The 110,889-nt window shown below is 71.0% G+C and carries 113 protein-coding genes, 1 tRNA gene and 1 pseudogene (2 of these 115 cut by a window edge); 64 read left to right on the top strand and 51 right to left on the bottom strand.

All coding sequences use genetic code 11. The features are described from left to right. The 7 genes from NFR93_RS06820 to rplA all read left to right on the top strand — a co-directional run. On the top strand, positions 1-612 hold the 3' portion of the coding sequence (locus NFR93_RS06820) for an NAD-dependent succinate-semialdehyde dehydrogenase (protein ID WP_251451143.1). 750 nt of this gene lie to the left of the window's left edge; only the last 612 of its 1,362 coding nucleotides appear in the window; the start codon falls outside the window, past its left edge; it ends in the stop codon at positions 610-612. 57 nt (positions 613-669) lie between these two features. After that, positions 670-1,107: a pyridoxamine 5'-phosphate oxidase family protein gene (locus NFR93_RS06815; protein WP_251451142.1), complete on the top strand. Its 438-nt coding sequence runs from the start codon at positions 670-672 to the stop codon at positions 1,105-1,107. A gap of 171 nt (positions 1,108-1,278) precedes the next feature. After that, positions 1,279-1,351: transfer RNA gene (locus NFR93_RS06810), tRNA-Trp, on the top strand. A 45-nt stretch (positions 1,352-1,396) separates the two neighbouring features. After that, entirely contained in the window at positions 1,397-1,666 is a 270-nt protein-coding gene (secE, locus tag NFR93_RS06805; RefSeq protein WP_251451536.1) for a preprotein translocase subunit SecE, read from the top strand. Positions 1,667-1,733: 67 nt separating this feature from the next. After that, positions 1,734-2,759, top strand: coding sequence for a transcription termination/antitermination protein NusG (gene nusG / locus NFR93_RS06800; RefSeq protein WP_251451141.1), 1,026 nt, complete (start codon positions 1,734-1,736; stop codon positions 2,757-2,759). Positions 2,760-2,858: 99 nt separating this feature from the next. Further along, the gene (gene rplK / locus NFR93_RS06795) at positions 2,859-3,290 is read left to right on the top strand and encodes a 50S ribosomal protein L11 (protein ID WP_251451140.1); all 432 of its coding nucleotides are present in this window, start codon (positions 2,859-2,861) and stop codon (positions 3,288-3,290) included. Between the two features lie 14 nt (positions 3,291-3,304). Then, the gene (gene rplA / locus NFR93_RS06790; protein WP_251451138.1) at positions 3,305-3,997 is read left to right on the top strand and encodes a 50S ribosomal protein L1; all 693 of its coding nucleotides are present in this window, start codon (positions 3,305-3,307) and stop codon (positions 3,995-3,997) included. A gap of 51 nt (positions 3,998-4,048) precedes the next feature. Here the strand turns inward: rplA and NFR93_RS06785 are convergent, their stop codons facing one another. Together NFR93_RS06785 and NFR93_RS06780 are read right to left on the bottom strand one after the other, a co-directional pair. Continuing rightward, positions 4,049-4,324, bottom strand: a complete 276-nt coding sequence (locus NFR93_RS06785) for an acylphosphatase (protein WP_251451136.1) — start codon at positions 4,322-4,324, stop codon at positions 4,049-4,051. A gap of 57 nt (positions 4,325-4,381) precedes the next feature. Then, positions 4,382-5,038 (bottom strand): LysE/ArgO family amino acid transporter, encoded by a 657-nt coding sequence (locus tag NFR93_RS06780; RefSeq protein ID WP_502846274.1) that lies wholly within the window; start codon positions 5,036-5,038, stop codon positions 4,382-4,384. Positions 5,039-5,109: 71 nt separating this feature from the next. On the opposite strand from NFR93_RS06780, the gene NFR93_RS06775 reads away from it, so the two are divergent. Then, the gene (locus NFR93_RS06775) at positions 5,110-6,015 is read left to right on the top strand and encodes a LysR family transcriptional regulator ArgP (RefSeq protein WP_502846273.1); all 906 of its coding nucleotides are present in this window, start codon (positions 5,110-5,112) and stop codon (positions 6,013-6,015) included. 5 nt (positions 6,016-6,020) lie between these two features. Here NFR93_RS06775 and NFR93_RS06770 read toward each other — a convergent pair whose 3' ends face one another. From NFR93_RS06770 to NFR93_RS06755, 4 genes are all read right to left on the bottom strand, one after another. Further along, positions 6,021-6,596: a dihydrofolate reductase family protein gene (locus NFR93_RS06770; protein ID WP_251451132.1), complete on the bottom strand. Its 576-nt coding sequence runs from the start codon at positions 6,594-6,596 to the stop codon at positions 6,021-6,023. A 65-nt stretch (positions 6,597-6,661) separates the two neighbouring features. Beyond that, positions 6,662-7,690, bottom strand: coding sequence for an NADP-dependent oxidoreductase (locus tag NFR93_RS06765; RefSeq protein WP_251451130.1), 1,029 nt, complete (start codon positions 7,688-7,690; stop codon positions 6,662-6,664). Between the two features lie 178 nt (positions 7,691-7,868). Next, positions 7,869-8,537 carry a YqaJ viral recombinase family protein gene (locus NFR93_RS06760; RefSeq protein WP_251451128.1) on the bottom strand — a complete coding sequence of 223 codons (669 nt, stop codon included), beginning with the start codon at positions 8,535-8,537 and terminating at the stop codon, positions 7,869-7,871. A gap of 83 nt (positions 8,538-8,620) precedes the next feature. Continuing rightward, on the bottom strand, positions 8,621-9,217 hold the full coding sequence (locus NFR93_RS06755) for a TetR family transcriptional regulator (RefSeq protein WP_251451126.1): 597 nt from the start codon (positions 9,215-9,217) through the stop codon (positions 8,621-8,623). A gap of 99 nt (positions 9,218-9,316) precedes the next feature. Between NFR93_RS06755 and NFR93_RS06750 the strand changes: the two genes are divergently transcribed. The 6 genes from NFR93_RS06750 (at position 9,317) to rplL (ending at position 15,207) form a co-directional block, all read left to right on the top strand. After that, a complete protein-coding gene (locus tag NFR93_RS06750) occupies positions 9,317-10,129 on the top strand; it encodes a sugar phosphate isomerase/epimerase family protein (RefSeq protein ID WP_251451124.1) in 813 nt (270 codons plus the stop codon). Next, positions 10,129-11,256, top strand: coding sequence for a Gfo/Idh/MocA family protein (locus NFR93_RS06745; RefSeq protein ID WP_251451122.1), 1,128 nt, complete (start codon positions 10,129-10,131; stop codon positions 11,254-11,256). Before NFR93_RS06750 ends, NFR93_RS06745 begins: the two co-directional genes overlap by 1 nt. Continuing rightward, entirely contained in the window at positions 11,253-12,332 is a 1,080-nt protein-coding gene (locus NFR93_RS06740) for a Gfo/Idh/MocA family protein (protein WP_285814546.1), read from the top strand. Before NFR93_RS06745 ends, NFR93_RS06740 begins: the two co-directional genes overlap by 4 nt. A 412-nt stretch (positions 12,333-12,744) precedes the next feature. Then, positions 12,745-13,734: a type IV toxin-antitoxin system AbiEi family antitoxin domain-containing protein gene (locus tag NFR93_RS06735; RefSeq protein WP_251451120.1), complete on the top strand. Its 990-nt coding sequence runs from the start codon at positions 12,745-12,747 to the stop codon at positions 13,732-13,734. A gap of 523 nt (positions 13,735-14,257) precedes the next feature. Continuing rightward, positions 14,258-14,773: a 50S ribosomal protein L10 gene (rplJ, locus tag NFR93_RS06730; RefSeq protein ID WP_251451118.1), complete on the top strand. Its 516-nt coding sequence runs from the start codon at positions 14,258-14,260 to the stop codon at positions 14,771-14,773. Between the two features lie 44 nt (positions 14,774-14,817). After that, entirely contained in the window at positions 14,818-15,207 is a 390-nt protein-coding gene (gene rplL / locus NFR93_RS06725) for a 50S ribosomal protein L7/L12 (RefSeq protein ID WP_251451116.1), read from the top strand. 72 nt (positions 15,208-15,279) lie between these two features. Here the strand turns inward: rplL and NFR93_RS06720 are convergent, their stop codons facing one another. After that, the gene (locus NFR93_RS06720) at positions 15,280-16,341 is read right to left on the bottom strand and encodes a LacI family DNA-binding transcriptional regulator (protein ID WP_251451114.1); all 1,062 of its coding nucleotides are present in this window, start codon (positions 16,339-16,341) and stop codon (positions 15,280-15,282) included. A gap of 252 nt (positions 16,342-16,593) precedes the next feature. Between NFR93_RS06720 and NFR93_RS06715 the strand changes: the two genes are divergently transcribed. The 3 genes from NFR93_RS06715 (at position 16,594) to NFR93_RS06705 (ending at position 20,144) form a co-directional block, all read left to right on the top strand. Beyond that, positions 16,594-17,940: an ABC transporter substrate-binding protein gene (locus tag NFR93_RS06715; RefSeq protein ID WP_251451112.1), complete on the top strand. Its 1,347-nt coding sequence runs from the start codon at positions 16,594-16,596 to the stop codon at positions 17,938-17,940. Between the two features lie 100 nt (positions 17,941-18,040). Then, positions 18,041-19,180, top strand: a complete 1,140-nt coding sequence (locus NFR93_RS06710; RefSeq protein ID WP_251451110.1) for a carbohydrate ABC transporter permease — start codon at positions 18,041-18,043, stop codon at positions 19,178-19,180. A 1-nt stretch (position 19,181) separates the two neighbouring features. Further along, positions 19,182-20,144 carry a carbohydrate ABC transporter permease gene (locus NFR93_RS06705; protein WP_251451108.1) on the top strand — a complete coding sequence of 321 codons (963 nt, stop codon included), beginning with the start codon at positions 19,182-19,184 and terminating at the stop codon, positions 20,142-20,144. 32 nt (positions 20,145-20,176) lie between these two features. Here NFR93_RS06705 and NFR93_RS06700 read toward each other — a convergent pair whose 3' ends face one another. Then, positions 20,177-20,869: a DUF305 domain-containing protein gene (locus tag NFR93_RS06700; RefSeq protein ID WP_353049902.1), complete on the bottom strand. Its 693-nt coding sequence runs from the start codon at positions 20,867-20,869 to the stop codon at positions 20,177-20,179. A 6-nt stretch (positions 20,870-20,875) separates the two neighbouring features. Beyond that, positions 20,876-21,607 (bottom strand): thioredoxin-like domain-containing protein, encoded by a 732-nt coding sequence (locus NFR93_RS06695; RefSeq protein WP_502846261.1) that lies wholly within the window; start codon positions 21,605-21,607, stop codon positions 20,876-20,878. A gap of 170 nt (positions 21,608-21,777) precedes the next feature. Here NFR93_RS06695 and NFR93_RS06690 point away from each other — a divergent pair, with 170 nt between their 5' ends. From NFR93_RS06690 to NFR93_RS06675, 4 genes are all read left to right on the top strand, one after another. Further along, on the top strand, positions 21,778-23,139 hold the full coding sequence (locus tag NFR93_RS06690) for a multidrug effflux MFS transporter (protein ID WP_251451104.1): 1,362 nt from the start codon (positions 21,778-21,780) through the stop codon (positions 23,137-23,139). A gap of 114 nt (positions 23,140-23,253) precedes the next feature. Further along, complete coding sequence (locus tag NFR93_RS06685; protein ID WP_251451102.1) at positions 23,254-23,952, top strand: phosphatase PAP2 family protein; 699 nt, start codon at positions 23,254-23,256, stop codon at positions 23,950-23,952. A 9-nt stretch (positions 23,953-23,961) separates the two neighbouring features. Then, a complete protein-coding gene (locus NFR93_RS06680; protein WP_251451099.1) occupies positions 23,962-25,953 on the top strand; it encodes a helicase HerA-like domain-containing protein in 1,992 nt (663 codons plus the stop codon). A 3-nt stretch (positions 25,954-25,956) separates the two neighbouring features. Further along, on the top strand, positions 25,957-28,416 hold the full coding sequence (locus NFR93_RS06675) for an FdhF/YdeP family oxidoreductase (RefSeq protein WP_251451097.1): 2,460 nt from the start codon (positions 25,957-25,959) through the stop codon (positions 28,414-28,416). On the opposite strand, the gene NFR93_RS06670 is transcribed toward NFR93_RS06675, so the two are convergent. Then, entirely contained in the window at positions 28,413-28,625 is a 213-nt protein-coding gene (locus NFR93_RS06670) for a three-helix bundle dimerization domain-containing protein (RefSeq protein ID WP_251451095.1), read from the bottom strand. The genes NFR93_RS06675 and NFR93_RS06670 overlap by 4 nt on opposite strands. Positions 28,626-28,737: 112 nt before the next feature. Here NFR93_RS06670 and NFR93_RS06665 point away from each other — a divergent pair, with 112 nt between their 5' ends. From NFR93_RS06665 to NFR93_RS06655, 3 genes are read left to right on the top strand one after another with little or no spacing between them, the layout of a single operon-like run. Further along, positions 28,738-30,318, top strand: a complete 1,581-nt coding sequence (locus tag NFR93_RS06665; protein ID WP_251451093.1) for an SDR family oxidoreductase — start codon at positions 28,738-28,740, stop codon at positions 30,316-30,318. 35 nt (positions 30,319-30,353) lie between these two features. Next, complete coding sequence (locus tag NFR93_RS06660) at positions 30,354-30,830, top strand: MogA/MoaB family molybdenum cofactor biosynthesis protein (protein WP_251451091.1); 477 nt, start codon at positions 30,354-30,356, stop codon at positions 30,828-30,830. Beyond that, positions 30,830-31,255 (top strand): molybdenum cofactor biosynthesis protein MoaE, encoded by a 426-nt coding sequence (locus tag NFR93_RS06655; protein ID WP_502846260.1) that lies wholly within the window; start codon positions 30,830-30,832, stop codon positions 31,253-31,255. The genes NFR93_RS06660 and NFR93_RS06655 overlap by 1 nt, the downstream gene beginning before the upstream one ends. Before the next feature lie 33 nt (positions 31,256-31,288). Here the strand turns inward: NFR93_RS06655 and NFR93_RS06650 are convergent, their stop codons facing one another. The 6 genes from NFR93_RS06650 to NFR93_RS06625 form a co-directional block, all read right to left on the bottom strand. Further along, positions 31,289-31,522, bottom strand: a complete 234-nt coding sequence (locus NFR93_RS06650; protein ID WP_251451089.1) for a MoaD/ThiS family protein — start codon at positions 31,520-31,522, stop codon at positions 31,289-31,291. Beyond that, on the bottom strand, positions 31,522-31,854 hold the full coding sequence (locus NFR93_RS06645; RefSeq protein ID WP_251451087.1) for a DUF6457 domain-containing protein: 333 nt from the start codon (positions 31,852-31,854) through the stop codon (positions 31,522-31,524). The genes NFR93_RS06650 and NFR93_RS06645 overlap by 1 nt, the downstream gene beginning before the upstream one ends. A 164-nt stretch (positions 31,855-32,018) precedes the next feature. Further along, entirely contained in the window at positions 32,019-32,648 is a 630-nt protein-coding gene (gene mobA, locus NFR93_RS06640) for a molybdenum cofactor guanylyltransferase (protein ID WP_251451085.1), read from the bottom strand. Then, a complete protein-coding gene (gene moaC, locus NFR93_RS06635; RefSeq protein ID WP_251451083.1) occupies positions 32,645-33,127 on the bottom strand; it encodes a cyclic pyranopterin monophosphate synthase MoaC in 483 nt (160 codons plus the stop codon). Before moaC ends, mobA begins: the two co-directional genes overlap by 4 nt. Then, a complete protein-coding gene (locus tag NFR93_RS06630; protein ID WP_251451081.1) occupies positions 33,124-34,359 on the bottom strand; it encodes a molybdopterin molybdotransferase MoeA in 1,236 nt (411 codons plus the stop codon). Before NFR93_RS06630 ends, moaC begins: the two co-directional genes overlap by 4 nt. Beyond that, complete coding sequence (locus tag NFR93_RS06625; protein WP_251451079.1) at positions 34,356-35,453, bottom strand: ThiF family adenylyltransferase; 1,098 nt, start codon at positions 35,451-35,453, stop codon at positions 34,356-34,358. The genes NFR93_RS06630 and NFR93_RS06625 overlap by 4 nt, the downstream gene beginning before the upstream one ends. 117 nt (positions 35,454-35,570) lie before the next feature. Between NFR93_RS06625 and NFR93_RS06620 the strand changes: the two genes are divergently transcribed. Genes NFR93_RS06620 through NFR93_RS06605 form a run of 4 tightly spaced genes read left to right on the top strand, consistent with a single transcriptional unit; the run spans position 35,571 to position 38,767 of the window. Continuing rightward, complete coding sequence (locus NFR93_RS06620; RefSeq protein WP_251451077.1) at positions 35,571-35,963, top strand: TOBE domain-containing protein; 393 nt, start codon at positions 35,571-35,573, stop codon at positions 35,961-35,963. Positions 35,964-35,994: 31 nt separating this feature from the next. Then, complete coding sequence (gene modA, locus NFR93_RS06615; protein ID WP_251451075.1) at positions 35,995-36,795, top strand: molybdate ABC transporter substrate-binding protein; 801 nt, start codon at positions 35,995-35,997, stop codon at positions 36,793-36,795. Beyond that, positions 36,792-37,622: an ABC transporter permease gene (locus NFR93_RS06610; protein WP_251451073.1), complete on the top strand. Its 831-nt coding sequence runs from the start codon at positions 36,792-36,794 to the stop codon at positions 37,620-37,622. Before modA ends, NFR93_RS06610 begins: the two co-directional genes overlap by 4 nt. Further along, positions 37,598-38,767 carry a sulfate/molybdate ABC transporter ATP-binding protein gene (locus tag NFR93_RS06605; RefSeq protein WP_251451071.1) on the top strand — a complete coding sequence of 390 codons (1,170 nt, stop codon included), beginning with the start codon at positions 37,598-37,600 and terminating at the stop codon, positions 38,765-38,767. Before NFR93_RS06610 ends, NFR93_RS06605 begins: the two co-directional genes overlap by 25 nt. Here the strand turns inward: NFR93_RS06605 and NFR93_RS06600 are convergent. The 5 genes from NFR93_RS06600 to NFR93_RS06580 form a co-directional block, all read right to left on the bottom strand. Beyond that, on the bottom strand, positions 38,751-39,296 hold the full coding sequence (locus tag NFR93_RS06600; protein ID WP_251451070.1) for a GNAT family N-acetyltransferase: 546 nt from the start codon (positions 39,294-39,296) through the stop codon (positions 38,751-38,753). The genes NFR93_RS06605 and NFR93_RS06600 overlap by 17 nt on opposite strands. 9 nt (positions 39,297-39,305) lie before the next feature. Further along, complete coding sequence (gene cydC, locus NFR93_RS06595) at positions 39,306-41,054, bottom strand: thiol reductant ABC exporter subunit CydC (protein ID WP_251451068.1); 1,749 nt, start codon at positions 41,052-41,054, stop codon at positions 39,306-39,308. Next, positions 41,051-42,742 (bottom strand): thiol reductant ABC exporter subunit CydD, encoded by a 1,692-nt coding sequence (gene cydD / locus NFR93_RS06590; protein ID WP_251451066.1) that lies wholly within the window; start codon positions 42,740-42,742, stop codon positions 41,051-41,053. Before cydD ends, cydC begins: the two co-directional genes overlap by 4 nt. A 61-nt stretch (positions 42,743-42,803) precedes the next feature. Continuing rightward, positions 42,804-43,835 carry a cytochrome d ubiquinol oxidase subunit II gene (cydB, locus tag NFR93_RS06585; protein WP_251451064.1) on the bottom strand — a complete coding sequence of 344 codons (1,032 nt, stop codon included), beginning with the start codon at positions 43,833-43,835 and terminating at the stop codon, positions 42,804-42,806. Between the two features lie 9 nt (positions 43,836-43,844). Continuing rightward, positions 43,845-45,272 carry a cytochrome ubiquinol oxidase subunit I gene (locus tag NFR93_RS06580; protein ID WP_251451062.1) on the bottom strand — a complete coding sequence of 476 codons (1,428 nt, stop codon included), beginning with the start codon at positions 45,270-45,272 and terminating at the stop codon, positions 43,845-43,847. Between the two features lie 235 nt (positions 45,273-45,507). Between NFR93_RS06580 and moaA the strand changes: the two genes are divergently transcribed. From moaA to fdhD, 3 genes are read left to right on the top strand one after another with little or no spacing between them, the layout of a single operon-like run. Next, positions 45,508-46,572, top strand: a complete 1,065-nt coding sequence (gene moaA, locus NFR93_RS06575; RefSeq protein ID WP_251451060.1) for a GTP 3',8-cyclase MoaA — start codon at positions 45,508-45,510, stop codon at positions 46,570-46,572. Positions 46,573-46,627: 55 nt separating this feature from the next. Continuing rightward, entirely contained in the window at positions 46,628-48,088 is a 1,461-nt protein-coding gene (locus tag NFR93_RS06570; RefSeq protein ID WP_251451058.1) for an MFS transporter, read from the top strand. 23 nt (positions 48,089-48,111) lie between these two features. Next, entirely contained in the window at positions 48,112-48,954 is an 843-nt protein-coding gene (fdhD, locus tag NFR93_RS06565; RefSeq protein WP_251451056.1) for a formate dehydrogenase accessory sulfurtransferase FdhD, read from the top strand. Between the two features lie 70 nt (positions 48,955-49,024). Here fdhD and NFR93_RS06560 read toward each other — a convergent pair whose 3' ends face one another. After that, positions 49,025-49,606 (bottom strand): Dps family protein, encoded by a 582-nt coding sequence (locus tag NFR93_RS06560; RefSeq protein ID WP_251451054.1) that lies wholly within the window; start codon positions 49,604-49,606, stop codon positions 49,025-49,027. A 136-nt stretch (positions 49,607-49,742) separates the two neighbouring features. Beyond that, positions 49,743-50,681 carry a phosphotransferase family protein gene (locus NFR93_RS06555; RefSeq protein WP_251451052.1) on the bottom strand — a complete coding sequence of 313 codons (939 nt, stop codon included), beginning with the start codon at positions 50,679-50,681 and terminating at the stop codon, positions 49,743-49,745. 159 nt (positions 50,682-50,840) lie between these two features. On the opposite strand from NFR93_RS06555, the gene NFR93_RS06550 reads away from it, so the two are divergent. The 6 genes from NFR93_RS06550 (at position 50,841) to NFR93_RS06525 (ending at position 56,628) form a co-directional block, all read left to right on the top strand. Then, entirely contained in the window at positions 50,841-51,215 is a 375-nt protein-coding gene (locus tag NFR93_RS06550; RefSeq protein ID WP_251451050.1) for a nuclear transport factor 2 family protein, read from the top strand. Between the two features lie 70 nt (positions 51,216-51,285). Further along, positions 51,286-51,849: an NYN domain-containing protein gene (locus NFR93_RS06545; RefSeq protein ID WP_251451048.1), complete on the top strand. Its 564-nt coding sequence runs from the start codon at positions 51,286-51,288 to the stop codon at positions 51,847-51,849. Positions 51,850-51,851: 2 nt separating this feature from the next. After that, entirely contained in the window at positions 51,852-52,646 is a 795-nt protein-coding gene (locus tag NFR93_RS06540; RefSeq protein ID WP_251451046.1) for a hypothetical protein, read from the top strand. 111 nt (positions 52,647-52,757) lie between these two features. Next, positions 52,758-53,423, top strand: coding sequence for a deoxyribose-phosphate aldolase (deoC, locus tag NFR93_RS06535; protein WP_251451044.1), 666 nt, complete (start codon positions 52,758-52,760; stop codon positions 53,421-53,423). Between the two features lie 60 nt (positions 53,424-53,483). Next, positions 53,484-55,871: a phosphoketolase family protein gene (locus tag NFR93_RS06530; RefSeq protein ID WP_251451042.1), complete on the top strand. Its 2,388-nt coding sequence runs from the start codon at positions 53,484-53,486 to the stop codon at positions 55,869-55,871. A 10-nt stretch (positions 55,872-55,881) separates the two neighbouring features. Next, positions 55,882-56,628, top strand: a complete 747-nt coding sequence (locus NFR93_RS06525) for a sulfurtransferase (RefSeq protein ID WP_251451040.1) — start codon at positions 55,882-55,884, stop codon at positions 56,626-56,628. A 56-nt stretch (positions 56,629-56,684) separates the two neighbouring features. Here the strand turns inward: NFR93_RS06525 and NFR93_RS06520 are convergent, their stop codons facing one another. Beyond that, a complete protein-coding gene (locus tag NFR93_RS06520; protein WP_251451038.1) occupies positions 56,685-58,664 on the bottom strand; it encodes a bifunctional metallophosphatase/5'-nucleotidase in 1,980 nt (659 codons plus the stop codon). 261 nt (positions 58,665-58,925) lie between these two features. Between NFR93_RS06520 and NFR93_RS06515 the strand changes: the two genes are divergently transcribed. Both NFR93_RS06515 and NFR93_RS06510 read left to right on the top strand, forming a co-directional pair. Then, complete coding sequence (locus tag NFR93_RS06515) at positions 58,926-59,858, top strand: diacylglycerol/lipid kinase family protein (protein WP_251451036.1); 933 nt, start codon at positions 58,926-58,928, stop codon at positions 59,856-59,858. Between the two features lie 61 nt (positions 59,859-59,919). Beyond that, positions 59,920-60,420, top strand: a complete 501-nt coding sequence (locus NFR93_RS06510) for a GNAT family N-acetyltransferase (protein ID WP_251451034.1) — start codon at positions 59,920-59,922, stop codon at positions 60,418-60,420. A 7-nt stretch (positions 60,421-60,427) separates the two neighbouring features. Here NFR93_RS06510 and NFR93_RS06505 read toward each other — a convergent pair whose 3' ends face one another. The 3 genes from NFR93_RS06505 to NFR93_RS06495 form a co-directional block, all read right to left on the bottom strand. Next, positions 60,428-61,162 carry a YqjF family protein gene (locus NFR93_RS06505; RefSeq protein ID WP_251451032.1) on the bottom strand — a complete coding sequence of 245 codons (735 nt, stop codon included), beginning with the start codon at positions 61,160-61,162 and terminating at the stop codon, positions 60,428-60,430. 16 nt (positions 61,163-61,178) lie between these two features. Continuing rightward, complete coding sequence (locus tag NFR93_RS06500; protein ID WP_251451030.1) at positions 61,179-61,397, bottom strand: hypervirulence associated TUDOR domain-containing protein; 219 nt, start codon at positions 61,395-61,397, stop codon at positions 61,179-61,181. A 139-nt stretch (positions 61,398-61,536) separates the two neighbouring features. Beyond that, positions 61,537-61,740: a cold-shock protein gene (locus NFR93_RS06495; RefSeq protein ID WP_251451530.1), complete on the bottom strand. Its 204-nt coding sequence runs from the start codon at positions 61,738-61,740 to the stop codon at positions 61,537-61,539. 619 nt (positions 61,741-62,359) lie between these two features. Between NFR93_RS06495 and NFR93_RS06490 the strand changes: the two genes are divergently transcribed. The 4 genes from NFR93_RS06490 to NFR93_RS06475 all read left to right on the top strand — a co-directional run bounded on the left by NFR93_RS06490 (position 62,360) and on the right by NFR93_RS06475 (position 66,825). After that, positions 62,360-64,153: a glycoside hydrolase family 15 protein gene (locus NFR93_RS06490; RefSeq protein WP_251451027.1), complete on the top strand. Its 1,794-nt coding sequence runs from the start codon at positions 62,360-62,362 to the stop codon at positions 64,151-64,153. Further along, complete coding sequence (locus tag NFR93_RS06485) at positions 64,143-65,051, top strand: SMP-30/gluconolactonase/LRE family protein (protein WP_251451025.1); 909 nt, start codon at positions 64,143-64,145, stop codon at positions 65,049-65,051. The genes NFR93_RS06490 and NFR93_RS06485 overlap by 11 nt, the downstream gene beginning before the upstream one ends. Before the next feature lies 1 nt (position 65,052). Beyond that, positions 65,053-65,853 (top strand): SDR family NAD(P)-dependent oxidoreductase, encoded by an 801-nt coding sequence (locus NFR93_RS06480; RefSeq protein ID WP_251451022.1) that lies wholly within the window; start codon positions 65,053-65,055, stop codon positions 65,851-65,853. A gap of 75 nt (positions 65,854-65,928) precedes the next feature. After that, on the top strand, positions 65,929-66,825 hold the full coding sequence (locus NFR93_RS06475) for an SDR family oxidoreductase (protein ID WP_251451020.1): 897 nt from the start codon (positions 65,929-65,931) through the stop codon (positions 66,823-66,825). Positions 66,826-66,877: 52 nt separating this feature from the next. Here NFR93_RS06475 and msrA read toward each other — a convergent pair whose 3' ends face one another. Beyond that, positions 66,878-67,426, bottom strand: a complete 549-nt coding sequence (gene msrA, locus NFR93_RS06470; protein WP_251451018.1) for a peptide-methionine (S)-S-oxide reductase MsrA — start codon at positions 67,424-67,426, stop codon at positions 66,878-66,880. A 201-nt stretch (positions 67,427-67,627) separates the two neighbouring features. Here msrA and NFR93_RS06465 point away from each other — a divergent pair. Continuing rightward, positions 67,628-68,092: pseudogene (locus NFR93_RS06465) on the top strand (Pr6Pr family membrane protein); the annotation flags it as partial. A gap of 41 nt (positions 68,093-68,133) precedes the next feature. Here the strand turns inward: NFR93_RS06465 and NFR93_RS06460 are convergent. From NFR93_RS06460 to NFR93_RS06445, 4 genes are all read right to left on the bottom strand, one after another. Beyond that, the gene (locus NFR93_RS06460; protein ID WP_251451016.1) at positions 68,134-68,751 is read right to left on the bottom strand and encodes a DUF2238 domain-containing protein; all 618 of its coding nucleotides are present in this window, start codon (positions 68,749-68,751) and stop codon (positions 68,134-68,136) included. Beyond that, on the bottom strand, positions 68,748-69,575 hold the full coding sequence (locus NFR93_RS06455; protein WP_251451014.1) for an endonuclease/exonuclease/phosphatase family protein: 828 nt from the start codon (positions 69,573-69,575) through the stop codon (positions 68,748-68,750). Before NFR93_RS06455 ends, NFR93_RS06460 begins: the two co-directional genes overlap by 4 nt. Next, positions 69,572-70,366 carry a glycosyltransferase family A protein gene (locus NFR93_RS06450; RefSeq protein ID WP_251451012.1) on the bottom strand — a complete coding sequence of 265 codons (795 nt, stop codon included), beginning with the start codon at positions 70,364-70,366 and terminating at the stop codon, positions 69,572-69,574. The genes NFR93_RS06455 and NFR93_RS06450 overlap by 4 nt, the downstream gene beginning before the upstream one ends. A 72-nt stretch (positions 70,367-70,438) precedes the next feature. Beyond that, complete coding sequence (locus NFR93_RS06445; RefSeq protein ID WP_251451011.1) at positions 70,439-71,347, bottom strand: hypothetical protein; 909 nt, start codon at positions 71,345-71,347, stop codon at positions 70,439-70,441. 88 nt (positions 71,348-71,435) lie between these two features. Here NFR93_RS06445 and NFR93_RS06440 point away from each other — a divergent pair, with 88 nt between their 5' ends. Beyond that, positions 71,436-72,887 (top strand): cryptochrome/photolyase family protein, encoded by a 1,452-nt coding sequence (locus tag NFR93_RS06440; RefSeq protein ID WP_251451009.1) that lies wholly within the window; start codon positions 71,436-71,438, stop codon positions 72,885-72,887. Positions 72,888-72,925: 38 nt separating this feature from the next. Here NFR93_RS06440 and NFR93_RS06435 read toward each other — a convergent pair whose 3' ends face one another. After that, the gene (locus NFR93_RS06435; protein ID WP_251451007.1) at positions 72,926-73,111 is read right to left on the bottom strand and encodes a hypothetical protein; all 186 of its coding nucleotides are present in this window, start codon (positions 73,109-73,111) and stop codon (positions 72,926-72,928) included. A gap of 216 nt (positions 73,112-73,327) precedes the next feature. Here NFR93_RS06435 and NFR93_RS06430 point away from each other — a divergent pair, with 216 nt between their 5' ends. Together NFR93_RS06430 and NFR93_RS06425 are read left to right on the top strand one after the other, a co-directional pair. After that, complete coding sequence (locus NFR93_RS06430; RefSeq protein ID WP_251451005.1) at positions 73,328-73,912, top strand: PadR family transcriptional regulator; 585 nt, start codon at positions 73,328-73,330, stop codon at positions 73,910-73,912. A gap of 36 nt (positions 73,913-73,948) precedes the next feature. After that, positions 73,949-75,640, top strand: a complete 1,692-nt coding sequence (locus tag NFR93_RS06425; RefSeq protein WP_251451003.1) for an ABC1 kinase family protein — start codon at positions 73,949-73,951, stop codon at positions 75,638-75,640. Between the two features lie 35 nt (positions 75,641-75,675). Here the strand turns inward: NFR93_RS06425 and NFR93_RS06420 are convergent, their stop codons facing one another. Together NFR93_RS06420 and NFR93_RS06415 are read right to left on the bottom strand one after the other, a co-directional pair. Beyond that, complete coding sequence (locus NFR93_RS06420; RefSeq protein WP_251451001.1) at positions 75,676-75,924, bottom strand: helix-turn-helix domain-containing protein; 249 nt, start codon at positions 75,922-75,924, stop codon at positions 75,676-75,678. A gap of 1 nt (position 75,925) precedes the next feature. Next, positions 75,926-76,411 (bottom strand): DUF2975 domain-containing protein, encoded by a 486-nt coding sequence (locus tag NFR93_RS06415; protein ID WP_251450999.1) that lies wholly within the window; start codon positions 76,409-76,411, stop codon positions 75,926-75,928. Between the two features lie 84 nt (positions 76,412-76,495). Here NFR93_RS06415 and NFR93_RS06410 point away from each other — a divergent pair, with 84 nt between their 5' ends. From NFR93_RS06410 to NFR93_RS06400, 3 genes are read left to right on the top strand one after another with little or no spacing between them, the layout of a single operon-like run. Continuing rightward, positions 76,496-77,230: an aminoglycoside 3'-phosphotransferase gene (locus tag NFR93_RS06410; RefSeq protein ID WP_251450997.1), complete on the top strand. Its 735-nt coding sequence runs from the start codon at positions 76,496-76,498 to the stop codon at positions 77,228-77,230. 56 nt (positions 77,231-77,286) lie between these two features. Continuing rightward, complete coding sequence (locus NFR93_RS06405) at positions 77,287-77,676, top strand: DUF3054 domain-containing protein (protein WP_251450995.1); 390 nt, start codon at positions 77,287-77,289, stop codon at positions 77,674-77,676. Continuing rightward, positions 77,673-78,527 (top strand): phosphotransferase family protein, encoded by an 855-nt coding sequence (locus NFR93_RS06400; RefSeq protein ID WP_251450992.1) that lies wholly within the window; start codon positions 77,673-77,675, stop codon positions 78,525-78,527. The genes NFR93_RS06405 and NFR93_RS06400 overlap by 4 nt, the downstream gene beginning before the upstream one ends. An 82-nt stretch (positions 78,528-78,609) precedes the next feature. On the opposite strand, the gene NFR93_RS06395 is transcribed toward NFR93_RS06400, so the two are convergent. Beyond that, the gene (locus NFR93_RS06395; protein WP_251450990.1) at positions 78,610-80,250 is read right to left on the bottom strand and encodes an IS1096 element passenger TnpR family protein; all 1,641 of its coding nucleotides are present in this window, start codon (positions 80,248-80,250) and stop codon (positions 78,610-78,612) included. A 182-nt stretch (positions 80,251-80,432) separates the two neighbouring features. Here NFR93_RS06395 and NFR93_RS06390 point away from each other — a divergent pair, with 182 nt between their 5' ends. Both NFR93_RS06390 and NFR93_RS06385 read left to right on the top strand, forming a co-directional pair. Next, positions 80,433-81,719, top strand: a complete 1,287-nt coding sequence (locus NFR93_RS06390) for a M18 family aminopeptidase (protein ID WP_251450988.1) — start codon at positions 80,433-80,435, stop codon at positions 81,717-81,719. A 235-nt stretch (positions 81,720-81,954) separates the two neighbouring features. Further along, positions 81,955-83,298 (top strand): HNH endonuclease signature motif containing protein, encoded by a 1,344-nt coding sequence (locus NFR93_RS06385; RefSeq protein WP_251450986.1) that lies wholly within the window; start codon positions 81,955-81,957, stop codon positions 83,296-83,298. Between the two features lie 9 nt (positions 83,299-83,307). Here the strand turns inward: NFR93_RS06385 and NFR93_RS06380 are convergent, their stop codons facing one another. From NFR93_RS06380 to NFR93_RS06370, 3 genes are read right to left on the bottom strand one after another with little or no spacing between them, the layout of a single operon-like run. After that, entirely contained in the window at positions 83,308-83,889 is a 582-nt protein-coding gene (locus tag NFR93_RS06380) for a DUF2510 domain-containing protein (protein ID WP_251450984.1), read from the bottom strand. Then, the gene (locus tag NFR93_RS06375) at positions 83,886-84,623 is read right to left on the bottom strand and encodes a response regulator (protein WP_251450982.1); all 738 of its coding nucleotides are present in this window, start codon (positions 84,621-84,623) and stop codon (positions 83,886-83,888) included. Before NFR93_RS06375 ends, NFR93_RS06380 begins: the two co-directional genes overlap by 4 nt. Further along, positions 84,620-85,879: a sensor histidine kinase gene (locus tag NFR93_RS06370; protein ID WP_251450980.1), complete on the bottom strand. Its 1,260-nt coding sequence runs from the start codon at positions 85,877-85,879 to the stop codon at positions 84,620-84,622. Before NFR93_RS06370 ends, NFR93_RS06375 begins: the two co-directional genes overlap by 4 nt. A gap of 121 nt (positions 85,880-86,000) precedes the next feature. Here NFR93_RS06370 and NFR93_RS06365 point away from each other — a divergent pair, with 121 nt between their 5' ends. The 6 genes from NFR93_RS06365 (at position 86,001) to NFR93_RS06340 (ending at position 91,634) form a co-directional block, all read left to right on the top strand. Next, positions 86,001-86,981: a Bug family tripartite tricarboxylate transporter substrate binding protein gene (locus NFR93_RS06365; protein ID WP_251450978.1), complete on the top strand. Its 981-nt coding sequence runs from the start codon at positions 86,001-86,003 to the stop codon at positions 86,979-86,981. Further along, the gene (locus NFR93_RS06360) at positions 86,978-87,664 is read left to right on the top strand and encodes a tripartite tricarboxylate transporter TctB family protein (RefSeq protein WP_251450976.1); all 687 of its coding nucleotides are present in this window, start codon (positions 86,978-86,980) and stop codon (positions 87,662-87,664) included. Before NFR93_RS06365 ends, NFR93_RS06360 begins: the two co-directional genes overlap by 4 nt. After that, positions 87,664-89,226, top strand: coding sequence for a tripartite tricarboxylate transporter permease (locus tag NFR93_RS06355; protein WP_251450974.1), 1,563 nt, complete (start codon positions 87,664-87,666; stop codon positions 89,224-89,226). The genes NFR93_RS06360 and NFR93_RS06355 overlap by 1 nt, the downstream gene beginning before the upstream one ends. Positions 89,227-89,235: 9 nt before the next feature. Beyond that, positions 89,236-90,003, top strand: coding sequence for an NUDIX hydrolase (locus NFR93_RS06350; RefSeq protein WP_251450972.1), 768 nt, complete (start codon positions 89,236-89,238; stop codon positions 90,001-90,003). Positions 90,004-90,024: 21 nt separating this feature from the next. Next, on the top strand, positions 90,025-90,369 hold the full coding sequence (locus NFR93_RS06345) for a DUF2200 domain-containing protein (RefSeq protein ID WP_251450970.1): 345 nt from the start codon (positions 90,025-90,027) through the stop codon (positions 90,367-90,369). Between the two features lie 62 nt (positions 90,370-90,431). Further along, a complete protein-coding gene (locus tag NFR93_RS06340) occupies positions 90,432-91,634 on the top strand; it encodes an NAD(P)/FAD-dependent oxidoreductase (RefSeq protein WP_251450968.1) in 1,203 nt (400 codons plus the stop codon). Between the two features lie 30 nt (positions 91,635-91,664). Here the strand turns inward: NFR93_RS06340 and NFR93_RS06335 are convergent, their stop codons facing one another. After that, complete coding sequence (locus tag NFR93_RS06335; protein WP_251451529.1) at positions 91,665-92,630, bottom strand: LLM class F420-dependent oxidoreductase; 966 nt, start codon at positions 92,628-92,630, stop codon at positions 91,665-91,667. 217 nt (positions 92,631-92,847) lie between these two features. On the opposite strand from NFR93_RS06335, the gene NFR93_RS06330 reads away from it, so the two are divergent. Then, positions 92,848-93,339 carry a metallophosphoesterase family protein gene (locus NFR93_RS06330; RefSeq protein WP_251450967.1) on the top strand — a complete coding sequence of 164 codons (492 nt, stop codon included), beginning with the start codon at positions 92,848-92,850 and terminating at the stop codon, positions 93,337-93,339. 33 nt (positions 93,340-93,372) lie between these two features. Here NFR93_RS06330 and NFR93_RS06325 read toward each other — a convergent pair whose 3' ends face one another. The 4 genes from NFR93_RS06325 to NFR93_RS06310 all read right to left on the bottom strand — a co-directional run bounded on the left by NFR93_RS06325 (position 93,373) and on the right by NFR93_RS06310 (position 97,384). After that, positions 93,373-94,329, bottom strand: a complete 957-nt coding sequence (locus NFR93_RS06325; protein WP_353049901.1) for an aggregation-promoting factor C-terminal-like domain-containing protein — start codon at positions 94,327-94,329, stop codon at positions 93,373-93,375. 233 nt (positions 94,330-94,562) lie between these two features. Beyond that, on the bottom strand, positions 94,563-95,837 hold the full coding sequence (locus NFR93_RS06320; protein WP_251450963.1) for an RNA polymerase sigma factor: 1,275 nt from the start codon (positions 95,835-95,837) through the stop codon (positions 94,563-94,565). 42 nt (positions 95,838-95,879) lie between these two features. Then, the gene (locus NFR93_RS06315; protein WP_251450961.1) at positions 95,880-96,299 is read right to left on the bottom strand and encodes a YciI family protein; all 420 of its coding nucleotides are present in this window, start codon (positions 96,297-96,299) and stop codon (positions 95,880-95,882) included. Between the two features lie 80 nt (positions 96,300-96,379). After that, the gene (locus NFR93_RS06310; protein WP_251450959.1) at positions 96,380-97,384 is read right to left on the bottom strand and encodes a serine hydrolase domain-containing protein; all 1,005 of its coding nucleotides are present in this window, start codon (positions 97,382-97,384) and stop codon (positions 96,380-96,382) included. Positions 97,385-97,518: 134 nt separating this feature from the next. Here NFR93_RS06310 and NFR93_RS06305 point away from each other — a divergent pair, with 134 nt between their 5' ends. Genes NFR93_RS06305 through NFR93_RS06295 form a run of 3 tightly spaced genes read left to right on the top strand, consistent with a single transcriptional unit; the run spans position 97,519 to position 99,350 of the window. After that, the gene (locus NFR93_RS06305) at positions 97,519-97,884 is read left to right on the top strand and encodes a bleomycin resistance protein (protein WP_251450956.1); all 366 of its coding nucleotides are present in this window, start codon (positions 97,519-97,521) and stop codon (positions 97,882-97,884) included. After that, positions 97,881-98,594, top strand: a complete 714-nt coding sequence (locus NFR93_RS06300) for an NAD-dependent deacylase (protein ID WP_251450955.1) — start codon at positions 97,881-97,883, stop codon at positions 98,592-98,594. The genes NFR93_RS06305 and NFR93_RS06300 overlap by 4 nt, the downstream gene beginning before the upstream one ends. Positions 98,595-98,651: 57 nt before the next feature. Continuing rightward, positions 98,652-99,350, top strand: a complete 699-nt coding sequence (locus NFR93_RS06295; RefSeq protein ID WP_251450954.1) for a hypothetical protein — start codon at positions 98,652-98,654, stop codon at positions 99,348-99,350. Here the strand turns inward: NFR93_RS06295 and NFR93_RS06290 are convergent. Both NFR93_RS06290 and NFR93_RS06285 read right to left on the bottom strand, forming a co-directional pair. Beyond that, on the bottom strand, positions 99,311-100,621 hold the full coding sequence (locus NFR93_RS06290; RefSeq protein ID WP_251450936.1) for a glycosyltransferase: 1,311 nt from the start codon (positions 100,619-100,621) through the stop codon (positions 99,311-99,313). The genes NFR93_RS06295 and NFR93_RS06290 overlap by 40 nt on opposite strands. Next, positions 100,618-102,798, bottom strand: coding sequence for a glycosyltransferase (locus NFR93_RS06285; RefSeq protein WP_251450934.1), 2,181 nt, complete (start codon positions 102,796-102,798; stop codon positions 100,618-100,620). The genes NFR93_RS06290 and NFR93_RS06285 overlap by 4 nt, the downstream gene beginning before the upstream one ends. 157 nt (positions 102,799-102,955) lie before the next feature. Between NFR93_RS06285 and NFR93_RS06280 the strand changes: the two genes are divergently transcribed. Then, positions 102,956-104,140, top strand: a complete 1,185-nt coding sequence (locus NFR93_RS06280; RefSeq protein ID WP_251450931.1) for a polysaccharide pyruvyl transferase family protein — start codon at positions 102,956-102,958, stop codon at positions 104,138-104,140. A gap of 9 nt (positions 104,141-104,149) precedes the next feature. Here NFR93_RS06280 and NFR93_RS06275 read toward each other — a convergent pair whose 3' ends face one another. The 3 genes from NFR93_RS06275 to NFR93_RS06265 all read right to left on the bottom strand — a co-directional run bounded on the left by NFR93_RS06275 (position 104,150) and on the right by NFR93_RS06265 (position 107,876). Further along, on the bottom strand, positions 104,150-105,166 hold the full coding sequence (locus NFR93_RS06275) for a CNNM domain-containing protein (protein ID WP_251450929.1): 1,017 nt from the start codon (positions 105,164-105,166) through the stop codon (positions 104,150-104,152). Continuing rightward, a complete protein-coding gene (locus NFR93_RS06270) occupies positions 105,163-106,590 on the bottom strand; it encodes a hemolysin family protein (RefSeq protein WP_251450927.1) in 1,428 nt (475 codons plus the stop codon). The genes NFR93_RS06275 and NFR93_RS06270 overlap by 4 nt, the downstream gene beginning before the upstream one ends. A gap of 149 nt (positions 106,591-106,739) precedes the next feature. Next, positions 106,740-107,876 carry a helix-turn-helix transcriptional regulator gene (locus NFR93_RS06265; RefSeq protein ID WP_251450926.1) on the bottom strand — a complete coding sequence of 379 codons (1,137 nt, stop codon included), beginning with the start codon at positions 107,874-107,876 and terminating at the stop codon, positions 106,740-106,742. Between the two features lie 147 nt (positions 107,877-108,023). Here NFR93_RS06265 and NFR93_RS06260 point away from each other — a divergent pair, with 147 nt between their 5' ends. Further along, on the top strand, positions 108,024-109,394 hold the full coding sequence (locus tag NFR93_RS06260) for an FAD-binding oxidoreductase (protein WP_251450924.1): 1,371 nt from the start codon (positions 108,024-108,026) through the stop codon (positions 109,392-109,394). A 26-nt stretch (positions 109,395-109,420) separates the two neighbouring features. On the opposite strand, the gene NFR93_RS06255 is transcribed toward NFR93_RS06260, so the two are convergent. Continuing rightward, complete coding sequence (locus NFR93_RS06255; RefSeq protein WP_251450922.1) at positions 109,421-110,449, bottom strand: LLM class flavin-dependent oxidoreductase; 1,029 nt, start codon at positions 110,447-110,449, stop codon at positions 109,421-109,423. A 71-nt stretch (positions 110,450-110,520) separates the two neighbouring features. Further along, positions 110,521-110,889: the 3' portion of a hypothetical protein gene (locus tag NFR93_RS06250; protein ID WP_251450920.1), read on the bottom strand. 294 nt of this gene lie beyond the right edge of the window; the window shows 369 of its 663 coding nt (coding positions 295-663); its start codon lies beyond the right edge, outside the window; it ends in the stop codon at positions 110,521-110,523.

Raw genomic sequence — 110,889 nt, 5'->3', positions numbered from 1 at the left:
GCCGTAGAGGCGCGCATGGACAACAACGGGCAGTCGTGCAATGCGCCCAAGCGCTTCATCGTCGCCGACGATCTCTACGACGCCTTCGTCGAGAAGTTCGTCGAGGGCATGAAAGCGCAGAAGATGGGCGACCCGTTCGCCGAGGACACGCTCCTGGGCCCGCTGTCGTCGACCGCGGCCGCCGAGCGGCTGGAGGCTCAGATCCGCACGGCCGTCGAGCAGGGGGCCACGCTGGTGACCGGCGGCACGCGCGACGGCGCCTTCTACGAGCCGACCGTCCTCACCGGCGTCACGCCCGACATGGATGTGTACCGCGAGGAGCTCTTCGGCCCGGCCGGCGTCGTGTACCGCGTCCGCGACGAGGACGAGGCGGTCCGCATCGCCAATGACACCAGCTACGGTCTCGGCTCGTACGTCTACACGACCGACCCCGCGCAGGCCGAGCGGGTCGCGGATCGGATCGAGGCCGGCATGGTCTACGTCAACTGCGTCCTGGCGGACTCTCCCGAGCTCCCCTTCGGCGGCGTGAAGCGTTCCGGCACCTCTCGTGAGATGGGGCTGCTCGCGGCGGACGAGTTCGTCAACAAGAAGCTCATCCGCGTCGCGGGCTGACAGCGGGCGGGCCGAAGGTCCCTGGCGTGCGCCGATGCGCCGGGGCAGGATGAGGTCATGAGCGACATCAGCGAAACGGTGGCCCGCCTCACCGACGAGGAGTGCTGGCAGCGGCTCGGAACCCAGCAGCTCGGCAGGCTCGTCACGCGCGTGGGTGAGGTCCTCGACATCTTCCCCGTCAACTACGTCGTCGACGACGGCGGCGTGGTGTTCCGCACCGCCGAGGGCTCGAAGCTGTTCGAGCTGACCGTCAACGACGAGGTGCTCTTCGAGGTCGACGATCACACCGATGCGGATGCCTGGAGCGTGGTCCTCCGCGGGCACGCGCATCGACTCGATACCTCCGCCGAAGTCGAGCACGCCGACTCGCTGCCCCTGAAACCGTGGATCCCGACGCTGAAGTACCACTACGTCCGCGTGGTGCCCACGAGTCTCAGCGGCCGCGCCTTCCAGCGCGGCGAAGAGCCCGACCGTTACGGCATCCAGCAGTACTGACCGGGTGCGGCGCCCCCGGCGACCTCGGTTCGTCCCCCGCCGGGGGCATGCCGTACACTGGGATGAGCAGGACAAATCTGCATTCTTTCGCTGTGCCCGCCGGTCGGGTGACACCCTTCTCACAGGTCATGGCAGAAGACTGCGGAGGTACGGGACCCGCCAACGGGTCTTAGGGCGGTAGCTCAATTGGCAGAGCAGCGGTCTCCAAAACCGCAGGTTGCAGGTTCGATTCCTGTCCGCCCTGCGCGTCAGCGGAAGCTGACACACGGAAGGTAATCAGGTGGCATCGATGGTCCAGGACGAGCCGAAGGGCGAAGTCGTCGCGAACGGCGGCGGCGCCCCCCGCGAGAAGAAGCTCAACGTCTTCGCGCGGATCGCTCTGTTCATCCGTCAGGTGTTCGCAGAGCTCCGCAAGGTGGTCACCCCCACCCGTCAGGAGCTGGTGAAGTTCACCGCGGTGGTCCTGGGCTTCGTGGTCGTCATGATGGCGATCGTGTACGGACTCGATCTGCTGTTCGTCTGGCTCGCGGCCAACGTCTTCGGAGTGTCCGGGGCCTGACGCCTCTGATCTCGCCGTGCCGGCCGTGTCCGGCTGTGCCGGCGTGAGAAACGGAAGAGAACGCAAAGTGTCTGAAAGATACATCGACGACGCCGACTGGGCGACCGCCGCGGAGCAGTCCTCGGAGGAGGACGAGGCCCAGGAGGGCAACGTCCTCGAGGCCGAGCAGCGGTCGGTCGAGTCCGCCGAGCACGCCGCCCTGCACATCGAGGGCGACGGTGACGACGACGGCGACGCCGGCGAGGACGAAGAACTGGACGACATCGACGACCCGGAGGCAGACGCGATCGTGAACGACGCGCTCAACATCGACGAGACCGCCGAGGCGGAGGCCGCGGCCGAGGTCCTCAACGACTCCATCGCCGAGGAGGAGGCCGACCGCGCTGCCGAGGCAGCCGACGACGTCACGCCCTACGACGGCCCCGAGCTCGGTGACGACGAGGACGATGCCGCCGACGACGAGGCAGCCGACGAGGACCCGTACGAGGCGTTCCGCACCGAGCTGCGGATGCAGCCCGGCAAGTGGTACGTCATCCACTCGTACGCCGGCTTCGAGCGCAAGGTGAAGGCGAACATCGAGCAGCGCAAGTCCACGCTCGAGGTCGAGGACGACATCTACCAGGTCGAGGTCCCCATGGAGGACGTCGTCGAGATCAAGAACGGTCAGCGCAAGATGGTCACGCGCGTCCGGATCCCCGGCTACGTGCTCGTCCGCATGGAACTCAACGAGGACACCTGGTCGGTCGTCCGTCACACGCCCGGAGTCACGGGGTTCGTGGGCAACGCCCACAACCCGACGCCTCTCCGCTTCGAAGAGGCCTTCACCATGCTGAAGTCCCTCGTCGAGGTCAAGGACGTCGCGCCCGCCAAGGCCGGCGCAGCCAAGGGCGGCGCCGCGGTGGCACGCTCGATCCCCGCCGAGATCGACTTCGAGGTCGGCGAGACGATCACCATCAAGGAGGGCTCGTTCGCGGGTCTTCCCGGCTCGATCAGCGAGATCAAGCCCGAGAGCGGCAAGCTCACCGTCCTGGTCTCGCTCTTCGAGCGAGAGACCCCCGTCGAGCTCTCGTTCGACCAGGTCACCAAGCTCTAAGACTTCCCGGGCTCGCCCCGGGGGAACCGCGGCTCGGAGACGCCGAGTGTGCGGGAGAAGCGGATGCCACGGCATCCGGTTCGAGGAAAGGAAGAGGAAATGGCACCCAAGAAGAAGGTGACCGGCCTGATCAAGCTCCAGATCAACGCCGGCGCCGCCAACCCGGCGCCGCCGATCGGGCCCGCGCTCGGTCAGCACGGCGTCAACATCATGGAGTTCTGCAAGGCGTACAACGCCGCGACCGAGTCGCAGCGCGGCAACGTCATCCCCGTGGAGATCACGGTCTACGAAGACCGCAGCTTCACGTTCGTCCTGAAGACCCCGCCCGCCGCGGAGCTCATCAAGAAGGCCGCCGGCGTCGGCAAGGGATCGTCGACTCCGCACACGGTCAAGGTGGCGAAGATCACCAAGGAGCAGGTGCGCCAGATCGCAGAGACGAAGCAGCCCGACCTGAACGCGAACGACATCGAGGCCGCCTCGAAGATCATCGCCGGCACCGCCCGTTCTATGGGCATCACGGTCGAGGACTGAGGGGGATAAGGAAAATGGCTACGAAGTCCAAGGCCTACCAGGCCGCCGCCGCGAAGATCGCGGCTGACAAGTTCTACACGCCCACCGAGGCTGTCGCCCTGGCGAAGGAGACCGGTTCGGCGAAGTTCGACTCGACCGTCGAGGTCGCGCTGAAGCTCGCTGTCGACCCCCGCAAGGCGGACCAGATGGTGCGCGGCACCGTCATCCTGCCCCACGGCACCGGCAAGACCGCTCGCGTCATCGTGTTCGCGACCGGCCCGGCCGCCGAGGCCGCGATCGCCGCGGGTGCGGATGAGGTCGGCGGCGCCGAGCTCATCCAGAAGGTCGCCGACGGCTACACGTCGTTCGACGCCGCCGTTGCCACGCCCGAGCTGATGGGCCAGGTCGGTCGACTCGGCAAGGTGCTCGGCCCCCGCGGCCTGATGCCGAACCCGAAGACCGGCACCGTCACCCCGAACCCGGCCAAGGCCGTCGAGGAGATCAAGGGCGGAAAGATCGAGTTCCGCGTCGACAAGCACGCCAACGTGCACTTCGTCGTCGGCAAGGCCTCGTTCTCTGCCGAGCAGCTGGACGAGAACCTGAAGACCGCGCTCGAAGAGATCGTGCGTCTGAAGCCGTCGAGCTCGAAGGGTCGTTACATCCAGAAGGGTGCCGTGTCGACCACGTTCGGCCCCGGCATCCCGCTGGACGTCAACTCGCTGGTCTGACCAGACACCGAAAGAAGAGGCTCCGCCGTGATGGCGGGGCCTCTTCTTCGTCTACGCCGTCGGGGCGACGTCGAAACCCGCGGCTCCGGTCGGATCGGCCTCGGTGACAGCCGCGGCTGCGACGACGGCGCCCGGGGGCCCCTCCGCCATCCAGGCCAGCACGTCGTCGACGGAGTCCGCATCTCCTTCGAGATGCGCTTCCACGGAGCCGTCGCGCCGGTTGCGCACCCAGCCGTGGACGCCCGCGTCTCGGGCCACGATCCTCAGCGTGTAGCGGTAGCCCACACCTTGCACGTCACCGCGGACGACCACTCGCACGCTCCTCATGCCTCCATGGTGCCCGGCCGTCGAGGTCGAGTCGAGGGCGCGGGCTTCCGAGCGAGGTCAGGCCGGGATGACCAGGCTCACGCCGAGCACGATCATCACCACCGCGATCACCGCGTCGAGCACGCGCCAGGCGCGCGGCGTGGCGAGCCATCGGCTGAGGTAGCGCGCACCGAAGCCCAGTGAGGTGAACCACGCCAGGCTCGCCATGATCGCACCCGCGGCGAACACCCATCGCAGGTCGCCGTAGGTGCTGGCGACGCCGCCGAGGAGGAAGACCGTGTCGAGATACACGTGAGGGTTGAGCCAGGTCAGCGCCAGGCAGGTCAGCACCGTGTTCGTCAGGCGGCTCCGTGCCGCGACGGCGGTTCCGGCAGCGGTGCCGCTGCCGGAACCGCGGGACGGGCCGGGCTCGTCCACGCGCAGGCTCTCCTGACGCGGCCGCCACGCGCGGCGCGCGGCGAGAAGCCCGTAGGCGACCAGGAACACCGCACCCGCCCACCGGATCGCCACGATCAGCCACGGCACGCTCTCGACGACGAGTCCGAGACCCGAGACGCCCAGCGCGATGAGTGCGGCATCCGAGAGGGCGCACACGGCGACCACCGGCCAGACGTGCTCCCGACGGAGACCCTGCCGGAGGACGAAGAGATTCTGCGCGCCGATCGCGATGATGAGCGAGAGGCCGAGGCCGAAGCCGGCGAGGAGGACGGGAATCACATGGCCACGGTATGGGGCCGCTCGAGGATGGTCCAGCTCATGATTCTTCAGTAGCATTAGCGGTGCTGATGATGAGGATCCCGTTCGACCTGGCCGAGACGGTCGCCGTCGTCGTGGACGAGGGCACACTCGACGCGGCCGCGCGCCGCCTGCACGTGACTCCCAGCGCGGTGAGCCAGCGCGTGAAGGCGCTGGAGGAGACCCTCGGTCGCGTTCTCCTCGTGCGCTCCAAGCCCGTTCGTCCCACCGAGGCCGGACAGGCGGTGGTGCGGCTGGCCCGGCAGGCTCGCCTGCTGGAGCACGACGCGAGCGTCGAGCTCGGCGACGCCGGCGGGGAGGGTGTCCGCGTCGCCGTGCCGCTGGCGGTCAACGCCGACTCTCTGGCCACCTGGTTCCTGCCGCCGCTGGCGAGACTGGGGGAGCAGCATCCCATCGTCTTCGACCTGCATCGCGACGACCAGGACTTCACCGCGGGGCTGCTCGAGAGCGGCACCGTCATGGGGGCGGTCACCTCGCGGGCCGAGCCTGTCGCCGGCTGCCGGACCACGCCGCTCGGGGCGATGCGCTACGAAGCCGTCGCCTCGCCCGCCTTCATCCAGAGGTGGATGCCGCACGGCGCGGAGTCTTCTGCGCTGGCCGTCGCCCCGGTCGTCGACTTCGATCGTCGGGACGATCTGCAGACCGCGTGGCTGCGAGACCGGGCGGTGGATGCCGGGGCGCCGCCGCGTCACCGCGTGCCCGCCTCCAACGACTTCGCGACGGCCGTGCGGCTCGGCCTGGGGTGGGCGATGCTGCCACGGCTCCAGTCCGCGGAGGATCTCGACGCCGGCAGCCTCGTCCCGCTCGGCGGTGCTCCAGTGGACGTGCCGCTGTACTGGCAGCAGTGGAACCTGCGCTCGCCGCTGCTCGCGGCGATCGCCGACGAGGTCGTCGCCGAGGGACGCCGCGCGCTCGCCCCGGGACCCCGAAGCTAGCCGCGTCACTCCGGTCGGGTCCGGGCATACTCCTCGACGATGACGCCGGATGCGAACTCGCGGCGGGAATCCGGCGCGAAGCGGCGTGCGTCGAACGCGGCCCCGTCGAACAGCGGGATCCCGGCGCCGAAGACGAGCGGGTGTCGTTTCAGGACGAGCCGATCGATCTCAGGCAGCAGTGAACCGGCGAGGGCGCCCCCGCCGCAGAGCCAGATGTCGAGACCGTCCTCCTGCTTCAGCTCCCGCACGAGATCGAGCGGCTCGGATGTGACGGCGAGGTCGGGCGAGACCGTGCGCGCACGTCTGCTGGCGACGATCTGCCGAAGGTGCGGATAGGGGCTCCCGATACCGGCGTCGAGCGCGGGCGTCAACGTGTTCCATCCCATCAGGACGGTGTCGAATCGGCTTCGCGGCGGGGTGATGCCGAGCGCATCGAGGACGTGTCCGGGCAGTGCGTCCGCGTACTCGTCGAAGACGACCCGGCTGTGGTCTCCGCCGATCAGGAAGGGGTCGTAGCCTCCGCGCGGGTCGGCGATGTAGCCGTCGAGGCTGACGGCGACGTAGTAGACGAGTTCTCGCATGGGCGTCTCCGATCACAACAGGTGTCATGATCCAACCTACGTTCGCCGACGAGGGCGCCGTACGTTCAGTCGTCGCTGACGCGGAGGACGATCTTGCCCCGCGTGTGACCGGCCTCGAGTTCGGCGTGCGCGGCGGCGGCATCGCCGAGGTCGAACACCTTGTCGATGTACACCTGCACCGAGCCCGAGTCGAGAAGCCGGCCGATCGTGGCCAGCGCTGAGCCGTCGGGGACGACCTTGTACGAGGTCGCCCGTACGCCGGCGGCGTCGGCCGCGGCGGCGTATCCCGGCCAGGATCCCGTCGGCACCAGGATGTAGAGGCCTCCCGGCCGGAGCACCTTCACCGAGCGCGAGCCGGTGTCGGCTGCGACGTTTCCCACGAGGTCGATGACGACGTCCATGTCGGTGACGACCTCGTCGAAGCGGGTTGTCGTGTAGTCGATGACGACCGACGCGCCGAGTTCGCGCAGCCACGGGGCGTTCCGGCCCGAAGCCGTCACCGTGACGTGCGCTCCGAAATAGGCCGCGAACTGCACCGCGAAGTGCCCGACGCCGCCGCTTCCGGCGTGGATGAGCACCCGCTGCCCCTCATGCGCGCGGGCGGTCTCGACGACGAGCCCCCACGCGGTGAGCGCGGCCAAGGGGACGCCCGCGGCTTCGACGTGCGAAAGGGACGCGGGCTTGCGCGCCACCGAGAGGGTGGGGACGACGGCGTACTCCGCATAGGACCCACCGGAGCGAGGGTAGGGGAGCATCCCGTACACCTCGGTGCCGGCGGGGAAGGCGTGCGCCTCGTACGGCGACGAGACGACGATGCCGCTGAAGTCGAAGCCCGGGACCGTCGGGTATTGCGAGATGGCCTGCGCAACACCTCTGCCCGCTCGCGTCTTGGCGTCGATCGGGTTGACGCCGGCGGCCACCACGCGCACGAGGAGCTCGCTGATGACGGGAGACGGCACCGGAACCGACGAGGAATGGAGGACATCGGGAGCGCCGGTCTCGTCGAAGACGACGGCCCGCATCCGGGCGGGGGGATCGGCGACCGGGACGGTCGGGGTCTCTCTTGTGGATGATCGCAGCGGCCGGAATCTCATGGGTCGCTCCTTCCGCGTGCGTGTCGGCGTCGGCAGCACTGGTTGCTTGCTCTGCGGACAGTCAACCCTGCGATTGTCTCGGTCGTGTTACACCGGTGCTACCGCGTGGAGAAGGTCGCTCGCCGTCGTCGGCGTGCGCGGCGCGGTGGTAGAGGTATGGGGGTTTCAGTCGGCGCTGTCAGTCGGCGAGGGCGAGGGCGCGGAAGGGCTGTCGGGATGCCGGTGTGCGCGGCATCCGCTCACCGGTGGCCGCGGGAACCGGCCGACCCGTCGTGCGCCGGTACAGTTCGTCGATGAGCGACGTCGCCAGGCGTACGAGCCCGGCGATCTCGGCGTCGTCGCGATCGACCCAGGCGCAGCGGGGCTCGTCGTCGACGGGGACGAAGGCGTCGTGCTGCTCCCATGCGACCAGGGTGCGCTCCGCCCCCAGGACGTGCTGCTGCCACCAGACCTGCCGCAGGTAGGAGCGGGGGATGGAGCGCCAGGACTTGTTGGTCGTCTTGATCTCGGCGAGCACGACGCGTCCGCCGCTGTCGATGCCGATCCCGTCGGGGGTCGCCAGGTGGCGCTTCTCGACCACCGCGTGGAACAGTGCCGAGGAGGGCTGAATGCCGTGCGTCGCGGCCACCCAGGCGGCGATCTCGGGTTCGCGCGCGCGACCGTGCGCGGTGTAGGCGTTACCCGAGAAGCCCGACCCCATCAGCTTGGCGTCGGCCGCGCGGGTGATCGCGCGCTCGCTGGTGAGGGCGGCGACGTCGGTCGCCGTGATGCCGCGGGAGCGCGCCCGCACCCACGCCACCCGATCGCGGGAGTCCGCGACGATGCGGGCGGCGAGCTCGGGGGTCACCTGACGAGCCTACGTCGGGCGTCGGACGACACGGGACGCGACACCCTGCGCCCCGGCATCCGCGTTCGCGGGGCGCGCCGGATTCAGGGGGAGAGGAGGTCGACGAGCGCGCGCAGGTGCTCTGCCATGTCGACGCGCTCGTCGAGGAGCCACTGCACCTGCAAGCCGTCCATCGTCGCGATGAGGAGCGACGCGGCCACGTGCGGATCGACGTCGGCGCGGATGGTGCCCGCCTGCTGCTCCTGGGACAACCGCCGCGCGAAGGCCTCGCGATTGCGCTCGTAGCGGGCGATGAAGTACTCGCGCCGGTCGGTGTCGGAGGTATCGGATGCCGCCAGTGCGGACACCACCGCGAACAGGGCGACCAGTCCCGGCACCGTGGCGTTGTGGGCGACGAGGTCCTCGGACGCGCCGAAGCCGCCGTCGGGATCGGCGGGGAAGCGCGCGCGGTTGACATCGTCCCGGTGGCGCACGATCTCGAGCATGAGGTTCTCGCGTGAGCCGAAGTGATGGAGCAGGCCCGCCTTCGATCGGCCCACCTCGTCGGCGATGAGCTGCAGCGTTGTCGCGTCGAATCCTCGCTCGGCGAGGATGCGCAGGGCGGTGTCGAGCACTGCCCGACGGAACCCCGCGCTCTTGGCGTAGGAGCCGCGGGCACCGGATGTCTGCGGATCACTCACCCTCAAACCCTACCTTCGGTCCGGTTTTGCGTGTATCGTGGCGTAAAACCTACCCGCGGTCGGTCTTTGCGGACCGCGACAACGCAGACGAGGTCGTCGATGTCATCCCCCCAGTCTTCTGTTCAGCTCTATTCGGTGCGTGAGCCGCTCGAGACCGATCTCGGCGGCACGCTCGAGCGTCTGGCCGAGATGGGCCTTCGCAACGTCGAAGCGTTCGGCTTCGTCGGCCGGGCCGCCGAGCTGCGTGCGGCTTTCGACGCGGCGGGCCTGCGGGCACCGAGCGGCCACGCCGCGTTCCTGTCGGACCAGTTGCGGTTCGGCGACAAGACGATCGAGGTCCCTCCGCTGGAGTCCGTCCTCGACGATGCCGAGGCCCTCGGGGTGGAGCTCCTCATCGACCCGATGGTCGGTCCTGACCGCTGGGCGAGTCGCGACGAGGTCCTGCGCACGGCCGAGCGCCTGAACGCCGCCGCCGAAGCCGCTGCGGGACGCGGCATCCGGGTCGGCTACCACAATCACTCCCAGGAGTTCCATCACTCGTTCGACGGTGTCGCCGCGTACGAGGTCTTCGTCTCGCAGCTGCGGGACGACGTCGCCCTCGAGCTGGACGCCTACTGGGCGCAGGTCGGCGGGCAGGACGTGCCCGCACTCGTCGGTCGGCTCGGAAGCCGGCTGAAGGCTCTTCACGTGAAGGACGGCCCCGTGGGCGCCGACCCCTTCCGCACGGGTGCGTTCGACGCCGCCGACCTCGGCCAGGTCCCCGCCGGGGCCGGTCAGGTCGCGCTCGACGAGGCGCTGGCGGCAGCGACGTCGCTCGAGCTGGCCGTCGTGGAGTTCGACCACTACGCCGGAGACATCTTCGAAGGCATCGAGGCGGGCGTCCGCTACCTCGCCGATCGGGGCATCCGCTGATGGCCGGCACGGGACCCGTCGGCGTCGGCTTCATCGGCGCGGGGATGATCAGCAACACGTACCTCGAGAACCTCACGTCCTTCCCCGACGTCCGCGTCGTGATCGTCGGCGATCTCGACACCCAGCGCGCCGCGGACCAGGCGCACAAGCACGGGATCGCCGAGAGCGGCTCGCCCGACGACGTGCTCGCCCACCCCGAGGTCGAGCTCGTCGTCAATCTGACCATCCCGGCCGCCCACGTCCCGGTCAGCTCGGCCGCGATCGCCGCCGGCAAGCACGTCTGGAGTGAGAAGCCGATCGGCATCGACCGTGCCGAGGCGCTCCGGCTGCTCGAGCAGGCGGATGCCGCCGGTCTGCGTGTGGGAATCGCGCCCGACACCGTGCTCGGACCCGGGCTGCAGACCGCCCGGCGGGCGATCGCCCGCGGCGACATCGGAACCCCCCTGTCGGCGCAGACCTCGATGCAGTACATCGGTCCGGATGTGTTCCACCCGAGCCCCGAGTTCCTCTTCGCGCGCGGCGGGGGACCGCTGCTGGACATGGGGCCGTACTACGTCACGGCGCTGGTGCACCTGTTCGGCCCGGTCGCCGACGTCGCTGCGGTCGGTGTGCAGGGTCGTGCGACGCGCACCATCCAGGTCGGCGATCGCGTCGGCACGTCCTTCCCGGTCGAGGTCCCCACGCTCGTGCAGGCGATCGCCCGGTTCGAGAAGGGCGCCACCAGCCAGAGCGTCTTCAGCTTCGACTCGCCGCTGACGCGCATGGGTCTGGTCGAGATCACCGGCACCGAGGGCACCCTCGTCGTGCCCGACCCGAACACCTTCGGCGGCCAGGTGCGGATCACCCGCGGGGCCGCGCCGGACTCTCCCACGCGCGAGCCGCTGTGGCACGACGTTCCGGCGGTCGGCGTGGAGGCCGGCCGCGGGCTGGGCGCTCTCGACATGGCCCGTGCGATCCGCAGTGGCGATCGGCACATCGCGACCGGCGAGCTGGGGTACCACGTGCTCGACACCCTCACCGCGATCGAGGAGTCCGTCGTGGCGGGGGCCTTCGTCGCCGTCGAGAGCACCGTGGACGAGGTTCCGATGGTGCCCGAGGATCGCGACCCGTTCGCGGCGACGCTGTGAGCACCGCGGCCGGGATCCGCGCCGGCTTCGTGGGCGGTGGCTTCATGGCCACCGTCCACAGCCGCGCGGCGCGGGCCGCGGGCGCCCGGCTGACGGCAGTCGCGGGCTCGTCGCCGGAGCGCGCCGGAGTCGCCGCCGAAGAGCTCGGGATCGAGCGGGCCGTGGTCGATGTCGCGGCCGTCGCCGCGGCATCCGACGTCGTCCACATCTGCACGCCCAACAGCCGGCACGCCGAGCAGGCGCTCGAGGCCATCGCGGCCGGAGCGCACGTGGTGTGCGAGAAGCCGCTCGCCACGACGGTGGAGGACGCCCGGACGGTCGTCGACGCGGCGGCCGCGGCAGGCGTCGTGGGTGCCGTGCCGTTCGTCTACCGCTACCACCCGGCCGTGCGCCACGCGCGCGAGCTGGTCGCGACCGGCGAGCTCGGGGATGTGCTGACGATCGACGGCGCCTACCTGCAGGACTGGCTCCTCGCCCAGTCCGACACGAACTGGCGCGCCGATGCCGCCGCAGGGGGCGCCTCGCGCGCGTTCGCCGACATCGGCTCGCACCTGTGCGACCTGCTCGAGTTCGTCGTCGGCGACCGCATCCGTTCGCTCGCCGCCCGCACCCGGACCGTCTATGCGGAGCGGGACGGCGCCCGCGTTGCGAACGAGGACATCGCCGCACTCGTGGTGGAGCTCGACGGCGGTGCTCTGGCGACGCTGCTCATCTCGCAGCTCGCGCCGGGCCGCAAGAACGCGCTCACGCTCGAGGTGCACGGCACACGTCAGAGCGTGCGGGTCGCCCAGGAGCGACCCGAGGAGCTGTGGATCGGTGCGCAGGAGGGCTCGCGGCTGGTCCTGCGCGACCCCGAGACGCCGGGCGACCGCGGGCTCTCGCTCGTGCCCGCCGGGCACCCCATGGGCTATCAGGACGCGTTCAACGCCTTCGTCACCGACGCCTACGCCGCGGCGAAGGGCGAGCACCCGGACGGACTGCCGACCTTCGCGGACGGCCTGCGCGCCGCCCAGCTCACCGAAGCCGTCCTGGAATCGGCCCGCACCTCTCGCTGGGTCGACGTCCCCGGCGCTTGAGCCCGGCGTCGAGCAGACCCGCACCGTTACGACCACGAGAACCGCGCCGCCCAGCATCCCGTCACCTTGCTCACCGGCCCGCGGGCGCGGACGGCCAGATCACGTGATGTCGCCGAGAACACGTGTCGCGCGCGCTCGCTGCGGGTCATCTCGACGAGGTCACGTTATCGGTGCGCGGGGGTCGTATCTCCGGCATCCGGATCACGTGATCTCAGCAGCGACGCCGGGGCTGGGAGCACCGGATCACGTGATCGGCGCGAGTGGCTTGCGTGTCCGGCATCCGGATCACGTGATCGCACCGAGCGCGTGTCCGCTTCCGGCGAATCCTCCCCAGGCGCCTGACCGGTCGCGTTGTCCACGACGGGGCCGACGGCACGAGTGAGGCGGAGCGGATGCCGCAATCGTGGCGTCCATGACACGTCACATCACCTTTGCGCAGGCGCTAGAGTCCGTGCGTTCGCGCTCACAGCTGCTCGCGGCGGGATATCGGCCGCGCGACGTCCGACGCGGTCTCGAGAGCGGCAGCATCCGAAGACTGCAGCGCAACCGCTATGTCGAAGGGGAGGTCTGGAGCGGCCTGTGGCCGGAGTCCCAGCATCGGCTCGAGGCGGCGGCGGCCGTCGCCGAGATGGGGGGCGGCGCCGGGGTGCTCTCCCACGTGTCCGCCGCGGTTGCGTGGGGTCTGCCCCTCTACCGGTTGAGGCCGGCAGCCGTGCATATGACGATGCCGACCGGATCCCGCGCATCGGGTCGCACCCGCCTCGTCCGGCACGCCGATGCCCTCACCGACCATGACGTCACGGACATCGCAGGTGTGCGTTGCACCACTCTGGAGCGGACCGTGTTCGACGTCTGCCGAACCGTCGGTCTGGAGGCTGCGATCTCCGTTGCGGACGCTGCGCTTCGCCACGTCGCCGTCGCGGGTCGTTCCTACGACGCGGACGTGGTGGCGAACTGGCGAGAGCGGATGCTGGACCGCGTCGCCGCCGCACCCGGACGACGCGGGGTGAGACAGGCCGGTGAGGCGGCCCGGCTGGCGGACGGGCGAGCAGAGCTCCCGGGCGAGAGCGTCACGCGGCTGCGGCTCGTGCAGCTCGGCTTCGTCGACATCCATCCGCAGGTGCGGGTCGCAGGCCCGGGGACGTCGCAGTACTTCGTCGACCTCGGAGTGGACGACGTGCGGAGCTTCGTCGAGTTCGACGGAGCGTCCAAGTATCAGGACGAAGCCCTGCGAGCCGGAAAGACACTCGAGGAAGTGCTCCTCGCAGAGAAGAGGCGCGAGGATTGGATCCGCGGCACGACCCAGCGCCGGTTCGTCCGTGTCGAGGACGCTCACATCGGCGACCTGCGCACCTTCGCCGCCCGCCTCGCCGCCTTCGGGATCCAGCCGCCACATGGGTGATCAACGGCGCGACGGTCGATGCTGCGCACCGCGGTTCACGCATCCTCATCACGTGTTCTGGCGCGCAGCGCTCCGGGCAGGTGGTCAGATCACGTGGTCTCGCCGAGACGACGGCTTCCGAGCGCGCGGGACGCGTCGTCTCGGCGACGTCACGTGTTCTGGGCGCAATGGGGGTGGGCGCGATGGGGTGGGGCGCGATGGGGTGGGGGCGCGAAGCGAGGGCGGCCTTCGCGACGTCACGTGTTCTGGCCGGGCACGCAGGGACCGGACCCGCAGGATTTGGTGCGGGGGGATGCTGTCGCTTAGACTTCCGGGAGCCGAAGACCGCCGGTCATCGACGTGCGTGAGAGCGTACCGAGATCGAAGCTCTGCAGTGCAGGGGCCCGCGCAGGTGTCACGAACGATTCTCCCTCACCGGAATTCCGCTCCGTGCGCTTGCGCCGGAGCTTTTTTCATTGCAGCGCCGGTGTTCCAGGTCGACGCCCCGCCTCCGCGGAGCGTCTCGTACACACAAGGAGTGGCCATGGCGCAGAAGGAAGCATCGGTCGCCGAGCTCACGAAGCACTTCGAGGACTCGACCGCCGTACTGCTGACCGAGTACCGCGGCCTGACGGTTGCCGAGCTCAAAGAGCTCCGCAACACGATCCGTCAGGACGCGGAGTACGCCGTGGTGAAGAACACGCTGACCAAGATCGCCGCGAACAACGCGGGGATCTCGTCGCTGGACGACGACCTCAAGGGTCCGTCGGCCGTGGCGTTCGTGCACGGTGACCCGGTCGCCGTCGCGAAGGGCCTGCGCGCCTTCGCCAAGGCACATCCTCATCTCGTGATCAAGGGCGGTTTCTTCGACGGAAACCCCCTGAGCGCGGACGAGGTCAACAAGCTCGCCGACCTCGAGAGCCGTGAAGTCCTGCTGGCGAAGCTCGCCGGCGCGATGAAGGCATCGATGACGAAGGCGGCATACGTCTTCAACGCACTGCCGTCGAAGGCCGTTCGCACGGTCGACGCGCTGCGTGAGAAGCAGGAGTCCGCGGCCTGACATCGGGCCCCGGCGTAGTACAACCCCAATCAAGGAGAATCATCATGGCAAAGCTCAGCACTGAGGAGCTGCTCGACGCGTTCAAGGAGCTCACGCTCATCGAGCTCAGCGAGTTCGTCAAGGCGTTCGAGGAGACCTTCGACGTCACCGCCGCCGCTCCCGTGGCCGTGGCCGCTGCCGGCGCCCCCGCCGGTGGTGCCCCCGCCGAGGAGGCCGAGGAGAAGGACGCGTTCGACGTCATCCTCGAGGCCGCCGGCGACAAGAAGATCCAGGTCATCAAGGTCGTCCGCGAGCTCACCTCGCTCGGCCTCGGCGAGGCCAAGGCCGTCGTCGACGGTGCGCCCAAGCCCGTGCTCGAGGGCGCGAACAAGGACGACGCCGAGAAGGCCAAGGCCAAGCTCGAAGAGGCCGGCGCGACGGTTACCCTCAAGTAATCACGCTCAGCCGTACGAAGGCTCCGGATGCTTCGGCATCCGGAGCCTTCGTCGTTCCACGCCGCCGCGCTCTCACTCGTCCCAGAACCGCCGTCGCGCGTGGTCGCGCATGTCGACGGCCACCGTCGACTCGTGGGTGTCGGGAGGAGCGGTGGATGCGCGCATGACGAGCCGCGCCTTGAGCCGGATGTCGACGGGGGGACGCCCCGGGTGGTCGAGCTGCTCCACCAGCAGATCGACCGCGGCGGCGCCCTGCTCGCGCGGCACCTGTTCGAGGGTGGTGAGGGCGAACATCTCGGCGTATTCGTGGTCGTCGATGCCCACGACGCTGAGGTCGGTCGGCACGCGGATGCCGAGGCGGCGCGACGCGATGATCGCACCGATCGCGACTTCGTCGCAGACCCCGACGATGGCCGTCGGCCGACGCGTGTCGCCGAGGAGGTCCACCGCGGCCGCGTAGCCGCCGGGAAGGCTCACGTCGGAGCGGACGTGCACCGCATGATCGTCCAGGCCCGCCTGCGACATGGCGAGCCGGTAGCCGCTGAGCCGACGCCGGTCCACCTCGGCCCAGTTCGTCCCGCCGCCACCGCCGAGGAACGCGATCTCGCGATGGCCGAGACTGATGAGGTGCTCGGTGGCGCGACGCACCGCATGATCGTCGTCGATCGCGACGGTGCTGGTCGGGCCGCGCTCTCCGACCACGATCACGACCGGCCTGTCGATCTCCAGCATCCGCTGCACCTCGTCGTGCGCAGGCTCCAGCCCCACGGCGATCAGGCCGTCGAACCTCTTGCGTGCCAGGAAGTCCTGGAAGATCCGCCGACGTCCCTCCGTTCCCGGCTTCGCGTCGTACAGCGTCAGATCCAGTCCGCGGGCCAGGAGCGAGGCCTGGATCCCTTCGAGGACCTCGGCGAAGAACCAGCGGTTGACGTAGGGCATGATCACGCCGATGTTGCGCGTGCGACCGGTCGCCAGGCTCACCGCGCTCGTCGAGGCGACGTAGCCCAAAGCCCTCGCCGCCCCCACGACGCGGTCGCGCGTCGCATCCGAGACATACCCCGACCCGGTGAGCGCACGGCTCGCCGTGGACTTCGACACGCCCGCAAGCCGGGCGACGTCCGCGATACCGCTCACGTGTGCTGCCTCCCGCGTCGCCCGCCTTCGCCGCGACGTTGTGGGAAAGCGTAGGCGAATCACGCCCGGAAGGGAACCGGTTCCATGTACATCCCACAATTCGGCCTGGCGGCTTTCCGCTGTTTACCGAGTTGTGACCTTCCGGGCCGTTGTGCGCCCGGGGGAAGTCGAATAGCGTGGCCTGGAATCGGTTCCCTACTTTCCTGCAGGCCGGTTCCCGGGGTGGAAGCCCCTACTCGAAGAGGAGGACTCATGAAGACTCACAGGCGAGGACGCATCCTCGGCTCGGTCGCCGCGATCAGCGTCGCCGGCATCGCACTGGCCGGCTGCACCGGAGGCCCGGGCACCGGCGGCAACGGCGGCGGCGACGGAGGCGGCGACGGGGGAGAGGACGACAACGTCGTCACCATCTACGGCACCATCTCGGGCACCGAGGCAGAGCTGCTCGAAGAGTCGTGGGCCGAATGGGAGGAAGAGAACGGCATCGACATCGAGTACGAGGCCTCTCAGGAGTTCGAGGCGCAGATCGCCGTGCGCGCGCAGGGCGGCAGCGCCCCCGATCTCGCGATTTTCCCGCAGCCCGGTCTGCTCGCCGACATGGCCACCCGCGGCTTCCTCGTCGAGGCGCCCGAGGCGGTCAAGGCGAACGCCGAGGAGTACTGGACCGACCTGTGGCAGGGCTTCGGCACCGTCGACGACACCTTCTACGGCGCGCCGCTGATGGCGAGCGTCAAGGGCTGGATCTGGTACTCGCCCGCCACCTTCGAAGAGAACGGCTGGGAGATCCCGACCACGTGGCAGGGCCTCAAGGACCTCACCGCGCAGATCGCCGAAGAGACCGACGGCCCGCCGTGGTGCGTCGGGTTCGGGTCGGACGCGGCCACGGGCTGGCCGGGGACCGACTGGATCGAGGACGTCGTGCTGCGCCAGTCGGGTACCGACGTCTACGACCAGTGGGTGGCGAACGAGATCCCCTTCACCGACCCGCAGATCAAGTCGGCCTTCGACGAGGTGGGGAGCATCATCCTCAACCCCGAGTACGTCAACGCCGGCTACGGCGACGTGCAGTCGATCGGCACCACCCCGTTCGGCGACCCGGCCACGGCGCTCGCCAGCGGTGACTGCCTGCTGCACCACCAGGCCTCGTTCTACGACGGCTTCATCGTGGATGCCGGCGCGACGGTCGCCGAAGACGGCGACATCTGGGCCTTCATCACTCCTCCGTTCGAGGAGTCCGACGGAGGCGCCGCGACGGTCACCGGCGGTGGCGAGATCGTGGGCGCGTTCGACGACTCGGAGAGCACCCAGGCGGTGCAGGAGTACCTGTCCAGCCCCGAGTGGGCGAACAGCCGCGTGTCGCTCGGCGGCGTGATCAGCGCGAACAAGGGGCTCGACCCCGCCAACGCGTCCAGCGCCATCCTGTCGGAAGCCATCGAGCTGCTGCAGGACGACGCGACCACGTTCCGCTTCGACGGATCGGACCTGATGCCCTCGAGCGTCGGTGCCGGCACGTTCTGGCAGGGCATGCGCGACTGGGTCAACGGCACGGACACCGACACGGTGCTCGAGCAGATCGAGTCGGGCTGGCCCTCCAGCTGATCGGTCGCAACGGGGCCGTCCCGAAGGGGCGGCCCCGTTCCCTCGCCGCGGGTGATCCCGCGAAACCCCGAGTTCGTCGTCGCACTCGAAAGGACGCCCCATGACCGCCCGTGAATTCTTCCAGTGGCTGAGCACCCTCTCGCCCTGGCTCGAGATCCCCATCATCGTCGGCGCGTTCGTGCTGGTGGTGGGGATCATCCTCTTCTTCGTCGAGATCGCACCGCGCGCCGGCCGCAAGTACACGATCATCCGCCTCGCGGTGTGCGTGCTCTTCCCCGTCGCCCTGCTGTTCTTCCTGCAGTCCTACTGGTGGGCGATCCTCGCAGCCGGCGCGCTCGGGCTCCTCTTCTTCTGGCTCGACATGCGGTCCCGCGAAGGGTCCGGTTCTCTCTTCACGATCGTGGCCTTCCTGGCGCCGGCGCTCCTGCTGGTCCTCATCGGGCTGGTCGTCCCCACCATCCAGACGTTCTTCCAGTCCTTCCTCAACTCCAGCGGCACCGCGTTCGTGGGGCTGGACAACTTCCTGTGGGTCTTCACACAGCCCCAGGGCGTGCGCACGATCATCAACACGATCATCTGGGTGCTCATCGCCCCGGCGGTCTCGACCGTGGCCGGGCTCGCCTACGCCTACTTCATCGACAAGACCCGAGGCGAGAAGTACTACAAGATCCTGGTGTTCCTGCCCTTCGCGATCTCCTTCGTGGGTGCGTCGATCATCTGGCGCTTCATGTACACCTCGCGGCCGGCCGAAGCGGCTCAGATCGGCCTGCTGAACCAGATCATCGTGTGGTTCGGCGGCCAGCCCATCAACTTCCTCGCCGCCGACCCGTGGAACACCCTGTTCCTCATCGTGGTGCTCATCTGGTCGCAGACCGGCTTCGCCATGGTGGTGCTCTCGGCTGCCATCAAGGGCGTGCCCACCGAGCAGCTCGAGGCCGCAGAGCTCGACGGCACGAACGCCTGGCAGCGATTCTTCAACGTCGTCGTTCCCGGCATCCGCTCGTCGCTCATCGTGGTGCTGACGACGATCTCGATCGTCTCGCTGAAGGTGTTCGACATCGTCCGCACCATGACGGCGGGTGCGAACAACACCTCGGTCATCGCCAACGAGATGTACACCCAGTTCCGCAGCTTCGAGTCCGGGAGGTCGGCCGCATTCGCGGTGATCCTGTTCGTGCTCGTCCTGCCGATCGTCATCTACAACGCCAGACAGCTCAAGAAGCAGCGGGAGGTGCGCTGACATGGCCATGCCTGTGGAACTGCCGGTCGACGACCAGACGAAGCGCCGCGTCACGCGCGGCGAGAAGAAGGCAGAGGCGCCGCTCGCCCGCACCAAGCGGCGGCTGACGTCGCGCTGGGCGACGCTCGCCGCGCTCATCATCGCGATCCTGTGGTCGATCCCCACGCTGGGGCTGCTGATCACCTCCTTCCGCCCGCGCGAGGAGATCCAGACCTCGGGCTGGTGGACGATCTTCTCGAACTGGGGATGGACGCTCGACAACTACACGACGGCGCTTCAAGCCGGCAACAGCCAGCTGACGCTGGCCGGATCGTTCGTCAACTCGTTCGCGATCACGATCCCCGCCACCGTCATCCCGATCGTCATCGCGATGCTGGCCGCCTATGCGTTCGCGTGGATGGACTTCAAGGGCAAGAACATCCTGTTCATCTTCGTGTTCGCCCTGCAGATCGTCCCGATCCAGATGGCCCTCATCCCGCTGCTGCAGCTGTTCTCGCAGGGGACGATCTTCGGCGTCCCGGTGATCGTGCCGCTGGGCTCTGCCGGCTATACGCAGGTGTGGATCGCGCACACGATCTTCGCCATGCCGCTGGCCATCTTCCTGCTCCACAACTTCGTCTCGGAGATCCCGCGCGAAGTGATCGAAGCGGCGAAGGTGGACGGTGCGGGCCACGGGCAGACGTTCTTCCGCATCGTGATCCCGCTGACGATGCCGGCCATCGCGTCGATCGCGATCTTCCAGTTCCTGTGGGTGTGGAACGACCTGCTGGTCGCCCTCATCTTCGCTGACGGCAACGTGGCTCCGATCACCAAGATGGTGGCCGAGCTCGCCGGAAGCCGCGGACAGGACTGGTATCTGCTCACCGCGGGTGCCTTCATCGCGGTGATCGTGCCGCTGATCGTGTTCCTCGCGCTGCAGCGCTACTTCGTTCGCGGGCTCCTCGCGGGGTCGACGAAGGGCTGAGGCCAGTCGGCTGGCGGCGGTGCACGCTGTCGTCAGCCGGCGCAGCCCAGTCGGGCCGAGATCGCCCGCATCGCCTCGATCTCGGCGGATTGCCCGGCCACGATGCTGCCCGCAACGTCGAGCACGCGCGGCTCGGAACCGAGGTCGATCACCGCCTCGGCCATCGGGATCGCGCCTTCGTGGTGGCGGATCATCAGGTCGAGGAAGAGGCAGTCCGCTTCGGCGCCGGTCGCGTTCTGCAGAGCGGCGAGCTCGGCGTCCGTCGCCATCCCCATCGCCGCGTGCGCTTCGGCGTCGGTGAGGTCGTCGCCGGATGCCGCGCCGTGGCCGTGCTCGTCGCCTGACGCGTCCATCCACGCCATCATCGGACCGCCCGACTGCGAAAGCCCCCACTGCACCAGCCAGTCGTACATCTCACCCCGCTGGCCGGCCTGACCCGTGGCGATGTCGTAGCTGAGCACGCGAAGCTCTTCGTCCTCGGTCTTCCGGTAGATCTCCATGGCCATCTGGATGGCCTGGGCGTGGTGGGCCTGCATGTCTCGCGAGAACCCGGCCTCAGCCGAGGCGTCGCCCGGCGTCAGCGGTCCCGCAGCGGAGAAGGTGGAGAACCGCCCGACGGCGAAGGCGACCCCGGCGATGGCGAGGATCGCGAGGGCCACCATCCACCAGCGGATGCCGGCGCGTCCCGTCTCGGCGATCTCGTCGTCGACGACCGGTCGACTCACGGCCGATCAGCTCTGCTTGCCGGGCGCGTCGAGCGCGCCGCTGCAGACGGCGTTGGGCTCGGGCACGTTCTGGCTGCGCCAGTACTCCTCGAAGAACGCGGGGATGCGCTCGTCATCGGCCGAATCGAGCTGGAGCTGGGTGTTCCAGCCACTCAGCACGATGGGGGAGTCCAGGCCCTCGTACGGTGACAGGATGACGTAGCTCGAGGGCAGGTGCGCCCGGAGCGTGTCGAGCTCGTCGCCCGACACCTGCTCGGCGTCGTAGGTGACCCAGATCGCGCCGTGCTCCATCGAGTGGACGGCGTTCTCGTTCGGAACCGGCTGGTCGTACACGCCGCAGTTGAGCCAGACGGCGTTGTGCGGGCCGCCCGCGGGCGGGCTCTGCTCGTACTCGACGGTGCCCTCGACGTGATCGGTGGCGTTCTCGAAGGTCTCGACGCCCTCGATCTCGGCGCCGGTGCTGTCGCCGGCGGTGTACGAGGGCGGTGCCGGCGGCGCGAAGACGATGGAGGCCACGATGAGCGCCACGACCGCGACGGCGGCCGTCGACCCGACGACCCACCAGACGAGCTTGCTGCGCCGGCGCTTGGCGAGCTGCTTCTGGTACTCGGCCAGCTTCTCCTGGCGACGCTGCTCGCGCTGCTGCTTGACGGTCAGATTGATCTCGGCCTGCTTGGCGGGGTTGCCGCTGCGCTGCTTGTCGGTCGGGCTCACGCAGTCGAGTTTATGCGGCCGCATGAGGTCGAGGCTGGACAATGCCTCCGATGACGCCGTCAGTGCGGCGGGCGGCATCCGCTATCATGGACTCGAATCGATTCGACCGCGACATCCTTCGCCCTCACGATTCCTCCTCGCACCGCCAGCCGCACGTGCGCCTCGCTCGCCCTCGACTCAGAGATCTCCCCGCCTTGCTCGACACCGCCTCCATTCCCGTCGTCCGCCCCGACGCCACGCGCTCCGAGCAGCCGCGCCAGCGCCCCCAGCCTCCGCACACCGGCGCCATCCGCGCGATCGGGTCGAACCCGGCCACGGCGCCGATCGTGCTGCACCCGGGCGACTCGATCTCGAGCCGACGCCGGGTGCTGTACATCATCCTGCTGGGCGCGCTCACCGCCCTCGGGCCGTTCACGATCGACCTCTACCTGCCGGCCTTCCCGGTGCTCGAGGCGGACTTCGACACGACGTCCGCGGCCATCCAGCTGACGCTGACCGGCACGATGCTCGGATTCGCCCTGGGGCAGCTCATCGTCGGCCCGCTCAGCGACAAGGTCGGACGGCGGCTTCCGCTCCTCATCGTCACCGCGCTCCACGTGGTCGCGAGCGCGGCGGCGGCCCTCGCCCCCACGCTGGAGCTGCTCTCGCTGTCGCGCGTGTTCATGGGCGCGGGTGCCGCGGCGGGCGGCGTCGTCGCCGCGGCGATCGTGCGCGACCTGTTCGGCGGCCGTCGCCTCGTGGTCATGCTCTCTCGCCTGGCCCTGGTCTCGGGTGCCGCGCCCGTCCTGGCTCCGCTCGTGGGTTCGGCTCTGCTGCTCGTGATGCCGTGGCGGGGGATCTTCGTCGTCCTCGCCGTCTACGGCGCGGTGATGCTCGTGTCGGCGATCCTGTTCATCCCCGAGACCCTTCCGCCGGCCCGTCGGCACGAGCGCGGCGCGACCACGGTGTGGCAGCGGTATCGCAGCGTCTTCACCGACCGCGTCTTCATCGGCGTGCTCTTCATCGGCGCCATGACCTTCAGCGGGCTGTTCTCCTACCTGTCCGCGTCGCCGTTCCTGGTGCAGGAGAGCTTCGGCTTCGACGCGCAGCAGTACGGCGTGCTGTTCGCGGTGAACTCGATCGGCCTGGTGGTCGGCGTGCAGATCGCCTCGCGTCTGGCCGCTCGCTACGGACCGCAGTGGGTTCTGGCGTTCTCGACCGCGTCGCTGCTCCTGTGGGCGACGGTCATCGTCGTCAACGACCAACTGGGGCTGGGTGTGTGGGGAACGCTCATCCCGTTGTTCCTGTTCATGACCTCGTGCGGCTTCACCTTCCCCTGCGTGCAGGTGCTGGCCCTCGATCGGCATGGCCGTGCCGCCGGCACGGCGCAGTCGATCATCGGCGCCACCAACTTCGGGGTGGCGGGGCTGATCTCGCCCGTCGTCGGCTGGATCGCGCAGGGCTCGGGCATCACGGCGACGACGATGGCCTCGGTGATGGCCGGATGCGCCGTGATCGGTGTCGCGGCCCTCTGGCTGCTGGTGCGTCCGCGCACGGTGGAGCGTCTCGCGCCCTGACGCGGAGCACTCACCCGGCGCCCGTGCAGCAACCTGCGCGGCCATATGATCTCACGGATCGCCGGTTCTGCGCGAGCCGTGTTCACTTCCCGTTCACCCTGGCAGGATGACCCCATGAAGGATCACCCTGAGACCGACGTCCGCGTAGCGTATCGCCGCCCGCTCTGGATCGGCACGGCCGCGGTGGTCGCCGGTGTGATCCTCGGCGTCGGCATCCTCGTCGGTCTCGGCAATGCCACCTTCGGCTTCGATGCGGCGTGGCAGGATCTGCTCTCGGCCAGCCGTGGGCCGGCGATGCTGGCCTTCTCGTACGCCCTGGACTGGATCGGCGGCGGATGGTTCGGTGTCTTCGCCGTGCCGATCGGCGTCGCGATCATCCTGCTCATCATGCGACGCCCGTGGGGTGCGGGGTTCTTCCTCGCCGCCGAGATCGTCAGCGTCCTCGCGGTGCAGCTCCTCAAGCAGACCATCGGTCGCGCGCGACCCGAGGACATCCTGGTCCACGCCGACGTCGGCTCCTTCCCGTCCGGCCACGTCGCCAACGCCGCCACGATCGCCGTCGCACTGTTCGTGCTGTTCCCGAAGGTGTGGGTCGCCGTCGGCGGTGCGGTGTGGACGCTTGCGATGGCCTTCTCGCGCACGTACCTCGGGGCGCACTGGATCAGCGACACCATCGGCGGAGCTCTCGTCGGCGCCGGCGCGGCGCTGCTGGTCGCCGCCGCCTTCGCCAAGCCCCTCGCCCGCGAGGAGGTCCGTCACGGCGCGAAGCGAGCCCCCGAAGCCGCCCCGGGCAAGGACCCCGGCCCTAGCTAGGCTGAGCCCATGACTGCGTCGTCCGAGCCCGATCCCGCCGTCGCTGCCGCCGAAGCCGAGCTGGCGCGCCTGCGCGCCGAGGCCGAAGCGGCCGAAGCCCAGCTCAAGGCCGCCCAGGCGCGAGCCGCGCTCGCCGCCGCCGAAGCCGAGGCCGCGAAGTCGCGTGCGGCGGGACCCCCGGCGTCGACGACTGCCCCCTCGAGCACCGAACCCGCGAGCGAGCCCTCGAGCGACGAGCCCTCGATCACCGAGTCCTCGAGCGCCGAGTCTCCGGGCGCCGAGTCCGGCTCCGTTCCCGAGCCCGCGGCCGAGCCCGCGGCGCCCGAGGCTGCACCGACGGCCGAGCCCGCCGCCGCGGAGCCCGCCGCCGGACCACTGGATGCCGCCGAGGTCGACGCCGTACGGCGGGGTTACGCCTTCGAGGCCGAGACGCTCGACCTCGGCGCCCTGGTCAACACCGACCCGCTCCCGGACGTGCAGGTGCGCATTCCGCTCGCCATGATGAACCGGCACGGACTCGTCGCCGGGGCGACGGGCACGGGCAAGACCCGGACGCTGCAGGGTCTGGCGGAGCAGCTCGCCGCGAAGGGCGTTCCGGTGTTCGCCGCCGACATCAAGGGCGACCTCTCGGGTGTCGCCACCCCCGGCGTGGCGAGTGACAAGCTCCTGGCCCGCACGGTCGGCATCGGCCAGGACTGGCAGCCCGCGGCATCCGCCACCGAGTACTTCGCCCTCGGCGGTGTCGGCAAGGGCGTGCCCGTCCGCGCGACCGTGAGCGGGTTCGGGCCGCTGCTGCTGAGCAAGGTGCTGGGGCTCAACGCCACGCAGGAGTCGAGCCTCGGTCTGGTGTTCCACTACGCCGACAAGAACGGCCTCGCGCTCGTCGACCTGTCCGACCTCCGCGCCGTGCTCACCTACCTCACGAGCGACGAGGGCAAGGGCGAGCTGAAGGAGCTCGGCGGTCTGTCGGCGGCCACGGCGGGGGTCATCCTCCGCGAACTGATCACGTTCGCGGACGAGGGCGCCGACGTCTTCTTCGGGGAGCCGGAGTTCGACGTCGCAGAGTTCCTGCGCACCGCCCCCGACGGCCGCGGCATCATCAGCCTGCTCGAGGTGCCGGGGGTGGCGGACAAGCCCGCGCTCTTCTCGACGTTCCTCATGTACCTGCTCGCCGAGCTGTTCGAGACCCTCCCCGAAGTGGGCGACGTCGACAAGCCCAAGCTGGTGTTCTTCTTCGACGAGGCCCACCTGCTCTTCACCGGAGCATCGAAGGACTTCACCGCGGCGATCGTGCAGACCGTGCGCCTCATCCGCTCCAAAGGCGTCGGCGTCTTCTTCGTCACGCAGACCCCCAAGGACGTGCCCGGCGACGTGCTCGCCCAGCTCGGCTCCCGCGTGCAGCACGCCCTCCGCGCGTTCACCCCCGACGACGCCAAAGCGCTCCGCGCCACGGTCGGCACATACCCCCGATCGGGCTACAACCTCGAGCGCGTGCTGCAGGAGCTCGGCACGGGCGAGGCGATCGTCACCGTCATGAGCGAGAAGGGCGCGCCCACCCCCGTCGCGTGGACGCGCCTGCGGGCTCCTCAGGGGTTGATGACGCCCACCCCGGATGCCGCGATCGACGCCGCCGTGGCGGCATCCCCGTTGCTGGCGAAATACGGGACCCCCATCGACCGGGAGTCGGCCCGAGAGCTGCTCACGGCGAAGATGAAGGCGGCGGAAGAGGCCGAAGCGGCCGAGCAGGCCGCCCTCGAGAAGGCGAAGATCGACGCGGAGTTCGCGCGTCAGCAGGCGGCGATCGACAAGGCGAAGGCGGATGCCGAGCGCAAGGCGCAGCAGGAGTACGAGCGGCTGCTGAAGAAGACGTCGGGCTCGTCCCGCACCACGCGATCGTCCCGCACGACGAAGAGCCCGCTCGAGCAGGTCTTGAACTCGAAGTCCACGCAGACGATCATCGGCGCCGTCATCCGCGGCGTCTTCGGCACCGGCAGGCGCTGACCGATGGCGTCGAAGCCTCCCCGCACCGACATCGACGAGTCCCGCCTGAGGGTGAGCGACCCCGCACGGGTGGCGGTGGGCGTGCCGGCCGTCGCCCACGCCCTGCAGATGTCGATCGAGCAGATGGGGGTCGCGCGCAGCATCCGGACGCTCGCCCGCGTGAATCAGAAGGACGGCTTCGACTGCCCCGGATGCGCATGGCCCGAGGAGGACAAGCGCCACGTCGCGGAGTTCTGCGAGAACGGCGCCAAGGCGGTGGCCGAAGAGGCGACGCTGCGGCGGGTCGGCCCGGAGTTCTTCGCCGCGCACTCCGTGGCGGAGCTCGCCGATCACGACGACTGGTGGCTGGGGCAGCAGGGACGGCTGACCCAGCCGATGGTGCTCGACGAGGGCGCGACCCACTACCGTCCGATCTCGTGGGACGACGCGCTGCGCGAGATCGCGACGCACCTGCGGGACCTCGGCGACCCCGACGACGCGGTGTTCTACACCTCGGGGCGCACCTCCAACGAGGCGGCGTTCCTGTACCAGCTGCTGGTGCGCGGTCTCGGCACCAACAATCTGCCCGACTGCTCGAACATGTGTCACGAGTCCAGCGGCTCCGCCCTGACCGAGACGATCGGCATCGGCAAGGGAACGGTGTCGATCGACGACATCCATCGCGCCGACCTGCTCATCGTGGCGGGCCAGAACCCCGGCACCAACCACCCGCGGATGCTGAGCGCCCTCGAGAAGGCCAAGGCCGGCGGCGCGCGGATCATCGCGGTCAACCCGCTGCCCGAGGCCGGGCTCGTGAAGTTCCAGAATCCGCAGACCGTCCGCGGCGTGCTCCTGGGCGGCACCGACCTGGCGGATCGGTTCCTGCAGATCCGGCTGGGCGGTGACCAGGCGCTCTTCCAGGCCATCGGCAAGCACCTGCTCGAGCGTGAGGCCGCGGTGGGCGGCATCCTGGATCGGGAGTTCATCGACGCGCACACGAGCGGCTTCGACGCCTACCGCGAGACGGTGACGGCCGTGCCGTGGCGAGAGCTCGAAGCGGCGACGGGACTCGCCGAAGACGTGCTGCGAGCCGTGGGCGACGACGTGGCCGCGTCATCGGCGACCATCGTGTGCTGGGCCATGGGGCTCACCCAGCACAAGCACTCGGTGGCGACTCTCCGCGATGTCGTGAACGTGCTGCTCCTGCGCGGCGACATCGGCCGTCCCGGCGCCGGGGTGTGCCCGGTGCGCGGCCACTCGAACGTGCAGGGCGATCGCACGATGGGCATCTACGAGAAGCCCGCCGAAGCGTTTCTCGAGGCGCTCGACCGCGAGTTCTCGTTCACCGCTCCGCGCGCCCACGGCTACGACACGGTGGCGGCGATCCGTGCGATGCGCGACGGCGCGGTGAGCTTCTTCATGGGGATGGGCGGCAACTTCGTCAGCGCCACCCCCGACACCGCCGTCGTGGAATCCGCGATGCGCCGGGTCGCGCTCACCGTGCAGGTGTCGACGAAGCTGAACCGTTCGCACGTCGTCACCGGTAGCCGCGCTCTCATCCTCCCGACGCTCGGTCGCACCGACCGCGACCGGCGCGGCGGACGCGAGCAGCGCGTCACGGTCGAGGACTCCATGGGTGCGGTCCACTCCTCACGCGGACGCCTGGCGCCGCCCTCCGACGAGCTGCTGAGCGAGGTGGCGATCGTCGCGCGGCTGTGCGGGATGCTGTTCCCCGGCGCCCCGCAGGGGGACGCCGGCGGCACGGCGACAGACCCGAGCCACGACGGCGATCCCGACCGGGGCCTGCCGGAGCGGCCCGCGGCCGATCAGCCGCATCGGGCACCGGGCGATGCCGACGATCGTGCCGGCGCGCGGCATCCGGCGGCCGCGCCGCGCGCGGACTGGGCGGCCCTCGAGACCGACTACGCGATGATCCGCGCGCACATCCAGAGCGTCATCCCCGGGTTCGACGACTTCGAGGAACGCATCGACAAGGGCCGGACGCTGCACCTGCCGAACGGCCCCCGTGACGCGCGCAGGTTCGCGACACCCGACGGTACGGCGCGGTTCACCGCCAACCCGCTGGAGTATCCGCGCATCCCGCCGGGACGGCTGCTGCTGCAGACGCTGCGCTCGCACGACCAGTACAACACCACGATCTACGGCAAGGACGACCGGTACCGCGGCATCCACCAGGGTCGCCGCGTCGTCATGGTCCACCCCGACGACATCGCCGAGCTGGGATGGCATGACGGGGACGTCGTCGACCTGGTGTCGGAGTGGACCGGCGACGACGGTACGCAGCAGGAGCGCCGGGCGCCGGCGTTCCGCATCGTGCCCTACCCGACGCCCCGTGGGAACGCCGCCGCGTACTATCCCGAGACCAACGTGCTCGTGCCGCTGGAGTCCGTCGCCGACGTGAGCGGGACGCCGACGTCGAAGTCGATCATCGTGCGGCTCGAGGCGCAGGCTCGGCAGCGCTAGGTCGCGGGTGTGGGATCGAGCCGCTCGGCCACGGCGCGCTCGACGAGCACGGGCACGAAGTCGCGGACATGCGCATCGTCGAAGGACTCGAACTCCTCGACGGTCAGTGCGCGTATCCGCTCCTCGGGGGTGTCGGGAAAACGCTCCGCAAGACGCTGCACGACATGCATGAGGGCCTCGTACTCGGAGTCCGGGTCGGTGTTGCTCACCCCTTGATCATGAGCCCGCCGCGCCGCCGTGTCCAGAGCCGGTCGGCACGCACGCGAGCGGATCGGTGTCAAGTCGTTGTCGGCGGCGCAGGCTGGACGTACCGTCGATCCCGTGACCGACCTGAGCTCGCCCACAGGAAGGGAAGAGGCGCTGCGCGCCCGCCCGCGACCTGACGGATCCGCCCCGCGCGCACTGGTGCTCGGGGCCACCGGCTACATCGGCGGGCGGCTGGTGCCCCGGCTGCTCAACGCCGGCTACGACGTGCGGGTCCTCGCCCGCGACCCCGCCCGCGTCGCGGCGTTCTCCTGGGGCGCCGACGTCGAGATCGAGGAGGGATCCGCCGACGACGTCGAAGCGGTCGCGGCGGCCGTGGCCGAGGTCGACGTGCTGTTCTACCTCGTGCACTCGATGGCCGCCGGGCGCGGGTTCGAGGACGCCGATCTGCGGGCCGCCCACACCGTCGCGAGCGCCGCCGCGTCGGCGGGGGTGGGACGCATCGTCTACCTCGGCGGCCTGCACCCGGACGGTGTCGACCTGTCGCCGCACCTGCGTTCGCGGGTCGAGGTGGGCGAGGTCTTCCTCTCCAGCGGGGTGCCGACCCTCGTGCTGCAGGCCGGTGTCGTGATCGGGTCGGGCTCGGCGTCGTTCGAGATGGTGCGTCACCTCACCGACGTCCTGCCGTACATGCCCGCGCCGAAGTGGGTGCGCAACCGCATCCAGCCGATCGCGGTGCGGGACGTCATGCACTACCTCCTCGGAGCGGCCCGCGTCGATTCCGACGTCAACCGCGCCGTCGACATCGGCGGACCCGATGTCCTGCGCTACGGGCAGATGATGAACGGCTACGCCGTCGAGGCCGGGCTGCACCAGCGTCCCATCGCGTCGCTGCCCGTCTTCACGCCGAATCTCGCCTCGCACTGGGTGAACCTCGTGACCCCCATCCCGCGGTCGATCGCGCGTCCGCTGGTCGCATCGCTGCAGAACGAGTGCGTCATGAAGAACCACGACGTGGACGCGCTGATCCCGCAGCCCGCGGACGGGCTGACCCCGTACCGCCGGGCGGTGCAGCTGGCCCTGCGCCGGGTGCGCGAGGACGCGGTCGAGACGAGCTGGGCCGACGGCGAGGTGCTGGGCGTGCCGAGCGATCCGCTCCCGAGCGACCCTGACTGGGCGGGGAAGGTCGTCTTCGTCGACGCCCGGACGGCCTCGACCCACGCGCCGGCCGAGGCCCTGTGGCGGGTGATCGAGGGCATCGGCGGCGAGAACGGGTGGTATTCGTCGCCCGTGCTGTGGGCGATCCGCGGGTGGATGGACCGCCTCGTCGGCGGCATCGGACTGGCCCGCGGGCGCCGCAGCCGCGACCGACTCACCGTGGGCGATGCACTGGACTTCTGGCGGGTCGAGGCGCTCGAGCCCGGCTCGTTCCTGCGCCTGCGCGCCGAGATGAAGGTGCCGGGGCTGGCATGGCTCGAGCTGCGCGCCTCGCCCGAGAACGGCGGCTCGCGATATGAGCAGCGCGCGGTGTTCTTCCCCACCGGACTGGCCGGGCGACTGTACTGGATGGCGGTGGTCCCGTTCCACGGCTTCGTCTTCGCCGGCATGGCGAACCGGATCACCGCCGCGGCCGAGCAGCTGGCCGAGGACGAGGGAACGTCGACGGCGCCGGATGCCGTCGCGACGGCATCCGAGTGAGCACCGCGCCCGGCGCCGGGCTCTAGGGTGGAAGGATGCCGCACACCGCAGCCGTCGTGACCGTGTCGGACCGGTCGGCGGCCGGTGAGCGTCCGGACTCCAGCGGGCCGATCGCCGTGGCGGCTCTGCGCGCGGCAGGGTTCGCGTGCGAGGACGCCCTCGTCGTCCCGGATGGCGCCGACAGCGTCGAGCGGGCGCTGCAGGCACTCGCCGCAGGCGGCGCGCGGGTGATCGTGACCACCGGGGGCACCGGGGTCGGTCCGCGCGACCAGACCCCCGAGGGGACGCTCCGCGTCATCGACCGCGAGCTTCCCGGCATCGGCGAAGAGCTGCGCAGGCGGGGCGTGAGCGAGAAACCCGCAGCCATGCTGTCGCGCGGCGTGGCGGGGATCGCCGCCCGCAGTCTCATCGTCAACCTGCCGGGGTCGACCGCGGCCGTCCGCTCGGGGATGCCGGTGATACTCGCCGTCGCCGGTCACGTCATCGATCAGCTGGACGGGGGAGACCACTGATGCCCGTGCGCGTGGCCCGCATCTCGAACAACGCGCTCGAGCTCGACGCCCACATCGCAGCCGTAGAGGATCCCGCAGCGGGCGCCGTGACGACGTTCGTCGGGCGTGTTCGCGACCACGATCCCGACGCGCAGGGCGCGGTGGTCGCCCTGGAGTACTCCGCCCACCCGGATGCCGAGACCGCACTCGCGCGGATCGCCGAGGGCGCCATCGGCGACACCGACGCCCTGGTCGCGGTGAGTCATCGTGTCGGGCGACTCGCCGTCGGGGATGCCGCCGTGGTGATCGCGGTGGCCTCCTCGCATCGGGCGGAGGCGTTCGAGGTTTGTCGCGCGGTCATCGAGACGATCAAGACCGACCTGCCGGTCTGGAAGCGCCAGGTCGAGGCGGACGGCTCGACGGCGTGGAAGGGCCTCGGCGGCTGAATCACGGCCCGCGGGAGGCCCGGTCGGGTCGACTCAGCCGCCCGCGAACGGGGGCAGGACGTCGACGACGTCGGTCGCCGCCAGGGCGGTGTCGTCGGCGACGCGCTCGCCGCCCACGAGCACGGCGCAGCGCGGCAGGATGCCGCCGAGCCCCGGATGCTCGGCGGCGACGGCCCGCCGCAGCTCGCCCAGGGTCGTCTCGGCGCGCGACTCCTCGTCGCGACCCACGGCCTCTTCGGCCGCGGCGAAATAGCGGACGGTGGGCATCAGGCGATCCCGCCGATGCCGGGCTCGGGGTCTTCGGCGGCCGACTCCGCGGGCGGGGTGTCGACGTGGTCCACCGTGCCGGCAAGCGCGACCACCGCGGCGAGGGCGTCGCGGATCGCCGCGTCGTCGCCCCCGCGCAGGCCCGCCGCCAGGCCGGCGGCGAACGCGCCGACGGGGGCGGCCGGCCGGGCGACGGCGGTGGCGACGTCGCGCGCCAGATCCAGGATGCCGGTCACCGGCACCTGCGCGGGGTCCAGGTCGAACCGCTCGCGGAGCGCGCCCGCCCACGCGTCCAGGGCTTCGGGAGGAAGGGTGCGGGACTGCTCGCTCATGATGTCTTCTCCGACCGGTTGCGGCTCGTGGCGCGGCGCGCCGGCCGCGTCATGATGATCTCACGCGCGGGCGCGGATCTCACGCGGGCGCGGATCTCACGCGGGCAGGGATCTCATGCGCGCGGGGGACTCACGGCAGCGGAGATGTCACGGCAGCGGCGATGTCACAGCCCCGAGGCGCCGAAGCGTCGGGCGTCGTCCCACGTGTCGATGTCATCGGTGAGCTCGGGCGCCCGCACCACGGTGATGGCCAGATCGGCCATGAGCTCTCGGACGGCGGCGTCGCGACCGTCGTCGGCGAGGGCGGATGCCGCGTCCTGCAGTGACCGGGTGCGGTACATCCCGATGAGCCACTGCGGTCGGCTGCCGGCGTCTCCGAGGCACACCCCGTCCGCGTCGGCGGGGAGCAGACCACGGTCGGCCGACAGTCGCGCGACGGCATCGGTCACGCGGGGGAGGTCGGCGCCGACCAGCAGCGTCCAGCCGGGGGCGATACCCGAGGCCGCCCACTCGCGCAGCGCCGCGACGACACCCGCCGCCGGCCCGCCGAAGGGCGGATCCTCGCGCACCCAGTCGACCTCGAGTGCCGGGTCGAGCATCGGCCCGACCACGGTGACGGGCTTGGCCCCCGCGTCGAGGGCCGCGTCGACGGCCGCGCCCAGCAGGGTGCGACCGTGAACCACCAGCTGCGGCTTCGCTGCACCGCCCATACGCGACGCCCGACCACCCGCCAGCACGATGGCGCCGAGCGCCTCATCCGCGGCCGTGTGCCCCGTCGTCGTCTGTGCCGTCATGCGGGATCCTCGTCCGGGCGCACCCAGTCGCCGCTCTTGCCGCCGGTCTTGGCGACGATGCGGACGTTCTCGATGGAGGTGGCCTTGTCGAGGGCCTTCACCATGTCGACCACGGCGAGCCCCGCGACCGTCACGGCCGTGAGCGCCTCCATCTCGACGCCGGTGCGGTCGGCGGTGCGGACGGTCGCCTCGATAGCGACGCCGGTGTCCTCCACCTGCAGGTCGACCACGGCGCCGTGGACGCCGATGACGTGTGCGAGAGGAAGCAGCTCGGGCGTGCGCTTGGCCGCCTGGATGCCCGCGATGCGGGCGACGGCGAGCACGTCGCCCTTGGGCACGGTCCCGTCCCGAAGCGCGGCGACGACTTCGGGCGCGCAGCGGACGAATGCGCGGGCGGTCGCCGAGCGGACCGTGGGCTGCTTCAGGGTGACGTCGACCATGCGGGCGTGGCCCGCGGCATCCAGGTGGGTGAAGCTCATGAGATCAGCATGACATCGACCAGGTCGCCGGCTCCGACCATCTCGACCTCGGTGGGGACCACCGCGTACGCGTCGGCGCGCCCGAGTCCGCCCGCCAGGTGGGAGCCCCCCGACGTCGCCGGCACGGCACGCCAACCGTCCGGATCGCCGCGATCGATCGAGACCGGCAGGTACTGACGGCGCCCGGGCGGCGTCCGCCAGCCGCGGGCGGCGGGGATGCGCAGCATCGGGCGGGCGAGGGTCGACCGCCCCTGCGCGGCGAGCAGAGCCGGCCGCACGAAGACCTCGAACGAGACGGCGGAGCTGACCGGGTTGCCGGGAAGCCCGAAGAGCAGGGTGCCGTCATACAGGGCCCCGAACCCCTGCGGCTTGCCCGGCTGCATGGCCACCCCGGCGAACGACATGGCGCCGGCGAGCGATGTCTTGACCACCTCGTACGCTCCGGCGCTGACGCCCCCGGAGAACACCACGACGTCGGCCCCGAGCTCCTGCGCCTGCGCGACGACCTCGGCCGGACCGTCGCCGTCGTCGGCGACGGTCGTGCGCAGCACGATCTCGGCGCCGCACTCGACGGCCAGACCGGCGAGCAGCTCGCCGTTGGACTCGGGGATCTGGCCGCGCTCGAGCGGTCGGCCCGACGGTACGAGCTCCGACCCGGTCGAGACCACCACCACCCGCGGGCGCCGCGACACCCGCACCCGGTCCACCCCGGCGGCGGCCGCGGCGGCCCGCTGCAGCGGGCCGAGCAGCACTCCCGGGGGCAGGACCTCGTCGCCCGCGCGGGCGTCCTCGCCGCGGCGGCGGATGTGTGCGCCGGATGCGCGCGGTGCGCGCTGCACGTCGATCCGGTCGAGCGAGTCCGCCAGGCCCTGCGCGGTGTCTTCGAAGGGCACGATCGCGTCGGCATCGGTCGGCACGGGCGATCCGGTCATGATGCGCGCGGCCTCGCCCGTCGCCAGAGCGGGATCGTCCCCGGTTCCCGCCGGCAGATCCGCCACGACGCGCAACGGGACCGGCGAACGCGGGGCTGCTGCAGCGACATCGGTGAAGCGCACGGCGAACCCGTCCATCGCCGAGTTGTCGAACGCCGGCAGGTCGACGCGGGCCCGCACGCTCTCGCGGAGCGTCAGACCGGCGGCGTCCGCCACCGCGACCTCGATCGCCTCGACAGAGCGCACACGGCCGAGCACGTCCTCGAGGTGCTCCTCGACCGTGCGCAACGACGAGCTCATGCGCGCACGCCCCGTCCGCCGTGCGCGCCCTCGGCGGCATTCCATGCGCGCATCCCTCCGGCGAGGACGGATGCCGGGATGCCGGCTGCGCGAAGGGCCTCGGCCGCGCGACGGGCACGCATGCCGACCTCGCACACGATCACGAGGTCCTCGCTGCCGGCGAGCACGCGGGGATCGGCCAGCAGCCGACCGAGAGGCACGTGGCGGGCACCGGCGATCATCCCGGTCGACACCTCGTGGTCCTCCCGGACGTCGACGATCGTGGCGCGCGCGAGGTCCACGCTCTCGGGCGTCACCTGGGGGACGGGCTGGACGGCGGCGGGGCGCACGCGCGCCCGACGCAGCGGCACCTCGCGCTGGCGGGCGCGCAGACCGTCGATGACGAGCACGCGGCCCAGGAGCGGCTCTCCGATGCCGGTGATGAGCTTCACCGCCTCCATCGACAGCAGCGATCCCACCTGCAGGCACAGCGCGCCGAGAACCCCGACCTCCTCGCAGGTCGGGACCTCGCCCACGCTTCCGGGCGGGTACAGGTCGGCGAGCCGCACGGGGGCCTCGCCCGCCGGCGGCGACGACCAGAACACCGTCACCTGTGCGTCGAACGCCTGAACGGTGCCCCACACCAGCGGCACGCCGAGTTCCTCGCAGGCCGCCGCGACCGCCTCGCGGGTGTCGAAGGTGTCGGAGCCGTCGATCACGAGGTCGGCCCCCTCGAGCAGACGTCGAGCGTTGGAGGGCGAGAGCCGTTCGCGGACGCCGTGGACGAACGTGTCGGACAGGTGCGCTGCCGCCCGAGCGGCACTGGCCACCTTCGGTTCGCCGGAGTCCTCGCGTCGGTGGATGACCTGACGCTGCAGGTTGGAGATCTCCACCACGTCGTCGTCGATGACGGTGAGGGCGCCGACGCCGGCCGCGGCGAGGGCCAGGACCACGGGCGAGCCGATGCCGCCCGCGCCCACGACGGCGACGTGCGCGGCGGCGAGCCGCCGCTGCCCGAGGTCGCCGACTCCGGCGAGTGATCGGTGACGCGCCGTGCGGGCACGCTCGGCCTCGCTCAAGGCGGCGACGGGCTCGACGAGCGGCGGCAGCGGCATCCTCCCAGGCTACCGCCGCGGCCTGGGGGCAGCGCGGCGGCCGACCCATCGCGTAACGACCGCAGATGCGGTTGATGAGGCGGGTCCGCGCCGCAGATGCGGTGATACGGTGACGGCATGGCGAGCTACAAGATCGCGCACGCCGCGCGGCTTCTCGGAGTGAGCGACGACACCGTGCGGCGGTGGGTCGACGCCGGCATCCTCCCCGTCACGCAGGCGAGCCCGGCCGAGGTCCCCGGCGAGGCGCTCGCGGCCCGCGCCGTCGACCTGGCAGCCGACGGCGTCGACTCCTCGGACGCCCTTTCGAGCGCCCGCAATCGCTTCACCGGCCTGGTGACGCGCGTGCAGCTGGACGGGGTGATGGCGCAGGTCGACATCCAGTCCGGTCCTCATCGCATCGTCTCGCTCATGTCCGCCGAGGCGGTGCGCGAACTGGGCCTCGAGGTCGGCGCGCTCGCCGTCGCCGTCGTCAAGGCGACGACGGTCATCGTGGAAACACCGAGACCCTGAGTCCGCGAACCCTCGGCTCCGAATGACTCCCGTGCGACATTCCTCCTCCCTGCGACCGCTTCTCGCGGTGCTGACGGTGGCCGCGTCCGTCGCCGTCGGCGGGTGCGCGGCCGACGGCGATCCGGATGCCGCGACCGGCGCCCCGAGCGGGAGCGAGCTCTCGGGCGAGCTCACCGTCTACGCCGCGGCCTCACTGGGCGGCGCGTTCGATGAGATCGCCGCGCGTTTCGCCGAGCGGCATCCCGGGCTGGAGGTGCGCCCCATCGTCTACGACGGCTCGACGTCCCTCTCGACGCAGATCGTCGCCGGAGCGCCCGCCGACGTCTTCGCCGCGGCGGACGAGGCCGCCATGGACGTCGTGGTCGATGCCGGTCTCGCGTCGGCCCCCACCGTGTTCGCCACCAACACGCTGGTGATCGCGGTGCCGTCGGGAAACCCCGCCGGCGTGACGGCGCTCGAGGATCTCGCGCGTCCCGCCACCACCGTGGTGCTCTGCGCGCCCGAGGTGCCCTGCGGCGCCGCATCCCGGCGATTGCTCGACCGGCAGAACGTCGACGTCTCGCCGGTCAGTGTCGAGCAGAACGTCACGGCAGTGCTGACGAAGGTCGCCGCCGCCGAAGCGGACGCCGGTCTGGTGTACGCCACCGACATCGCCCGTGCGCGCGGTATCCGGGCCGTTGCGGCCGAGGGGGCCGACCAGGTCGTCAGCCGCTATCCGATCGCCACCCTCGCCGACGCGGGGAACCCCGCGGCCGCTGCGGCCTTCGAGGACTTCGTGACCGGCCCCGAGGGCCGGCGCGTGCTCGCCGACGCCGGATTCGGGGCGCCATGAGTCTCGTGACCTCGACGCGCGCCGGCACGGCGCCGGCGCGCGGTTTCGTTCCACGCATCCTCGCCCTCCCCGCGCTGCTCGGGCTGGCGCTGCTCATCGTTCCGCTGATCGCCCTGGTGAGCCGGGTCGAGTTCTCGACGCTGTGGCGGGACGTGACCTCGCCCGAGGCGCTCGCGGCGCTGGGCCTGTCGCTGCGGACCGGGCTGATCGCGACGGGCCTGTGCGTCCTGCTGGGCGTTCCGCTCGCGCTCCAGATGGCACGGATGCGGTCGCGCGCAGCCGCCGTGGTGCGCGCCCTCGTCACCATCCCCCTCGTGCTGCCCCCGATGGTCGGCGGCGTCGCCCTGCTGTTCCTGTTCGGACGTACCGGCTGGGCGGGTGCCGCTCTGGCGGAGTGGGGGATCCGCGTGCCGTTCACCACCTTCGCGGTCGTGCTGGCGCAGACCTTCGTCGCCCTCCCATTCCTCGTCCTCGCCCTCGAGGGGTCGCTGCGAGCCACGGGGATCGGGTTCGAGCAGACGGCCGCAGCGCTGGGGGCGGGCCGGTGGACGATCCTTCGCCGCGTGACGCTGCCGCTGGCGGCACCGGGGCTCGTCGCCGGAGTCGTGCTGTGCTTCGCGCGCGCCATCGGAGAGTTCGGGGCGACGGCGCTGTTCGCCGGCAACGCACCGGGGGTCACGCAGACCATGCCGCTCGCCATCTACACCGCGTTCAACGGCGCGGGTGTGTCGCAGGGCACCGCCGTCGCGCTGTCGCTCCTGCTGCTCGTCGCCGCCGTCGCCGTGCTGGTGCTGGTGCGGGCATGGCGAGCGGAGTCGCCGCGGTGACCGGGCAGTCGCTCGACGCGCGGGTGACCGTGCATCGCCCGGGCTTCGATCTGGATGCCGCGATCGCGGTGTCCGGGGGCGAGACCGTCGCCGTGATGGGCCCGAGCGGCGCCGGCAAGTCCACGCTCCTCGCGACCCTCGCGGGGCTGGAGCGGCTCCACGCCGGACGCATCCGCGTGGGGGAGCGCACCCTCGACAGCGCGTCACGACCCCGGGTGCGGACCTCGCCCGACCGCCGCGGCGTCGTCCTGCTCGGCCAGGAGCCCCGTCTGTTCCCGCACCTCACCGCCCTCGAGAACATCGCCTTCGGTCCGCGTGCGGCCGGCACCGCGCGCACCGTGGCCGAAGCCGACGCCGACGAGTGGCTGTGGCGCGTCGGCCTCGACGGGCTCGGCGCGCGGCGTCCGGTGCAGCTGTCGGGTGGACAGCAGCAGCGCGTCGCGCTCGCCCGGGCGCTGGCGACCTCGCCGGCCGTGCTGCTCCTGGACGAGCCGCTCACCTCGCTCGACATCGAGACGGCCGCCGACATCCGGGCCGTCCTGCGGGATCAGCTCAGCGCGACGCGCACCACCGCGGTCGTCGCCACGCATGACGCCGTGGACGCCGTCGCCCTGGCATCGCACCTGGTGGTGCTCGAGAGCGGTCGGGTGACCCAGTCCGGCTCGGTGCGCGAGGTCCTGGCCGCGCCTGAGACGAGGTTCGTCGCCGCTGTGGCGGGCCTCAACCGCGTGGTCGGCGCGGTGCGGGACGGGGTGTTCACCGCCGACGACGCCGAGATGTCGATCGCCGTCGGGCCGGCGTCCGATGGGCGCGACGGGCCTGCCGTCGCCGTGTTCAGGCCATCGGCGACCGACATCGCGCGGGCCGACGCCGCCACCTGGACGGCGGCTCTGCGGCTGCCCTCACCGACCGCGCCGGGCGAGTGGCTCGCGCGCGTCGTGCGGCTGGAGCCGACGCCGGCGGGTGTCCGGGTGCGCACGGCCGTACCGGATGTGGCCGTGGATCTGCCGGCGGACCGAGCGGCCGCTCTCGACCTCGCTCCCGGGACGCCCGTGCACGTGCGTGTCGGGGCGCGCCACGTGCGGGTGGTGGCAGCCCCCGGGCGTCCGACCGCCGCCGAGACCGGCGCTATCGCACGCGGCTGAGCGAGGTCGTCCGGCGTCGTTCGTGCAGCGTGTACCGGCGGCCGTCGGCGCCGGTGCGGTGATCGACGAGCACCCCGCCGTCCTCTCTCCAGCCGTTCCGCTCGTAGAAGCTCGCGGCGCGTGCATTCCCCTCGAGCACCCACAGGTGCGCGTCGGTGAAGCCGGCATCCCGCAGTCCGCGCTCGGCCGCCGACAGCAGGGCTGCGCCGACCCCGGTCGACCAGTGGGAGGCGAGGGCGTAGAGGGCGAACAGCTGACCGCTGCCGGGACGCTCCTCGTCGACGGAAGGGCCGTACGCAGCCCATCCGACCACGCCGCCGTCGAGCTCGGCCACCAGCTCGGCCCCGCGCGGGTCGGCGTGCGTGCGGTCCCAGACGTCCCGCCGGCGAGCCGCCTCGCGCTCCTCGTCCATGTGCGCGAGCACCTCGTCGTCGATGAGGCCGTCGTAGGCGGCACGCCACGTCGTCACACGGACCTGGGCGATCGCCGCCGCGTCGTCGCGGACGGCGGTGCGCACGGTGAGGGTCATCCGACGATGCTAGCCAGCGGACCCCGCCGCCGGCGTGGCCGTGGGCGCAGACCGGACGTGTCCGTCCTCGATCCGCACGACGCGGTCGACGAGGCCGTCGGGCGGCGCGACGTGCGAGATCAGCACCACGGACTGCTCCGGGCCGACCGCGGTCAGGAGGTCTCGCAGCAGGGCGTCCGCCGCGGCCGGGTCCACGCCGGCCGTCGGCTCGTCCAGAACGAGCACGGGGAAGTCGCGCAGAAGAGCCCGAGCGAGGGCGATGCGCTGCGCCTGCCCGCCTGAGACGAGGGCGCCGCGCTCGCCGACCCGCGCATCCAGACCACCGCGGTCGCGAAGCCACGCCGCCAGTCCCACCCGCTCGAGAACGGCCACGAGCTGCTCATCGGTCGCGGTGTCGCGGGCGAACAGCAGATTCTGGCGGATGTCCTCGTCGAAGAGCATGGGGTGCTGCTCGCACAGTCCCACCGTCAGCCGGACGTCGTCCGCGGCGAGAGCGGCCACATCGGCCCCTCCGATCTCATATCGGCCGTCGACGTCGAGGAAGCGCACCAGCGCGTGAGCCAGTGTCGTCTTGCCGGCGCCGCTCGGCCCCTCGACCAGCACGCGTTCGCCGGCCCCGATGCGCAGTTCGTCGACGACGAGAGAGGGTTTCGGCTGGGCCGCGCCCGGATCGCCCGGCCAGCGGATGACCGCTTTCTGGAGGCGGAGGCCGTCGCCGAGCGGCGGCGCGAGCCCGGTGGGCGCGGGCCCGCGAGCCACGAGCTCGGCCGGCACGTCGTCGGGTACGGCGTCGGCGACGCGCGCGGCGGCCGAGCGCACCTGGCGCCAGGCCGAGGCCGCGAGGGGGACGGCGGCGAACACCTCGAAGACCGCGATCGGCACGAGCACGGCGACGGCGAAAGCGGGGGCGCTGACAGTGCCGTCGGACACCTGGGGCGCGACCACCGCGATCGCCGCGATTGAGGCAGCGCCGGCCAGGAGCGACACCACGGCGGCCGTCCCCGCCTGCGCCGCCGTGCGACGGATCACGGCTCTGCGGAGCGCGGCATCGGCGTCGCGGATGCGACCGGTGCTGGTCTCGGCCGCGCCGTAGGCCTGCAGCACATCCAGACTCGCGAAGTGATCGAGGACGGCGTCGGCCAGGCGGCCGCGGAGGGGGGCGATCGCCCGTTCCCACCGCGCGCCCGAGGCCCAGCCCCACAGGGTCGCCGCCGCCGCGGCCGCGGCGAGGCACGCCAGGAGAGTCAGTGCGGCCGGCACCGAGACGAAGCCGACGAGTACCACGGCGCCTACCGCGACCGCGGCCGAGGCTGCGAGCGGCTGCACGACGCGCAGCGGCAGATTCTGCAGTTCGTCGACATCGTCGACGAGGGTGCCCAGAACGGATCCGCGGCGCGTGCGGGCGAGGCCGTCGGGCGCGAGGGGGACCAGCCGGCGGACGAGATCGCCCCGGGCGGCAGCCAGGCGCCGGAGTGCGGCGTCATGCCCGCTCAGGCGCTCGAGATAGCGGAAGACCGCGCGCGACAGGGCGAAGAAGCGCACGCCGACCACGGCCGCGGAGAGGAACAGGACGGGAGGCTGCTCACTGGCCCGCACGATGAGCCAGGCGCTCACCGCCAGCAGGGCGACCGCCGAGGCTTCGGAGGCGAAACCGCTCGCGAGCGCGGGCCACAGCCGGCGGGCCGGCGGCAGCGCCCGGCGCAGCACAGCGCGCTCCCGGGCGCGGGAGGAGAGAGTCGAGGGCTCGGAACGAGTCATGCCGGAACCTCCGCCGGCTGCACCGGCACGACCGCATCGGCGATGTCGCGCGCGGTCGGACGGTGAGAGACCAGCAGGACGATCGCGCCGGCATCCGCCAGGCTGCGCAGCGATGCCCACAGCCGCCGCTCCGTGGCGGCGTCCAGCGCCGAACTCGGCTCGTCCAGCGCCAGGACCGGCGCGCGACCTCGCAGATGCCGGTAGATCGCCCGCGCGACGGCCACGCGCTGCGCCTGACCGCCCGACAGCCCCGCCCCCTGCACGCCCAGGTGCCGCCGGGGGTCGATGCCGTCCGCGCAGGCCAGCGTCAGCGCTCGGAGGACGAGGGACTCGTCGACCTCGGCATCGCCCAGCGCGACGTTCTCACCCACGGTCCCGGCGATGAGGCCCGGATGCTGACCGGCCCACGCGAGCCAGTCCGCCGGTGCCAGCCCGCCCACCTCGGCGCCGCGCCATCGCGCCGATCCGTCGTAGGCCGCCGCGCCGCGGAGTGCGGCGAGCACGCTCGACTTGCCCGCTCCGCTGGCGCCCTCGATGAGCACCAGCTCACCCGGGGCCGCGTGCAGATCGACAGGTCCCAGGACCCGGTCGCCGCGCCGCACCCGCAGTCCGTCGACGGCGAGTGTCCGCTCTCCCGTCGCTCCCGACGGGGAACCGGTCCCGGTCGCGCGGAGTGGGCGCGCGCCGTCGGCACGCGCGGCGTCGAGGACGCCGAAGACATCCTCGGTGGCGGCGACCCCTTCGGCGGCCGCGTGGAACTGGACGCCGACCTGCCGCAGCGGCAGGTACGCCTCGGGGGCCAGGAGCAGCACGAACAGACCCACCGCCAGGGCGAGCGAACCGTCGATCAGCCGGAAGCCGATCGAGACGGCCACGATCGCCACCGAGATGGACGCCAGGAACTCCAACGCGAATCCCGACAGGAACGACACGCGCAGCACCTTCATCGTCTCGCGTCGATAGCGATCGGTGACGGCCTCGATCGAGGCGGCCGCGCGATGCTGGCGCCCGAACACGGTGAGGGTCGCCAGGCCCTGCACGGTGTCGGCGAATCGGGTCGCCAGGTGCTGCAGCGTGCGCCACTGCCTGTGCTGGACCGCGCGCGTGGTGAGGCCGATGAGAACCATGAAGATCGGGATGAGGGGGAGCGTCAGAGCGACGGTGAGCCCCGAGATCCAGTCCTGCCACCACATCACCAGCACGAGCAGCGGCGTCGCCACGACGGTCTGCACGAGTTGGGGCAGGTAGCGGCCGAAGTAGGCCTCGAGGGCGTCGAGTCCCCGGCCGGCCGTCACCGCGAGGCCGGCCTTGCTGCGACGGGCCAGCCAGTCGGGCCCGAGCGCCCCGACCGCGTCGACGAGGCGTGAGCGCAGTTCGGACTGCACGCGCGCTGCGGCGCGCGCTGCCACCCACTCCCGCGCCCACAGCAGCACCGCGCGCGCCGCGACGGCGACCGCGAGGAGCGCCAGCGCGCGGGCGATCTCGCCAGGAGGAGCCGCGTCCACGACACCGACCAGCGCCTGCGTGAGCAGCCAGGCGATCGCGACGGTCGTGGCCGTCTGGGCCAGGGCGATGAGCGCGATCGCCGCGAAGAATCCGCGCGAGGCGCGAGCGTAGCGCAGCAGTCGCGGGTCCACCGGCCGCACGCGCTCTGGGCGCGTGCCGGTCGCGGCATCCGTTTCGATCATCGCTTCTCGACCCTATCCGCCACGCGCACCTCGATCCCGGCGCGCGACCGGAGACCGGTGCTCAGTGGACGGCCGCGCCGGCCTTCTCGATGTGGGTGCGGGTGACGCGCTTGCGGAAGACCCAGTACGTCCAGCCCTGGTACAGCAGAACCAGCGGGAGGAAGATCACCGCCGCCCAGGTCATGATCGTGAGCGTGTAATCGGTGCTGGAGGCGTTCTCGATCGTGAGGGAGAACGCCGGGTCGGTCGACGACGGCATGACGTTGGGGAACAGCGCCAGCCACAGGGTCAGCACCGCCGCCACGATCGTCGCCGCGCCGAAGCCGAAGGCCCAGCCCTCACGGTCGCGCATGTTGAACACGAGCGACATGATCAGGGTCACGGCGGCGATCGCCGCGCACGCGATGACCCCGGCGATGAGAGGGGCTCCCGCGCCGACGGCGTTGAAGACGGTCCACACGAGGAAGACCGCGGCCACCGCGACGGCGGCGAGACCGGACGTGCGCGCCAGCACGCGGGCATCCGTGTGCACCTGCCCGTCGGTCTTGAGCGCGACGAAGTAGACGCCGTGGGTGAAGAAGAGCAGCAGCGTCGTCAGCCCGCCGAGGATCGCGTACGGGTTCAGCAGGGTCAGCAGGGTGCCGGTGAACTCGAAGTCTGCGTCGATCGGCACGCCCTGCACGATGTTGGCGACCGCGACGCCCCAGAGGAAGGCCGGCACCGCCGAGCCCACGATGATCATGAGGTCGAATCGCTTCTTCCAGCGGAGGTCGTCACGCTGATGGCGGTACTCGAAGGCCACGCCCCGCGCGATGAGGGCGAGAAGGATCAGCAGCAGCGCCAGGTAGAAGCCGCTGAAGAGCGTCGCGTACCACTCCGGGAAGGCGGCGAACAGGCACGCGCCCGCGACGATCACCCATGTCTCGTTGAGGTCCCACACCGGCCCGATCGTGTTGATGATCTGACGGCGCGACACCTCGTTGCGGCCGAGGAAGGGCAGCGACATGCCCACGCCGAAGTCGAAGCCGTCGAGGACGAAGTAGCCGACGAAGAAGACGCCGACGATGAAGAACCAGACGTATGCGAGATCCATGGCCGTCTCCTAGTAGACCGTCGTCGGGGTGTCTTCGATCGCGCGCGAACGCGGATCGGGGTCGTCGGGGCCGGGCAGCGGATCCGGGCCCTGCTGGGCCGCCTTGAGGATGAGGCCGAACTCCACCACGGCCAGGGCCGCATAGACGAGCGTGAAGGCCACGAGTGAGATCAGCACCGTCCAGCCGGGGACGTTCGGCGAGACGCCGTCCTCGGTGAGCATGAGGCCGAAGACGATCCAGGGCTGTCGGCCCATCTCGGTGAACACCCACCCGACGAGGCTGCCGAGCAGCGGCAGGGGAGCGGACCAGATCGCGATCCGCCACATCCAGCCGGCGACGGGGCGGGTCGCCTTCTTCCGCGTGACCCAGAGCCCCGCCACGGCGATGAGGGCCGCCGCGCCGCCGAGACCGATCATCCAGCGGAAGGACCAGTAGGTCACCCACACGATGGGCATGTAGTCCACGCCCGCGCCGAACTGCTCGCTGTACAGTGCCTGCAAGTCGTTGAGTCCCTCGACGCAGCCGTCGAGCGAGTGGGTCGACAGCAGGGACAGCAGGTAGGGCACGCGCAGCGACCAGATCTCCTCGGAGCCGTCGGGGGTGCCGAGCGAGAAGATCGAGAACGACGCGTCCGCCCCGCACGCGGTGTTCCACATCGCCTCGGCGGCCGCCATCTTCATCGGCTGGGTGGCCACCATGACCAGGCTCAGCTGGTCGCCCGACAGGGCCACGCCGGCGAACGAGACGAGCATGCCCCACAGCCCGAAGCGCAGCGACGAGCGCATCGCCTCGAGGTGCTGACCGCGAGAGAGGTGCCACGCCGAGACGGCGATGACCACGGCGGCCGAGAACATCCACGCCGCGAAGATCGTGTGCGGGAACGCCGCCAGCACGACCGGGTTGGTGAGCACCGCCCCGAAGTCGATGAGTTCGGCCCGTCCGCCGTCCGCGGCCATCTGGTAGCCGACCGGGTTCTGCATGAACGCGTTCGCGGCCAGGATGAAGTACGCCGACAGGGTCGAGCCGAGCACCACCATCCAGATCGATGCGAGGTGCAGGGCGCGGGGGAGCTTGTCCCACCCGAAGATCCACAGCCCGATGAAGGTCGCCTCGAAGAAGAAGGCCATGAGGCCCTCGAATGCCAGGGGTGCGCCGAACACGTCGCCCACGAAGCGCGAGTACGCCGACCAGTTCATGCCGAACTGGAACTCCTGCACGATGCCGGTCACGACGCCCATGGCGAAGTTGATGAGGAAGATCTTGCCGAACAGACGTGTCAGGTGCAGCCACTTCACGTCGCCGGTGCGGTGCCACACGGTCTGGAAGATGGCGACCACCAGCGCCATGCCGAGGGTGAGCGGCACGAACAGGTAGTGATACAGGGTCGTGAGGCCGAACTGCCAGCGGGCGAGCAGTAGCGGGTCCAGCAGCTCCACGTGCGGTCTCCGATCGGTCGAGCGATCCTGTGGTCAGGCCACAGAGTACCATGTGGTCTGACCACGTGGCAGGGCGAGAGGGGAACGAGTCGGAGGGGCCGGCTCGACCTCTCCACGATCGCAGTCGCCGCAGGCCGGATCAGGCCGTTTCGGGGGACTTTGGTCCCGCGGCGCCAGCGGCGGGTAGCCTCGAAGACATGGTGCTCGCGACCCCCGAATGCCGCGGCGGCCTCGCATGACGGCCGTCCCGGTGGTGATCGGCGTGCGAGCGGATGCCGCCCCGCGTCGTCAGGGCGACGCATCCGGTGCCCTGGTCGACACCTTCGGCCGCGTCCACCGCGACCTGCGCATCTCGCTCACCGACCGCTGCTCGCTGCGATGCACCTACTGCATGCCCGAGCAGGGGAACGAGTGGCTCGCCCGCTCCAGCATCCTCACCGTCGATGAGATCGTCGAGGTGGCGCGGGTGGCCGCGGCCGCCGGGATCACCACGTTCCGCCTCACCGGCGGCGAGCCGCTGCTGCGCACCGACATCGTGGACGTGGTGCGGCGTCTGGCTTCGCTGGCCGGTCCCGATGGCCGGCCCGTCGAGCTCGCGATGACGACCAACGGCATCCGGCTGGGTGACGTGCTCCCCGACCTCATGGCCGCGGGGTTGAGACGGGTCAACATCTCCATCGACACCCTCCGGCGCGACCGCTTCCACGAGCTCACCCGTCGTGATCGCCTGCCCGAGGTGCTCGAGGGGATCGCGGCGGCTGCGGCATCCGGGCTCTCGCCGCTCAAGCTCAACGCCGTCGCCATGCGCGACGTAAACGACGACGAGCTCGTCGACCTCGTCGCCTTCGCGATCGCCCACGACGCGCAGCTGCGGTTCATCGAGCAGATGCCGCTGGACGCCGGGCACACCTGGGACCGCGCCCGCATGGTCACGCGCGACGAGATCCTCGCGACGCTGTCCACGAGGTGGGACCTCACGGCGGTCCCCGGACGGGGCGGCGCGCCGGCCGAGCGGTGGACACTCGACGGCGGACCCCACACCGTCGGCATCATCGCCTCGGTCACGGCACCGTTCTGCGGCGACTGCGACCGCCTGCGACTGACCGCCGACGGGCAGTTGCGCAACTGCCTCTTCTCGACCACCGAATACGACCTGCTGCCCACCTTGCGGGCGCCGCACGCGGACGGCGACATCGATCGGATGCTGCGCGCGTGCGTCCGGGGAAAGCTGCCGGGGCACGCGATCAACGACCCGTCGTTCCTGCAGCCGGCGAGAGGGATGAACGCCATCGGGGGCTGAGGAATCCGTCGGATTCGCGCCCTCGCGGCTGTGAATCACGGCAGAGTGGTCAGCGATGACCTCCACCGCCACCCCCACCGGCACGATCAGTCTCAGCCATGCGCAGCGGTGGCGCGCGTACTGGGTGTGCGTGAGCGTGGCCGCGATCACCATCCTCGACATGTCGAAGGTCAACGTGGCGCTGCCCTCGATCGAGCAGGCGCTGGGCGCGGGCTCCACGGAGCTGCAGCTGATCGTGTCCGGGTACGTGCTCACCTTCGGCCTCGTGCTCGTCCCGGCCGGGCGGCTCGGCGATCAGCGCTCCCGGCGCGCGCTCTTCATCATCGGGCTGTCGCTGTTCACGGTGACGAGCCTGCTGTGCGCCATCGCGACCTCGCCGCTGCTGCTCATCGCCGGCCGTCTGCTGCAGGGCGTCGCCGCCGGCATCCAGATGCCCCAGGTGATCGGCCTCACGCAGCAGCTGTTCCAGGGCGAGGAGCGCGGGCGCGCCTTCGGGCTGTTCGGAGCGACCATCGGGATCGCCACCGCGTTCGGTCCCACCCTCGGCGGCCTGCTCATCGCGGTCGGCGGCGACACCGACGGCTGGCGACTGGTCTTCTGGATGAACGTGCCGCTCGGCGTCCTCGCCATCGCCGCCGCGATCTGGGTCCTGCCGCGCACCCGGGAGCGCGCGAGTGCCCCGCTCGCCCTCGATCCGGTCGGTGTCGTGCTGTTCGGGCTCGCCGTGCTGGCGTTCCTGTGGCCCTTCCTCTTCACCACCGGCGCTCCCACCGACGACCCGCGGCGGTGGTGGCTGCTCGCGGCCTTCGCCGCGTTCGCGCTGGCGTTCTTCGTGTGGGAGCGGCGGTACGCGCGGGCCGGCAAGGCGCCGCTCGTGCCCATCGGGCTCTTCCGCATCTCGTCCTACCGGAACGGCACCCTGCTGCAGACGGCCTACTTCACCGCAGCGCCGGCGATGTTCCTGCTCACCACGCTCTTCCTGCAGCAGGGCGTGGGGCTGGCCGCCGTCTACGCCGGGATGGTGACGATCGGCTTCGCCCTCGCCAGCGCGGTCTCGTCGTGGATCGGAGGGAACCTCGTCGGGCGCTACGGGCGCCCGGTGGTCGTGTGGGGACTCGTGGCGATCCTGCTCTCGGTCATCGGCCTCGCGGTGTGCGCGGTCGTCCTTCCCGCCGAGGTCGTCCCGTGGGCGATGGCGGCGGTGATGACCGTCGGCGGCTTCGGCGGCGGCCTCGTCATCGCTCCGAATCAGACCCTCACCCTGCAGGACATCCCGGTGCGCCAGGGCGGCATCGCCGGATCGGTCGGCCAGCTGGGCCAGCGCATCGGCGCCGCGGTCGGCACGGCCATCGGCCTCTCGCTCTTCTACTCCACGATCTACGCCGAAGCGGGGGAGGAGCGGTACGTCGTCTTCCACGATGCCTACGGGTACGGCATGATCGCCGTCGGCGGATTCCTCGCCGTCGCTCTGGCGGTCGGGATCGTCGACCTCTTCGGGCGCAAGCGCCACGAGTGAGCGCGCGGCGTTAGCCTCGGGGGATGGGTCGCATCACCGCTCGACGTCCCGTGGTGAAGATCACCTTGGGGGGCGAGCCGGTGCGCCGCAGCGACACCCTCGCCGTCGAGGAGCCGCTGGAGCTGCGGGTCGGCGGTGTTCCCCTCGCGGTCACGATGCGCACCCCCGGCGCCGACGTCGACCTCGCCGCGGGCTTCCTGGTGTCGGAGGGGGTGCTCACGCGTGCCGACGACTTCCGCGTCGCGGTCCACTGCGGTGGGCCCGGCACCGGCGGCGAGGCCAACACCTACAACGTGCTCGACATCGGCCTCGCACCCGGCGTGCGCCTGCCCGACGCGGTGACGACGCGGGCGTTCTACACGACGAGTTCGTGCGGGGTGTGCGGCAAGGCGTCGATCGACGCCGTCGAGACGGTGTCGCAGTTCGACGTCTCGACGGATGCCGCCACGGTCACCGCGGACTTCATCGCGTCGCTGCCCGATCGGCTCCGCGCGGAGCAGGCGGGGTTCCGCACGACCGGTGGCCTGCACGCGGCGGCGCTCTTCGACGCCGCGACGGGGGAGCTGCTCGTCGCGCGGGAAGACGTCGGACGGCACAACGCGGTGGACAAGGTCGTCGGATGGGCGCTGCGCGAGGATCGGCTGCCCCTCGCCGGCACGGTGCTGCAGGTGTCGGGCCGGGCGAGCTTCGAGCTCGTGCAGAAGGCCGTGATGGCCGGCATCCCCATCCTGTCGGCCGTCTCGGCGCCCTCGTCGCTGGCGGTCGAGCTCGCGGCGCGGTCGGGCCTGACCGTCATCGGGTTCGTGCGCGCGGAGACGATGAACGTCTACACCGCCGCCGAACGGGTTCGTACCGACGGGGCGTGAGCTGCGCCGGGAACAGCACGACGCCGCTCGCGACACGAAGTCGCAAGCGGCGTCGAGAGAGCGCCTGGGATCACCGCTGAGGCGTGCGGTTCTCCGCGCTCACCATCCACGACAGCTGCTCGAGGCGCTCCAGCACGGCGTGCAGGATGTCGGCGCTGGTGGGGTCTTCGTCGTCGACGTCGTCATGGACGTCGCGGCACGTGTGGACGACGGCGTCGAGCCGTTCGGTCATGAGGTCGACGACCTCGCTGGTGTCGATCTCGCCCTGGGGGAACTCCGGCAGGGTCGTCGTCTCGGCGACGGTGTCGCTGCGGCCGTCGGGAAGCGCGTGCAGAGAGCGCATCCGCTCGGCGACGGTGTCGCTGAACTCGCGAGCGGCTTCGATGATCTCGTCGAGCTGGAGGTGGGTGTCGCGGAAGTTGCGTCCGACGACGTTCCAGTGCGCCTGCTTGCCCTGCAGCGAAAGCTCGATGAGGTCGACGAGTACCTTCTGCAGGCTTTCGCCGAGCTCCTTCGACGCGGTGAACCCGGATTCGGCGTTCTGCTCGTCGGTCAGCTCGGCTCCGGTGCCGCCCTTCGCGGGGCGCCGGCGGTTGCGTGCCGGGGTGGCGGTGCTCTTCGCAGTCGACTTCTTCGCGGTCGTGGTGGCCATGGTGGCTCCTTCCCGTTCAAGCGTGTGGCTCGTGGATGTGCGAGCAGGATCGACCGTACGCGGCGCCGCGGGAACGAGCGTGGCCCTTGCACGCCGCGCAGCGGGGTGCTACACGGGATGACCGTTCCCGCGGATGTCAGTCGCCCATGCGGGCGCGCAGCCACGCCGCCGCGACGAGCCCCTGGGCGCGCTGGAAATCGCGCAGCGTCGGCAGCGCGGGTATCGGCGGGAGCACGGCATGGGTGAGGAAATACCCCGCCGCGGCCGCGACGATCGCCGTCACGTGCCCGTCCGGCGCCGAGCGAGCGACGCCCGCCTCGGCGAAGACCGCGCTCGGCGGCGGAGTGCCGGGGAACAGACAGAGGCTCGGTACGGCGAGCGCCCAGTCGAGCCAGGCGGCGCCGACGCACGCCTCGGTCCAGTCCACGACGACGGCGCCGGTGTCGGTGAGCAGCATGTTGTCGGCTCTGAGGTCACCGTGCACCAGTGTGCTGCCGGCCGCCGCATCCCGCCAGCCCTCCGCGGCCGCGGCCACACGTTCGAGATTGCGCTCGATCCATGGGGCGACCTGAGCGGCAGGGTGCCCGTGGTCCACGTCGCGCCAGCCGTCGAACTGCGCACCCACACGGTCCGCGAAGGATTCCACCCGCAGCGGAGAGGGCGTCAGGTCTGCCGCGAGGCGGTCGAAGACGTCGATCATGCGCGCTCGCTGCCGGGCGTCACCCGGCTGCGGGTGGTGTCCCGCCACGTGTTCGAAGACGAGGATCACCCAGTCGTCCTCATCATCCGAGGCGAGCAGCCTGGACGCGCGCGGATGCGGGCCCAGCTCGGTGAGGATCCGCCGTTCGCGTCGATAGAGCTCGATGCTCCCCGGGCCCGTCGCGGCGTGAATGGCCTTCACGAACACCGAGCGGCCGTCGGCGAGGGCGAGCGTGGCCGCGAGACCGGGTGAGAACCCTCCGGCGGCGGAGCTCGCACTCCGTGTCGGAGCCCCTGCCAGCCGCTCGACCCGGGACCGAACGGCGAGGGGCAGGTCGCCCCACTGCAGCCGGTTCCCTCCTCCGTGCACCTCCATGCCGTCACGGTATCCGAAGGGCACCGCGCATCGGTCATCGCGCGATGGTGACCGGGCATTGGTCATCGCGCCGGTGCGCTCGCGTCCGACGTGCTACGACGAAAACCTGCCGCGCGCAACCCCTTGGCACGACCGGAAAGGGTGCGGGACGGTGACCGCATGTGCGAATCGATCGACGACCTGCTCGAGCTCGAGCATCAGGGCTGGCGGGCGCAGTGCGACGGAACCGCGGCCCTGTTCTACGGGAGCGTGATGAGCGATGACAGCCGGGTCGTCCTCGGGGACGGGGTCGTCCTCGATCGCTCGCAGGCGCTCCGGGTCATGGCGCGGGCCCAGCCGTGGGTGCGCTACGAACTCGCGCAGCCGCGATTCCTGTCGCTCGGACCCGAGGCGGCCGCGCTCATCTACCGCGCTCGGGCCTATTCGGCGGACGGGGAGCCGGTGCTCTCGGCCGCGATGTCGAGCGTCTACGTGCGGCACGAGGGCGCCCTCCGGCTGGCGCTCTACCAGCAGTCGCACGAACTCGCCGCCTGACGGTGCGCGGGCGCCGTCGCGGCCTAGGCTGGTCGCAGGCCGTACCGCGCGGCGAGGTGGGCAGGGTGAGATGACAGGCGACGACGACGGCGTCACATGGGTGCTGGTGGACGGCGAGAACATCGACGCGACCCTCGGGTCGTCGATCCTGGGGCGCCGTCCTCAGCCCGAGGAGCGCCCTCGCTGGGACCGTCTCATTGCCTTCGCGGCCCGCAGATGGCAGCAGCACGCGCAGGGGCTGTTCTTCCTGAACGCCTCCAGCGGCATCCCGATGTCGTTCGTGCAGGCGCTCAAGGCGATGGACTACCGGGTGGTCCCGCTGTCGGGAGCACCCGATGAGAAGGTCGTCGACATCGCCATCCAGCGAACGCTCGCGGCCCTGCGCGAGCGCGGCGGCGACGTCATCCTCGTCAGTCATGACGGTGACTTCCTCGACGACCTCGGTGCGCTCGTGGGCGCGGACCGTCGGGTCGGGCTGCTGGCGTTCAACGAGTTCCGCAACGTCGGCTACGCGGCGCTTCCGGGCATCGAGAAGTTCGACCTCGAGTTCGACGCGGGGGTCTTCGACGCCCCGCTTCCACGCGTGCGCGTGATCCCCATCGACGAGTACGACCCGAGCAGCTTCCTGGGCTGATCATGGTGCTGCCTCCTGTCTCGCCCGGCATGTCGGCGGACATCGGCGGCCCCGACGGACACTCCTACGGGGCGGTGCTCCTGCGCTCGGAGGCGTCGCATCCGATTGCCGCGTCCGGTGCGGATGCCGCACCGGACGTGGCGGGGATCCTGCACGGACTCCGCTTCTCGGGCTGGGTGGCACCCCCCGACCGGGGCTGGACGGTGATCCTCGGAGACCCGGGCGCGGGCGTCGTGGCGCGGGGGCGCCGCGGGATCGTCGAGGTCGCGGGTGCGATCGCCGCCGCCGTCGCCGGTCCTGTCGTGGCGGTGCAGGTCCGGCGCGACCGTCAGCTCGGCATCGTGGCGTGGCTCGACGGCGTCGAGATCGCCCGATACTGCAGCGATCCGTCCGTCGAGCCCGGCGCCGACCGCGAGGTGCTGTCGGATCCGGTCGGCGAGGACGACGCCGAGGCGCTCGCCACCGCACTCGGACGCTCCGCCGCCGCCGAGGATCTGCGGGCGCTCCTGGCCGAGGAGCTCGATCCTGACAGCGTGTTCGAGTCGGAGCGGCTGCGATCCGTGCTGCGGGTGATGGGCATGCCCGAATGGCTGGTGGCCGCAGGCTCGCTGCCGCACGACATACCGACCGGCCCGCGCGCGGCCGAGCTGACCCGGCTGCGCGCCGGCGAGACCGGGCCGGCGGCACTCGCGGCCCACGGTCTGATCAAGAAGGGGCGCCGGCGCCACGCGCCGCCGCCGATCATCGACGATCCGCCTCGTCAGAACGACGGTGGAATGGACCCCTGGCTGCTCTAGCGGCGTCAGGATGTGCTCAGGTGCATCGGGCAGAATGAAAGGTCGTGCCGCGTTTCGAACGCGGCGTTCCTTCGTCTCTGACTTCCCATTGCACTTCGTCCCTGGAGGACCATGTCCATCGCACACCTCGCCCGCGCCGTCGACCACACGCTGCTCAAGCCCGAGGCCACCCGCGGCGACATCGCCGCCGCGGTCGCCGAGGCTGCGGAGCTCGGCGCTTACAGCGTGTGCCTGTCGCCGTCGGCGCTTCCGGTCGAACTGCCCGAGGGTCTGAAGCTGACCGTGGTGTGCGGCTTCCCGAGCGGCAGGCACCACTCGGAGATCAAGGCGGCCGAAGCGCGTCTCGCGGTCGCGCAGGGCGCGGACGAGATCGACATGGTGATCGACATCGCCGCCGCCATCGACGGGCGGTTCGACGCGATCGAGGCGGACATCCGCGCGGTGCGCGAGGCCGCCCCGCGGCCGGTGGTGCTGAAGGTGATCGTCGAGTCCGCCGCGCTCGACGACGAGGCCCTCGTGGGCGCGTGCCGGGCCGCCGAGGCCGCGGGGGCGGACTTCGTCAAGACCTCCACCGGCTTCCACCCCGCCGGCGGCGCCACCCTGCACGCCGTGGAGCTGATGAAGCGCACGGTCGGCGACCGCCTCGAGGTCAAGGCCTCGGGCGGCATCCGCACCCTGGCCGATGCCAAAGCCATGGTCGCGGCGGGCGCCACGCGACTGGGACTGTCCAGCACGCGCGCGATCCTCGGCGACCGCGTGGCGGTCGGCGGCTACTGAACCGGTCGCGCCGGCGCAAGCCCGTCGTCGCGCGGGGGACGCTCGCGTAGCCTGAGCGCCATGACGGCGAACGACTTCTCGACCGAGCGCCCCATCGACGACGAGACCGTCGACGCCCTCGATGCGTGGTGGCGGGCGGCGAACTACCTCTCGGTCGGCCAGATCTACCTGCGCGACGACCCCCTGCTGCGCGGATCCCTCACGCGGGAGAAGATCAAGCCCCGGCTGCTCGGCCACTTCGGCACCGTTCCCGGGCTCACACTCGTGTACGCGCATATGAACCGCGCCATCCGCGAACGCGACCTGGACGCGCTGTACATCGCCGGGCCCGGCCACGGCGGACCCGCAATGGTCGCGGCGGCATGGCTGGACGGCACCTACACCGAGCGCTACCCGGACGTCGGCCGCGATGAGGAGGGGATGCGGCGACTCTTCGGGCAGTTCTCCTGGCCGGGCGGCATCCCGAGCCATGCGGCGCCCGAGACGCCCGGCTCCATCCACGAGGGCGGTGAGCTCGGATACTCCCTCTCGCACGCCTACGGTGCGGCGTTCGACAACCCCGATCTCACCGTGGTGTGCGTGGTCGGCGACGGAGAAGCCGAGACCGGACCGGCGGCCACCGGCTGGCACGGGAACAAGTTCCTCAATCCCGTCACGGACGGCACCGTCCTGCCGATCCTCCATCTGAACGGCTGGAAGATCGCGAACCCCACGCTCCTCGACCGCATCCCCGATGACGAGCTCCTGCAGCTGTTCCGCGGGTACGGCTACGATCCGCTGCTGGTCGAGTTCGCGGCATCCGATCAGCCGGACCGGATCCACCGGACGTTCGCGGGCGCGCTCGACCAGACGCTCGACCGGATCGCCGCCCTTCGCGCGGCCGCCCGCGCGGGCGACGAGGTCCGTCCGCGCTGGCCGATGATCATCCTGCGTTCTCCCAAGGGCTGGACGGGACCGGTCGAGGTGGACGGCGACCCCGTCGAGGGCACGTGGCGCGCGCATCAGGTGCCCCTCGATCAGGTGCGCGACGACACCGCCCATCGCGAGATGCTCGAGGCGTGGCTGCGGTCGTATCGTCCACGCGAGCTCTTCGACGATGCGGGAGCGCCGGCGCCGTCGATCGCGGCGCTCGCTCCCGAGGCCGACAGGCGGATGAGCGCTTCGCCGCACACCGTCGGCGGTGCCCGGCGCGATCTGGCCGTGCCGTCTGTCGAGCGCTTCGGGTTCGACGTCGACCCGACCGCACGCGGATCCTCGGATGCCGGGTCGACGGGTGTCCTGGGGCGCATGCTGGCTGCGGTCATCACCGACAACCCCGTCGACTTCCGTCTGTTCGGACCGGATGAGACCGCGTCGAACCGCCTCGCCCCGGCCGTGTACGAGGCCACCGCAAAGCAGTGGCTCGGCGAGATCCGCCCCGTCGACCGCGACCTCGCCCCGCGCGGCCGGGTCATGGAGGTCTTGAGCGAACACCAGTGCCAGGGCTGGCTCGAGGGTTACCTCCTCACCGGTCGCCATGGCCTGTTCACCACCTACGAGGCCTTCGTGCACATCGTCGATTCGATGTTCAACCAGCACGCCAAGTGGCTCGAGGCCGCTTCGCAGGTGCCGTGGCGCGAGCCGATTCCGAGCCTGAACTATCTGCTCTCGAGTCACGTCTGGCGGCAGGACCACAACGGGTTCACCCATCAGGACCCCGGGTTCCTGGACGTGGTCGTCAACAAGAGCCCGGATGTGGTGCGGGTCTACCTGCCCATCGACGCGAACACGCTGCTGGTGACCGCCGATCACTGCCTCCGGTCGAGGGGGTACGTCAATGTGGTCGTCGCGGGCAAGCAGGAGCAGCCCCAGTGGCTGACCCTCGACGAAGCCCGCCGTCATGCCGAGCGGGGACTCGGCGTGTTCGACTGGGCCGGCTCCGAGGTCGCCGGGGAGGCGCCGGACGTGGTCCTCGCCGCCGCCGGCGACGTGCCCACGCTCGAGGTGCTGGCCGCCGCGGCGCTGCTTCGCAAGGGGGCGCCGGAGCTGCGCGTGCGGGTGGTGAACGTCCTGGACCTGATGCGACTGCTGCCTGAGGACCGGCATCCGCACGGACTGACGGACGACGACTACGACGCCGTCTTCACGGCGGACAGGCCGGTGATCTTCGCCTTCCACGGCTACCCCGCCCTCGTCCATCGGCTGACCTACCGTCGCCGCGGGCACGACCACCTGCATGTTCGCGGGTATCTGGAGCGGGGGACGACGACGACGCCGTTCGACATGGTGATGCTCAACGACCTGGACCGGTACCGGCTCGCCGCCGACGCGATCGATCGGGTGCCGGGAGCCCGGGAGCGACATGCGGCGTTCCGGGACGAGCTCGAGCAGCGGCGCGATCGGGCAAGGGCGCACACCCGCGCGCACGGCGAGGACATCCCCGAGGTCGCGCAGTGGCGGTGGTCCTAGGCTGGTGGCCGTGCTCTCCGTGCTCAACATCTCGGCCTATCTGTTCACGCATCTGGATGACGTCGCCGCGCAGCGTGCGATCCTGCGGGAGCGTGCCCTCGAGCGCTCGTTGAAGGGCACGATCCTGCTCGCCGAGGAGGGGATCAACCTCTTCCTCGCCGGTGAGGCCGGAGCGGTTCGAGGATTCGTCGACGACCTGCGCGCAGACGAGCGCTTCGCGGGATTGACGACGAAGGAGAGCTGGTCCGACGCGCAGCCGTTCCGCAGGATGCTGGTCAAGGTCAAGCGCGAGATCATCCGGATGGACCATCCGACCATCCGCCCGGGGGCGGGCAGGGCGCCCGCGGTGGACCCGCTCACGCTCAAGCGCTGGCTCGACCAGGGACACGATGACACGGGGCGCGAGGTCGTGCTGGTGGACACCCGGAACGCCTTCGAGGTCGACGCCGGCACGTTCGCGGGCGCCCACGACTGGCGCCTCGAGCGCTTCACCCAGTTTCCGGATGCCGCGACCGCCCACCGCGGCACGCTGACGGACAAGACCGTCGTGAGCTTCTGCACGGGCGGCATCCGGTGCGAGAAGGCCGCGCTGTACCTGCGCGACGCCGGGATCGACGCGTGGCAGCTCGACGGCGGCATCCTCGGCTACTTCGAGCAGGTCGGCGGAGATCACTTCGCGGGAGAGTGCTTCGTCTTCGACGAGCGCGAGCTGCTCACGCCCGAACTCGCGCCCGCCGGGAGTGCACCCGGCGTCTGAGACGCGGAACGGCCCCGGGCGGGAGCCCGAGGCCGTTCCGATCCTGAAGGGTCGACTCAGCCGGTCACGTTCAGCGTGAACGACGTGGTGGTGCCGGTCGACGGCACCGTCAGCTCGAACGTGGTCTGACCGCTCGCGGCGCCGGGCACCGTGAAGGTGACCGTCGCCGTGCCCACCTCGTCGGTGGTGGGCGTGTACGAGGTGTCAATGCCCGCCGATCCCAGCACGGCGCCGCCGAGCGAGACCACAGCGGTGTCGGCGTCGGTCTCGTCACGGGTGAAGTCCAGCGACGAGAAGTCGACCGTGACGGACGACCCTGCCGCGACCGTGGTGCCGCCGTCGACGTGGACGCCCACGGCACGCTGCGTGAGGTCGGGCGTCGCCGTCTCGAACGTGTCGAACCAGTCCACCATCGACTCGAGGTCGATCTTTCCGCTGTCGGCCTTCGCCGTACCCGCGCGGAAGACGGTGAAGTTGTCTCCGCCCGACGCCAGGAACGAGTTGGCGCCGACCGAGTAGACCTGGTCTGCCTGGATCGCGACCCCGTCCAGCCACATCTGGGTGATGCGGCTGCCGGCGGCGGCGGTCGGGTCGTAGGTGTAGCGGAACTCCGAGTTGACGCCGAGCTTGAGGAACGGACGCGACGCCGAGGCCGGCTGCCACTGCTGCTCGAGCACCTGGCGGATCTGGTCGCCGGTGAGGTTCATCGACACCAGGGTGTTGGCGAACGGCTGCACCGCGGCCGCTTCGGCGTAGGTCACCTCGCCCGAGGCGATGTCGGCGCGCAGGCCACCCGGGTTCATGAAGGTGATCTGCACGTCACGCGTGCCCTCGGCGTTCAGCGACCACTTCTGCACGTCGGCGACGAAGTTGCCGAGCGTGGATTCGCCGCCGCGGTTCTCGGGGAAGTCCGTCACGGTGGCCGGGTCGGCGAAGACCGCGCGGCCGAAGCTCGCGTCCGCCTCGCCGAGAACGACGCTGCCGAGCTCGTCGGCCACTTCCTTCGCCTCGGCGACGAGGGGCTCGAGCGCCGGGTCGGGCTCGTAGTTGTAGCCGATGACGTCACCGCGGTCGTTGCGGATGGCCATCGTGTAGATGGTGTTCTCCATCGACGTGATCGCCTTGGCCTTGCGGTCCCAGACGATCTCCATGTTCGAGAAGCGCTCGCCGTACTGCCCCGACGAGATCACCGGACGGTCGTCGATCACCAGGTTGTAGGCCAGGTGGGTGTGGCCCGAGACGATGGCGTCGATGTCGTCGTTGGCGTTGTTGACGATCTGACCGAAGCGGGTGTCCGGATCGGTCGCCGACTCGACGGTCGGCTCGGCGGCGCCCTCGTGGACCAGCAGCACGACGATGTCGGCCTCGCCGTTGCCGCCCTTGCCGTCGCTCAGCTGAGCGGCGACGCGGTTCGCAGCCTCGACGGGGCTGCCGACGGTGATGTCCTCGATGCCGGCCGGGGCGACCAGCGACGGCAGCTCATCGGTGACGGCGCCGACGAAGCCGACGCGCACACCGTTGACCTTCTCGATCCAGTACTCCGGCAGGGCGGGCTCCATCGTGTCCTTCAGGTACACGTTCGCCCCGACGTACTCCCAGTCGGCCAGCGGCATGACCCGGTCGGTGAGGTCGGCGAAGCCGCGGTCGAACTCGTGGTTGCCCACCGCGCTGACGTCCAGCCCTGCGAGGTTGAGCGCCTCGATCGTCGGAACGTCGTCCTGGATGAACGAGGTGAACGTCGAGGCGCCGATCATGTCACCGGCGGCGGCGAACAGCGTGTTCCGGTTCTCGGCTCGCAGTTCGTTCACCGCACCGGACAGGCGCGCGATGCCGCCTGCCGTTCCCGACTCCTCGATACGACCGTGGAAGTCGTTGACGGTCACCAGGTTGATCTCGACCGTGCGGCCGTTCGCCGGAGGGTTCTTCGGATCCTTCGGGGCCGCCTGAGCGGCACCCACACCGCCCAGGCTGAGCGCGAGGACCGTGGCTCCCGCGAGTGCTCCGGCGGCGACGCGGCCGCGCGTTCGTTGCTGCATTCCGTTGTCTCCTCTGCAAGACGGATGCCGGCGGCCGACGGATCGCCGATCGTCCGGTGTCGCACGTGCCGACCTCGGGTTCGAGCGGGCACGGGATCGAGCCTATGTTCGGGCTGTGCGGCAGGGAAGAGTCCGCCGACGTTCCCCGGTCCGCTCATCATGAGAGTTCCTTCATGTGCGTGCATGCCGTCATCCGGATGCACAGTCGGACACGGTGCGCCAGTGCTTGCATTCCCTGCGGCCGAGCCCGAGAGTGAGCGCATGACTTCAGCGAGTGTCGGGATCGTATGGAACCCGAGCAAGATCGATCAGGACGAACTCCGTGACGCCGTGGACAGCGTCGACCCGGATGTCGCGGCCACCGCCCAGTGGTTCGAGACCAGTGTGGAAGACCCGGGGCGCGGAGCCGCGGAGGCGGCCCTGGCAGCAGGGTGCGACCTGGTGCTGGTGGCCGGCGGTGACGGGACCGTCCGTGCCGCGGCCGAAGCGCTCGCCGGGAGCGGCGTGGCGATGGGGATCGTGCCGCAGGGCACGGGGAACCTTCTCGCCCGCAATCTCGACGTACCCCTCGGCAGCGTCAAGAAGGCGCTCGAGCGCGCTCTCGATCCGGCGCAGGAGCGCGTGATCGACATGGGGTGGGTCGAGATGGACAACGGAGAGCCCGAGCGGGCCTTCACCGTGATGGTCGGCTTCGGGCTCGACGCGCAGATGCTGTCCGAGACCGACGACGACCTCAAGGACAAGGCAGGCTGGCTGGCGTACGTCGAGGCGATCGGGCGTGCGGTCTCGGCATCCGAGGTCGTGGACGTGACGATCACGCTGGACGACGGCGAGCCGCAGCAGCTCAGTGCCCACACCCTTCTCATCGGCAACTGCGGCACGCTGCAGGGCGGCGTCGCGCTTCTGCCGGACGCGCTCTTCGACGACGGTCGGCTCGACCTCCTCGTGGTGAGCGCCGAATCGCCGGCCCAGTGGCTCGAAACGCTCAAGACGTTCGTGTGGGACAACGGCGTGCGCAAGCTCTTCGTGCAGGACGCCTCGGCGGTGAGCTCCGACACCGCCGTGCACCTGAGCGGGGAAGCGGTCCGCGTGGACCTGCCCAAGCCCATCCTGTTCGAGATCGACGGCGAAGAGGTCGGCGAGATCTCGCGTTTCGCGGTCCGTCTGGAACCTGGCTCGCTCACCGTGCGCTGATCGCTCGGAGGCTCGGAGGCTCGGAGGCTCGGAGGCTCGGCGGGCTCGCTACGCTCGTGCGATGACCCTTCGAGTCCTCTCCGACGGCGCGGTGCTGCGCGCAGCGCGCCCGGGCGATGAGCCCGGCATCCTCTCGTGCATTCAGGCCCTGGCCGACTACGAGCGGGAGCCCGACGCTGTCGAGAACACGGCCGACGACCTCACGCGTACGCTCTTCGGCGCCGACCCCAAGGCGTTCACCCACGTCGTCGAGCGGGACGGCGCGGTCGTCGGCATCGCCATCTGGTTCCTCACGTACTCGACCTGGACGGGCACGCACGGCATCTGGCTCGAGGATCTTTACGTCCACGACGAGCAGCGCGGGCGCGGGTACGGCAAGGCGCTCATCGCCTCGCTGGCCGAGGTCTGCGTGGAGCGCGGCTATCGGCGCCTGGAGTGGACCGTCCTCGACTGGAACGCGCCCTCCATCGCCTTCTACCGGTCGATCGGGGCGGACCCGATGTCGGAGTGGACGACGCAGCGCCTGAGCGGGGACGCGCTGTCCGCACTCGCGGGGGACTGACCCGTGCTCAGATCATCTCGCCCCGTCCGAATCGCGACGACACCCCGGGACTGAACAGCACCGAGTCGGGCGCTCGCGAGGTGACTCCGGGAAGCCCGGCGGCGGCGCACAGATCGTCCCGCAGGCTGTCGACCCGCGCGGGATGGAGCACCCAGGGCTCGTGCTCGTTGGGCAGCCAGCGGGTGCGTCCCAGGCGGCTCTCGAACAGACCCCAGCGCGCGGTGAGGAACCGAGCCGTGGCGTCGTCGACGACGTGCGAGGGATCGACGGTGACAGCCAGTCGGAAACCCGGTCCGAGCTCGCCCGGGCGCACCGCGATGCGGCGGGATGCGTACTCCCAGCCGCCGGGGAGTGGTCGCTGCGCGGTCCGTGCCCACATATAGGGGAGGGAGAACACCGCACGAGCGGCGAGCACCGCGGGGAGGCGCGCTGCTTCGAGCGAGCGGAACACCACACCGCGACGGCCGCGCGCATCCACGGCGTACAGGCGGACGTTCACTTCGGTGAACGAGCCCCACCTCGTCATCGCCGGGAACGGCCCGATGCGGGCGTCGCGAAGCTCGAAGGCGATCAGGCCGACCCAGCTGGTTCCGTCGTGGACGTCGGGCGCCAGGCCCGACGGCAGCAGGGGAGCGACCGCTTCGGGTGGCACCCGCCAGTGGACGAAGGCGACATCGCGCCAGTCCTGGGCGGCGACCACACCTCCGCGCAGCGGAGGGGCCGAGGTCGAGATCTCGTCCATGGCCCGATCGCCCGCGTCAGTCGCTCTTCAGTTTTCGCAGCGACGCACCCTTGTGGGCTGCGCGCCGGCCGCTCTTCTCGGACTCGACGATGAACGACGGCTCATCGTCCGAGGCGGTGAACGTCTGACCCTCGAACTCGAAGTCCTTCGTCCGGCGTTCGACGACCTCGCCCTGCGTGCGTCCCTGCGGTGTTCCCCAGCTGACGCGGTCGCCCTTCCGGAGGTTCTCGGTCATGATCTGCCCTCGCATTTCTTCGGATGCCGCAAGAGTAGATCCGCGGCGGGCGACGTGGCCGGGCTTGACAGCGAGTGCGGACGCGCGAAAGCCGGGGCAGCGCTGTGGCTGCCCCGGCTTTCGCGGTGGAACGTGTGGGTCAGAGCGGCCGGATGTTGGCTGCCTGCATGCCCTTGGGTCCGCGCTCGGCGTCGAACTCCACCTTCTGGGTCTCACGGAGTTCCTTGAAGCCGTCGCCGGCGATCGCGCTGAAGTGCGCGAAGAGATCGGCCGAGCCGTCGTCGGGTGCGATGAACCCGTAGCCCTTCTCGGAGTTGAACCATTTCACGGTGCCAGTGGCCATCGTGTCTTTCCTTCTACTTTTCGGGCCGCCTGAGCGACCGGGGGTGCCGCGCCGACGTGTGCGGAGCGGACGTGTGATGTGCGGTGCGCCGGCCGGAACCGGAGCCACGCGGGTGGTGGATGCCGCGACCGCCGCCGAGGCGAGTTCGCGGGAGTCGTAGCGGCCGAGAGCGTCGCCTCGGGCGCTGTGCGCCTGGTAGCCGTCGGGCTCGACGGCGATGAAACCGGCGTACTCGCCGGCCAGGGTGGCGACGAAAACGTCGTCGTCGGCCTGACGCCAGTCGAGCGTCGGCCGGGACGAGCCGGTGATGGGGGTGGTGACGAGTGTCAAAAGAGCTTTCAGCAGGAGCCGCAGGCGAAAGGCGATGTCACGTTCGCTGTGCGGAAGTCGGTGGTTTCTATAGGGAGCCGCGATCTGCGGCGGGCGTCCGGCGGTCTGCTTCTCCACAATGAGGCAGAAAAGTATCGACGCGTGCGGCCCGAAGGGCGAAACCCACCCTAGCACGTCATCCCGGGTGGTCGATGCGCGGGCCAGGTTCGCCGACTCCGTCCGCGTTGTCAACCCTCGGCGTCGACGCCCTTCGGCGCCCACACTTGAGGCACAGCGCAAGGAGCCCCACGTGACCTCTGATCCCATCGAGTCCTACGCCCCCATCGGGGACGGTCGGACCGTGGCTCTCGTGGGCCGTGGGGGCCGTATCGACTGGCTCCCGCTTCCGGAGCTCACCTCCACGCCCGTGTTCGCGCGGCTCCTCGACGACGAGACCGGTGGATACGTCGAACTCGCCCCCGTCGATGAGCACACGGTGAGCCGCAGGTACCTGCCGCGCACCAATGTGCTCGAGACCGAGTTCACGACCGCCGGCGGCCGGGTCACCGTGACCGATGCGCTCGTGTCGGGGGTGGCGGGGCGCCTGCCGTGGGCGGAGCTGGCCCGCCGCATCGACGGCGTCGAGGGCAGTGTGCGGATGACCTGGGCCGTGCGCCCGGGAACCTCCTTCCACACCGGAGCGCCCTGGATCGAGCAGACGCCGCACGCCGCCATCATCCGCTGCGGCCACACCGCGCTGGCCGTGGTCGGTGACGGCCACGGCCCGAAGCCGCCCGAGCCCGACGGTCCGGGAGGGCCGGTGCTGGCCGGCGAGTTCGAAACCCGGCCGGGTACCCGCCACGTGCTGGTGCTCGCCTCGACGCACCGCGAGCCGCTGCACCTGCCCGACCCGCTCAACGTCGACGTGGGCATCGACCGGACCGTGGAGAACTGGCGGCACTGGTCTCGAGTCTTCTCGTACGACGGACCGTGGGCGCGCCACGTGCAGCGCAGCGCCCTCGTGCTCAAGCTGCTCATCTACAGCCCCACGGGGGCGATCGCCGCCGCGGCGACGACGTCGCTTCCCGAGAATCCGCGGGGCGGCAAGAACTGGGACTACCGCTTCGCGTGGGTGCGGGATCTCGCCTACACGACCGAGGCGCTCGTGCGGTTCGGCCTGCGCGAAGAGACGCATGCGGCGCTGTCGTGGATGCTGCGCACGATCGGCGAGCAGGGGCCGGAGCTCCACGTGATGTACACCCTCCAGGGCGATCTCGTGCCCGCGCCGCAGCAGTACGAGGTTGCCGGGTGGAACGGCATCCCTCCGGTGGTGACCGGCAACCCCGCGAACCGGCAGCTCCAGCTGGGGGTCTACGGCGACCTCATCGCCATCTGCCGGACCTATGTCCAGGCGGGCAATCTGCTGGATCCCGCGACCGCGCGCATCCTCGTCGATGTCGCCGACCGCACGTGCGACGTCTGGCGCAACCCCGACTCCGGCATGTGGGAACTGCCCGAGATCGCGCACTACACCTCGTCGAAGATGGGGTGCTGGAAGGCCCTCGACGATGCGGCCGCGCTCGCCGACGCGGGGGTCATCCCCGGGAGCGCCGACCGGTGGCGCGCCGAGCGCGATCGCATCCGCGCCTGGATCGACGAGCACTGCTGGTCCGAGGAGCTGGGGGCGTATGTCGCCATCGCCGGCGGGACCGACCTCGACGCCTCCGTCCTGCTCCATGCGCCCACCGGCTTCGACCGCGGAGAGCGCATGTCGCGGACGATCGATGCCATCACCGCCGGGCTCGGCGCCGGCGCGCTGGTCTACCGCTACACCGGCGTCGAGCGCGAGGAGAAGACCTTCGTCGCGTGCGCGTTCTGGCGCGCGCACGCCCTGGCGTGCGTGGGACGCCACGACGAGGCCCTCACGCTGATGGACGAGCTGGTCGGCATGGCCAACGACGTCGGTGTGTACGCCGAGATGATCGACGAGCACGACGGGTCGGCGTGGGGGAACACGCCCCAGGCGCTCAGCCACCTCGCCTTCATCAACGCGGTCTTGACCATCCGCGAACTCGTACCGGAGGAGAAGCTCCATGGCCGCTGACCTGTTCCGCGACACCCGGGGGATCCTGATCGAGAGCATCTGGTGGGATGCCCGCACCGACGAGGTCGTGTGGGTCGACATCACCGCCGGCACGGTCCACCGCGGGCGCTGGGACGGAGCCGTCGACGGGAGCGATGATCGCGTCATCGAATTGCCGCCGCCGGTGAGCGCCGTGCAGCCCGCGACCGGCGGTGGATACGTCGCCGCCCTCAAGGACCGGGTGGTCCTGCTCGACGCCGCCGGCGGTATCACCCGCGATCTCGCCGCTCTGCCGCACCGGCACGACGGCATTCGCCTGAACGAGGGCAAGGTCGACCCGTTCGGGCGATTCGTCGTGGGCGCGATGGATCTCAGCGCCGACGATCCGGATGCCGGGCTCTACGCCGTCGGCGCCGACGGCTCCGCCCGCACCCTCCGAGGCGGTTTCGGCATCACCAACGGGCTGGAGTGGAACGACGACGGCTCTGTCATGTTCGTCACCGACACCATGACCCGCACCGTCTATCGCGGCGCGTACGGACCCGATGGCGACCTGGGCGAGCTGGAGCCGTTCCTCGTCGGGCGGATGAGCGACGGGCTCGTCCGGGCGGCCGACGGCTCGTTCTTCAACGGCATCTACGGCGACGGCGTGGTCGTCCACTGGGGAGCGGACGGCGGCGTGCTGGGCGAACGGACGATCCCGGTGCCGAACGTCACGTCGGTGGCGTTCGCCGGGCCGGCGCTCGACGTCCTTCTGGTCGGCACGGCCCGGGAGAACCTCTCGGAGGACGCGTTGTCGCAGCATCCGCTCTCGGGTGGCATCTTCCGCCTCGATACCGGCGCCACCGGCCTTCCCGTCCACACTTTCGGCGAGGACCGCACCGCTTCCGACGACCTGCACGACAGCAAGGAGAACTGACATGGACCTCGGCATCACCGGAAAGAAGGCGCTCGTGACCGGCGGCGACTCCGGCATCGGCTGGCACACCGCCCGCATGCTCCTCGACGAGGGGGCGACGGTCGTGATCAGCGACCAGGATCAGGAGTCACTGGATGCCGCGGCCACCGAGCTGCGCGCACCCAAGGGACGGCTTCACGCCTTCGCCGCCGACATCACCAGCCTCGACTCGTTGTCGGCCCTGCACGAGCAGGTGCAGCAGGCGGTGGGCGACATCGACATCCTCGTGCAGTCCGCCGGCGTCACCGGTGCCCAGGGACTCTTCCACGAGATCACCGATGAAGGATGGACCAAGACCATCGACATCGACCTGCTCGGTCCGGTGCGTCTCGTGCGGCAGTTCCTTCCGTCGCTGCGCAAGGGCGGCTGGGGGCGACTGGTCTTCCTCGCGTCCGAGGACGCCGTGCAGCCCTACGACGACGAGCTTCCCTACTGCGCCGCGAAAGCGGGGATCCTCGCTCTCGCGAAGGGGCTGTCGCGCTCGTACGCCCGCGAAGGCCTCCTCGTGAACTGCGTGTCGCCCGCGTTCATCCACACGCCGATGACCGACGCCATGATGCAGAAGCGATCGAAGGAGCTCGGCGTCCCGACGAAGCAGGCGATCGCGTCGTTCCTCGACGAGGAGCGGCCGTACATGGAGCTGAAGCGCCGCGGCGAGCCCGAGGAGGTCGCGGCGGTCGTCGCGTTCCTGTGCTCCGGACTGGCGTCGTTCGTGAACGGATCCAACTACCGCGTCGACTCCGGCTCGGTCGCGACCATCTGAACCCGGAGAGAGCCCGACTCGACCCGACCGATCACCCACCGACCATCCGACCACACCCACCCACGAGGAGGAATCATGACCCGCGACCAGTACACCTTCACCGACCCGGCGAAGCTCTACGCCGACATCGAGCCCAAGAAGCAGGAGATGCCCGAGCCGGGGCTCGACGCCGATCTGTCGCCCCGCGCCGATCTGGGCGAGAAGTCCTACCGGGGCACCGGCCGGCTGGCCGGCCGCAAGGCGCTCATCACCGGAGGCGACTCCGGCATCGGAGCGGCGACCGCGATCGCGTTCGCCCGCGAGGGTGCGGACGTCGCGCTGTCCTACCTGCCCGAAGAGGAGGAGGACGCGCAGCGGATCGCCGGGATCCTCCGCGACGCGGGCGCGACGGTGCTGACCCTCCCCGGTGACCTCAAGGACGCCGCCTACTGCCGCGACCTCGTCGCCTCGACCGTCGAGGGTCTCGGCGGACTGGACATCCTGGTCAACAACGGCGGGAAGCAGATCTACAACGAGGATCTGACGACCCTCAGCGACGAGCAGTTCGACCACACCTTCAAGACCAACGTCTACGCGATGTTCTGGATCACCAAGGCCGCGGTGCCCCACATGCGGGCGGGCTCGACGATCATCAACACGACGTCGGTCCAGGCGTACTCGCCGTCCGGCATCCTGGTCGACTACGCCTCGACGAAGGCGACGATCAACGCCTTCAGCAAGGCACTCGCCGAGCAGCTCGCGCCGAAGGGCATCCGCGTGAACGCCGTCGCTCCCGGCCCGATCTGGACGCCGCTGCAGCCGAGCGACGGCCAGCCGCCCGAGAAGCTGGAATCGTTCGGCGAGCAGACGCCGCTCGGCCGGATGGGACAGCCGGCAGAGCTCGCTCCCGCCTACGTGTTCCTGGCGTCGGCGGAGTCCAGCTACGTGCTGGGCGAGACGCTCAACGTCAACGGCGGTATGCCCACGCCCTGACGAGGAGGCGGCGCGCGCCCCGCGATCGCTTCGGCGACCGCGGGGCGCGTCGTCACGCGGTCGCCGTCTTGTCGCGTGCCGGAAGCACCCATCCCGCGCGCGGGAAGTGGCAGGTGTACCCGTTGGGGTAGCGGATCAGGTAATCCTGGTGCTCGGGCTCGGCCTCCCAGAACGGTCCGGCCGGCTCGATGGTCGTGACCGCCTTGTCGGGCCACAGCCCCGACGCGTCGACGTCGGCGATGGTCTCGCGTGCCACGCGCTCCTGCTCGGGGGAGAGGGGGAAGATCGCCGACCGGTAGCTGGAGCCGATGTCGTTGCCCTGGCGGTTCATGGTCGACGGATCGTGGATCTGGAAGAAGAAGGCCAGGATGTCGCGGTAGGACGTCTGGGCGGGATCGAAGACGATCTCGACGGCCTCGGCGTGACCGGGATGATGGCGGTAGGTGGCGTGGTCGTTCGAGCCGCCCGTGTAGCCGACGCGGGTGTCCACCACGCCCGGCTGACGGCGGATCAGGTCCTCCATGCCCCAGAAGCAGCCGCCCGCGAGGACGGCGGTCTCCATGCCGGGGACCTGGGTGACGGTACCGGTGTCGGTGCTCATTGTGTGCTCCTTCTGCGGTGCGGAGATTCCAGTTTCGCCGATCGTCGCGGAGCCGGGGCCGTGGTGAGCCTCTATCGTCATGTCGTGGCCATCCCGTTCCGACCCGTCGCCCTCGCCTTCCGCGCCGTCGCGGTCGTGGTGGTCGCGACGGGTGTCATCCGACTCCTCGATCTGTTCACGCCCGACCCGAGTTGGCGCACGATGTTGTACTTCACCGCGGTGACGAACGTCATCGTCCTGGTGTGGCTCACGATCGTCGCCGTCGCCACCGCGCGTGATCTGGTACGCCGCGGGGCGCGGGGACTGACCAACCCCTCGCCGGAGTTCCACGGCGCGGTGCTGATGGCGGTCACCGTGACGATGCTCGTCTACACCGTGGTGCTCGTCCCCACACTCACCCAGGACCCGACGTACGAGGCGTACACGCTGACCGACTCGCTCGTCCACGTGGTCGCCCCGGTGCTGGTGGTGCTGGACTGGCTGCTGTTCACCCCGAAGGGGCGCATGCGCTGGCGCGACCCGCTCCTGTGGGCGCTGCTGCCGCTCGGCTACCTCGCGTTCGCCTTCGTCTTCGGCGCGCTGGGCGGGGAGTTCGAGCCCGGGGTCTCGTATCCGTATCCGTTCATGGACGTGGCGACGCTCGGGGTGGGCGGGGTCGCGCTGTGGATTCTGGGGCTCGCGGTCGCGCTGGAGCTCGTGGGATTCGGCTACGTGGCGATCGACCGCGCGCTCGGTCGGCGCTCGCGCGACGCCTCCGGCTCGCGCAGCGACGCCGACGCCAGCAGCACACCTGCGCATACGGCTCCCAGCCCGCCCACGGCCATGTCGCCGATCGTGTCGGAGTAGGCCACGAAGATGTCGTCGGTGATGAAGGCCCAGCCCACCCACTCGACCATCTCCCACACGGCACTGACCGCGAGCCCGAGGACCACCGCCAGCACCACCGGCGCGCGGCGCGGTGTGTCCGCCGCGCGGGGCGGAGCCACCACGCGCAGGTCGGCCAGACCGAGATACGCGACGACGGCGATGACGCCGGTGCACACGAAGTGGATGAGCAGGTCCCACCCGACGACGGTCGTGTAGAGGTCCAGCACGTTGCTCCACGCGGCGACGAGGACCGTGATCCCGTAGAAGATGTCGAACCACGCCCGTACGCCGAGGAAGCGCGGCACGAGAAGCGCCGGAAGCGACAGGGCGAGCACGCCGACGTGGGTGGGAGTGCCCCAGACGGCGACCGCCAGGACGCTCACGAGGCCGAGGACCCGAACGAGGTCGGCGGCGTATTCGCCGGGGGTGCCCGGTGGCCGCAGGAAGTTGCGCCTCATGGATTCGTCCGTTCGCGTAGCTGCACGATCGCCTGGACCGGCAGATGGTCGGAGGGCCACCCTCCGAGAGCGCGGCGGGTGTTGATGCCGATGCCGCGGACGCGGACCTCCGCGGTGGCGGCGATCCAGTCGATGCGCCCGGTGCCGGCCCGCGGTCGACGATACCCGCCGAAGGTGCCCCATTCGCTCGTCAGCCGCCGCTCGGCGCTGGTCCACGCGTCGCGCAGGACGTCGTCGGCGAACAGCTCGTCCAGCGCCGTGGTCCCCGGCCGGTCGTTGAGGTCGCCCGTCACCAGGGCGGGCAGGGCGGCCGCCTGCACGAGGCCGCGCACGTGGGCGGCGCCGCGCGCGCGGGAGCGCCGCGAGAACGGGTCGAGGTGGGTGTTGAAGACGGCGAAGCGCGTCCGGGTCTCTCGGTCGCGGAGCACCGCCCGCACGACGATGCGGGGAATCAGGTTGCCCCACGTGCGCGAACCCGGTTCGTGCGGGCGGTCCGACAGCGCGGTCTGGGACCAATCCATCAGCTCGAGCCGGCCTGCGTCGAAGAACACCGGGCAGCCTTCGCCGGCTCCGTCCGCACGCCTCCCGCGTCCGATCCGCTCGTACCGATCCCCGAGGGCATCCGAGATCGCGTCAGCCTGATCGGGCAGCGCCTCCTGGACCCCCAGCAGGGTGGGGAGCTCGTCGCGCAGCAGCGACTGCAGCCGCGGCCGACGCCGGTGCCAGCTGTCCGCGGGCGGCCACGTGCGCCGCAGTCTGCGCCGCACGTTGAAGGTCATGACGTGCAGGTCGGGGGCGATGACCGGTCCGATGAGGGCGCTCACGACACGCCGCCCCTCGACCGGGGCGCGCGCGCCCGCATCCGTCGCATCGCGTGCCGCGACCAGCGGATCGGAGGAAAGTCGGCGGGCCAGTGCACCAGAACGCTCCGCCAGCCCGCGGCGCTCCGCCGCGCGAAGGACCGGGCGCTCGCGAACGGGCGCATCGACATGCCCATGGTCCTGGCCGGGACGAGGCGGATGCGCGCGTACTCGCCGAGGTGGAACGCCAGGTCGAGGTCGTCATGCACGCGCGGGTCGTCGCGGTGCACGCGCTCCCGGATGCCGCGCCACAGGGTTCGCCGCATGCCGAGGTTCGATCCGAACAGCGGCAGGTGACCGAGGGCGGCGGCCGTCGTGCCGGCGTACGCGCCGAGGTAGATCACGGCGAGGGGGGTGCGCAGCCACGTCGGACCGTCGATGAAGCGGGCACCGCCCGTGAACGCGCCGACGTCCGGGCGGCGCTCGAAGGCCGCGACCATGTCCGCCACCCACGTGGGTGAGGGCACGCAGTCCGCGTCCAGCCGCAGGATCAGATCGCCGCGGGCGTGGTCGTAGCCGTGCGACGCGGCGGCGGGGATGCCGGGGCGGGCGCAGTGCTCCACGCGGGCGCCGGCCGCCCGGGCGACGTCGGGTGAGGCATCCGAGGAATCGTTGTCGACGACGATGATCTCGTCCGGAGCGAGGGTCTGCGCGTGAAGGGCGCGGAGGCATCGGCGCAGCTCGGTGTCGTCGTCCTTCACCGGGATCACGACGGACACGGTCGTCCGTGTGCCCGGCGGGGCTGCTGCGGTCACGGTTCTCCTCTCGGGCTGCCTCTGCGCCACGGTAGCGGGCGCGCGGGGGAGGGCCCGCGCCTTGACGCGGTGCTACCCGGCCGGTATCGCGCGGCGCCGCAGCACGGCACGGATGACCAGCCCGATGGCGGCGACGACGAGCGTCGCGACCACGGGACGCAGGGCGAGCTCGGGGGTCAGCAGCGCCATGCGGAAGACGCCCAGGCCGTAGTCGGCGAGGTCGCCGGGTGAGCGCAGCAGCACGCGGGTTCCCAGGGCGTTCGCGATCCCCGTCACCAGTGCGGGAGCGATCCACACCAAGGCGACCGAGACAAGTGCGGCCAGCACGCGTCCGACGGTGTTGAGACCGGCCCAGGCGATGGCCGCTCCGGTGAGGATCGGGGCGATCCACGGCAGGAGCGGCATCACCGCCGCGAACGCGTCGTCGCCGAGACCACGGCTGAGGACGGCGCCGAGCCACGCGCCGGTCGCGATCGCCGCGACGGCGAGTCCCAGCAGGGCGCCGGCGCGCGGGGCTCGTGCGATGAGGATCGTGACCGTCATCCCGACGAGGACCGACAGGGACGTGCCGACGACCAGGCCTGCGAGGTACAGCGTCGATTCGAGGCGGTCCTGGAGGCCGTCGCGGACGACGAGCGCCGGCTGGACGGTCGCGGTCACCTGGACCAGCAGGATGCCGGCGAGGAGCAGTGTGAGCCCCCACCCGCGCACCCGCAGGGCACGACCGGCGATGCCGGCGAGGGCCGACCCGACCACCAGGTACGCGAAGACCTGGACGACCGTGTACTGGCTGAAGGGGAGGAGCACCACGGGCATCTGCGCGGCGGTCGCGGTCTCGGCCCACAGGTTCTGCAACGGCAGGCGGGCGCCGGTCAGCCACCACGGGGCCAGCGCGATCGCGGCAGCGGCGACACCGAGGGGGAGGAGGGCCCACGCTCCGACTCGAGGGTCGTCCTCGGTCCGCGTCCGGGTTCTGATCACGGCTTCTCCTCGCCTCGTCGCGGGCGGGGCCAGCATAGATCGTGCGCAGCTCGAACCCCCCGCGCACCGCCGGTGCGAGGATGAGGGGATGAAGGCCGCGCTGGTGCTCGCGACGCAGCTGTTCGACCGGCATCCGGCCGAGGACGATCCCGACATCGACATCGACGTCTTCGTCCTCGTCGAGTCGGCGGCGGTGTTCGACCGGCGGCCCTATCACTCGCACAAGATCGTGCTGCTGCTAGCCGGCATGAGGCACGCCGCGGCGCGGCTCGAGGCGGCCGGCCGACGAGTCGTGCGCGTGCCGCTCGGCGACGGGGCGGGATTCGCCGAGGGCCTTCGCGGAGTGCTCCGGCGCGAGCGCGTCGAAGGGCTCGCGTGGATGAGCGCCACCGATCGCGACGTCGATGCCCGCCTTCGCCGCATCTGCGCCGACGAGGGCGTGGCCACGCGCGTGTACGCCGACGAGCTGTTCCTGACCCCGGCGGACGATGTCGACCGGTGGTTCGCCGAGCACCCGGGTGCGCGCATGGAGGACTTCTACCGGTGGCAGCGCCGTCGCACCGGCATCCTGATGGACGGATCGAGCCCCGTGGGCCGCCGCTGGAACTTCGACGCCGACAACCGCGAGCCGCTGCCTCGGACCGGGGTCGTCGTCCCGGCGCTTCCCGAGGTGCCGCGCGACGAGATCGTGCGCGGCGCGATCGCCGAGACCCGGGCGACGTTCGGCGACCACCCGGGCGACCCCGAGGACTTCTGGCTGCCGGTGACACCCGAGCAGGCGCGATCATGGCTCACGGTGTTCGTCCGCGACCGGCTCGCGTCGTTCGGGCGGTACGAGGACGCCATGAAGGCCGACGAGCCGTTCCTGTTCCATTCGGTCCTGAGCCCGCTGCTCAACGTCGGGCTGCTGCGCGTGGACGAGGTGGTGGATGCCGCCACCGCCCACGCCGGGGACGTCCCGCTCGCCTCGCTCGAGGGGTTCATCCGCCAGATCATCGGGTGGCGCGAGTACATGCGCGGCGCGTACCGTGCGTGGCCCGCGCTCGCCGGAGCCAACCACTTCGCCCTCGCGCGTCAGCTGGAACCGTGGTGGTACACCGGACAGGGGATCCCCGACGAGGTGCCCGTCCCGGTCAGGACCGTGCTCGAGCGCGTGCACCGCTGGGGGTACGCGCATCACATCGAGCGGCTCATGGTGCTGGGCAACTGGTTCCTGCTGCAGGGCTACGACCCGCGCGAGGTGTTCGACTGGTACAGCGCGCTGTTCGTCGACGCGTACGAATGGGTGATGGTCCCCAACGTGCAGGGCATGAGCCAGTACGCCGACGGCGGGCGGGTGGCGACGAAGCCCTACATCTCGGGCGGTGCCTACCTGCAGAAGATGGGTTCGTGGTGGAGGTCGGCGCAGGAGGCGCGGAATTCGGTCTTCACCGACGCGTACTGGAGATTCCTCGACGAGCACGAGGACGCGCTCGTGGGCAACCCCCGGCTCACGATGCCCCTGGCGCAGATGCGACGGCGGCGCGAGCAGGAGGGATGACGTCGACGGGGTCGTCGCCCGTCGACGTCACTCCGTCGTCAGATCGACGGTTCGTCGGGGCTCGGTGCGAGAGGCTCCGAGGGCGACGGCGCCGATGGCTCGTCGGGGGAGGGGGCGAGCGGCTCTTCGGGCTCGGGGACGATCGGCTGGCTCGACTCCGGCTCCACGCCTTCGTATCCGGTGGAGTCGGGGGCGTCGGGCGAATCGCTGGGAAGGTGGCTCATGATGCTCCTCGATCGCGGTGGTGATGGGTGGTTCCAGCCTGCGCGCGTCGGGCTCGCGTCATCACCCCCTTGACCGGGGGCGCCCCGGCACGATATCCCCTCGCGGCTGCTGGGAACGCGGTGTGAAAGAGAGCGAATGCCTTGTGTCGCGGCATCCCGAACGATATATCGGTAACTATCGCTTGCGTTGTGCGGGCGGATCGCGAGGAGGACATCATGAACGCATCGGACACCGGCAACCTGTTCGGTCCGCGGCACCGGGGCGCGGGGCGACCCGGCGGGGCGAGCGGATTCCCCGGAGCGGGCCTGTGGGAGGCCATGGACCAGCTGTGGGGCGGTTTCGAGCAGAAGCTCACGGGACGGATGGGTCGCGGCGACGTCCGCTCCGCCGTCCTGTCGCTGCTCAAGGAGCAGCCCATGCACGGGTACCAGATCATCCACGAGATCGAGCAGCGCAGCGACGGCATGTGGAAGCCGAGCCCCGGCTCGGTGTACCCGACCCTGCAGATGCTCGCCGATGAGGGTCTGATCGTCGCGGAGGAGGCGGCGGGGAAGAAGACCTACTCGCTCACCGAGGCCGGTCGCGCCGAGGCGGAGCAGGCCGAAGACGGTTCGGCGCCGTGGGAGATGCCGGGAATGCGCGAGGCATCGCGCGCGACCGCGTTGCCGAAGTCCGGGGCGAAGCTCGCCCAGGCGGCCGCGCAGGTGGCGAAGGCGGGCTCGCCCGAGCAGGTGGCCGAGGCTGTGGCGGTGCTGGACGAGGCGCGGCGTAAGCTCTACTCCATCCTCGCCCAGGGCTGAGGGATGCCGTCGGAACGTCGGCATCAGGGAGATTCGATGTCCGACGCCGACGGTTCCCGCGCGCGCTATCGCCGCATCATGCGCTTCGCGATGCGCTACATGGCGCAGGCGTGGTGGTACGAGCTGTTCCTGCCCCGCATCGGACTGGAGCGCTTCTCGGCCCTCGGTCGTCGACGCCGCCTGCAGGGGATCGCCCGCAACTTCCACGGCCTCGCACTCGGCCTCGGCGGTCTCATGATCAAAGTCGGCCAGTTCATGTCGTCGCGACTGGACGTCCTCCCGCCCGAGATCACGAAGGAGCTCGAGGGGCTGCAGGACGAAGTCCCGCCCGTCGACTTCGCGGCCATCCGCGCGCACGCCGAGAGCGAGCTCGGGATGCCGCTCGATCGCGCCTTCGCCTTCGTCGACCCGGTGCCCCTTGCAGCCGCGTCGCTCGGTCAGGCCCACCGCGCGCGCCTGCTGCCCGCCGACGCCGCCGACGCCGGATTCGCCGACGCCGTCGTCAAGGTGCAGCGACCGGGAATCGACCGCATCGTCGACGTCGACCTGGCGGCACTGCGGAAGGTGGCCGGATGGCTCCATCGCGTGCACGTCATCCGTCAGCACGTGGACCTGCCGACCCTCATCGAGGAGTTCGCGGTCACGAGCATGGAGGAGATCGACTACCTGCACGAGGCGCGCAACGCCGAGCTGTTCGACGCGAACTTCGCCGGGGACGGCAGAGTGGCGGTGCCCGATGTCGCGTGGGAGCGGACCACGCGGCGCGTGCTGACGCTCGAGGACGTCACCGCCATCAAGATCAACGACATCGACGCGCTGCGAGCGGCGGGGATCGACCCGGGCGAGGTCGCCACGGCGTTCGCCAATGTGATGTTCGACCAGCTCTTCGTCGATGGGTACTTCCACGCCGACCCGCATCCCGGCAACATCTTCGTGACACCGGTGCCGGATGCCGCGCCCGGCGCCGCGGGATGGCGCTTCAGCTTCGTCGATTTCGGCATGATGGGCGAGGTTCCCGACCGCCTCCGTCACGGTCTGCAGCGCCTGATCATCGCGGTGGCCGCGCGCAACAGCCGGCAGATGGTCGAGGGCATCCGAGATGTGGGGGTGCTGCTGCCCACCGCGGACGCCGCGGAACTCGAACGAGCGCTCTCCGCGCTGTTCGCCCGGTTCGGAGGGATGGGCTTCGCCGAGCTGCAGCGGGTCGACCCGCGCGAGTTCCGGGACTTCGCCACGGAGTTCGGCGACGTCGTGCGGTCGCTGCCGTTCCAGCTGCCCGAGAACTTCCTCCTCATCATCCGCGCCGTCTCGCTCACCTCCGGCATGTGCAGCTCACTGCAGCCGGAGTTCAACATGTGGGATGCGGTGGAGCCGTACGCTCAGCAGCTCATCCGCGACGAGCGCGGCAGCTTCGTGCAGTCGATCGGCCGCGAGGCGGTGTCGTTCGCGGGCGTCGCCGCTCGCCTTCCCCGCCGGCTCGACGACGTGGTGTCGCGAGTGGAGGAGGGGCGCCTGCAGGTCGACACCCCGCGATTGGATCAGCGGCTGCGCGGGCTGGAGCGCATGAGCCGCCGCGTCGTCTCCGCCGTGCTGTTCGCGGGACTCCTCATCGGCGGTGCGGTGCTGCGGCCCGAGGAGCCCGTGACCGGCACGGTGATGATGGCGGCCTCGGTGCCGCCGCTGCTCCACGCCCTGTTCGCCGGGTTCGCCGGACGCCCGCGAGGATGACCGAGAGCCGCGCGTGCGGTGCGGGTGCGGTGCGGTCAGTCGGCCGTCGGCGTGGCGCGCTCGGGGCTGCGGTCGGCGTCGGCGGGCTCCCAGCGCAGGACGTCGCCGGGCTGGCACTGCAGCACTTCGCAGATGGCGTCGAGGGTCGTGAAGCGCACCGCCTTGGCGCGGCCGTTCTTGAGCACCGCGAGATTGGCCGGGGTGATGCCGATCCGATCGGCGAGGGCGCCGACCGACATCTTGCGGCGGGCGAGCATGACGTCGACGTCGACGACGATCGGCATGTCAGATCACCTCGTCGAGTTCGCTGCGAAGGGTGCGAGCCTCGTTGTCGCGCTCGATCGCCTGGCGCAGGAGGGCCTTCATGACCACGACGAGCAGGGCCATCCCGCCCAGGACGAGCGCGGCGCCGCAGATGAGGCCGACGACTCCCGGTGCGACGTCCCCGGGAGCCAGGAGCACGGCGAGGGCGAAGGTGAGGACGGCTGCGGTCGCGATCGACCCGATGATCACGTCGACGTAGCGGAACGTCGAGACCGAGAACACCGACCCGTGGCTCACCCGCGTGAGCAGTTGCCATACGCAGATCGCGAAGACCTGCATCGTGGCCACGCCCAGGACGGCGATGGTGACGAACGCGATCCGGCCCCACAGCGCCTCACCCTCGAGGTCGTACCAGAGCAGGGGGACGATGACGGTCTGCACCAGGAGCGATCCGAGAACGGCGAGCACGATGATGATGCGAAGGGTGAGGATGGTGGCTTTGCCCATGGCGACTCCTATCGAAGAACGTGTGCAATCTATCGTTATTCGATAGTTTGGGCAAGATGGCCGCCCGTTGGGCAGGATGAATGGATGAGTATCCCCGCCGCCGGCGCCCCGGTTCCCGCACGCGTGCGAGAACTCGCCGCAGGCGCGACGCTCGAGCCGGTATGGCGCAATGAGCTCGGCGGCGTCACCTTCCGCGCCGAGGGTCGCGACGGCATCCGCTTCATCAAGCACGGCCCGAAGAACCTCGAGACCACGAGCGCGGGCGAGGCTGAGCGTCTGTCGTGGGCACGGGAGTACACGCCCGTCCCGCGCGTGGTCGGGGCCGGCGCTGACGAGACCCACGAATGGCTGGTGACGGTGGCCTTGCCCGGCGCGAGTGCCGTCGCTCCGCGGTGGGTCCGAGACCCGGCCACCGCAGTGCGGGCGATCGGACGCGGTCTTCGCGCGTTCCACGATCGGATGCCGGTAGCGCAGTGTCCGTTCGACTGGCGGGTCTCGGCGCGGACGGCGGCGGCGGAGGTCCGCGGCATCCGTGTGCCGGACGACCTGCGCGTTCCTCCCGCGGAAGATCGCCTCGTGGTGTGTCACGGCGATGCGTGTGCGCCGAACACCCTCATTGCCGACGACGGTTCGTGGGCGGGGCACGTCGACCTGGGTGCGCTGGGGGTCGGCGACCTCTGGGCCGACCTCGCCGTGGCCGCCATGAGCACGGTCTGGAACTACGGCCCGGGGTGGGAGGAGGCGGTCGTCGACGCCTACGGCGTGCCGATGGACGCCGAGCGGATGACCTACTACCAGCGATTGTGGAACGCCACGTGATGCGGCTCGACCCGGCAGCCCGGGGGGCTGACCCACGCGCGGGATCGCCCTCCTCCGTGCGGACGATCGCGGGGGCGTATGTCGCTGACGTCGCCCTGGTGACGCTCTTCGCGGCGACCGGTCGGGCCAGCCACCGGGAGGACGTGATCGGCGGGCTGATGGTCACCGCCTGGCCGTTCGCCGTCGCACTGACGGTCGGGTGGCTCGTCACGCGAGCGTGGCGGCATCCGTTCGCGCCCCTGCGCACGGGGGCCATGCTGTGGGTCGTGACGGTCGCGGGCGGCATGCTGCTGCGCGTCGTGAGCGACCAGGGCGTGCAAGCGGCCTTCGTGACGGTTGCGGCGACCGTGCTCGGTGCTCTTCTCATCGGGTGGCGCGCGGTGGCCACGCTCGTCGTACGTCGACGTCGACGCCGCGGTTCGCGCCGGTCGGTCGGTCGTCGATGACGTGGGACGGCGGGCTGCTGGCTCCCGCACAGTCGGCGGTCGTTCGCGGGTGGCTCGGTGCGCCGACCCTCATCGAGGATCATTCCTGGGGACTGGTCGACACCGTGGTGCTGCACGTCCGCGCCTCGGACGGCAGTGACGTCATCGTGAAGGCGGGAGGGCGCGACAACCACCACATCCGCCGCGAGATCCGTGCGCACGCGCGGTGGACCGCACCGCTGGTCGCGCTGGGCCGCACCGGACGGATGCGCCACGCGAGCGACGAGGCGAATGCGCTCGTGCTCGACCGGCTGCCCGGCGTGCTCGTCGAGGGGGCGGCATCCGAACACGACGTCGCGCTGCACGTGCAGGCCGGTGCGGTGCTGCGCGCCCTGCACGACCAGGAACGTCACGTCGACGACGCGGACGAATGCCACGTCACCGCGAAGGCCCGGGCGTGGCTGGACCGTGAGCACCGCATCGCCCCCGCGCTCGAGAAGACCGTGCGGCGCCTGCTGGAGGGATACCGGCCGCGTGCGGTGGAGGTGGTCCCGACCCACGGCGACTACCACCCGCGCAATTGGCTGGACGACGGCGGGGAACTCCGCGTCATCGACTTCGGTCGATTCGATCTGCGCCCCGCCGCCACCGACCTGTGTCGCCTGGCCACCGGCCAGTGGCGTCGCGACACGCGCCTGGAACGGGCGTTCCTCGAGGCGTACGGTGAAGATCCGCGGGATGGCGATGTGTGGCGCATGGACCTTCTGCGCGAGGCCGTCAGCACGGCGGTATGGGCGTATCTCGTCGGCGATCGCGCTTTCGAGCAAGAGGGACATCGGATGCTCGACGAGGCGGTGGGCCTGTTCCGATGAGCGTAGATCCCCATGGCCGCACGGATCCGGCCAAGCTGCGCACGATCCTGCGGCAACCGGTCCGCTGAGGCGCGGCCCGTCGTCACCAGAGCCCGCCGCCGGGACCACCGCCGTGTCCGCGGCGAGGTGCGGTGCGGGGGCGCAGCGCCGCGCGTGCGAACTCGCGCAGAGTGGACGAGACCAGCCATGAGCCGTCGTCTGCGCGCTCCAGCCCGAGCAGATGCAGCACACCGATGAGCTCGTCGGCCTCGCGCAGCATGACGGCCTGCGCTTCGTCGGCAGAGACGACGGAGTCCGTCGACGCCCGCCGTAGCGCGCCCGCTCGCCACGTCGGGGGGCTGTCGAGGTCGACCCAATCCGCTCGAACCGCGGCGCTGCGCAGATCGCCGTACTCCGCGAGTGACGCGACAGTTCGTGCGCCCTCCGTCGACGCCGCGGTGGCGGCATCCTGGATCGCCTGTGCGACGACGTCGTGCCAGGTCGAGCCGTCGATGGGCGGGCAGTCGCACCGCGCGTCGCAGTCGTCGTCCGCGTCGCTGTACCCGCGGTTCCCGTACGGTCCCCACGCGCCGCGGTCGTGGCGCCCGGCCAAGACGAGGGTGCGTGCGACGCGATCGAGTCCGATGGCGGGGTCGGAGAGGCTGCCGTCCGCGATGGCCAGCAGGAGCAGGTCGGCGGCGCGCCACCCGGCGCCGCACAGCCGCAGGCTCTCGGCGAGAAGCGACCACAGCTCGGTGGCCGAACCCGACGCGGACAGGAAGGACTTCTTCACCACGAGCCGTCGGCTGCGCACGTACATCAGGCGCATCCTGCGAGCGGCGGCGAAGAGCGCCCGCACGTGCGCCTCGGTGCACGACAGCGCTGCCGAGCCCTCCCGCACCGCGTCGGGGTCGACCGCGCCGTCGATCATCGGGATGCCGGTTGCGCCGGCGCGGCCGAGGACCCACCGGAACCCTCGCGTGAGCCGTTCCGCTTCGTCCTCCGTGACCACGGGCGGAAGGTGCAGCCCGGCGTCGTCGATGTGCGCGCGCATGCCCGGTCTGGCGAGGCGGGGGAGCGCCTGCACGACGTGGTCGAGCGCCGTCGGAACGACCTGCTCGGCGGGAACCAGGCCGGTGAGTGCGGCGTCGATGCGGCGCTGCGCCGCGACGAGGTCGACGACGTCGGGAGCGTACGAGCCCCACGGGCCGACCGTCCAGGCCAGCCGCTCCCGCAGATCGCCGTGGAGCGCGTGGGACGGATCGGCGAGTATGCCCAGGAGGACCTCGCGCTCGAACGGGCCTCGCGAGCAGGCGAACGGTTCGATCCCCTCGCCCTCTGCGACCCGGAACGGGCCCGTCGAGGCGGCGACGATGTCGCTCACGCCCGACTCGATCGCCACCGCCCAATCGCTGTTGCACGTGTGGGCGAAGACGATCGACTCGTCGCGGAAGACGTGGGCGACCCTCGCCGTGGACTCATCGACGACCGTCGGGTCGCGGAAGTCGATCATCGTCCACCGGTCGCCCCAGCGCCGGCGCTGCGGCGACCACCCCGCATGGTCGAGGTCCTCGGCGAAGACGTGGTGGCGGCACTCCGGTCCACCGAAGAGCGCCCGCGTGCCCTCTTTGAGAGTGGCGAGGGTGAGCTCGCGGTCGACCCACGCCTCACGCCACACGGCCGGGCCGGTGCCGAGAAGGGTGAAGCGGAGCTTGACGACGTGTCGGAGGTCGGGGTTGCGCATGCAGCGACGGTAGGGAGTCCGCCGAGGCGGGTCGACGCACGCAGCCGAGGCTGTGGACAGACGCCGGCGGGCTGCCGCTGGGGAGGAGCCGGTGCAGCCCCGGCTCGCGATCGGTGCGCGAACGGGCTGTCGCGGCATCCGCCTACGATCGAAGCACCGCCTCACGCCTCAGGAGTCCGCCCGTGTCTGCCGCTTCCCCCTCACTCGACCACGCCGCCGACCTCGCGGCGTTCGTCGACGCGTCGCCCTCCAGCTTCCATGCCGCCGCGGAGGTCGCCTCCCGGCTCGAGCAGGCGGGTTTCGTGCGCCTGGCCGAAGGCGAGGCCTGGCCTTCGGCCGCCGGCGGGCGATTCGTGGTGGTGCGCGACGGGGCCGTCATCGCGTGGGTGGCCCCCGCTTCGGCGACGGCGGCGACCGGGGTCCGCATCTTCGGTGCCCACAGCGACTCACCGGGCTTCAAGCTGAAGCCGAAGCCCACGACGGGTCGACTCGGGTGGCTGCAGGCGGGTGTCGAGATCTACGGGGGACCGCTGCTCAACTCGTGGCTCGACCGCGAGCTGCGCCTCGCCGGCCGACTGGTGCTCGACGACGGAACGATGGCGCTCGCCGCGACCGGGCCGCTCCTGCGGCTGCCCCAGTTGGCGATCCATCTGGATCGCGAGGCCAACGACCACCTCGCGCTGCACAAGCAGGCGCAGACCCAGCCGGTGTGGGGCCTCGGCGAGGCCGACTCCGCCGATCTGCTGGGAGAGCTCGCCTCGGCTGCCGGTGTCGACGCGTCGCGCATCCGCGGATACGACATCGTCACGGCGGATGCTGCGCGCGGGGCCGTCTTCGGGCGGGACGACGTGTTCTTCGCCGCGGGCCGCCTGGATGACCTCGCCTCGGTGCACGCCGGGGTCGTCGCGCTGGAGCGGGCCGCCGGCAGCGGCGACGCCGAGCACATCGCCATGCTGGCGGTCTTCGATCACGAAGAGGTCGGCTCCGCGACGCGGTCGGGGGCGGCCGGACCGTTCCTGGCCGACGTGCTCGAGCGGGTGTGGCTGTCGCTCGGCGCCGACCGCGAAGAGCAGCTGCGCTCGCTCGGCTCGTCGTGGTGCGCCTCGAGCGATGTCGGACACTCCGTGCATCCGAACTATCCCGACAAGCACGATCCGGTGGTCCAGCCTGTTCTCGGCTCCGGCCCGATCCTGAAGATCAATGCCAATCAGCGCTACGCGACGGATGCCGAGGGTGCCGCTGCCTGGAACGCCTGGTGCCAGGCGGCGGGCGTGTCGACGCAGGAGTTCGTTTCGAACAACGCGGTGCCGTGCGGGTCGACGATCGGGCCGATCACCGCGACGCGCCTGGGCATCCGCACGGTGGATGTCGGCATCCCGATCCTGTCGATGCACTCCGCTCGGGAGCTGGCGGGTGTCAGTGACCTCTGGGACCTGACGCGTGTGGCGGAGGCGTTCTTCTCGGCGTGAGCAGACGCGGGTGGGGTGGTGGTTCTCGTCGGAGTGGCCTCGCGGCCGCCGGGTGCGGAGTCCGCGGCCACGCGACGTCACGACGGCGATGTCGGAGGTGTGTTCTAGCGTTGATGCTATGACATTCGATGATGCGTTCGATTCAGAGAGTCCGCCTGCGTCCGCGGATCCGCCGGATCCGGTCGGCCCCGCCGCGGGGAACCCGTCACCTCGGACAGGGGTGGCCGGTGCCGGGATGTGGCCTCTTCCCGACGAGGCGTGGTTCGACTCCGATCCGTCGGGGCTCGGCCCGGATGAGGATCAGTGGTGGGATATGGTCGCGGCCAGCGAGTTCGTGCCCGAACCGCCCGACGAGCTCGAGGTGGTGCGAGGACTGTCGACACTGCTCGCTTCGTACGCCGCCGATCGCTTCCGGGCCGTCCATGCCCTCTGCATGGAGTGGCGGGAGGATGCCGCTCGGCACGGCCGCGAACTGACGGACGTCGTGGATCGTGCGCTGCGGCTCGAGCTGGCAGCCGGCCTCGGCATCACGGAGCACGCCGCAGCGGACCTGATGACCCTCGCGGAGGCGGTGGTGGCGACCTTCCCGAGCGTCGGGGAGTCCTTGTCGAAGGCGCGGATCACCGAGCAGCACGCGAGGGTGTTCGTGTCGTTGATGTCTCCGCTCGAGCCCGCGATCTCGGCCGGCCTGGCGAAGGAGGCGCTGGCGCTGGCCGAGGCGCACCCGGTCGGTGTGTTCCGCCGTCTGCTGCGGGCGCTGATCGACCGGACACGGGTGCAGACGGTGCCGGAACGGTTCCACGCCGCCCTGCAGGCGCGCCGTGTCTACACCGAATCGGGCGCTGACGGGATGGCCTGGCTGCACCTCTACGCTCCCGAGGTCGAGGTGCACGCCGTGTTCGGTCGGATCACCCGCACCGGTAAGGCCGTGCGCAAGAGCGTGCCCGACGATCCCCGCTCGCTGGATCAGGTGCGGGCCGACGTCGCGCTGGATCTGCTGATCGATGGTGACACCACCGTGCTGCCGGTAGCCGCGCGGGGGATCCGCCCCCAGGTCGTCGTGACCGTCCCGGTGCTGTCCCTGCTGGACGACCGGAGCGCAGCCGCCGGGGATCCGGCGGTGGTGGAAGGAGTCGGGCCGATACCGATCGCCCGGGCGCGGGAGCTGTGCGGTTCGGCCTCATCGTGGATGCGGGTACTGACCCACCCCGAGACCGGAATGGTGCTGTCGGTCGGACGGGACAGCTACGAGCCTCCGGCGGCGCTGCGGAGGCTGGTGATGTGGCGAGCGGATCGGTGTGTGGCCCCGGGGTGCAGCTTGCCCGCCTCGAGATGCGATGTGGACCACACGATCGCGTTCTCGGACGGAGGTGAGACGTCGATCGGCAATCTCGCCCCGATCTGCCGCGGGCACCATATGGTCAAGCATCACGGGGGATGGAGCGTCACGCAGCACCCTGGTGGGGTCATCGAATGGGTTTCGCCGTCCGGGCGCAGCTATCTCGTCGAGCCCGAGCGGCGGGTTCCCACCTTCCGGCCCGAACCCGAGCCCGAAGAGGCGACGCCCGCGCCCTTCTGACACACACGTTCAGCCGAATCGGTAGTGGGCAGAGCTCGCGTTCACCCACGCCACGAAGTCCCGCGCCTGCGCCTCCTGACCTGCGCTGACCGGCGCGACCCACGTCTGCGCCGGCGCGCTCACGACGACATACGACTGCGACCGGGCGATGACGCGGTTGAGGGTGCGCGGGGTGATCAGTCCCGCAGGTCCGAGTAGGCGACGGGCGACGGCCGTGCGGGTGAAAGCGGGACGCCTGAGCAGCGCATCCCCCGATTCGTGCGACGCCTGAACCTCACCCACCCGCTGGCTGGCTTCGCCGAAGTGGATCCACCGGCCGTCGATGACGATGCCGGAGAATTCCCGCTCTTCACCGCTGTAACGGACTGCGTCCGTCCACTGGCGCCCGTTCCACCACCGCGAGCGCCCGTGCTGGTCGTCGTACCACCCCGCCTGCGCGGCGGCGACGGACGGGGGGCCCGCATCCGTGTGAAGGTCGATGGTCTGCTCGCGAAGGTCGATGTACTGCTCGGTCCAGCGCGCGCCATCCCACCAGCGCTGCTTTCCTGTGCCGTCGTCGTACCACCCCGGAGCGGCCCCGGTACCCGTCATGCTCCTCCCCCCGCTCGCCGATACAGCACCTCGGGGCGACCGCGGGCGCCGAATCGGTGCGAGACCGTCACGGCTCCGATGGCGACGAGGTGATCCAGATACCGCCGCACCGTCGCCCGGGACGCACCGGTGTCGTCGCTGATCGCGCGCGCGCTCGTCGGCGCAACCGTGTCGAGACGGTCCAGCACCGTCCGCATCGTGGAGGCGGACAGGCCTTTCGGCAGAGGGTCGATCCCGCCGCCCCAGGCTCCGGTGGACGTGGATATCGCCCCCGTGGACGGCGCCACAAGGCGATCGATCTCGCCCTGTCCGAGCCCGACCGTGGTTTCGGCGGCGGCCTCGGTGATGCGTCGGGCGCGCGCCGTGTGATACTCGGTCAGGCGGGCGACGAAGGCGTCCTTCGTGAAGGGCTTCACGAGATACCCCACGACGTGCGCCGCCAGTGCTTGGCGGACGGTGAAGCCGTCGCGCGCGGAGCTGATGACCAGGACGTCCACGTCCCATTCGCGCACCATCCGCAAGCGGTGAAGCACCTCGATCCCGCTGAAGTCGGGCAGGTTCATGTCCAGCAGAACAAGGTCCACGGTGTTGTCCGCGGCGAATCGCGCGGCAGCAGCCCCTGTGCGAGCGGCTCCGACCAGATCGAAGCCGGGAACCGCCGCAAGATACGTCGAGTGCAGGCGCACGACGGCGGGGTCGTCGTCGACGATCAGGGTGCGAACGCGCGGGATCACGACACCACCCGCCCCTTGCTGGGGGCGTCCACCGTGAAGCGGGCACCGCCCCATTCCGACTGCCCGACCTCGATGGTGCCTCCACGAGCGGAGACCTCGCGGCGCACGATGTCGAGTCCCACCCCGCGTTCCCCGGCGGCTCCCTTGGATGAAGCGCCGCGTTCGAACAGGCCGGCGGCGGAGCCCGGAGCGACGCCGGGTCCGTCGTCTCCGACGTCGACGTGCACGGTGCTCCCGTCCGCGACGACGAGTACGCGGACCCGCCCGCCTTCTCCTGTGGCCTCGACGGCGTTGCGGCACAGGTTCGCGATCACCACCATGTCCTCGTCGACCAGCGCCCCGGTCGTCACCGTGGTGAGCGGATCCACCTCGAACGTCGCACCCCGGGCGGCGGCATCGTCGGCGAGCGAGCGCAACAGCGCCCGCAACGCCGCATCCGGCACGTCGATCGCCGCATCGGCGGCGGTGGTCACCGGCGCGATGCGGTCCACGTAAGCCAGCGCCTCGTCGGCGGCGCCCTCGGCGACCAGTCCCCGCACCACATGGATGCGCGTGCGGAACTCGTGCGTCTGATCCCTCAGCGCATCCGCGATCCGCCGCTGGGTCTCGAATTCGCGGGCCCGATCCTCGAGTCGGCGCACCCGCCGCCGGAGGAACCAGATGACCACGGCGCTGATCGAGCATCCCACCACGACCGCGCCGAGCACCCAGGGCACGAGACCTGCGACCGCGCTCTCGACCGCTCCGGCGATCTCGCTCTCCAGGATCCCCACGGATGCCGCACCCACGACGTCCCCATCCACGACCACCGGCACCTTCGCCCGCAGAGTCGCCCCGAGGGTGCCGACCTCGGTGCCGACGAACGTCTCACCGGCGAGCACGTCGGTGGCGTCCGTCGAGACGGGGCGTCCCCGCTCGGAAGGAGTCGGATGGGTGAGACGGATGCCGTTCGCGTCGGTGATCACGACATAGTCCACGCCCGCGGCCTGTTCGATGAGATCCGCCAGCGGCTGCAGATCGGCCATCGCCGCCACCCGCTCGGTCTGCACCGCGGTCCGCACCTGCTCGAGTTCGGCGAGGCTCTGCGACACGTCGAGGACGCGTTCGGCGGTCGCGGTGCGCAGCGTGCGCTCCTGCACCGCGGCGGCCACCGCCGTGGTCACGGCCACGCAGGCGAGCACCACGAGGCACTGCACCACGAGCACCAGCGCCAGGCGCGTCGGCGCCTGAGGGGAGTGCCCGCTCGAGGTCGTCATCGGCTCCTCCGCGGCGTGAGCATCAAAGAGCGAAAGTCGGTCCGACCGCCAGCCGAGGCTCGCAGGGTGCGAGTCTACCGTCCACATCCACGACGACGACGAAGTCGGTACAGGAGCGAAGATGCGTCGAAAAGTGATCGGGACGATTGTGGGGGTCCTCGCCGGAGCCCTCTTCCTCACCGCTGCGGTCCACGCCGGCTCGACCGGGGGAGCGGCCAGTCCGCGCACCAAAGTGACCCTCGTCGCGCCCGCCGCCCCCGGCGGCGGTTGGGACGCCTTCGCCCGCGAGGCGCAGCAGGTCATGCGCGCCGAGAACATCGCCCAGGGCGTGCAGGTCGTCAACGTCCCGGGGGCGTCCGGCACGATCGGCCTGGCACAGGTGGCCGAGATGGGCGACCGCCACGACCTCATGATGGTGACGGGCGGCGTGATGGTCGGCGGCATCGTCATCAACGACTCGCAGGTCACCCTCGACGACGTCGTTCCCATCGCGCGCCTGGCCGACGACTTCAACGTCCTCGTCGTCCCCGCCGACTCGCCCTACGAGACGCTCGCCGACTTCGCCGAGGCCCTCGCCGCAGACCCGGGCGGCACGGCGATCGCCGGCGGCTCCCTGGGCGGCATCGACCACATCCTCGCCGGACTCCTCGCGCGGGAGGTCGGCGCCGACCCGGCGGCGGTGAACTACCTCGCCTACCCGGGCGGAGGGGAGGTCGTCACCTCCATCCTCTCGCACACGGCCGAAGCGGGACTGTCCGGCTACAACGAGTTCCGTGACCAGATCGCCTCGGGCAACCTCCGCGCCCTCGCCGTCTCGGCGGGCGAGCCCGTTCCCGGCATCGACGTGCCCACGTTCCGCGAGGCCGGCGTCGACGTCGCGATGTCGAACTGGCGCGGATACGTCGCCCCGCCGGGCATCGACGACGACGTCCGCGACGAACTGGTCGCCATGGTGACCGAGCTCCGCGAAACGCCTGCGTGGGACGAAGTCCTCGCACGCAACGGCTGGGTCGACAGCTTCATGACCGGCGACGAATTCGCCGACTTCATCGCCGAGGAGACCCGCCTCACCACGGCCGTCATCGAGGAGCTCGGACTGTGAGCCGCACCGAACCCCAGCCCCGCACCGAACCCCACACCCTCACCACAGGAGCACTCCGTGTCCAGCGGATGCCGCGGTGGTACACCGGACGCAGTGAGCTCGTCGTCGTCGCCGGCGTCTACGCCCTCGCCATCGCGTTCACCGCCGGCATCCTCACGATGGACGTGCCCGAAGGCACCGCGTTCCCCGGTCCGACGTTCTTCCCGACACTCGTCGTGGTGTTCCTCTACGTCGTCGGCACCGCGCTCGCCATCGAGGTCCTCCGGCCGCGCCGCCGCCGCCATGTGGCGGACGACCCGGTCGAGATCTCGGACCACATGCTGCAGGACCTCGGCGGCCTCGACGCGACCAGCGAGATCCGCGTCGTCTCGCCCGAGGAGCAGCGACCGTCGGTCGGCGACTCCGCCGGTGACTCCGCCGGCGAGACCGGCGGGTCGGGCGTCGACGTCAAGACGGTGCTGCTCACCGTCGGAGCGCTCGCCGCGTTCATCCTCGTGCTGCCGCTGGCGGGCTGGCTGCTGTCGGCCGCGGCGCTGTTCTGGGTCATCGCGTGGGCGTTCGGCAGCCGACGCCCGCTGATGGACATCGCCATCGGCGTCATCATGTCGTCCACCGTGCAGCTGGCCTTCGGCGCCGGCCTCGGCCTGTCGCTGCCGGCCGGCTTCCTCGAGGGAGTTCTCTGATGGATCAGCTCACGCACCTGCTCGAGGGCTTCACGGTCGCCTTCACTCCGCAGAACCTGCTCTTCCTCGTCATCGGCGCCGTGCTCGGCACCGCCGTCGGCGTCCTCCCCGGGCTCGGATCGGCCATGGCCGTGGCGCTGCTGCTGCCGGTGACCTTCAGCCTCGACCCGACCGGCGCCTTCATCATGTTCGCCAGCATCTACTTCGGCGGCCTGTTCGGCGACTCCACCTCCGGCATCCTGCTCAACACGCCGGGCAACTCTTCCGCGATCGCCACCACGTTCGAGGGTCATCGCATGGCCAAGAGCGGACGAGCCGCCAAGGCGCTCGGCACATCCGCGATCGGCGCCTTCATCGGCGGCACCATCGCGTGCGTGCTCGTGGTGTTCTTCTCGCCCTACATCGTCAGGCTCGCGACCATATTCGGCCCGGCGGAGTACTTCGCCCTCGCGGTGTTCGCCTTCGTGGCCATCTCGGCGGTCGTCGCCGACTCGATCGTCCGCGGGCTCGTCGCACTCGGACTCGGCTTCGCGCTGGCCCTCGTGGGGATCGACGGCATGAGCGGCACCGAGCGCTTCACCCTCGACAGTCCGGTGCTCTTCGACGGGATCTCGATCATCGTCGTCACCGTCGGCCTCCTCGCCCTCGGCGAGGTCATCCACGTCGCCTCGCACATCCGTCGCGGCGGTGGTCCCGGCACGCTGGTCGCTCCGCACGGATCGCCGCTGCTCACATGGGCCGAGTGGCGGATGGCGCTGCCGGCTTTCCTGCGCGGAACCGCGTTCGGCGTGCCGTTCGGGGCGATCCCGGTCGGCGGCTCCGAAGTGCCGACGTTCCTCGCCTACGGCACCGAGAAGCGTCTCGCCCGCCGCCGCAAGGACCCCGACTTCGGAACCCGCGGCGCGTTGCAGGGGGTGGCCGCGCCCGAGGCCGCCGGCAACGCCACCGCCGGTTCGGCTATGGGCGCCCTGCTCGGACTCGGGCTTCCCACATCGGCGACCGCCGCCATGATGATCGCGGCGTTCCAGCAGTACGGCATGCAGCCCGGCCCGCTTCTGTTCGAGCGCAGCGGCGACCTGGTCTGGCCGCTGCTGGCGAGCCTGTTCCTCGGCCTCATCATCCTGCTGATCATCAACCTGCCCTTCGCCGCCGTGTGGGCCAAGCTCCTGCTCATCCCGCGCCACTACCTGTACGCCGGCATCACCGTCGTGGCGATGCTCGGGCTGTACGCGATCGCCTCACGGGTCGTGGACCTGTGGATGGCGCTCGCGATCGGGGTCATCGGGTTCGCGATGCGTCACTTCTCGATCCCGCTCGCGCCGGTCCTCATCGCCGCGATCCTCGGGCCGCTCGCCGAGACCCAGTTGCGGCGTGCGCTCGCGGTGTCGGAGGGCGACGCCGCCGTGCTGGTGTCCTCGCCGATCACGATCGTGCTCTACGCGCTGCTGGCGGTGGTCGTCGCTGTCAGCGTGATCCAGCATTCCCGGCACGCGGCGCGGTCCCGCGCGCGGGCGGCGACGGTCGCGGACGACGCGGAGCGGGTCGGCGCCGGGCGGGCGTAACCTGGGGCGATGCCCGCTGAGCCGCCGCCGTCCCCCGCGCGCGAACAGCTGCAGTCGCTGGCCCGGGCCGCAGCCCGCGGTGACGACCGACGCGGTATCGGGGCACCCGACCTGCCGCCCGCCCTCGATCCGCGCCCGGCGGCGGTGCTGATCCTGTTCGGGGTCCTCGACGCGCTGCCCAGCAGCCACCATGCGCACGAGAGGTCGGTGTCGCGCGACCTCGATGTGCTGCTGCTGGCGCGCGCGACGACGCTGCGCTCGCACCCCGGACAGGTCGCCTTCCCCGGTGGCCGTGTCGACGGCGACGAGAGCCCCGTGGCGGCAGCCCTCCGCGAAGCCCAGGAGGAGACGGGTCTCGATCCCGCGGGCGTCGACGTGCTCGGCGCCGTCGAGCCCGTCCCGCTGGCCTACTCCCGGCATCTCGTCACTCCGGTGCTGGCGTGGTGGCGGCATCCCTCGCCCGTCGGGGTCGTCGACGAAGCCGAGTCGTCCGCGGTCTTCCGCGCGCCCGTGGCCGACCTGCTCGATCCCGCGCGCCGGGGCGTCACGGTGATCCGCCGAGACGGGCGGGAATGGCGCGGGCCCGGATTCCTCGTGCCGCGCCACGATGGTCACGGCGCGCACCTCGTGTGGGGCTTCACCGGGATGCTGCTGAACGGACTGTTCGACCGGCTGGGGTGGACCGAGCCGTGGGACCAGGAGCGGGAGCTGCCCCTCACCGGTCCTGGCTTCGACGAGTCCGAGCTGAGCTCGTCGGCGGGCTCGTCGACCGACTGACGGCGGAGTACGCTTGCGCTCGTGCACCGGATCTTCTCGCAGAGCTTCGCCTCGGTCTATCCGCTGTACGTCGCGAAAGCGGAGCGGAAGGGCCGGACCAAGGACGAGGTCGACCGCGTCATCGAATGGCTCACCGGCTTCGACGACCAGGCCCTCGCGCGGCACCTCGATGAGCACACCACGTTCGAGGATTTCTTCGCCGACGCCCGCCTGAACCCGAAAGCCGAACTCATCACCGGAGTCGTCTGCGGTGTGCGGGTGCAGGACATCGAGGACCCGCTGATGCAGAAGATCCGCTACCTCGACAAGCTCGTGGACGAGTTGGCGAAGGGCCGGCCGATGGAGAAGGTCCTCCGCGTCGCGTAGCCCGCCCCCGCGCGCGCCGCAACCCCTGCGATGCACGGCGGCGCCGGACGTACGGTAGCGCTATGTCCGACTCAGCGACCCATCACCGCGTCCTCGTCATCGGGGGCGGGAACGGCGGCGTCTCGGTGGCCGCCCGCCTGCGCCGCGCCGGCGTCACCGACATCGCGCTCGTCGAGCCGCGGGAGCACCACTACTACCAGCCGCTGTTCTCGCACGTCGCGGGCGGAACCGCCCGCGCGAGCATCACCGTCCGCCCGCAGCAGGCGGTCATCCCGCGAGGCGTGCACTGGATCCGGGCCGCCGTGACCGGCATCCACCCCGATGACAACGCGGTGAGTCTGGACGACGGCTCGCGCGTCACGTACGACCACGTGATCGTGAGCCCCGGCCTCCAGAACGACTGGTCCCGCATCCCCGGTCTGGTCGAGGGGCTCGACTCGCCCACGGTCGCCTCGCACTACGAGCACGCCCTCGCGGCCAAGGCGTCGCTGCTGCTGCGCGACCTCACGAGCGGGACGGTCGTCTTCACCGAGCCCGCCGGGCCGGCATCCTGCGCGGGAGCCGCGCAGAAGCCGATGTACCAGGCATGCGACTACTGGAGAGCGACCGGGGTCCTCGATGACATCCGCGTCGTCATGGTGGTTCCCACGGACACGGTCTTCGGCATCCCCGCCATCGACCGGGAGCTGGAGCGCAGCATCGACGCGTACGGCATCGAACTGCGCACCGGCAGCGAAGTGATCAACGTGGATGCCGCAGCCGGCGCCGTCGTCATCTCGGGGCCAGGCGGGGACGAACGGCTGTCGTACGACGTGCTCAATGCGGTTCCCCCGCAGTCGGCCCCCGACTGGCTCAAGACGTCGACGCTGCCGCACGAGGGCGATGGGGGCGGCTTCGTCGAGGTGGACCCCGAGACCCTGCGGCACCCCCGCTACCCGAATGTGTGGGGACTCGGGGATGCCGCGGCGACGCGGAACTCCAAATGCGGGGGCGCGCTGCGCAAGCAGACCTTCGTGCTGGCGAAGAATGTGGCCGCGGTCCTGCGCGGCCACGAGCCCGCGCACCGCTACGACGGGTATGCGGTCTGCCCGTTCACCGTCTCGCGCTCGAGCGTGGTGTGGGCCGAGTTCGACGACACCGGCGCGCTGAAGCCGACGATCCCGTTCCTGCCGACGATGTATCGCGAGAACCGGCTCTCGTGGATCGCCGACCGGTACGTGCTGCCGTGGGTCTACTGGAACCTGATCCTCACCGGTCGGGTCTGAGACCCGGCGCGCGCACCGCGTCGGGCGGGGTCACAGCTTCCGCAGCTTCTCCAGCAGGGGACCGGCGGCTTCGGCGAGGAACCGGTCCTGCAGCTCGTCACCGACCTGCACGATCGCGACATCGGTGAACCCGGCCTCGATGTACGGACGCACGCTCTCGGCGATCTCGTCGAGATCGGGGCCGCACGCGATCGACTGGGCGACGTCCTCGGGGCGGACGAACTGGCTCGCCGCCTCGAACCCGGCGGGCGTGGGAAGGTCCGCGTTCACGGCCCACCCGCCCCCGAACCACCGGAACTGCTCGTGGGCGCGTTCGATCGCGGCATCCTTGTCGGGGTCCCATGAGATCGGGATCTGACCGATCTTGCGCGAGCCGGCGTCGTGCGCCGAATCCCACTGCTGCACGAGCTCGGCATCGGGCTGCACCGCGATGAGGTGGTCGCCGAGCGGGGCGAACATCGCGATCGACTCCTCACCCGAGACGGCGACGCCGATCTCGACCGGGGTGTCCGGCGTGTCCCAGATGCGTGCGGAGTCGACGTGGAAGTGCTGGCCCTTGAAGGTCACCAGTTCGCCGGTGTGGAGGTCGCGGATGATGTCGATCGCCTCGGCCAGCATCTCCTGGCGGGTCGTGACGTGCGGCCAGCCGCGTCCGACCACGTGCTCGTTCAGGCTCTCTCCCGAGCCGAGACCGAGCAGGAACCTGCCCTCGCTGAGGATCTGCAGCGTCGCCGCCTTCTGCGCGACCACCGCCGGGTGGTACCGCATGGTGGGGCAGGTGACATAGGTCATCAGCTCGACGCTCGACGTGGCCTGGGCGACGGCGCCGAGCACCGTCCATGCGTACGGGGAGTGACCCTGGTCGACCAGCCACGGCGAGTAGTGGTCGCTCTGCACCTCGAAGTCGAAGCCGACGTCCTCCGCCGCCTGCGCGTAGCGCACCAGCTCGCGGGGGCCGCTCTGCTCGGACATCAGGGTGTAGCCGAAACGGGTCATGCCGCGCCTCCAGTCGTCGTCGGCGCCGGTGAGCGCCTGCACGAGACGTTAGGCGAGGTGCGGAGGCCCGGGCGGGGGATTGCGGCCGGTCCCGGTGGGTGCTAGCCGGCGGGTGCTCGCCAGCGGTGCTGGCCGACGGTGCTCGCCGGCTGTGCTGGCCGACGGTGCTCGCCGGCTGTGCGGAGCCCCCATGGCGGCTGCGAGGGATGATGGGCGGATGACGCGACTGCTCCTCATCTCGGACACGCACATCCCCGGCCGCGCGCGTACGCTCCCCGACCCGGTGCGACGAGCGGCGGATGCCGCGGACCTCATCATCCACGCCGGCGATTGGGTGGCGGCATCCGTCCTCGATGACCTGCAGCGACACGGCGAGGTCATGGGAGTGTGGGGCAACAACGACCCCGACGACCTGCGTGCGCGTCTGCCCGAGGTCGCGTATCGGGTCATCGACGGAGTGCGGTTCGCCGTCGTGCACGAGACCGGCGATGCCCGTCGGCGCGAGACGCGCATGGACGAGGCGTTCCCCGACACCGACGTGCTCGTCTTCGGCCACAGTCACATCCCGTGGGACACCACGACCCCGCGAGGGATGCGACTGCTCAACCCGGGGTCGCCGACGGATCGCAGGCGCCAGCCCCACCGCACGATGATGACGGTGCGGGTGGAGGACGCAGACGTGCGAGAGGTCGGGCTCGTCACCGTGTGACGGAGCCCGACCTCTCGTGTCGTGTGCTGCGGGTCAGTACCAGTTGACCGCCTGCGAGTGCGACCACGCGGCGCACGGCGATCCGTAGCGGCCGTCGATGTAGCCGAGCCCCCACGCGATCTGCGTCGCGGCGTTGGTCTGCCAGTCGGCGCCGGCGGTGGACATCTTGCTGCCCGGAAGCGCCTGCGGGATGCCGTACGCGCCGCTGGACGGGTTCATGGCCTGGTAGTTCCAGCCCGACTCCTTGTTCCACAGCGACACCAGGCACGAGAACTGGTCGCCGCCCCAGCCGTAGTTTCCGAGCATGCCCTGAGCGATGGCCTGAGCCTCGGCGGGGCTGGCGCCGCCGCCGGTCGATGCCGGCGCGGCGGGAGCCGCGGGAGCAGCAGGGGTGGAAGCGGAGGACTGCTCGGCGGACTGAGCCTCGGCGGCTTCCGCGGCGGCGGCCTCGGCGGCAGCTGCCTCTTCGGCGGCCTTCTTCTCGGCCGCGGCCTTGGCGGCTGCTGCGCGCTTGGCCTTGGCCTTGGCCTCCTGCTTCGCCTTGCGCTCCTTGGCGTCCTCGAAGCGCTCCTGCAGTCCGTCGACCTTCCCGTCGACCGCTGCGGTCTCCTCGGTGACCCTCTCGGTCAGGCTCGGCACGAGGGGGGCGGGCATGGTGCGCGCGGCCTCGAGGCGCTCAGCGGCGGCCTCGAGATCGCTGGTGTCGACCGTGGTCTCTACGTCGCCGACGTCCAGACCGGACTTCTCGATGACGGCGGAGATCTTCACGGATGCCGCGACGGCGGCCTCCGCATCGGCCAGAGCGCTGCGCACGTCCACCGAGATCTCGTCCGTGCCGGTGGCCGTGACGATCGGCGCCGGGTTGTCGGAGACCGTGAACGACGCGAGTGCGAAGCGGGGCTGGGTGTCGGAAGCCTCGGCCAGCGAGGCGGGGGCGAGGCTCACCCCGACGGCGGCGACGAGACCGAGGGTGAGGCCTCCGGCGATCACCGCGGGACGCCTGCGATTGCGGCGGTCTGCAAGGCGACGAGCGCGACGGGCGGGCACAGAAGACGTGGTGGAGCGCATGTAAAACCGGGTTCCGTATAGACATTCCGCGCCTCGGGTAGGCGCAAGGCGTCCGCTTCCGCGAACACAAGTCCCCGAGTCTGCCCACCGTGTCTGGACGGTTCGTGTGCGAAACCTGGATGATCGGTGTGAGCGGCGGTGCGAAAAAGTCCCGGTCAGGGGCTCGGGTTCGCCGCGGTCGGGCCGGTGTTCACCAGACGATCCGCTTTGCGGAGCAGGACGTCCCGCTGCGAGGAGTTGCCCGTCAACGCCGCCGCCGTGCGCAGTTCCGAGCGCGCTTCGTCCACCCGGCCCAGTCGTGCGAGGAGCTCGCCGCGAACGCTCGGCAGCAGGTGCGATCCTCGCAGCGCCCCCGCCTCTTCCAAGCGGTCGAGGATCGGCAGCGCATGTTCGGGACCCTGCGACATCGACACCGCGACCGCCCGATTGAGCTCGACCACAGGACCCGGCGCCACGCGCGACAGCACGTCGTACAGCAGCGCGATGCGCGCCCAGTCGGTCTCGTCGACGCTCGCCGCGACCGCGTGGCACTGCGCGATGGCCGCCTGCAGCGCATAGGCGCCGCGGCCCGTGCCCCGCGCCGCCGCGGCGGCGTCCGACCGTGCCAGCATCCGCCCCGCTCGTGCGATCTGGCCGTGGTCCCAGCGGCGGCGATCCTGATCGGCCAGCAGCACCGGTTCGCCGTCGGGCGTCTCGCGGGCGGCGAACCGGGAACGCTGGAACTCCATGAGCGACACGAGCGCGAGCGCTTCGGGCTCGTGCGGAAGCAGTCCGACCACGATACGACCGAGTCGCAGCGCCTCGTCGGCCAGATCCGGTCGCACCCAGCGGGTGCCGCCTGTGGCGGCGTACCCCTCGGTGAAGACGAGGTAGACCACGCCGAGCACCGCCCCCAGACGCGCCCGCCACTCCGCCGGGTCGGGGGGCTCGTACGGCACCCGGGCGGCGGCGAGCGTCTTCTTGGCTCGTGTGATGCGGGCCTGCACCGTCGGCACACCGGTGAGCAGCATCCGTGCGATCTCGTCGGTCGAGAGCCCGGCCACCACGCGCAGCGTGAGCGCCACCTGGGATTCGCGGGAGAGCGCCGGATGGCACGCGGTGAAGACCAGGCGCAGGACATCGTCGTCGATGAGCTCCCACTCGTCGTCCGCAGCCTCGTCCAGAGTGTGCGCGATCGCCGCGTAGCGCTCATCCCGTCGCTCGCGGCGTCGCCACGCGTCGATGGCGCGACGTTTGGCCACCGACGTCAGCCACGCTCCGGGGTTGTCGGGGATGCCGGCATCCGGCCATGACCCGAGCGCTTCGAGGACCGCGTCCTGTGCGACATCCTCGGCCAGGCCGAGGTCGCCGGTCATCCTGGCCACGGATGCCACGATCCGAAGGCCCTCGATGCGCCAGACGGCCTCGACCGTGCGCCGAGCATCATCCATCGACACGGCCTCTCACGGGACGGCCGATGGTCGCAGGAGCGCTCACTTCGCGCCGAGCTCCTCGCGCCAGCCCTTCTCCTTCCGGATGTACTCGTTGTCGGCGAAGTCGGCGAAGTCGCTCTCATCGGTCACGCGCCGCACCTCGAGCTTGCCGCCCGGTCCGAGAGGGCACCGCTTCGCCCACTCCAGGGCCTCCTCGGCGGTCGAGGTCTCGATGATCCAGAAGCCGTTGAACAGCTCGTGCACCTCGCCGTAAGGGCCATCGCTCACGATCGGCGCGTCGCCGCCGAACTCCACGACGTAGCCGGGCTCGGGGGCCAGGCCGTCGCCGCTGACCATGACGCCGGCCTTCATCATCGATTCGTTGTAGGCACCCATCGCGTTGATGACGGCTTCGAAGTCCATCTCGGCGTAGCGCTCCGCGCCTTCCTGCGTCGCCCGCATGATCAGCATGTGCTTCATCGTCCTGCTCCTCGTTCGGTGGGGATCCTTCATCCCCTCTCACTATCTCGTCGAACGGCGGCGAGCGGAATCGACATGAATCAGGAAATCGCTTCGGCCATCGCCCCGATCACCGGCCAGGCGCCCTCCGAGCTGTTGCCGAGCACACTTGCCGTCGTCGCGGATGCCGGGATGTGGGTGGAGCGGAACGACACGCCCGCGTCGTACCCCTCGATGATCGCCGCCTCGCCATCGGGGCTGAGGAAGACTCCGAGACCCGACATCATGTCCTCATCGGGAACGTCGTAGCGGGGGCGCGTCATCTCGGCGACGACGTCCGGGGTCACGAGCCGCCCCTCGAACAGCGCCCGCCAGAACCGATGGAGATCGCCAGCGGTGGTGAACGCGCCGCCGTCGCCGTTTCCGAGGACGGGAAGGTGCAGGGTGTTGACCCGATCGCCCGCGTCGAAGAGGTAGCCCACGGCGGCGGACCCCGGCAGCTCGTCGAGCCGGAGGAAGTCCGTATGCGGCAACGCCGCCGGTGCGAACACGAGGCGCCGCAGGATGTCGTGGAAGGTGCCGCCCATGACCCGCTCGAGCACGATGGCCAGCACGATGTACGCGCCGTTGCAGTACGAGAAGCCCGCTCCGGGCGTGGATCTCTGCGGAAACCCGTCGACCAGGGGAAGGAAGGCCGCGGCCGTGTCCAGGGTGTGCACCGGCGCGGCGAGCACGTAGTCCGCGACATCCCAGTCGGCGTCCTCGTCGAGGTAGTCCCCGATACCGGACGTGTGAGCGATGAGCTGCTCGATCGTCACCGCGTCGTCGATGAGCGGGAGATCATCGCGGAGCACCTCGCGCACCGGCTGATTCAACCGCAGCGCGCCCACCTCGACGGCCTTCAGCGTCGCGATCGCCGTGAAGATCTTGCTGCCGCTCGCGATGGCGAACCGGGTGTCGAGGGTGTTCGGTGCGCCGAGCGCGCGGTGCGCGCTGCCGTACGCGCGGGCGAACACCTCTTCCGAGCCCCGGTGGACGCTCACCACCCCGCTGAAGGAATTCTTCGCCGCGGCGGCGTCGATCACGGCGGAGTCCAGGGTGCGCATGGCCGTTCCGATCCCAGGCCCCGTCGCACCGGCCTCGATGTCGCTGCCGCGGGATGCTCCTGACGCGTGTGAGTTCATGCTCACACACCCGGCGACGGAGTGCACGGGGGAATCTCCGGCGGTATCGTCTGGTCATGGCGGATCGAGCGGTGCCGAACCTGCCGTCGCGGGACTTCGACGCGACGGCGGACTTCTATGGTGGATTCGGCTTCGGGGTGGACTACCGCGACGGCGGGTGGCTGATCCTCGCGCGGGGGACGCTTCGGCTGGAGTTCTTCCTCGCGCCGGAGCTCGATCCCTATTCCAGCTGGTTCATGGCGAGCATCCGCGTGGGCGATCTCGACGGCCTCTACGCCGAGATCCGTGCCGCCGGGGTCCCCGAGGCTTCGTCAGGCATCCCGCGCCTGGTCCCCGTCGCTCTGCAGGAGTGGGGCCGGCGCGCCGGCTACCTCGTCGACCTCGACGGAACGCAGCTGCATCTCATCGAGGACGCCGGGTGACGGCATCCCGGATCGTCGTGCTCACCGGGGCCGGCATCTCGGCCGAGTCCGGCATCCGGACCTTCCGCGCGGCCGACGGACTGTGGGAGGACCACCGGATCGAGGACGTGGCCAGCCCCGAGGGGTTCGCGCGCAACCCGGCTCTCGTCCACGCCTTCTACGACGCCCGTCGGCTCGCCGCCCGTCATGCCGAGCCCAACGCCGCCCACCGCGCGCTCGCAGACCTGGAGCAGGCGCTCGGTGATGACGTGGTGATCATCACCCAGAACGTCGATGATCTGCACGAGCGCGCCGGGTCGCGCAACGTCATCCACATCCACGGCGAGCTCGCCCGCGCCCGGTGCACCTCGTGCGGGGCACGGCCCCGGTGGACCGAGGACCTCGCCCCGGAACCGCCCTGCCCGGTGTGCGGTGAGCGCGCGCTCCGCCCCGACGTGGTGTGGTTCGGCGAACACGTGCACCACCTCGACGAGATCTACGCCGTCGTCGAGGGCTGCCGTGAGTTCTGGGTCGTGGGCACGTCGAGTCAGGTCGCGCCCGCCTCGACGCTGCACGCGGTCGCCGCCGCGGTCGGCGCGCGGACGGCGCTGCTCAACCTCGAAGCGCACGACGACGTCACCCTCTACGACGACGTCGTGCTCGGGCCGGCGAGCGAGATCATCCCCGACCGCGTGAGGCGCGTGCTGGGCGCCGCGGCGGACACGTCGTAGGCTCGTTCCATCGTCGGCTCGACACCGACCGCCCCCGTCCCCCAGGAGGAGCAGCCTGTGCCCGAGCATCCCACCGACGCGCCCGCGAAGATCGTGCTGCCGTGGCGTCCCGCGCCGTCGCGTCTCGACGCGTTCGAGCGCGTCGTCCAGTGGTACGGCACGCACTTCCCGGACCTTCCGCTGGAGACGATCGACACCGACGATCAGCCGTTCGTCCTCGCCGCCTGCCGGAATGCGGCCATGCGCGCCGCGGATCCCGAACAGGTCGTCGTCATCGGCGACGCCGACACGCTGCCCGAGCCCGCCGCGCTGCGGGCGGCCATCGCCGCCGCCCGCGACAGCGACGTCGTCCACCTGCCCTACGACGAGTACCGCTGGCTGGGTCGCGAAGGCTCGACGCAGTTCGCCGCCGGCGTGCCTCTCATCGACTGCGTGTACGACCTGGTCGAGGGCGCCTGTTCCGGTGTCTACGTGGCCACGCCGCGCACGTGGGAGCGCCACGGCGGTCAGGACGAGAACTTCCGCGGCTGGGGATTCGAGGACGCCGCATGGTTCCTCGCCCACCAGACCCTGCTCGGAGCGCCTCCCCAGCGCCATTCCGGACGCGTCTACGCGTTGCACCACATCGGAGAGGTCCGCGCCGGCGCCGCGTACGACGCCAACGCGGCGCGCATGGAGCGCTACACCGCCGCGGCCGGCGACCCCACCGCGATGGCTCAGCTGGTCGGGCTCGTCGGAGCAGAGAGGGTCGCGTAGGCGATCTCGGGCCCCGTCCGCGCCCGCTGGGCCGCGGCGATGTTCTCGAGCGCCACGCGGCCGCCCCACGCCGGGTCGACGAGTTCGGCGACAGCCGAGGTGAGATCGTCCACCGATGCCGAGTTCGGATCGAGCGCTCGCCCCGCCCCGACGCGCTCGACCGCCGCGGCGCCGGCGAACTGGTCGGTCGAGAACGGCAGCACCAGCAGCGGCACCCCCTGCCCCGCCGCTTCCGTCACCGAGTTGTTCCCGCCGTGGGTGACTGTCGCGGATGCCGCGCCGAGCAGCCGCACCTGCGGCAGGTAGTCGCGGACCAGCCAGTCGGCGGGGAGGGGGCCGAGTTCGTCGGGCGACGTCACACCGGTCGCGATGGCCGCACGGACGCCGAGGCGCCGGAGTGCCGCCGCCACTCTCGCCAGCACGTCGCCGCGCACCGACAGGAAGCTCCCGAAGCTGACGTACACGAACGCGCCGGCCTCGGCGATCCACGCGTCCACCTGCGGATCCGGCCGTTCGGTGCGCCGCGTCGACCCGAGGAACACGTGCGGGGGCAGCGACCGACCGTCGCCGGCGGCGAGGGCGTCCGGATAGTTGTACAGAACGGTGTCGCCGTGGAGCGCGAAGGCATCCGCGACGCCCGTCGCGGCGGGGTCGAGTTCTCGCGCGGCCTCCGACCACTGGGTCGCGAAGCGCGCGGAGACCTCTTCGCACAGGGCGCGCAGGTCGCGCAGGTCGCTCTCGCGCGGTGCGAACGCGGCCGGCCAGGCGGGCGGGAATCCGTAGACTTCGCCGGCCACGGGCAGCGCCGACGGATGCCCGAGCACGACGTCGCCGTACGGGACGTCCGCCGTGTGCAGGGCCAGCCGCGCGCTGAATGCCAGGTGGTCGACGATGATCGCGTCGGGGGCGACACGCTCGACGACGTCGAGGGTCGCGCGGGCGCGATCAACCGGCATCCACATCAGATCCGTCAGGCGCTCCCGGGCCTGGTAGGTCAGCGTCTCGACCATGCCGCGCCGGGTGGCGGCGAAGAAGCCCTCGAGTGACGCGGCCTCGGCGGCCTGCTGCTCCTGCGATCGGATGACACCCGCGTTGGCGCCCCTCCCGAGCGGCAGGTCGACGCGTGCGAAGCCGAAGTCCGACACGATCGGTTGGGTCGCCGGGCCCGTCGCCACGACGACGTCGTGGCCGTTCCGCTGCCACTCGGTCGCGAGGGTGGCGAGGGGGAGCAGGTGCGAGGCGTAGTCCGGGCTGATGACCAGGAGCGTCATGCCGGCAGACCCGCTGCGCGCATGAGCTCTTCCTCCATCGACGCCACGGTCGAGTAGACGGGTGCGAGAGCGCGGGCCATGGCCTGGATGGTGAAGCGCGACGACACGACCTCGCGGGCGCGCTCGGCGACACCGTCGTCGGCCCCGCCGGCGCGATCGAGCGCCGCGGTCATGGCCTCGACGAGGCGCTCGCGATCCCACGTGGCGGCAAGGAAGCCGGTGTCACCGTGGTCCACATAGGTCGCCGGGCCGCCGCCGTCGGGGGCGACGACGACGAGTCCCGTCGCCATCGCCTCGAGGAGGGCGATGCCGAACTCCTCCTTGATGCTCGCGCAGGCGTAGACACCGCCGGGGGCGGCACGCCCCGGCATCCCGAATCGCGTTGCGGCGAGCCACCGCGCCGTCACATCGTTCGGGCGGTGTCCGGCGATCACGAGACCCCGCGCGGCACGCTCGGGAGTCGGGACGGCGGCTTCGATGAGATCGAGCTGCTCGCGCTCATCGAGCGACGGCGCGTCGAGGTCTCCGCCGATGACGAGCAGATTGGCCCGCTCCGAAAGCGGGGACCCCGCCCACGACTCCACGAGGGTCGCCATGCCCTTCACACGGTGCAGGCGGCCGACCGAGACGATCAGGGGCAGTTCGCGTCGCGCGGGGTCCAGCTGGTCGAGCAGCGCCGCGAGGTCTGCGAAGCCGTCCTGCGCGGGCATGTCGCCGGCGATCGCGCGCTGCGCCTGCGCGACCGAGCGATCGACGACCTCGAGGTCGACCCCCTCGGCCACGACCGTGTGGCGCTCCTGGTGCGAGCCGATGTCGATGCCGACGAGCTCCCGCATGTCGCGGGCCAGGTCGGGGCGGGGGAAGAGGACGGTGTGCGAGGCCGATCCGGCGAGGCTCTGCACCAGTCGGATGCGGAACCAGAAGTGCTCTTTGAGGTCGGCCGCGCCGAAGCCCTCGCGGGTGAGCGCCCCCGAACGGTCCATCGACTGGATGACGCTGTGGGGATCGGGGGCGACGGTGAACACGGTCGGGATGCCGAGCTCGCGCGCGACGTCGGCCGCAGCGAGGCTGCCGACATCGGCCATCCGCAGGTGGAGGACGTCCACCTGCCCGGCGGCGCGCAGAAGACGACGGATGCCGCGACGCGCCGTCACCCGCAGCGGCCACGCCGCGGCCGACGGCGTCGGCTGGTCTCCGAGCGGCACGTGCCCGTAGACGTGCCCCGACGCGGTCCCGGCCACGTCGAGCAGATCGATGCTCGCCTGCGCGACCGACCCCCGGGACATGGTGAGCACGCGCTCGACGGCGGGTGACTCGTCGCTCGACGGAGCCGTCTCACCGGACGGCACGGCCAGGGCGTTGCCCAGCCGAACGAGGAGCGTCGCGATCCCGCCGTTGTCGCCGGCGCCGGCCGACGACAGGGTGGGGTCGATGTCCGCGTGCAGGAACAGCTGGGCGACGGTGAGCCCGCCCCGCACGGTGCCCGTCGCGTGCGGCGGCTCGAGGTCGATCAGAGCGAGCCGGGCGACGTCCCCGACGGGGCCGCCGGTGGCCAGGAGGTCCTCGAGGTCCGCGACGATTCCGGCGTTCGCCTCGCGCTGGCCCAGCGCGGCGATCGCCGCCTCGCGGACGCGGATCGGCTCCGTGTCGTCGAGCGCGATGCGGCGCAGCGGGCGGGTCGCGAGCGTTTGACGGACCAGGCCCAAGGTCTCGACGAGACGGCTGCGCGCCCCGGTCTCGCGATGCCCACTGAGGGCGGCTTCGAGGGCCACGGCGAGCAGTTCTCCTGCGCCGGCCGACCACTTCTCGAGGGTGTGCTGCGCCAGCATCCCCGAGAATCCGCCGGCGGCGACCATGCCGATGAGTCGGGCGACGGCGGCAGTCCGGGGAAGCCCCTGGGCCAGTGACCAGGCGGCGTGCTCGCGGACGAACGCGCGGTGGTCCGACATCAGCGAGACCAGGAGCCGCCCCGCCTCTTCGTCGTGCATCTCGGCGAGCGCGTGCACCGACGCGAGCGCGGCGATGTCGTCGGCGCCGCCGAGGGCGGCCGAGAGGACGCGGAGGGTGCGGACGCTCGGGTCGCGTCCTGCTTCGAAGGCCAGGTCGTCCGCGGCGCGCAGAGCCTCGATGATCGACGGGGCCTCCACGACCCGATCCATCGCCGTCTGAATCCCCATGGCCGGTCCCTTCCGCACGCGGTCTCGCCGCATGCGAGCAGATGCGATCGTAGTAGCGGTGGGTGGCCGGGAGCATACGGTTGACAAAACCCCCGGCATCCTCACGGTCGCTCCGACCGCGAGGTGACTTGCCGCGGCGAGGCGAGAGGGAGTGGCGATGGCCGTGCTGGCGATCGGCGACATCGGCGTGGTGTCGGACATGATGCACATCGGCGACGAGGCGATGTTCGAGGCGGCGCGCGACGAGCTTGCCGCGCGCGGCGTCGACGTCGTCGGGGTGTCGTCGGCGCCGGAGGAGTCAGCCGCACGCTACGGCGTGCGCACCGTGCCGCGGCTGGGCTTCGTCGGGCTCGATCGCGACGCCGCCGAGCGCCGCGCAGCACGACTCGTTGCCGCGGCGGGCGGCGAAGCAGACCTCGCCGACGACGATCCGGCGCGCGGCGTGCTCGGCGAGCTCGACGCGGCATCCGGTCTGCTCAACGCCGGCGGCGGAAACCTCGCCTCGCGCTGGCCGGTGCACATCTACGAGCGTTCCACCCTCGCGGCGATGGCACGTGCGCGGGGCCTTCCCGTCGTCGTCAGCGGGCAGACCTTCGGTCCCGACCTCGAACCCGCCGACGCCGCGCGCGTCGCCGAGCTCGTCCGGACCGCCGCGCTCACGAGCACGCGCGAGTCGGACTCGGCGGCGCTGGTCCGCGCCTGGGGGGCCGAGGCGGTCGTGACCGTCGACGATGCGTCGTTCCTGGGATGGCCGAGCCGGTCGACGGATGCCGCGGGCTCGGTCCTGGTGAGTCTGTCGGGGTGGTTCGCCCACCGCCCCGCCGACGAGGTGGAGCAGCGCATCGCCGCCGTCCTCGACCGCGCCGTCCGCGACGTCGGCCCGGTCGTCTTCCACGCGCACTTCGGTCCGCTCGGATCCGCGGCGGAGCCGTCCGGAGACACGGCGCTTCACGAACGCATCCGCGCCCGCATGAGCGAGCCCAGTCGCGTGGAGCCGACCGGCGACTCGCTCGGTGCCGCCGCGCTCGCCCGCAGCGCGCGGCTTCTGGTGACCGGCCGCTATCACCCCGCGGTGTTCGCCGCGCCGGCCGGCGTGCCGATCGTCGCGCTCGCCGCAGACGACTACACCCGCATCAAGCTCGGCGGCGCACTCGGCCATTGGGGTCAGGACACCGTGCTGGACCTCGACGACCTGGCGGACGCGGGCGCCGCCGCGGGTGCGCTGTCTCGGGCCGCCGGGTCGCGAGAGACGGTCTCGGCCCGCGCCGCGGAGCGTTTCGACGCGCACCGCGCCACCGCATCCCGGTGGTGGGATGCGGTGGCGAGGACCTTCTCCCGCTGACCGGCCGCCTCAGGCGGCCGTGCTCTGGCGGGGGAGGACGCGCGCGATGATGTCGGCGATCGTGACCACACCCGTCATGCGGCCGTCGTCCATCACGACGGCCAGCTGCATGCCGCGCTCCCGCATGTCGCGGAGCACCTCGTGCACGGGGGCGTCGGGGCGGACGATGTGCGCGTCCCGGCGGTGTGTGCCGACCAGAGCGTCCGCGGGTTCGAGCAGGGTGTCGCGCACGTGCACGACGCCCGGCCGCTCATCCGCGCCCGCCAGGACGAGGATGCGCAGGTGCTTCGTCCGCGCGGCGGCCTGGCGTACATCGGCGAGCGTGGCGTCCGTGCCCACGGCCGTGGGGGCGGCATCCGGACGGACGATGTCGGCCACGGTGAGCGTCTGGAGCTCGATCGCGTGCGAGATGTGCGAGGTGATCTCGGGCTCCAGCACTCCGACCTCGGTGGAGTACTCCACCAGGTGCCGCAGCGTGTCGGCGTCGTGCCCGCCCGCCGCGGCACGTTCGACCGGTTCGATCCCGACGCGCGCGACGAGACGGTTCGCGATGTGGTTGATCCACAGCAGCAGCGGGCGGAACGGCCAGATGAACGCGCGTGCCGGCAGGCCGATGATGCGCGCCGCGAGTTCGGGGTGCGCGATGGCCCAGGACTTGGGCGCCATCTCGCCGACGACGAGGTGCAGGAAGGTGACGAACAGCAGCGACAGGGCGAACGCCGCGCCGCCGGCGAGCCACTCGGGAGCTCCCCACCCGGCGAACACCGGTCCCAGCCACGCGTCCACCGCGGGCTTGGTCACGGCGCCGAGCGCGAAGGTGCACGCGGTGATGCCCAGCTGCGCGCCGGCGAGCATGACGGTCAGCTCGTTCATGCCGCGGACGGCTGCGCGAGCTGACGCGCTCCGCTCGGCCTGCTCCTCGAGTCGGTGCCGTCGTGCCCCGAGCAGGGCGAACTCGATGACGACGAAGAACGCGCTCAGGACGATGAGCGCGGCGGTGACGACCGTCACGACGACGGGGCTCATCGCTCGCCCCCTTCCTCGTCGAGCGTCTCGTGGACTTCTGGTGCCTCGATGTCCTCGTCCTCCGTGGCGGCCGCGGACTGCCTCCGCAGCGACACGTCGATCAGGCTCGGGACGTGCCGGTCGACCTCGCGGACGTCGACGCCGACGAGCGTGATCATCGGGTCGTCGTCGATGATCTCGGCGGCGGCCACCGGGAGCGCGATGGTGATGCGGTCGCCCGGCTTGGGGAAGTCCCCGCGTTCGGCGATGAGCAGCCCCGCGACGGTCTCGTAGTCCCCGCGCGGCAGATCGTGGCCGATCGCGCGCTCGACCTCGTCGAGGTGCACGTCACCGTCGATCGTCCAGGTGTCGTCGCCGTGCACATCGATGCCGGTGAAGTTGTCGCTGTCGTGCTCGTCTGTGATCTCTCCGACCAGCTCTTCTGCGATGTCTTCGACGGTGAGGATGCCGGCGAAGCCGCCGTACTCGTCGATGACGCACGCCATCTCATTGCGCGTGGCCAGCAGCTCCTCGAGCGCGACCGGCAGCGGCATGAGCGCGGGAAGGACGAGCGGTTCCCGCATGATCTGCCGGACCGGTGCCTGTTCGGGCAGGGCGGTGTCGAGCAGGTCGGTCAGGTGGATGACCCCGACCGCCTGGTCGTTCTCGCCGATCACCGGGTACCGCGAATGGGCCTGCGCCATCAGGACCTTCGCGTCGGCGAGCGACAGATCGGGCCGGACGGCGTCGATCCACGCGCGCGGCACCATGGCGTGCTCCACGTCGCGATCCGGGAAGTCGAGGATCCGGTCGAGCATGATCGACAGCTCCTCGGGCAGATCGCCGCTCTGGCGGGAGTCCTCGATGATGCGCTCCAGGTCCTTCGCCGTCGCGCTGCTGTCGACGTCGTGGACCGGCTCGACGTGGATGAGCCGCAGGAGGGCGTTGGAGGACTTGTCGAAGATGACGATCAGCCACCCCAGCGCGGCGAGGTAGATGAGGGTGGAGCGGGCCAGCCATCGCGCGAGCGGCTCGGGGGCTGCGATCGCCAGGTTCTTGGGGAAGAGCTCCCCGAAGATCATCTGCACGATCGTCGCCACGGCCAGGGCGAGCACCGTGCCCACCGTCACGCTGATGGCGGCGGGGACTCCCACGCCTCCGAGCAGGACGCCGAGGGCCTCGCCGACGAGCGGCTCGGCCACATAGCCGACGAGCAGACCGGTCACGGTGATCCCGAGCTGGGCGCCCGACAGCATGAACGACGTCCGCTTCGTCACCGCCAGCGCGCGCTGTGCGGCGCGGTCGCCGCCGTCGGCGCGAGACCGCAGCCGTGAGCGGTCCACCGACATGTAGGCGAACTCCTGTGCGACGAAGTAGCCGTTCGCGGCGATGATCAGCGCGATGACGAGGAGGCCGACGAGGAGGAGCAGAACGGCGGTCACCATGGGGTCACCGCCTGCGAGGCGGGGTGTTCAGTGAAAGGGCGACTATGTCCCGGGTCGTCGGACGACGACCCGGAATGGCTGCGGCGGTTCACGGGGGGATTCCTTCGCGATAGGGGGTGCCCAGTCTAACGGCCGTGCCTCCGCCCGGCTCAGGACGCAGTTCGGGCGTACCAGCCGTCGGCGGCCACGGCGTCGCCCCACCGCGGGACGTACTGATCGAAGTAGACGCGCGAGACCAGCTCCCGCCGACTCGCGACGCCGGCCTTGTCGAAGATCGACTTCAGATGGTCCTGCACCGTGTAGGGCGAAACGTGCATCGAGGCGGCGATCTCTTTCGTGTCGGCGCCGCGCAGCACCATGCCGGTGACGTCGCGCTCGCGCGCGGTGAGCCCGAACGCGTCCGCGACGAGGCCGATGACCTCTTGCGGGCGGGCCTCCTCGATCGTCACCACCACGTCACCGGCCCGATCGAGCACTCCCGAGAGCGGCGAGGCGTGGAGCACGAGCCACACGCCGTCGGTCGTGCGCACCCTCACCCGCGGCATCCGATCGATGTCGCCGCGGGCGAAGCGGTGCGCCGCGTGGACGAGCGCGTAGACGATGGTGAGCGGGTCTCCGGTGTTCGGCACGTCCGCCATGCGGGCCAGCTGCGCGCTCGCGCCCGCGCTGGTCTGCAGCACCGAGCCGGCGGCGTCGACGATGATCACCGCGGGGCCGACGTCGCCGGGAGCGTCGGCGCGCCGCAGCTGCGCGAGAAGTCCCGCGCGGATGCCGCGGGTGAACGACGGGGCCACGTCGGCGAGGAAGGCGACTTCATCGTTCGAGAACGCGGCGTCCTCGGAGCCGCGGAAGATCGCGATCGCGCCCCACGCGCCGTGTCGATCACGGAAGACCACCCGGGCTTCGTCGTGATAGCCGAATCGAGGGACGAGCAGTTCGCTCATACGGACCGACTGCTCCAGGTGATCGCCCAGGGCTGCCCGGACTCCGATCGCGTCGACCCCCGTGCGCACCATGGCCTCGATCGCCGTCGGGTCGGGCGTGCCGTACTCGATGCGCGCCCAGGTGAGATCGTCCTCGTTCCTGCCGTCGAGATCACCCATCTTGCGCGTGCTCGACACCATCGAGGTGGCCGGGTCGAGCGTCGACAGGCACGCCGCGGCCATCGGGACGACGCGGCCCACGGCGGCCGTGGCCTCGTCCATGAACTCGTGAAGCGGCAGGCCGGCCCGCGACATCACATCGATGTCGCTGCGCGCGCGCCCGATCCCCAGTGCGGTCGGCATGCACACAGTGTGCTCCTGTGGACGACGCTGCGCCATCCCAGGTATCTGGGGGGAGCGAAATCCCCTCCCATCTGGGATGGAGGCGGTGCCGGTGCTCGGCGCAGACTGAGCGCGCACTCACCCTGTGCGACCCGAGAGGAACACCCCATGACCATTCACGAGACCGCCCTTCCCGTCGTCACCGACCTGCGCGCTGCGCTGGGCGAGCGCATCGTCCTCCCCGGCGACGACGCCTACGATTCCGCTCGCCGACCGTGGAACCTCGCGATCGACCAGCGCCCGGCGGCGGTGGCTCTTCCGGAGTCGGCGGAGGACGTCGTCCATGTCGTGCGCGCGGCGGCCGCAGCCGGACTCCGCGTCGCACCGCAGGCCACCGGCCACGGTGCCGGGGCCCTCGCCGACACCGATCTCGCCGACACCGTGCTGGTGTCGCTGTCGCGGCTGCGCGGTGTCACCGTCTCGCCGCAGACCCGACGGGCGCTCGTGCTCGGAGGGTCGCACTGGAACGACGTCGTCGAGGCCGCCGCCCCGCATGGGCTGACCGCCATGCACGGCAGCGCCGGCGACGTCGGCGTCGTCGGGTACGCGCTGAGCGGCGGGCTGTCGTTCTATGCGCGCACCCACGGATTGGCGGTGAACCACGTGCGCGCCGTTCAGATCGTGACCGCCGACGGGCGCATCGTGCGCGCCTCCGACGACGAGAACGCCGACCTCTTCTGGGCGGTGCGCGGCGGCTCCGGGGCGTTCGGCGTCGTCGTCTCGCTCGAGATCGACCTGCTGCCCTACGCGGATGTGTTCGCGGGAATGCTGCTGTGGGACGCCTCGCGCGCGGCCGAGGTCGTCCCCGCGTGGGCAGCGTGGACGCGCACTCTCCCCGAGAGCGTGTCGACCTCGATGCGCGTCATGCACTTCCCCCCGATGCCGGAGCTTCCCCCGTTCCTGTCCGGTCGCAGCCTCGTCGTCCTCGACGGCGCCTTCCTCGAGCCGGATGCCGCTGCCGACGCCCTGCTGGCGCCCATGAGGGCCTTCGAGCCCGAGATGGACACGTTCGCGCGGATCCCGTCCGCGCAGCTGGTGATGATGCACATGGATCCGCCTGAGCCGGCGCCGGCCTTCTCGGAGGGGGCGATGCTCGCGTCACTGCCCGACGACGCGGTCGAGGCGTTCCTCGGGGCGTGTCGTGCGCCGGGGCTGTTCATCGCGGAACTGCGGCACGTGGGGGGCGCCGCCTCTCGTCGACCCGCGGATGCCGGGGCGGTCGGCGCGCTCGACGGCGACTATCTCGTCGTGGGCATCGCCATGGTGCCCGGCGCGGAGTTCGCCGTCGGCGCGCTCGCCGCCGTCCGCGGGGTCGTGGCGGCAACCGCCGCGTGGCATTCGCCGTCGCTCGCTCTGACGTTCATCGACGGCGGGGTGAGCCGCGAGCTCGCCTTCGGTGATGCGGGCGGGCGCCTGCGCGAACTCAAGTCCGCGTGGGATCCGCAGGACATGTTCGCGGCCGGCCATCCGGTGGACTGACAGCTCGGCGCCTCTCGGCAGGGCACTCAGACGCGAGTGCCCTGCCAGCCGAGCGCGGGGGCGACGAAGCGTGCGAAGGACTCGACCAGCCGCAGGTTGAACGCGACGCCCAACTGGCTCGGGATCGTCAGCAGAAGGGTGTCCGCGCTCTGCACGGCGGCATCCTGGCGCAGCTGCTCGACGAGCTCGTCGGGCTCGCCGGCGTACGTCTTGCCGAATGTCGAGCGCATGCCGTCGATGACGCCGATCTGGTCGCCGTCCTGCCGCCCGCCGAAGTACATCGCATCCTCGGCGGTGGTGATCGGGAAGATCGAGCGGCTCACCGACACCCGCGGAGTGCCGGGGTGTCCGGCATCCGTCCATGCCGCGCGGAAGGCATCGATCTGCTGCGCCTGCAGCTCGTCGAACGGCCTGCCGTCCGCCTCGGTCAGCAGCGTCGACGACATCAGGTTCACACCGGTTCGCCCCGCCCACTCGGCGGAGTCGCGGTTGCCGGCGCCCCACCACACGCGTGAGCGGAGGCCGGGGGAGTGCGGTTCGACCCGCTGCATCCCCGTGCCGCCGCCGAAGGGGCTCGTCGCGTCGCGCTCGGCCAGACCCTCGCCGTCGATCGCGCGCAGGAAGAGGGAGAAGTGGTCGCGGGCGAGGTCGGCGCCGCGGGGGTCCTGCGATCCCGTGTATCCGAAGGCCTCGTAGCCGCGCACCACCGTCTCGGGTGAGCCGCGGCTCACGCCGAGCGCGAGTCGTCCGCCGGAGATGAGATCGACGGATGCTGCTTCTTCGGCCAGGTAGAGCGGGTTCTCGTAGCGCATGTCGATCACGCCGGTGCCGACCTCGATGCGCTCGGTGCGCGCGGCGATGGCTGCGAGCAGGGGCATGGGGGAGGACTGCTGGCGGGCGAAGTGGTGGACGCGGAACGAGATGCCGTCCACGCCGAGATCGTCCATGCCCTGCGCGAGGTCGATGGCCTGCAGCATGGAGTCCTGCGCCGTGAGCTGGCGGCCTCCGCCGAGGGGGCCGTAGTGACCGAAGGAGAGTGTTCCGAATCGCTGCATAGTGGTGCCAACGGTACGCCGGCGAGGTCTATTCCACTGAATGCGTCTAGTGGCCGGCCGTCGAGTCGCGGTCAGGGGATGTGCGCCCGGACGCCGTCGAGGAACGCATCCGGATCGTCGGCCCAGATGCGGACCCTGTCGACCTCGTGCGTCCCGCCCTTGGGGTGGAGGCCGGGAAGGCGCACGAGCGTCGGGAGCTCGAGCTCGATCTCGATATTGGTCTCGTCCTGCATCCTCACGGCGAGCTCGCGGCCGCTCGCGGTTTGCGTCACGCGCGGCGATCTCGGTTCGTCGACGCGGAGTGAGCGCGATACCGATGCGATCTGATCCCAGGTCAGGGGAATGTCGAGCTCGAGGCCCTCGCGCACGCTGATCCCGGCGGGGCCGACGGTGTGCGGGCGTACGATCTGGCCGCACAGCAGTCCCACCATCCACGTGAG

Origin of the sequence: Microbacterium sp. Marseille-Q6648, from assembly GCF_943181415.1 — a bacterium.
Lineage (GTDB): Bacteria > Actinomycetota > Actinomycetes > Actinomycetales > Microbacteriaceae > Microbacterium.
Note: the sequence above shows the minus strand (reverse complement) of the source record. Positions and strands in the feature narration are given on the sequence as shown.

Excerpts from the sequence above, each read along its gene's own strand:
- NFR93_RS06815 (WP_251451142.1), top strand. The coding sequence starts at position 670 with ATGAGCGACATCAGCGAAACGGTGGCCCGCCTCACCGACGAGGAGTGC.
- secE (WP_251451536.1), top strand. The coding sequence starts at position 1,397 with ATGGTCCAGGACGAGCCGAAGGGCGAAGTCGTCGCGAACGGCGGCGGC.
- rplK (WP_251451140.1), top strand. The coding sequence starts at position 2,859 with ATGGCACCCAAGAAGAAGGTGACCGGCCTGATCAAGCTCCAGATCAAC.
- rplA (WP_251451138.1), top strand. The coding sequence starts at position 3,305 with ATGGCTACGAAGTCCAAGGCCTACCAGGCCGCCGCCGCGAAGATCGCG.
- NFR93_RS06785 (WP_251451136.1), bottom strand. The coding sequence starts at position 4,324 with ATGAGGAGCGTGCGAGTGGTCGTCCGCGGTGACGTGCAAGGTGTGGGC.
- NFR93_RS06775 (WP_502846273.1), top strand. The coding sequence starts at position 5,110 with ATGATGAGGATCCCGTTCGACCTGGCCGAGACGGTCGCCGTCGTCGTG.
- NFR93_RS06770 (WP_251451132.1), bottom strand. The coding sequence starts at position 6,596 with ATGCGAGAACTCGTCTACTACGTCGCCGTCAGCCTCGACGGCTACATC.
- NFR93_RS06765 (WP_251451130.1), bottom strand. The coding sequence starts at position 7,690 with ATGAGATTCCGGCCGCTGCGATCATCCACAAGAGAGACCCCGACCGTC.
- NFR93_RS06750 (WP_251451124.1), top strand. The coding sequence starts at position 9,317 with ATGTCATCCCCCCAGTCTTCTGTTCAGCTCTATTCGGTGCGTGAGCCG.
- NFR93_RS06745 (WP_251451122.1), top strand. The coding sequence starts at position 10,129 with ATGGCCGGCACGGGACCCGTCGGCGTCGGCTTCATCGGCGCGGGGATG.
- NFR93_RS06735 (WP_251451120.1), top strand. The coding sequence starts at position 12,745 with ATGACACGTCACATCACCTTTGCGCAGGCGCTAGAGTCCGTGCGTTCG.
- rplJ (WP_251451118.1), top strand. The coding sequence starts at position 14,258 with ATGGCGCAGAAGGAAGCATCGGTCGCCGAGCTCACGAAGCACTTCGAG.
- rplL (WP_251451116.1), top strand. The coding sequence starts at position 14,818 with ATGGCAAAGCTCAGCACTGAGGAGCTGCTCGACGCGTTCAAGGAGCTC.
- NFR93_RS06715 (WP_251451112.1), top strand. The coding sequence starts at position 16,594 with ATGAAGACTCACAGGCGAGGACGCATCCTCGGCTCGGTCGCCGCGATC.
- NFR93_RS06710 (WP_251451110.1), top strand. The coding sequence starts at position 18,041 with ATGACCGCCCGTGAATTCTTCCAGTGGCTGAGCACCCTCTCGCCCTGG.
- NFR93_RS06705 (WP_251451108.1), top strand. The coding sequence starts at position 19,182 with ATGGCCATGCCTGTGGAACTGCCGGTCGACGACCAGACGAAGCGCCGC.
- NFR93_RS06695 (WP_502846261.1), bottom strand. The coding sequence starts at position 21,607 with ATGCGGCCGCATAAACTCGACTGCGTGAGCCCGACCGACAAGCAGCGC.
- NFR93_RS06685 (WP_251451102.1), top strand. The coding sequence starts at position 23,254 with ATGAAGGATCACCCTGAGACCGACGTCCGCGTAGCGTATCGCCGCCCG.
- NFR93_RS06680 (WP_251451099.1), top strand. The coding sequence starts at position 23,962 with ATGACTGCGTCGTCCGAGCCCGATCCCGCCGTCGCTGCCGCCGAAGCC.
- NFR93_RS06675 (WP_251451097.1), top strand. The coding sequence starts at position 25,957 with ATGGCGTCGAAGCCTCCCCGCACCGACATCGACGAGTCCCGCCTGAGG.
- NFR93_RS06660 (WP_251451091.1), top strand. The coding sequence starts at position 30,354 with ATGCCGCACACCGCAGCCGTCGTGACCGTGTCGGACCGGTCGGCGGCC.
- NFR93_RS06655 (WP_502846260.1), top strand. The coding sequence starts at position 30,830 with ATGCCCGTGCGCGTGGCCCGCATCTCGAACAACGCGCTCGAGCTCGAC.
- NFR93_RS06650 (WP_251451089.1), bottom strand. The coding sequence starts at position 31,522 with ATGCCCACCGTCCGCTATTTCGCCGCGGCCGAAGAGGCCGTGGGTCGC.
- NFR93_RS06645 (WP_251451087.1), bottom strand. The coding sequence starts at position 31,854 with ATGAGCGAGCAGTCCCGCACCCTTCCTCCCGAAGCCCTGGACGCGTGG.
- mobA (WP_251451085.1), bottom strand. The coding sequence starts at position 32,648 with ATGACGGCACAGACGACGACGGGGCACACGGCCGCGGATGAGGCGCTC.
- moaC (WP_251451083.1), bottom strand. The coding sequence starts at position 33,127 with ATGAGCTTCACCCACCTGGATGCCGCGGGCCACGCCCGCATGGTCGAC.
- NFR93_RS06630 (WP_251451081.1), bottom strand. The coding sequence starts at position 34,359 with ATGAGCTCGTCGTTGCGCACGGTCGAGGAGCACCTCGAGGACGTGCTC.
- NFR93_RS06625 (WP_251451079.1), bottom strand. The coding sequence starts at position 35,453 with ATGCCGCTGCCGCCGCTCGTCGAGCCCGTCGCCGCCTTGAGCGAGGCC.
- NFR93_RS06620 (WP_251451077.1), top strand. The coding sequence starts at position 35,571 with ATGGCGAGCTACAAGATCGCGCACGCCGCGCGGCTTCTCGGAGTGAGC.
- NFR93_RS06610 (WP_251451073.1), top strand. The coding sequence starts at position 36,792 with ATGAGTCTCGTGACCTCGACGCGCGCCGGCACGGCGCCGGCGCGCGGT.
- NFR93_RS06605 (WP_251451071.1), top strand. The coding sequence starts at position 37,598 with ATGGCGAGCGGAGTCGCCGCGGTGACCGGGCAGTCGCTCGACGCGCGG.
- NFR93_RS06600 (WP_251451070.1), bottom strand. The coding sequence starts at position 39,296 with ATGACCCTCACCGTGCGCACCGCCGTCCGCGACGACGCGGCGGCGATC.
- cydC (WP_251451068.1), bottom strand. The coding sequence starts at position 41,054 with ATGACTCGTTCCGAGCCCTCGACTCTCTCCTCCCGCGCCCGGGAGCGC.
- cydD (WP_251451066.1), bottom strand. The coding sequence starts at position 42,742 with ATGATCGAAACGGATGCCGCGACCGGCACGCGCCCAGAGCGCGTGCGG.
- cydB (WP_251451064.1), bottom strand. The coding sequence starts at position 43,835 with ATGGATCTCGCATACGTCTGGTTCTTCATCGTCGGCGTCTTCTTCGTC.
- moaA (WP_251451060.1), top strand. The coding sequence starts at position 45,508 with ATGACGGCCGTCCCGGTGGTGATCGGCGTGCGAGCGGATGCCGCCCCG.
- NFR93_RS06570 (WP_251451058.1), top strand. The coding sequence starts at position 46,628 with ATGACCTCCACCGCCACCCCCACCGGCACGATCAGTCTCAGCCATGCG.
- fdhD (WP_251451056.1), top strand. The coding sequence starts at position 48,112 with ATGGGTCGCATCACCGCTCGACGTCCCGTGGTGAAGATCACCTTGGGG.
- NFR93_RS06560 (WP_251451054.1), bottom strand. The coding sequence starts at position 49,606 with ATGGCCACCACGACCGCGAAGAAGTCGACTGCGAAGAGCACCGCCACC.
- NFR93_RS06555 (WP_251451052.1), bottom strand. The coding sequence starts at position 50,681 with ATGGAGGTGCACGGAGGAGGGAACCGGCTGCAGTGGGGCGACCTGCCC.
- NFR93_RS06550 (WP_251451050.1), top strand. The coding sequence starts at position 50,841 with ATGTGCGAATCGATCGACGACCTGCTCGAGCTCGAGCATCAGGGCTGG.
- NFR93_RS06545 (WP_251451048.1), top strand. The coding sequence starts at position 51,286 with ATGACAGGCGACGACGACGGCGTCACATGGGTGCTGGTGGACGGCGAG.
- NFR93_RS06540 (WP_251451046.1), top strand. The coding sequence starts at position 51,852 with ATGGTGCTGCCTCCTGTCTCGCCCGGCATGTCGGCGGACATCGGCGGC.
- deoC (WP_251451044.1), top strand. The coding sequence starts at position 52,758 with ATGTCCATCGCACACCTCGCCCGCGCCGTCGACCACACGCTGCTCAAG.
- NFR93_RS06530 (WP_251451042.1), top strand. The coding sequence starts at position 53,484 with ATGACGGCGAACGACTTCTCGACCGAGCGCCCCATCGACGACGAGACC.
- NFR93_RS06520 (WP_251451038.1), bottom strand. The coding sequence starts at position 58,664 with ATGCAGCAACGAACGCGCGGCCGCGTCGCCGCCGGAGCACTCGCGGGA.
- NFR93_RS06515 (WP_251451036.1), top strand. The coding sequence starts at position 58,926 with ATGACTTCAGCGAGTGTCGGGATCGTATGGAACCCGAGCAAGATCGAT.
- NFR93_RS06510 (WP_251451034.1), top strand. The coding sequence starts at position 59,920 with ATGACCCTTCGAGTCCTCTCCGACGGCGCGGTGCTGCGCGCAGCGCGC.
- NFR93_RS06505 (WP_251451032.1), bottom strand. The coding sequence starts at position 61,162 with ATGGACGAGATCTCGACCTCGGCCCCTCCGCTGCGCGGAGGTGTGGTC.
- NFR93_RS06500 (WP_251451030.1), bottom strand. The coding sequence starts at position 61,397 with ATGACCGAGAACCTCCGGAAGGGCGACCGCGTCAGCTGGGGAACACCG.
- NFR93_RS06495 (WP_251451530.1), bottom strand. The coding sequence starts at position 61,740 with ATGGCCACTGGCACCGTGAAATGGTTCAACTCCGAGAAGGGCTACGGG.
- NFR93_RS06485 (WP_251451025.1), top strand. The coding sequence starts at position 64,143 with ATGGCCGCTGACCTGTTCCGCGACACCCGGGGGATCCTGATCGAGAGC.
- NFR93_RS06480 (WP_251451022.1), top strand. The coding sequence starts at position 65,053 with ATGGACCTCGGCATCACCGGAAAGAAGGCGCTCGTGACCGGCGGCGAC.
- NFR93_RS06475 (WP_251451020.1), top strand. The coding sequence starts at position 65,929 with ATGACCCGCGACCAGTACACCTTCACCGACCCGGCGAAGCTCTACGCC.
- msrA (WP_251451018.1), bottom strand. The coding sequence starts at position 67,426 with ATGAGCACCGACACCGGTACCGTCACCCAGGTCCCCGGCATGGAGACC.
- NFR93_RS06460 (WP_251451016.1), bottom strand. The coding sequence starts at position 68,751 with ATGAGGCGCAACTTCCTGCGGCCACCGGGCACCCCCGGCGAATACGCC.
- NFR93_RS06440 (WP_251451009.1), top strand. The coding sequence starts at position 71,436 with ATGAAGGCCGCGCTGGTGCTCGCGACGCAGCTGTTCGACCGGCATCCG.
- NFR93_RS06435 (WP_251451007.1), bottom strand. The coding sequence starts at position 73,111 with ATGAGCCACCTTCCCAGCGATTCGCCCGACGCCCCCGACTCCACCGGA.
- NFR93_RS06430 (WP_251451005.1), top strand. The coding sequence starts at position 73,328 with ATGAACGCATCGGACACCGGCAACCTGTTCGGTCCGCGGCACCGGGGC.
- NFR93_RS06425 (WP_251451003.1), top strand. The coding sequence starts at position 73,949 with ATGTCCGACGCCGACGGTTCCCGCGCGCGCTATCGCCGCATCATGCGC.
- NFR93_RS06420 (WP_251451001.1), bottom strand. The coding sequence starts at position 75,924 with ATGCCGATCGTCGTCGACGTCGACGTCATGCTCGCCCGCCGCAAGATG.
- NFR93_RS06415 (WP_251450999.1), bottom strand. The coding sequence starts at position 76,411 with ATGGGCAAAGCCACCATCCTCACCCTTCGCATCATCATCGTGCTCGCC.
- NFR93_RS06410 (WP_251450997.1), top strand. The coding sequence starts at position 76,496 with ATGAGTATCCCCGCCGCCGGCGCCCCGGTTCCCGCACGCGTGCGAGAA.
- NFR93_RS06400 (WP_251450992.1), top strand. The coding sequence starts at position 77,673 with ATGACGTGGGACGGCGGGCTGCTGGCTCCCGCACAGTCGGCGGTCGTT.
- NFR93_RS06395 (WP_251450990.1), bottom strand. The coding sequence starts at position 80,250 with ATGCGCAACCCCGACCTCCGACACGTCGTCAAGCTCCGCTTCACCCTT.
- NFR93_RS06385 (WP_251450986.1), top strand. The coding sequence starts at position 81,955 with ATGTGGCCTCTTCCCGACGAGGCGTGGTTCGACTCCGATCCGTCGGGG.
- NFR93_RS06380 (WP_251450984.1), bottom strand. The coding sequence starts at position 83,889 with ATGACGGGTACCGGGGCCGCTCCGGGGTGGTACGACGACGGCACAGGA.
- NFR93_RS06370 (WP_251450980.1), bottom strand. The coding sequence starts at position 85,879 with ATGACGACCTCGAGCGGGCACTCCCCTCAGGCGCCGACGCGCCTGGCG.
- NFR93_RS06365 (WP_251450978.1), top strand. The coding sequence starts at position 86,001 with ATGCGTCGAAAAGTGATCGGGACGATTGTGGGGGTCCTCGCCGGAGCC.
- NFR93_RS06355 (WP_251450974.1), top strand. The coding sequence starts at position 87,664 with ATGGATCAGCTCACGCACCTGCTCGAGGGCTTCACGGTCGCCTTCACT.
- NFR93_RS06350 (WP_251450972.1), top strand. The coding sequence starts at position 89,236 with ATGCCCGCTGAGCCGCCGCCGTCCCCCGCGCGCGAACAGCTGCAGTCG.
- NFR93_RS06340 (WP_251450968.1), top strand. The coding sequence starts at position 90,432 with ATGTCCGACTCAGCGACCCATCACCGCGTCCTCGTCATCGGGGGCGGG.
- NFR93_RS06335 (WP_251451529.1), bottom strand. The coding sequence starts at position 92,630 with ATGACCCGTTTCGGCTACACCCTGATGTCCGAGCAGAGCGGCCCCCGC.
- NFR93_RS06330 (WP_251450967.1), top strand. The coding sequence starts at position 92,848 with ATGACGCGACTGCTCCTCATCTCGGACACGCACATCCCCGGCCGCGCG.
- NFR93_RS06320 (WP_251450963.1), bottom strand. The coding sequence starts at position 95,837 with ATGGATGATGCTCGGCGCACGGTCGAGGCCGTCTGGCGCATCGAGGGC.
- NFR93_RS06315 (WP_251450961.1), bottom strand. The coding sequence starts at position 96,299 with ATGAAGCACATGCTGATCATGCGGGCGACGCAGGAAGGCGCGGAGCGC.
- NFR93_RS06310 (WP_251450959.1), bottom strand. The coding sequence starts at position 97,384 with ATGCGCACCCTGGACTCCGCCGTGATCGACGCCGCCGCGGCGAAGAAT.
- NFR93_RS06305 (WP_251450956.1), top strand. The coding sequence starts at position 97,519 with ATGGCGGATCGAGCGGTGCCGAACCTGCCGTCGCGGGACTTCGACGCG.
- NFR93_RS06290 (WP_251450936.1), bottom strand. The coding sequence starts at position 100,621 with ATGACGCTCCTGGTCATCAGCCCGGACTACGCCTCGCACCTGCTCCCC.
- NFR93_RS06285 (WP_251450934.1), bottom strand. The coding sequence starts at position 102,798 with ATGGGGATTCAGACGGCGATGGATCGGGTCGTGGAGGCCCCGTCGATC.
- NFR93_RS06280 (WP_251450931.1), top strand. The coding sequence starts at position 102,956 with ATGGCCGTGCTGGCGATCGGCGACATCGGCGTGGTGTCGGACATGATG.
- NFR93_RS06275 (WP_251450929.1), bottom strand. The coding sequence starts at position 105,166 with ATGAGCCCCGTCGTCGTGACGGTCGTCACCGCCGCGCTCATCGTCCTG.
- NFR93_RS06270 (WP_251450927.1), bottom strand. The coding sequence starts at position 106,590 with ATGGTGACCGCCGTTCTGCTCCTCCTCGTCGGCCTCCTCGTCATCGCG.
- NFR93_RS06265 (WP_251450926.1), bottom strand. The coding sequence starts at position 107,876 with ATGCCGACCGCACTGGGGATCGGGCGCGCGCGCAGCGACATCGATGTG.
- NFR93_RS06260 (WP_251450924.1), top strand. The coding sequence starts at position 108,024 with ATGACCATTCACGAGACCGCCCTTCCCGTCGTCACCGACCTGCGCGCT.
- NFR93_RS06255 (WP_251450922.1), bottom strand. The coding sequence starts at position 110,449 with ATGCAGCGATTCGGAACACTCTCCTTCGGTCACTACGGCCCCCTCGGC.